The organism is Neobacillus sp. S1227, assembly GCF_055385255.1.
The window spans coordinates 4,866,210-4,981,552 of the sequence record NZ_AP038276.1 but is presented as its reverse complement, the minus strand read 5'-3'; the positions used below and the strand labels follow the sequence as shown (position 1 = coordinate 4,981,552).

Here is a 115,343-nt window from a genome sequence, read left to right as displayed (position 1 = left end):
GACTGACAAACAACTTTGGAATAAACTATAATAAAAGTTATAACTTTTTAGAGGTGACGAAAATGGAATTAGCGGAAATTCGCAATGAGCTTGAAATTACGGCTAAGAAATTAGCGGACTTTAGGGGGTCCCTTTGACCTTGAAAACAAGGAAGCCAGAATTGCGGAGCTAGAGGACGAAATGCTCCAACCCGATTTTTGGAATGACCAAGAAAAGGCTCAGAAAGTAATCAGCGAGGCCAATGGCTTGAAGGACCAGGTTCATGAGTTTTATGAACTCAATGAGTCGTTTGAAAACCTGGAAGTTACCTATGAGCTGGTGAAAGAAGAAAGCGATGCTGAGCTGCAGTCCGAACTGGAAGAAGAGCTACAACAGTTGACAGACCGATTAGGTCAATTTGAATTACAGCTTCTATTAAGTGAAGAGTACGATAAAAATAATGCAATCCTTGAGCTTCACCCGGGTGCAGGTGGAACAGAGTCGCAGGACTGGGGCTCAATGCTTCTAAGAATGTATACAAGGTGGGCGGAGAGAAAGGGTTTTAAAGTAGAAACCCTTGATTATCTTCCAGGTGATGAAGCAGGCATCAAAAGCGTGACCCTCGCTATCAAAGGGCACAATGCCTATGGCTACCTGAAGGCAGAAAAAGGAGTTCACCGCTTGGTAAGGATTTCTCCGTTTGATTCTTCCGGCAGGCGGCATACCTCTTTTGCATCCTGTGAAGTGATGCCGGAACTAAACGATGATATCGAGGTTGAGATTCGGACAGAGGATTTACGGGTCGATACGTACCGTTCCAGTGGCGCTGGCGGACAGCACGTTAACAAAACGGAATCGGCTATCCGGATTACCCATCTTCCGACCGGCATTGTTGTAAGCTGCCAAACCGAACGGTCTCAGATACAAAACCGAGAGCATGCCATGAACATGTTGAGAGCCAAGCTTTACCAACGGGAAATTGAAGAGAAGGAAAAGGCGCTGTTGGAAATTCGCGGTGAACAAAAAGAAATCGGCTGGGGAAGCCAAATTCGATCTTACGTCTTCCATCCGTATTCCATGGTAAAGGACCACCGTACAGGTGCTGAAACAGGTAATGTTCAAGCCGTCATGGACGGGGAATTGGATCAGTTTATTAATGCTTACTTACGTTCGCGTATTTAATAATAGGTAAATACAATTATTAAAGCCTTTGTCGACTTAGTTGGCAAAGGCTTATATTTTGGACTTTTTTTGCCATTCATAGTGGTTTTAATGAAGAATAATAAAGTGGTCTAAGTATCGATTGACAAAAATAGCTGCCAGCATTCGGCAAGTACTTGACTCATTTGGAAAATAGGACTTAAATATTTTCTCTAATGATTCTGACGTAAGAAGTAAATGCTAATAAAAATTTACCTCTTTATCGCGTTACCATAATGCCATTTACACCATATTTTTCCCGTGCTATACTCTCAATCGGAATTTAATTAGAGAGGTATCATTTCATGAATATATTAAGCAATTTAACAGAGACCTATCCAAAAACAAAAATTGCTGCCGACTACCTTTTTGTTCTTATCGGTGCAGCAATTATTGCCATTTCGTTCAACGTTTTTCTCTTGCCGAACCAGGTTGCCTCGGGTGGCGTCAGCGGCATCAGCACCATTATTAAATCCGTACTCGGCCTCGAGCCAGCCTACGTTCAATGGGCTTTCAATATTCCGTTGTTTATCGCGGGAGTAATTCTGCTTGGAAAACAATTCGGTGTCAAAACACTAGCCGGCACTGTTTTTCTTCCTTTCGTTGTTTTCTTAACAAAAAATTGGCAACCGTGGACACATGATGCGCTGCTGGGTGCCTTGTTCGGCGGGATTGGCGTCGGTCTTGGACTAGGGATCGTCTTCCGGGGCAATGCATCAACTGGAGGAACCGACCTTGCTGCACAGATCATCAATAAATATACTGGCTTTTCCCTAGGAAGATGTGTCGTTATGATTGATGGCCTCATCGTCCTCACAGCGGCAATCGTCTTTGATATTGAAAAAGCCTTGTATGCTTTAATTGGCCTATATGTTACCAGCAAAACAATTGATTTAATTCAGATAGGTTTTGGTAGGTCAAAGATGGCAATGATTATAACCAATAATCAAGAAGAGGTTCGTGCAGGAATTTTGCATAAAATAGACCGTGGTGTGACAAAACTATCAGCATACGGTGGTTTCACCGAGCATGAACGCCCAGTTTTGATGTGTGTGGTGGATCAAACGGAGTTCACAAAATTGAAACAATTGGTCAAAACCCTTGACCCGTCTGCTTTTGTCGTGGTAATGGATGCTGCAGAGGTGTTAGGGGAGGGTTTCAAACGCCCATAACATTGGTATAATTAATCAGTGATGGGATTATTTACTTTAGGGGGAGTAACAATGAAGAAAAAGTTGCTAACATTGTTATTAGGAACATCACTAGTAATGGGACTTGCTGCTTGTGGGGGCGGCGGGGACAAGGACAACGGCGGCGGTGGAAAAGACACTGCAACCGGTGATGAAGCTGCTAAAATCTTTGATCAAAAATGCTCCAGCTGCCACGGCGGAGATCTTAAAGGTGGAGTAGGGCCTAACCTAACCAAGGTTGGTTCTAAGTATTCCAAGGATGAAATCCTAGATATCATTCATAATGGCCGCGGCGGAATGCCTGCTGGCGTCATTACTGGTGATGATGCTGAGAAAGTGGCTGAATGGCTATCTGCCAAAAAGTAAAAACGTACCCAAAAAACGCTCTGTTCCAATACAGGGCGTTTTTTATTTCGTCACTTCTTTTGAAAAATCCACATAAAAAAGAAATTGACCTCAAGTATTTTAGAATTGCAAATAAAAAATGAGATTTCGTAAATTAAAGTAAGCGCAAAGCAAATAAATCATTAAAACCCGTAAACAAAAGTTGAAGACAGTTCTCTATCAATTAAATATATTTTATCCCACTTTATGATACTAACTCTTTTTGCCAAATTCACCATACCTTATGGCTGGACATTCAATTTATGTATGTTATTCTAGTATGGTCCATGAAGATGATTCGACAAAAAGAACAGTAATGAATTATAAGTATTGGCATTTAGGCAGAAACAAGTCATGTTTTGTATTCTTTGAAAAGAAACTGTAATATAATTACCACTTTTTTTGACGAATTATGATGTTATAATATTATTATGCAGAAATATGCATATAGTTGTAGGTGTTTTGGCCGTATTGTCGAAATTTGTAAAACAAACTTAAAACAATAGGTGATTTTATATGATAGAAATGCAGGAAGTATACAAAAAATATCCGAATGGCGTTTCTGCTATCAATGGGATTGACGTCCGGATTAATCAAGGCGAATTTGTTTATGTCGTCGGACCAAGCGGTGCCGGAAAATCGACATTCATCAAAATGATGTACCGCGAAGAAATTCCAACCTCTGGAACCATCACCATCAATGGAGCGAATATTGCGAAGTTAAAGATGAGCAAGGTTCCGATATTCCGTCGTAACCTTGGCGTCGTCTTCCAGGACTTTAAACTACTCCCAACTCTAACAGTCTATGAAAATGTGGCATTTGCTTTAGAAGTTATTGAGGCGCAGCCGAAGGTAATCAAGAAACGTGTCATGGAAGTTCTGGATCTTGTAGGCTTGAAGCATAAAATTAAAATGCTTCCTTCCGAGCTTTCCGGTGGTGAGCAGCAGCGTATTTCGATTGCCCGCTCCATTGTTAACTCACCAAGACTCGTTATTGCCGATGAGCCGACAGGAAACCTTGACCCGGAAACATCATGGGAGATTATGAAAATTTTTGAAGAGATCAATAATCGCGGCACAACTGTCGTGATGGCAACTCACAACAAAGAGATTGTTAATACATTAAAGCATCGCGTCATTGCCATCGAAGGCGGAAGAATTGCGCGTGATGAACAAAGAGGTGAATACGGTTATGAAAATTAGAACAATTGGCCGTCACGCCCGGGAAAGTCTAAAGAGTATTAAAAGAAACGGATGGATGACCTTTGCTTCCGTTGGTGCCGTTACCGTTACCCTTATTTTAGTCGGTGTCTTTTATGTCATTATGATGAATTTAAATAAAGTGGCAGATACGATTGAAGAAGACGTACAAATTCGCGTTCATATCGATGTTGCTGCCAACAAGCAGGACCAAGATGCCTTAAAGGCGCAGATTCAGGCCATCCCTGAAGTGAAAAGTGTCAAATTCTCTCCTAAAGAACAAGAATTGAAAGATTTAGTACAAAGCATGGGTGAAGAGGGTAAAGCCTTTAAACTGTTTGAACAGGATAACCCGTTAAATGATGTATTTATTGTTAAAACTAAAAATCCAACAGACACGATGAAGGCTGCGAAAAAAATGGAAAAGCTCCATTATGTCGCCAAGGTTAAATATGGTCAGGACAAGGTTGAAAAACTATTTAAGTTCATTAAAGCAAGCCGAAATGTCGGGGTTGTTTTAATCTTAGGCCTGTTCTTTACAGCAATATTCCTTATTTCCAATACGATCAAAATTACGATTATTGCAAGACGAAGAGAAATAAAGATTATGAGGCTTGTAGGGGCTACAAACTCCTTTATTCGCTGGCCGTTCTTCCTCGAAGGGTTATGGCTTGGAATTATCGGTTCAATCTTGCCGATAATATTAATCGGCATCGCTTATTATCGGGCCTACGATTATATCAGCCCTAAGCTGGTTGGGACATTTATCAAGATCCTGCCGTTTGACCCATTCTTCTACCAAGTTTCCGGTATTCTCCTTTTAATGGGTGCCTTTATTGGGGTTTGGGGCAGTGTCATGTCGGTAAGGAAATTTTTAAAAGTTTAATAATAATCAGGAGGGAACCTAAAGTTATTCCTTCCTGATTTTATGTGTTTTATAGATACATAAAAAACAACGATTAACCTATAAGAGAGAAACGAGGGAGAAATCGGAATGAAGAAAACGATGATTACGCTGACCGCCGCTGCAACAGTCGGGCTTGGGACTGTCTTTGGAGGATTACCTCTGACAACAGAAGCAGCCTCCATTTCCAGTCTGAAGGGCGAGCAGAACAAAATTCAAAGTCAGCGGTCCGAACTTAAATCAGGAATTAACGATGCAAATGCAAAAATTAATGACCTGCAAAATCAAGAAAACAGTGTTCACAATGAAATCAGCCGTATTGAAGCTGCTATCAACGACACAACAAGTAAAATCAATCAAAAAACGGCAAAGATTGACGAAACAAAGGCTGAAATCGCGAAGCTTCAGGAAGATATAAAGGCCTTGCAGGAACGGATTGAAAAGCGTAGTATCCTTTTGAAGGACCGGGTCCGCAGTTATCAGGAAAATGGAACTGTCATAAATTACCTGGATGTTTTGCTAGGATCACAGAATTTCAGTGACTTTATTGACCGGGCAAGCGCAGTAGCCACATTCATGCAGGCGGATCAGGATATTTTGAAGCAGCACGAGGCTGACAAAGCTGAAGTGGAAGAAAAGCAGAAAAAAGTAGAATCGGATCTTGCTAGTCTGGAAAATATGGTAGCCGATTTGAAAAAGATGAACGACCAATTAAGCGCTCAACGAGCTGAAAAAGATAATCTTTTGGCTATTATCTCTGACCAAAAGGCTGAGGCACAGGAATATGTAGTGGACATGCAGGAGCAGGAGCAGATACTTGCTGCTCAAGAGGCTGCAATTCAAAAATCCATCAAATCCCAGGAAGCAGCAGCAGCATCCGCGGCCGCCGCCGCCGCCGCCGCCGCCGCCGCATCCGCTGCAGCAGCTGCTAAGCCGTCCGGCAATGTGAGCAATAATGTAGCTGTAGCACCACCGGTTTCGGGAGGCAGCTTCACAAGACCTACTGCAGGTATCATTACTTCAGGATTCGGCGGGCGAGATGGCAGCTTCCACTACGGCGTCGACATTGCCAAGGCGGGTACTGTACCGATTGTTGCCGCTGCCGATGGAGAAGTGTATGTATCGCATTTCTCAAGCAGTTATGGAAACGTTGTTTATATTTTGCATAATATCAACGGGCAGTACTACACAACCGTTTATGCACATATGAGCACGAGAATGGTTGGCGAAGGCACAACCGTGAAAAAAGGCCAGCAAATCGGGGTTATGGGTAACACAGGAGACTCCCACGGCCAGCACTTGCACTTCGAGCTATACAGAGGCAAATGGCAATATCATGCAGCAATCAATCCGGTGGGAATTGTGCCGTTGTAAAAATAATAACTTACACAGGCGGGGCGTATGCTCCGCCTGTTTCTTTTTGCTAATAGGAAGTATATATTTCTTCAAATTATGACTTCTTAACGCATAAATTCAACAACGCACCATGAACGGTCCTAACGGACTCGCCAATCGGCGTGTTTTCATTTATACTCGGTTCCACTCATAACTCGTCCATTCCTTACATATATCTTAATAATCGGGCAGGAATTCGGAGCCTTTTTAGAAAATAGATTATTAGGCGTACTAGATGAGGAGGACCTTTGAATGAATCAAAAATGGATAGCCTTGATGATGGCAGGGGCGCTGATAACAGGGGCAGGCGGCACCTATGCGGGTATGCAGTTTTTAGAGAAAAATGATGCATCCTCCCAGCAAGAACAGGCGCTCATTCCACAAAACAAGCCTAGAGCGGCCAAAGTCCAGACGGCGGCATCCGAAACGGAAGTCAAGGACTTGAAGAAGGTGGAAAAGGCTTATGAACTGATCCTAGACAATTATGTTGAAAAAGTAGACCAAGATAAGCTGGTTGAGGGAGCCATCCAAGGGATGCTTTCAGTACTAAAGGATCCATATTCTGTTTATATGGATAAGGATACAGCCCAGCAATTTACACAAACATTGGAATCCTCCTTCGAAGGAATTGGTGCCGAAGTGGGAATGGTTGACGGCAAAATTGTCATTGTTTCGCCTTTTAAAAATTCGCCAGCTGAAAAAGCAGGAATCAAGCCAAATGATCAAATTTTAAAAGTGGACGGGGCCTCTGTTGAAGGGCTGGATCTGAATAAAGCGACCCTCAAAATTCGCGGCAAAAAGGGGACAACCGTCACTTTAGAGATTGCCAGAAAAGGACTCAAGGAACCATTGACAGTAAAAGTTAAGCGCGATGAAATTCCGCTTGAGACTGTCCATTCCTCAGTCAAAAAGCAGGACGGAAAAAAAATTGGATACATCGAGATTACATCATTTTCCGATCAAACAGATGAAGATTTTAAAAAGAGCTTAAAAGAGTTAGAGGGTGACAAAATTAAAGGGCTCGTGCTTGATGTGCGCGGCAACCCGGGCGGACTCCTCGAGAGTGTTGACGAGATTTTAAAAGAGTTTATTCCCAATGACAAACCGTACGTTCAAATTCAGGAGAGAAACGGCGATAAGAGGCGCTTTTTTTCAACGATCACTGAGAAAAAGCCGTATCCGGTAGTCGTTCTTACAAACAAAGGCAGTGCTTCAGCTTCGGAAATTTTAGCTGGAGCGTTAAAAGAAGCGGCCGGTTACCCGATTGTCGGCGAGAAGACGTTCGGCAAGGGTACTGTTCAGCAGGCTATGCCGATGGAGGATGGCAGCAACATCAAGCTGACCTTATATAAATGGCTGACCCCGGATGGAAATTGGATTCATAAGAAGGGGATTAAGCCAGATGTTGCCGTTAAGCAGCCGGCTATCTTCACAACCCATCCACTTCAGATAGAAAAGTCCCTTGTTAAGGATATGAATAATGAACAGGTGAAGAACGCTCAGGAGATTCTAGACGGTTTGGGGCTTGCCCCAGGGCGGACGGATGGTTATTTCAGTGAGGAAACTGCGGCAGCCGTGAAAGGTTTTCAGCAAAATCACGGCCTCCCTGTTACCGGGAAAATTGATGCAAAAACAGCCTCCAAACTAGAGGAAGCCGCGATGAAGGAAATGAAAAAAGAGAAAAACGACCTGCAGCTGCAAGCGGCGATAAGACTGGCGGCGAAATAGGGTATCGTTTTGGAGCAGAGCAGCGGCCCTTGGAAAGAGGGCAGCTGCTTTTTTGTGCTCCTGAATCCGGTTTAGTTGGCAGATAGCTTTATCAAGTTGACTTCATAAATTGGGACATCCGGCCCGATTCGACGAATAACAGCAATCCCCCTAAAACACGCCCACTCCAAATTAACTAATTTAATAGTTTCTATAATCTAGCAATATGTTTTATCTTTTTAATTTGGTAAAATAAAACTTAGAGACTCTTATATTCCATTACTAGAAACTTTGATAGAGGCAGGTGACAGGATTTGGTACAAATATGGCTTGTGGAACTTCTCAAAGGGACAGGCAAGTTATTTCTTCATCCTGTTTTATACTATCTCGTTTTCCTTGCAGGAATCTTGGGTGTAATGAGGGTAAAACGTGAACGGGAAAATTTCCATGTTCGGGCCGAGGATGCCTATTTTGAATTGCGGCAGTTGTTTCCTCTTGGGCTTATGATAGGCTTAATTCTTTCGGTCATTGTAGCCGCCGTGGGAATCGCTGTGCCATTTGCGGCAATCCTGCTAATCGCGGGGACAACCCTATTGTGGTCACTGACCACCAATGTCCGCTGGATATCGCCGGCTTACACGGTCGGGGCCGCTTTCTTTGCAGTCATCCTGTTTGCGCAAAACAATTGGTCGATTCCGTTTTTCTCAAAAGCCTTTAACCAGATTAACGACAGGATTTATCCGTCCATCGTGGTCATTTTGGGTTTCCTCATAATCGCTGAAGGGATCCTTATTTTAAAAAATGGCACCAAGGGGACCTCGCCAAAGCTGGTCAAGAGCAAACGAGGCCAAAGCATTGGGGCCCATGAGGTGAAGCGTCTCTGGATGTTGCCAATGCTTATGCTGGTACCTGGAAATGCGCTAAAACTGCCATTCGATTGGTGGCCGGTTTTTCATTTGGGTGTTACTGAATATTCTCTTATTCTAGTCCCTTTCGCCATCAGTTTTCATCAGCAAATTAAAGGCATGCTTCCAAGTAAAGCCGTTAATAAGCTTGGCCGCCAAGTCATTACGCTAGGTGTATTGATTACCTTACTTTCAGTGGCAGGCTATTGGTATCCGCTATCCTCGATTGTGACTGTCGGACTTGCTGTCATCGGCCGGGAGGCTATCTCATTATTCGCATACTTAAAGGATGACAACAAACCAGTTTATTTTTCGAAAAAAAATAACGGCTTAATGATCATTGGCATCATTCCGCAATCACCGGCAGATAAAATGGGCCTCAAGGTTGGGGAAACCATTGCGAAAATGAATGGAATGCAAATTCGTGATGAGTCGACATTTTATGAGGCGCTGCAAAAGAATCGGGCCCATTGCAAGCTCGACGTTCTCGATACAAACGGAGAGATCCGCTTCGTCCAGCGCGCCCTTTTCGAAGGTGACCATCATGAACTCGGTATCCTTTTTGTACAGGAACAACGGAAATATGGTAAAAAGACAGGGTAATGCTATAAAAATGGAGAAAGCCGGGGGACACAGAATCCCTCGGCTTTCCTTTTCTATAATGTCCGGTACTTTTTCAATGCAAAAATATTGAGCACGATAAAGATGGCGGCAAAGATGACAAGTGCTGTGAGATCCCCCGAAATATCACCGAGTCCCTCACCTTTATACATAACACTTTTCAAGGCATCGCCGGCATAATACATTGGCATGACCTTAGCGATGGCCTGCAGCCAATTGGCCATTCCTTCAAGCGGGAAAATCCCGGCGAAAAACACTTGCGGCACAACGGCAATCGGGATAAACTGCATCATTTGGAACTCGGAAGCGGCAAAGGATGATAACAATATCCCTAAAGAAAGGGCCACTAATGCTAAAAGCAAATTAATCAGAATCACATGCAAAATCGATCCAGCAAGAACGATATCCAGAACATTAATAGCGTAAAAAACAACAATAACCGTCTGAATAACAGCAAACATTCCGTAACCGACTAGATAGGCTGTGACGATTTCCCCCCGCCGAATTGGTGTCGACATGAGACGCTCCAGTGTACCCGTTGTCCGCTCACGCAAGAGCCCGATTCCAGAAATAAGAAATACGAAAAAAAAGACAAAGAAACCTACCAGAATCGGACTTAAGACATCAAAAAAGGCCGTGTCCTTATCTCCATAAACATATTTGGTTTCCATCTTTTGCGCTATCATCCCTGCCAATGCTGGGTTCTGCTGGATAAGTTTGGCTTGGGCAAGCGATGCGGCCGCTTGATTGACCTTCATCTGCAAAGCTTTCGCCTTGGAAGGGTCAGCGTTTAGCAGCGTTAATTTAAGTTTGCCGTTTTCTTGAACGAGCAAGCCATCAAGGTTATGGTCGGTAACGGTATTCTTGCCAGCTTTCTCATATTCCTTTATGGTGATATCCGCCTTTTTTAGGACTTTTACAAGACTCTCATCGATGTTAACTACACCTAATTTTGGATCAACTGTGTTGCCGTTAAATAAAAAGTACATCAGGGTCAGTATTAGTAACGGGGCAACGAACATTAACGCAAGCGTTCGTTTATCACGGAGCAGCTGCTGGGCAATTCTTTTAATCAGCGCTGTAATCCTCATGATTGCTTCACCCCTGCTTTTAAAAATACTTCATCAAACCGTTCGACTTGGTATTTCTCCTTTAATTCTGCCGGCGTGCCATTTGTTAAAATTCGTCCATTACGAACCATCGCAACATAATCGCATCTTTCCGCTTCATCCATCACATGGGTCGTTACGATAATGGTCTTTTCTTCCTCATTTTTCAGTCGGAGGAGTTCATTCCAGATTGACAGTTTTAGCTCCGGATCAATACCGACGGTCGGCTCATCCAAGATTAAGATTTTCGGATTCTGGATTAACGCAATCGCCAGTGACAACCGGCGTTTCATCCCGCCGGAATATGCAGACACCCTCTTTTTCAGGTCTTCTGTCAGATTTACTAACCCGGCAGTGTAAGCAATCCGTTTTTTCTGTTCTTCCTTTTTCAATTTGTAGAGCGATGCGAAAAATTTCAGATTCTCTTCCCCGGTCAGCTCGGCATATAATGCATCGGATTGCGCCATGTAGCCAATTTCCTGGAGGATAGCGAGATTCGGCATTTTTGTGTTTAACACCTGGATTTCTCCACTGTCAGCCTTTTCCATCCCGACTATCATTTTGACCAGTGTGGTTTTTCCCGCACCCGATGGCCCAATCAGCCCGTATAACTGGCCTTTTTCAATCGTAAAGTCGACATCCTGAAGAACGATCTTTTTGCTAAAGCTCTTACTGACCTTTTCTACCTTAATGGCTGGATTCATCCACAAATCCCCCTTTTACTCAACACGATGTTGAGTTCCTTTATACCTTCATATTAAAATGCCGCTGCTGGAAATACAATGAACAATATCGGGCAAAGTGTTCATTGTTATCTTTTAACCCCGATAACATGCCCAGGTCCCAATAGGATCATTTTCGCAGCGATTAAGGCCATTTCTTTTGGCGGCTTTTCCATGTCGGTTTTCAGCCAGTGTTGAATCAGCCCCAATTGGGCGGAACTGACAAAGGCGATGAGGTATTCCGGAGGAACTAGCATGTCTTCTACATTAAGTTTTAAAGCAATATTTTGAAAAAATTGCTGTTTGATTAATTCCTTAAATTTGACTTGAAAGGAGGGATCCCCTTTTGGACCTAAAACAACCTTCATAAACCTGGCATTCTCTTGAAAGTGTTCAAACAACCTTAGAATGACAGGAAAGGGCTCATCCTGATTGATAGAGAGAAGTGCATCCTTTGGATTGATTTCACTTGCTATGCCTTCTATTTTTTTTAGAACTTCTTCTTCACTTTGCTCCAGCAAGTCGTATTTATCCCGGTAATGCAGGTAAAACGTGCCGCGGTTCATTTGCGCTTTTTCTGTTAATTCCCTGACCGTTACGCCTTCGAACCCTTTTTCCTCCATTAACTCTGTCAGGGCATCACGAATCAGCATTTTCGTTCGGGCAGCTCGTTTATCGTGTGTTTGGTTAGCCATTTTCAGTGCCTCCAAGAAATATTTATTTTCTAAATTAAATATAATAAATGGTGCGGATATTAATCAACACATTGTTGATTTATTGAAAGATGGTTAAAAGGATTCTTGTGTTGGAAAGTAAAGTATCAAAATTGGAAAGTAATTTGTCAAAACAGGAAAGTAAACATGCAGGTTTGGAAAGTAAGACTCTTTTTTGGAAAGTAAACGACAAAATGACGAAAGTATTACCAAAAAACAGGAAATAAAATTGAATTTCCGAATATTTTTGCGAGGCTCTGCTAACCATAAACGATGGATTTCCTAATTTAAAGAGGTGATTGCGATGCTGATTAGCATATTAAATGGTATCCATGCGCAAAATTTCCTTTTTGAAGAAGCTGCCTCCATCGTTTTTTATTTTACGATCTACTCCTTTTTCGGCTGGATGCTTGAAAACAGCTATAACTTCTTTACAAAAGGGACTTTTATTAAAGCCAATTTTTTGTACGGACCGTTTAAACCGATGTATGGCTTTGTGCCTATACTGCTAGTTATGCTGACTAAATCAGATTTTCATTGGATGATCGTGCTGCTGCTATGTTTCACGATTCCCACCGTGGTGGAATACATAAGCGGTGCCTTGCTGCAGAAATTTTTCAGGAAGCAGTGGTGGGATTATTCCGGCATGCCCATGCAGTTGCACGGCCACATTTGTCTGCCATTTTCCCTATGCTGGGGTGTGCTCTCGCTCATATGTCTAAAATGGGTTCATCCTGCAATTATCACATTATATGAGGCTTCAGAAACGCTATGGAACTGGACATGGCCTGCCCTCATGTTATATTTCATCGCCGATTTGGCGCTGACAGTACGGAAGTACGTCCAAGGGCCTGAAACTATTAGTAATCTAGATACTGTCGAATAGCAGGTGCTGTTCTCTGAAAACGTTAGCAAAATTGAATAATTCCAGTAGGCTGCTTGACATCATAGTCACACAGCAGCTTGCAATTGCTCCTTTTTTCGCAGGAAGAAGGAGTTTTTTTAATGAATGTGTAATTTTGTTTATATAGATTTTTATGCTTTCTGGTGAATATATTTATAGAATAAAAGTAGAATTGGGAATATCCGAATCGGAGAGGGGAAAAATTATGAGACTGGAAGGAAAGGAGATTTATCTTCGCTTTCTGGAGGAGAAGGATGCGAAAGCGATGACACAGATTACAATCAAAAACCGGGAGTTTTTCCAAGAAACTTCACCTAAACGTAGTGAGCACTTTTACTCATTTGAGCACCAATTGAGGTCGATACGGTTTGTTATCCAGTGCCGGGAACTAGAAACCCAATATTCATTTGGCATCTTTCTAAAAAAAACGGATGAGTTAATTGGCGATATTGAATTATTCGATATAGTTAGGGATTCTTTTCAAAGCTGTTATATCGGTTACAGCCTTGATCGTCAATACAACGGAAAAGGGTATATGACGGAAGCAGTGAAGCTAGTAGTTAATTATGCTTTCAAGGAACTCGGACTCCACCGGATTGCCGCTGGTGTCATGCCTTCTAATGTTGGCTCCATCCGTGTTCTTGAAAAAGCAGGTTTTGAAAAAGAAGGGATTGCGCGGAAAAATATTAAGATTAATGGGAACTGGGAAGACCATCTTCAGATGTCGATTTTAAATGAAATAGAGTAGAAGAGAAGAATTAGACGCTTCTCTTCTTCTGTTTTTATATAAAAAACCATTTTGAAGTAAATTAACAATAATTATTGAATGGGAGAGTGATTCCTATTTATAAAAAACAAGAACGGATGCTAGTTTGGCTCGCCTTTACCGTAGCGGCCATCATGGCACTATCCATCATTGGCCGGATTTTTTCAGGATAATGAAAATCCGATGGAATGGAGAACATAAGGACGCTTGCGAAAAAATTCCTACCCACCAATGTGACATACATAACAATTCTTTAGAAAGGTGGTCCAGTGAGGAGAAATGGTTAACCAAGAAGCGGTTTTCTTCAGCCGGGTTTTAACCGAGCTGACTCTATCCTTCCATATCATATATGCAACGATCGGTGTCGGGGTACCGCTAATGATTATGATTGCGCAATGGGTGGGAATCAAGAAACAGGATGAACACTATATTTTATTAGCAAGAAGGTGGACGAGGGGCTTTGTTATCACGGTGGCGGTGGGTGTCGTGACCGGAACGGCGATTGGTCTGCAGCTATCCCTCCTCTGGCCGAATTTCATGGAGTTGGCCGGAAATGTCATTGCCCTGCCGCTGTTTATGGAAACGTTCGCCTTTTTCTTTGAAGCCATTTTTCTGGGTATCTACATTTACACCTGGGACCGCTTCAAAAATCAGAAGAAGCACCTTCTTCTATTAATTCCTGTTGCATTGGGTGCATCCTTTTCAGCCATATTTATTACCATCGTCAACGCCTTTATGAACGCGCCGCAAGGCTTTGACATTGTAAAAGGGCAGCTGGTGAATGTCAGCCCTCTGGTTGCGATGTTCAATCCGGCGATGCCGACAAAAGTTGCCCATGTCTTGTCCACGGCCTATATGGCCTCTGCGTTTGTCCTGGCTTCCATCGGGGCTTACCGCCTTCTCGTAAAGGACTCCAAGCATGTGTATCATAAAAAGGCTCTTTTTTTAACGATGAAGCTTGGCCTGATCTTTTCCGTGGCCACCGCAGTAATCGGCGATTTTTCCGGAAAATACCTGGCTGAATACCAGCATGAAAAACTAGCTGCAGCGGAGTGGCATTTTGAAACAGAGAAAGGTGCACCGCTTTATCTGTACGGCGTTCTTGATAATGGGGAAGTGAAATATGCTTTAAAAATTCCATTTGGTCTTAGTATTTTGGCACACAGTAAGCCAAATGCAGAAGTAATTGGGCTCGACCGTTTCCCCGATAACGAAGAGCCTCCCCTTTATATTCACTACCTGTTCGATTCAATGGTCACCATCGGAATGGGTTTGACGTTTCTTTCTTTTGTCTATGTTCTCGGTGTGCATCGAAAATGGCGGATTATTTTTAAAAAATGGTTTGGCTGGCTGCTGGTACTTTGTGGGCCATTGTCGGTGATTGCCATTGAAGCAGGCTGGTGGATGACCGAGGTAGGACGGCAGCCGTGGATTCTTCGCGGAATCATGGGGACAAGTGAGGCAGCCACGGGCAGCGGTCAGGTCGATACGATGTTAATGTTGTTTTCGTTGCTTTATCTCATCCTTGGGATTGGCAGTATTCTCGTCCTAATTAGGATGTTTCGCAAAAATCCGGTTGAACAGGAACTGGCGGACCGCGACGCGGAAAAGGCAGGTGACCTTAAATGACGCTCGAAATACTTGGAATAACGGTTCTAGGCGTATTTTTGTTTGGCTATATCATTGTTGCCTCCATCGATTTTGGCGCTGGGTTCTTCAATGCATTCAGTGTTGTTACGGAAAAAGAGCATATTTTAACTAGAGTGATTCAGCGCTACCTTTCTCCAGTTTGGGAAGTTACCAATGTATTTTTAGTTTTTTTCTTTGTAGGGATGGTTGGATTTTTTCCAAAAACAGCTTATTACTACGGGTCTACTCTGCTTGTTCCGGCTAGTATTGCGACGATACTCCTGGCGATTCGCGGTGCCTATTATGCTTTTACAACCTATGGAGGACTGAAGCACAGACGGTACACCATTCTGTATGGCTTGACGGGGTTATTCATTCCTGCCTCCTTGTCAATCGTGCTGGTTATTTCCGAAGGCGGCTTTGTCACAATTACGAAAGGCGGACCTGAGCTCAACTACTGGGTGTTATTTACCAGCCCGTTATCGTGGAGTATTGTGTTGTTAAGTTTGACTTCCGTTCTGTATATATCCGCTGTATTTTTGACGTGGTATGCCCAAAAGGCGAAGGATTATAATGCAGCCAATCTGCTTCGAAAATATGCCCTTGCCTGGGCGGGACCTGCTATTATTACGGCTGCCGGGATTATTGTCGAATTGAGAACACATAATACTGAACACTATGAGCGTCTTCTTGATTTATGGTGGTTGTTCGGGTTGTCGGTTATATTTTTTGCAGGAACCGTGTACTTGCTGTGGAGGAGGATTGCCTATGGGTTTGCTTTTGTGCTATTGGCAGGGCAGTTTACGTCCGCCTTCCTTGCATACGGAATATCACATTATCCCTACCTGATGTACCCGTACTTGACGATTTATGACGGCTTTACGAATAAAGCGATGGCCACTGCACTGGTGACGGCCTTTATTGCAGGACTCTGTTTGCTCATTCCATCGCTGTATCTTTTGCTAAAGCTGTTTTTGTTCAACAAGGATTATGTGCAGGGTAACCGCAATGATCATGTATAAAGGAGGGTCTCCTTTTGGAAAAATTCTTAATGTTTTATGCGCCGTTTATGGTAATATTTCTTTCTGTGGCCGCCGCGTTCTGGGCTGCCGGTATAGATGATGCAGTTAAAAAATAAATTTCATTACCTGTGAATTATGATAAAATGAACGAAAACATCCATTTACAGGGAATGAGATTTGATGAAAATAGATGAAATGGATCGAAAAATTCTTGCCATCCTGGCTGAGAACGGACGAGCGTCCTATGCTGATATCGGCAAGGAACTAAATTTGTCACGGGTGGCGGTCCGCGAACGTGTTAATCGCATGGAAGAGTCGGGCATTATTGAAAAATTCAGCGTAGTTATTAATTCTGAAGCGGTCGGGAAAAAGGTATCTGCTTTTTTTGAGGTTGATTGCGAGCCAGCGTATCTTGTTTCGGTGGCGGAAAAACTCGCCAATAACCCAAATGTAGCAAGCTGCTATCAGATGACAGGACCGAGTACCCTGCATATGCACGTTCTCGTTGAGGATTTTGCTTCGCTTGAAAAATTTATTAACCAGGAGCTTTACGCGGTCGAAGGCATCACCCGAGTCGAAAGCCAGATCATGTTGCGCCGCTTCAAAAGCCGTACTGGCTTAAAACTATAATCCTTGGAGTTTATCCTCCAAGGATTATTTTTTTTTGAAAAAAATAATAGACAGTCTTCTGGATGTGCGTTAAAATGATGAAAAATCTAAATTATTCCAATTGTTAATGATATTCATCTTTTTGGTTAACAAACGAAATGATATGGCATATATCTTTTAACAAATAGTTTCGTGTGAAAAGGATTTGATAAGAATGAAACAACATCTTGATTTGTTTGTGGCTTTTTTTAGGTCAGGAATGCTTGGGTTTGGCGGCGGCCCCTCTGCGATTCCGCTTGTCCATAAAGAAGTCGTGGGAACTTTTAAATGGATGAATGATGAAGAGTTTGGCGACACTTTGGCTCTCGCGAACGCCCTTCCTGGTCCCATTAACACAAAAATGGCAGGATACATTGGATATCGAGTGGCAGGAATCCTTGGTCTTTTCACAGCGATCCTTGCGTCGATTCTTCCGACCATCGCCTTAATGATTGTCTTGCTGACGTCGTTGTCTGCCTTTAAAGACCAGCCGTGGGTGCAAGGAATGACGAAAGCGGTCGTTCCGGTTGTGGGTGTTATGCTAGCTGTCTTGACCTGGCAATTTTTCCAAAACGGTCAGAAGGGGATGGGCTGGAAAGGCAATTTGGCAATGGTCGTAGTGAGTTTTGTTATTATGGAAATCCTCGGGATTCACCCAGGGGTCCTTATTGCCGGCCTGCTGGCTTGGGCGCTATTTGGCCGCGGGAAAAAGGGGGAAACGGAAGTCGTTGAAAAGGAGAGGAAAACAATATGATGCTTCAGTGGAAAATCTTCTTGGCGTTCTTTATCCCTGGCATTCTTGGCTATGGCGGCGGTCCTTCATCCATTCCGCTGATTGAAAACGAAGTGGTGGACCATTACGGCTGGCTGACGGTTCAGGAATTCAGCGAAGTGCTGGCACTCGGAAACTCGCTGCCCGGCCCGATTGCGACAAAGATGGCGGGGTATATCGGCTATCAGCAAGGCGGCATCTTTGGAGCAATCGTTGCCGTGTTCGCCACAGTTGCACCGTCACTGATCTTGATGATTTCGCTGCTGGGTTTGTTGTATAAATTTAAAGATTCCCCGAAAGTGAAGAAAATGACTCTGTACGTAAGGCCAGCCATTGCTGTCATGCTTGGAGTCATGGCTTATAACTTCTTTTCGGGCTCCTATTCTAATATCGGCATATGGCAAACCTTGTTTCTTGTCATTGCCAGTTATGTATTGATGGAAAAACTAAAAATTCACCCAGCGTTCGTGATTATGGGTGCACTTGGTTATGGAGCAGTGTTTTTGAGTTGAATATACCTATTTAAGGAGGGCCATCAAGGTTCTTCTTTTTTGTGTGTGCCAGGCATGGCAACTATCTAGGTGGTGAAAGTCCACTGTGGGGGTACACATTGACCAACCACTAAGGAAGCGCAAGGTACTTATCGTGAGATAAGGGTTGGAGGAAGCGTGGAATAAAATCTTGGCTCGACGTACAGAAACCTGATACTAAGGCCTTACAAAGGGATGAGGCTCCACAACAAGTCAAAGTCCAAAAAGATGTGCGTAACTTTGTAGAGTAAATTAGGCGAGTAAAAGAGGAAAGATAGTTGTCTTACCCTGGGAGGTCTTGCGGATGTACATAAGTACAGTCGAAAAAGGTTAGCCGCAAGAAGTCAGCAGAAGCCATAGTAGTGAAATTAATTCATGAAGGGCTGAACAATTTATAGTGTTTCAACACCGCGAATGCGTAAGTGACGTACTCCGAATGTGTTAATGGGAAAGTATGAGCGTACCTCAAAGGATAACCAAAATGAGAGATATCACTTACTACGTGAGAGGAAAGGAGAAACGAGTGTGGAACTTTTAGAACGGATTCTAAGTAACCAAAATATGAACGAAGCTTACTTGCGTGTCTTTAGAAATAAAGGTGCGAGTGGAGTCGATGGAGTGACAGTCGGTGAACTAAAACAATATCTAAAAGAGAACAAGGATGAACTTCGCCAGCGCATTAGAACAAGAAAATACGAACCACAAGCTGCCTTAAGAGTGGAGATCCCAAAAGAAAATGGCAAGATGCGCAAGTTGGGAATACCAACAGTAGTGGATAGAGTAGTTCAACAAGCCATTCATCAAGTTCTCAGTCCGATATTTGAAAAGCAATTCAGCGAATTCAGTTACGGCTTTAGACCAAAAAGAAGCTGTGAGATGGCTATTATAAAAGGCTTGGAATTTCTGAATGATGGACACTATTGGGTGGTAGACATTGACCTTGAAAGATTCTTCGATACAGTCAATCACGATAAACTAATGCGGATTATTGCCAACACGATTGATGATGGTGATGTCATCTCGTTAATCAGAAAATACTTAGTAAGTGGAGTTATGGTAAATGGGAATTATGAAGACACTCCCGTTGGGACTCCGCAAGGAGGGAACCTCAGTCCATTATTGAGTAATATTATGTTAAACGAACTAGATAAGGAACTAGAAAGTAGAGGATTGCGTTTCGTTAGATACGCTGATGACTCCCTAATCTTTGTGAAGAGCGAGAAAGCAGCGAACAGAGTGATGAAGTCAATCGTGAGATTTATTGAAGGAAAATTAGGGTTAATAGTTAATGCAGAAAAGAGTAAAATCTCCCGCCCGAAAGAGTTAAAATTCTTAGGATTTGGATTTTACTATGATTTTAAAACTGAGAAATACAAAGTGAAACCACACCCAAAATCAGTACAAAAATTTCAAAGAAAACTACGACAACTCACAAAACGAAACGGGAGCGTCTCTTTAGATTTCAGAATTCTTAAGCTAAAACAAGTCATCTTCGGTTGGGTGAACTACTTTAGAATCGCAAACATGAAAAAAGTATTGACCCAAATAGATATGAAGCTACGCTCAAGAATAAGAGTAATCATTTGGAAACAATGGAAAGTTCCTAGAAAACAAATCAAGTCGCTAATTCAACTAGGGATACCTGAAGAAGAAGCGAAAGGATTAACCTTCTGCCGAAAAGGTTATCGGTATATCGGATTATCGAAAGTTGTCCAAAGAGCAATCTCAAACAAAAGACTAAAGCAGAGGGGAGTCCCCTCTGCTTTAGAACGCTACTTAAAAGTACACACTGTAATATAAATTGAAACGCCGTATACGCGAACCGTACGTACGGTGTTGTGAGAGGGGCGAAAATAATTTAAGTTATTTTCCCTCTACTCGATTGCAGGGATTGATGTGGCGGTTATCCGCCGAACTCAGGATAGTATCCGCCAAATCCTGGGGATTATCCGCCGAACTCTTGAAAGTATCCGCTGAAATCCGAAATAAATCCGCAAATAATTTTTAAGAGCAATCATTTCATCGGAATATACCATAAAATTTAGAAGAGGCATGCTAGAATAAAGGTATCTTAGAATGACTTACCGAAATTTAAGTTAATAAAAATAGGAGAAATAATGTGCTTAAGACACTAATCGAAATTTTACTTGTTTCAACAAGGCTTGGTTTAACCTCATTTGGCGGCCCCATCGCTCATTTGGGTTATTTTCATGAAGAATATGTCCGGCGCCGTAAATGGCTGGATGAAAAAAGCTATGCCGATCTGGTGGCATTGTGTCAATTCCTTCCCGGCCCCGCCAGCAGCCAGGTGGGAATTGGGGTTGGAGTCATTCGCGGCGGAGTAGTTGGCGGAATCTTGGCATTTATTGGATTCACCGCTCCCTCGGCGGCTGTCCTAATTCTTCTGGCGCTTTTTCTTAAAGGAATGGAAATAAATGATGCCGGCTGGATTCACGGGTTAAAAATTGTGGCTGTTGCAGTGGTTGCCCAAGCCATACTTGGGATGGCGCAAAAATTGACGCCGAATAAACCGACAAAGGCCATCGCACTTGCTGCAATTGTAACAGTATTACTATGGCAAACTGCTTATTCTCAGATAGCTATTATATTGCTATCTGCGGTAGTAGGGGTGTTGATTTTTAAAAATCATGAAACTGACCTGGAAGCAGGGAATACCAGGTTTCCTATTTCAAGGCGTTTTGCGGTGATCTGCATAGTCATTTTTTTCGGCTTGTTGATTATTTTCCCACTGCTAAGAGGAGTAACCTCCGCTAGTGTGCTTGCGTTGTTCGATAGTTTTTATCGCTCAGGAGCACTGGTGTTTGGCGGCGGTCATGTTGTGCTGCCGCTGCTAGAGCGCGAATTTGTTCCGACCGGCTGGCTGTCAAAAGAGGAATTCCTAGCAGGGTACGGGGCAGCTCAAGCGGTACCAGGCCCCTTGTTTACCTTCGCCGCATATATTGGGGCGGTAATCGATGGCTGGCGTGGCGGCCTTATTGCAATAATAGCAATTTTCTTGCCAGCCTTTCTACTTGTTTTTGGAACGCTGCCGTTTTGGAACAGCCTAAGGAAGAGCCCGAGAATCAAAGGAGCCCTAATAGGAGTAAACGCTGCAGTAGTTGGGATTCTGATTGCAGCCTTTTATAATCCTATCTGGATAAGTTCGATTCACGCCCCACAGGATTTTGCCTTTGCTACCGTTTTATTCTCCATGTTGGCTTATTGGAAACTGCCGCCATGGATTGTGGTGGTATTAGGAATAATTGGAGGTTCCCTTTTTTCTATAGTGTAAAAAGTCGTTCTACTCCTGGAGCGGCTTTTTTAATGGAAAAATAAAAGCTTCCTTTTTCGAAGCGTAATGAAAAAGATTGGGCTCCTCATTTAATGGAACAGGAGCAACTGTGTTTTTTAAGATTTTAATTTTTGCGGAACTGACCTTCCACCTTTCATGCTGTACATCTCCCCGTAACAGCAGTTTCCCCCACTTCGAAAACAGCGTATATCTTTCAAGCAGCCAGCTATCGAGACTGCCCGGAACCAGTGGGGCAGCCTTTCCAATAGGCTCATAAACGGCTGAAAATTTACCATTCCTAAACTTCCGCTTGCTGTTAAAAACAATTTCCTCTTTATGAAGCCCCATTTCTATATTTGCCAGTCGATAAGGTAGGGAAGCCGCCTTAGCCCCCATAACAGCAAGCGGATGGTTCGCATCGAGCGAGAAAAAGTAAACCCCTGGAATCCCTCGGTACCTAACGTATGTACGAACGTTCAATTCTAAAAAATGATTCAAAAGAGGCAGCTCAGGAAAAAAACGTAATCGCTGGTGTGTAACCTTGAAGGGAAGAATGGTCACCCATGCCCTTCCTTCAAATAAATCTAACTCCAACTCCCGCGGGATAAGTGATCTTATTGTTTTCGCTTCTGCCTCCCAATGCATAAACATCAAATGCTCCCAGGTTTGTTTTATCATCCAAAAATCCATTTTTATACCTCTCTTTTGTAGAAATAACATTCTAATCATCATTTGAATAAAAAGTTTGACACTCAAACCTGTATTTGAATATGATATATTCAAACGAATATTTGAATAAAGAGGGTGTCACCATGAAGGAACGCGATGTTTGTGAGATTAATTGTGTGGATAGTGAAAAAACGGCGCGGGTCCAGCAGCAGCTTGAGAACAGCTTGCATATCCTAGAAGTCACCAAGCTTTTTAAAGCATTGTCTGACGAAACACGGATGAAAATTGCCTATGCACTAACGCTCGAAGACGAGCTTTGTGTTTGCGATGTGGCCCATATCGTCGGGGCGACAACGGCAACGGCATCGCACCATTTGCGCCATTTAAAAAGCCTTGGCCTCGCCAAATACCGTAAAGAGGGCAAGTTAGTTTATTATTCCCTTGATGATGACCATGTAAAACAATTAATTCATATTGCCTTTGAGCATCAGGTGGAGGTGATGGACCGTGGGTGAAGCGCTTGAAAAACAAGTTTACCGCGTTCAGGGTTTTTCCTGAACGAGCTGTGCTGCCAAGTTCGAAAAGAACGTGAAACACCTGGATGGTGTTGTTGATGCACAGGTCAATTTCGGAGCTTCGAAGCTCACTGTCTATGGAAATGCTAGTTTGGAAGAACTGAATGAAGCTGGAGCGTTTGAAAAGATAATCATCTACCCGGAAAAAGAAAAGCGGGCCCCCGCACCAAAAGAACCGTTTTGGAAGCGGTATTCGCTGCTGGGTCTGTCCCTGCTGTTCCTGGTCGCCGGGTACCTTTTTACAACTAACATCCTGTTTGCTGCAGCAATTTTACTAGGAGGATTTCCTCTTTTTAAAACTGGCTTGAGAAACTTAATTCGCCTGGAGTTTGATATGAAAACGCTGATGACGATTGCGATTATCGGGGCGGCGATGATCGGCGAGTGGAGTGAAGGGGCTGTTGTTGTTATTCTGTTCGCTATCAGCGAGGTGCTCGAGGGATACTCGATGGATAAAGCGCGGGCTTCGATTCGTTCACTGATGGAGATGGCGCCGGCAGAAGCTGTGGTTGTCCGAAACGGCAGTGAACTGACGTTAAAAGCCGAGGATATTGAAATAGGTGACATTATGCTCGCCAAGCCCGGGCAAAGGATTGCCATGGATGGAGTAATTGTTGAGGGGGCTTCCTCCGTAAATCAAGCTGCCATTACAGGAGAGTCGGTTCCAGTTGAAAAGTCCGTCAATGATGAAGTATTTGCAGGAACGCTCAATGAAGAAGGCTTTTTAAAAATAAAGGTCACAAAGCTGATCGAGGACACGGCCATTGCAAAAATTATTCATTTGGTGGAGGAAGCGCAGGCGGAAAAGGCGCCGTCTCAAGCTTTTGTCGACCGGTTTGCCCAGTATTACACGCCTGTCATTATGGCGGTTGCAGCTTTAGTTGCCATCTTCCCGCCACTATTCTTAGGAGCTAACTGGCAAGAATGGATTTACCAAGGGCTCGCTGTGTTAGTAGTCGGCTGTCCATGCGCTTTGGTGATTTCCACCCCTGTTGCGATTGTAACTGCCATCGGAAATGCCGCGCGAAACGGGGTTCTTATCAAAGGCGGCAGCTTTTTAGAGGAGACAGGCGCCTTAAAAGCGATTGCTTTTGACAAAACAGGTACATTGACGAAAGGCGTCCCGGCTGTTACCGATTATATCAATTTCAGCGGTGACGAAAGTCTGCTTGAAAAAGCAGCCGCACTGGAGAGTAAGTCTCAGCATCCGCTTGCAAGTGCGATAATAAAAATGGCGGCTCACAACGAATTCACGGTTGAAAATTTTACATCGATAACTGGAAAGGGTATTAAGGGCTTAGTGGACGGCACGGAATATCTGGTCGGAAACGCAAAGCTTTTTACGGAAATCCCCTTGGTGATTCAAAGCCAAATTACCCTTTTGCAAAACCAGGGGAAGACAGTGATGATTGTCGGTTCGGAAAAAGGTATTCTGGCTTTGATTGCGGTTGCTGACGAGGTCCGCGACAGTAGCCGCAGCGTCATTGAACGTCTTCAACAACTAGGAATTAAACAGACAATTTTGCTGACCGGAGACAACCGAGCGACGGCCGAGTCGATTGGCCAGCATGCAGGGGTTAGCGGTGTTGAAGCTGAACTTTTACCACAGGATAAATTAGCTTTTATAAAAAAATTGAAATTACAATTTGGGAGAGTGGCGATGGTTGGCGATGGTATCAATGACGCTCCAGCCTTGGCTGGTGCGACCGTTGGAATCGCGATGGGCGGCGCCGGAACAGACACGGCGCTGGAAACAGCCGACATCGCATTAATGAATGATGATTTGAATAAGCTGCCGTTTATGATAAAACTAAGCCGGAAAACCCTGCGGATTATTAAACAAAATATTACTCTGTCTATAATGGTAAAGCTATTGGCTCTGCAGCTTGTTGTACCAGGCTGGCTGACCCTTTGGATTGCCATTTTCGCAGACATGGGGATGACCTTGATTGTCACTTTAAATGGATTGCGTCTCTTTCGGGTGAAGGACTGAAAGTGTTGTTTTTTTAGAATTTTCTCTTATATATTTTAGAACGCCATTATCCATTTAAAAATCCGCTTTCCATCATATATGAACCACTATGTATCGAAAAATCAAGATCAGAAAAAACTAACCGTAATCGTAATATTTTCGTTTTAGAAAAAGAGAAATCGCTGGCCCGTAACAAATAGGCTAATGGGGGGATAAACATGGGTCACCATCATCATCACCATCATGGACACGGACATGGCCATTCACACGGTCATTCACATACGAGCAATAAAAAGGCGTTATTAAGTTCTTTTATATTAATAGCAGCCTTCATGGTTGTGGAAGTCATCGGCGGACTTTTAACTAACAGCCTGGCGCTGCTTTCTGATGCAGGGCATATGCTCAGCGATGCCGCTGCACTAGGGTTGAGCTTTTACGCAATCAAGCTTGGGGAAAAGGCAGTTTCTCAGGAAAAAACGTATGGTTATAAACGATTTGAAATTATTGCGGCTGCTTTAAACGGACTAACATTGATTCTAATTTCGATTTATATTTTTTACGAGGCCTTCCATCGTTTTTTCAATCCTCCGGAGATTCAAAGCACAGGGATGCTGATCATTTCCATTATCGGATTATTAGTTAACATCGCAGCTGCCTGGATTTTAATGAACGGCGACAAGGATGAAAATTTGAATGTCCGCAGCGCATTCCTTCACGTTCTTGGCGATATGCTCGGTTCTGTTGGGGCTATTATCGCGGCATTGCTTATTATGTTCCTCGGCTGGGGAATCGCCGACCCGATTGCCAGCGTTATTGTTGCTGTGCTGATTCTAATCAGCGGGTACCGGGTCACGAAGGATTCTTTCCATATTTTAATGGAAGGGGCGCCGACACAAATTGATATAAATCAGGTGAAGGAAGCGTTGGGGAAGATTCCATATGTAAAGGAAGTCCATGACCTCCATATTTGGACCATTACCTCCGGGTACCCGGTGTTAAGCTGCCATGTCACCATCTATGATAACGGGGTTCATGATAAAATTCTCGCCCAATCGCAGAAAATTCTCCATGATGATTTTCATATCGAACACAGCACCATTCAGGTTGAAAAAGAAGCAATAGGCTGTCCGAGTCCGCATGGAACGTGTAATTAAAAAAAGGAGCCCGTCAAGGCTCCTTTTAAAATTCAAACGTTAATTCATCGCATTAAAGCTTACAGCGATTTTTGCCCCGACAACCGCATTGTTTTTAACTAATGCAATGTTGGCGTCCAAGCTTTTTCCTTCTGTAAGTTCTTTCACTTTTCCGAGCATGAATGGTGTCACATCTTTACCGGTGATGTGGCGTTCTGCCGCTTCTTTCAATGCTGTTTCGATGACACCATTAATAAATTCCTCTTCCATGGCATGTTCTTCAGGGATCGGGTTGGCAATTACAGCACCGCCTTTTAGATTTAAATCCCATTTTACTTTTAATGTAGAAGCAATTTCATCGACATCATTAGCACGCAGGTTTAATAGAAATTCGCTGCTGCGTGTATAGAAGGCAGGGAGGACATCAGTTTGATAACCGATAACTGGTACGCCTTTTGTTTCTAGATATTCCATTGTTAATCCTAGATCGAGAATTGATTTGGCACCCGCACAAATGACGGCCACATTTGTTTGTCCAAGTTCCTCTAAATCTGCTGAAATATCCATAGTAGTTTCGGCTCCACGGTGAACGCCGCCGATACCGCCAGTTACGAAGATATTGATTCCGGCCAATTCTGCGCAGATCATCGTCGCAGCTACTGTGGTTGCTCCAAGTTTTTTAGTTGCAAGTAAATAAGCCAGGTCACGTCTTGATGCTTTTGCTACTCCTGAACTTTTCCCGAACATTTCTAACTCTTCATCTGATAATCCGATTTTAATTTTTCCATCAATGATGGCGATTGTAGCAGGAACGGCACCATTGTCACGGATGATTTGCTCAACTTCGCGGGCTGTTTGGACATTTTGCGGATAAGGCATGCCATGAGAGATAATCGTAGATTCTAGGGCAACGATTGGTTTTCCTTGTTCCTTTGCAATACGTACTTCTTCAGATAATGTAATATATTCTATCATGACTATTCCCCCAAGTCTTTTATTAGTTGTTCTGCAGATAAATCCTGTCGAACCGTATATGGTGATTGTAGTGTTTTCGATGCATTGATACTTCCGGCCTTAGCAATTTCCAATAATGTCATACCTTCTAACCAGGAGTAAATAACAGCCGAAGAAAAAGCATCTCCAGCCCCAGTTACATCGACGATTTCCTTCGCTTCAATAGGGGGGACATGGAAAATGCCTTCCTCTCTATTCCCAATCATGGAGCCTTCTTTTCCGTTAGTTATGACCACATTGGAAATCCCCAGAGACAGCCATTTTTCTACTGCGTTTTTCCAATCTGAATCATTTTTGATTTCGTGCTGAAAATAGGTTTCCGATTCATCCCGATTCGTAATGAGCCATGTTACTCCATCGAGTTCATCTGGCAAACGAGTCATCTTTGGTGATGAAACTGGTATTAAGACGATAGGTAGGTTATGGATTTTGGCAAAATGGCACAAATATTGAACTGTTTCTTTTGGGCAATTTAAATCTACGATGATACATTTTGATTGTTTTAAGAATCCCTCATGCTTCCGCAGTAATGCCGGTGTGATGGTTTCATATACATCCATATCCGCAAGCGCAATGACTAATTCGCCGTAGGAGTCAAGAACGGCCGTATAGGAACCCGTTGCTTTTTCTGGGAATTTGGAGACAGTCTCTAAATTCATGTATGACGCTGAGGAATCCTCAATAATGGTCCAGTCTTTATCAGCGCCGGCAGCCGATATAAGTGAAACTTCAAGTCCTAGGCGTCCTAGGTTTTCTGCGATATTCCGGGCAACCCCGCCGGCATTCTGGGTGACATAGCTGGGATTGGAAGTACCCAGCTGTGCCTGCCCATTAATATGAAATTTACGGTCAATATTCGCTCCGCCAATGCAAATGACATGCTGTGATTCACTTAATATATACGCCCTGCCTAAAATATGGCCTTTTTTGATCAGCCCAGAAATCATGTTAGCAATCGAAGGCCTGGACAATTCTAAATTTTGCGCAAGCTCTTGCTGCGAAATATAGGGGTTTTTCCGGATTAAATCGAGAATCAGTTGTTCTTTCTCTGTCAGTTTTTCAGGCATAAACTCACCCCATAAATAACACTAATCTTAAATCGCCTGATCAGTCCTATTATTGTTTTGGATTAAATGTCTTTAATTCATCACGTGTTTCAGGAACCTTTACAGCACCTGATTTGATTTTCTCAACCCAGTCTTTAACGGTTGCTTCAATATCGGCTTTGTTTGCTGCTTTTTGATTGATTGGTGCTAGTCCGACACCATCTTCTGCTAAACCGTACAGCGCTACTTTACCGCCTGGGAAATGGCCATCCTTTGTTTTAGTGGCAAGGTCTTTAACCGCAATATCAACACGTTTTAAAGCAGAGGTAAGTACTACATCCTGGCCCATATCAGATTGGTCACGGTCTACACCAATTGCCCAAATCTGTTTACTAGGATCTTTTGACTTTCGGTCATTAGCTTCTTTGAATAGCCCTACCCCAGTGGCACCCGCTGCGTGGAAGATGACATCCGCTCCTGAAGAATACATTTTCGAAGCGATTGCTTGTCCAACCTCAGCCTTATCAAATGCACCTGCATATTGAACATCTACTTGTACCTCCGGTTTTACAGCTTTAACTCCAGCTAAGAAACCAGATTCGAAACGTTCAATCACGGGAATTTCCATTCCGCCTATAAATCCGATATGGTTAGCTGTTGTTGTTTTTGCCGCTGCTATTCCTGCAAGAAAACCGGCTTCTTGCTCTTTAAAAAGGATGCTCGCTACGTTTGGAAGCTTTACCTCTGCATCTACGATGGCAAATTTAGAATCCTTCTGTTGTTTAGCGATTTCTTCAACTGCCGATGGCATTAAAAAGCCAATCGCATATACTAAGTCAAATTTTTCACGAACAAGTCTATTTAAATTTGTCGTATAATCGGCATCCGATTTGGAAGCAAGGTAATCATACCCGCCTCTCCCTTTCTTCAATCCATTTTCCTTACCGAATGCTTGCAGGCCTTCCCAAGAAGATTGGTTAAAGGATTTATCATCGACACCACCGATGTCAGTCACCATACCAACAGAAAATGTGTCTTTTTTGCCGCCGCCAGTGTTATCGTTATCGTTACTTTTTCCACATGCACCCAAGAGTGTGCCGGCTGCAAGAACAAGTGATAGTGCCATACCAAATTTACGTTTTTTCATTTTGTGTGCCTCCCTAAGTTGTAGTTGAGTGTTATAAACTTTTGTTTGTGGGTTAAACTAACGTTTGTATTATACGTCTTAAAAAATTCTAGGTCAACATTTTTAAACCAGATTACTATGCAATAGTATTTCCCAAATAAACATTTCAAGTGCTATTTAAACGAAATCGATATGGAGAATCTAATAAAAGTAGTTAATTTTTTACTAAAATGACAACTTTTTAAGGAGGCTTGGCAGTGTTACTAGTACCGTGTGAGTTAGCAAGCCTCCAGTCATATAAATAAAAACCACTGAAAAGTCAATAGGCAAAAAGTTTTCAGTAAAGTCGAAATAGAAAAATAATTTTATTGAAATACTATCCTCAATTAATATATAATTTTTTTGTCACCTTGTTATAGAACATCTTTAGGGGAAAATTTGTAGTACATAACAAAGGGGGAATTTTATGTTTGAGAAACTGGTCACAAGCGTTACAGATTTTTTATGGAGTCCGCCACTCATCGTCTTTATTGTAGCCGTAGGAGTCTACTTTAGTGTCCGAACTGGATTTTTGCAAATTCGTCATTTTAAAGAAATGATACGTTTAATCTCTTCTGGTAAAAGTTCCAATGAGGGTGTATCTTCCTTTCAAGCATTGGCCATGTCCTTATCTGGACGTATAGGTGTCGGGAACATTGCTGGAACGGCAACGGGTATTGCGTTCGGAGGACCTGGTTCCGTATTTTGGATGTGGGTGATTACCTTTATCGGTGCAGCATCTGCTTTTGTGGAGTCCACCCTTGCGCAAATCTATAAGGAAAAGCAAGACGGTGAATATCGAGGCGGTCCGGCCTTCTATATTGAAAAGGGACTTGGGTGGAAATGGTTTGCCGTCATTTTTGCAATTGCCACTCTCCTTGCTATGGCTGTATTGATGCCGGGTATTCAGGCAAACTCTATTGCAGAGGGCGTCAGCAATGCTTTTGGCATTGACAGGACGGTTACTGGCTTAGTTGTTGTGTTCCTAATGGGTCTTATTATTTTCGGCGGGGTTAAGCGGATAGCTAGAGTCGCAGAATTTGTCGTGCCTTTTATGGCAGGAGGATATTTATTAATTGCGATTGCCATCATTGCGGTTAATTTTGATAGAATTCCAGAAGTATTTTCTCTTATTTTTAAGAGTGCCTTCGGAGCAGAGGAAATGTTTGGCGGTATCCTCGGTTCCACCATTATGTGGGGTGTAAAACGCGGTCTATATGCGAATGAAGCAGGACAAGGTACAGGTGCCCACCCTGCAGCTGCCGCAGAAGTATCACACCCGGCAAAACAAGGACTTGTACAAGCATTTTCGATTTATCTTGATGTATTCCTAGTCGTTACATCGACTGCACTTATGATTCTATTTACAAATTCGTATAATACCATTAATGAAAAAACGGGCAAAGTCCTAGTTGAACACCTCAAGGGAGTGGAGAGTGGTCCTGCATACACACAAGCTGCAGTTGACACCATCCTGCCTGGATTAGGTTCAGGATTTATTGCCATTGCTCTATTCTTCTTTGCTTTTACAACTATTTTTGCCTACTACTATATTGCAGAAACAAATCTTGCCTATCTAGTAAAAGGGAAAAATAGGAAATTATCTATGACAGTTTTAAAGATTGTCCTTTTAGGTGCCACTTTCTATGGGTCCGTAAAAACAGCAGCAACAGCCTGGGCCATGGGGGATATCGGACTTGGAATCATGGTATGGTTGAACTTGCTGGCAATTCTTTTATTATTCAAACCAGCACATATTGCTTTAAAGGATTATGAAGCGCAGCTGAAGCAAGGGCTGGATCCAGAGTTCAATTCAACTAAATTGGGTATCAAGAATGCAGATTTCTGGGCTGATGGTTATAAAAAGTCTGAAAAAGATGAAAAGAAACGTGTAGCAAATTAAGCAAACAATTTATAAAAGCAGGAAAAGGCAGCAGGGGAAATAAAATCTCCTGTTTGCCTTTATTTCTTTAATTTTATGACAAAACAAGTGCCTTTCCCCACTTTACTTTCAACCGTAATTTCTCCTCCATGTGCTTCAACTAATTGTTTTACAATGGCAAGGCCCAGCCCGAAGCCGCCGGTTGTTCTCGACCGGGATTTATCGACTCTATATAGGCGCTCAAAAATATAAGGGAGGTCCTCTTGAGGTATGCCAACTCCCTGATCCTGAATTTTAAGGTGGATGGTTTCGTTTTCTTCCCCCACTTTGATAAAAGTTGTCGTACCCTCTATCGAGTATTTAAGACTGTTATCTAGCAGATTCAAGATAACTTGTTCAAATCGGGCTGGGTCTATTTCAACTGACAAGGTTTTGGGGCAATCTATCCATAAATGAATTCCCTTATGATTAAAGGCTGGCAGCACTTTTTCATAGACAGATGTTAAAAAAATGCATAATTCCACTTTTTCCTTCATGATGGAAAATGTATTTTGGTCCAATTTCGCAAGATCAAATAATTCCTTCAGCAGTTGGCTGACCCGCTGGGATTCTTCCAGAATAATATTCAGGTATTGGGCCCTGTCCTTTTCCTCCAGCCCTTGACGACCGGCAATGTCCGCATACCCGCTAATATAGGTTAAAGGCGTCCGCAACTCGTGTGAAATCGACGCTAAAAACTCATTTCGTTCCTTTCTTAGGTGATTTAAGTCATTTGCCAAAGTCTGAATGGAACCAGCCAGTTCCCCTAATTCATCTCTGGAAGGCTTGGTGAAAGTAACGGAAAAATCCCCTTTACTTAATTTTTTAGTTGCTTCTGTCATTGATATGAGCGGCTTCGTTAAAACCTTTGATAAAAAGAAAATCGTAATCAGAAGAAATAAGAGAATTAATAAAGACGCCAAAAGAAAATGCTTATTCAGTTGCGTGATCAGTTTTTGAACCTCAGCCGTGTTCTTGAACATATAAACATATCCGGCCGTTTTTCCATTACTATTAAAAGCTGTCACTGTTGTGATATAAGGTTCCTTCTGCCAATCAGCTTGAATGATTTTTCCGTTTCTTGGAAGTTTGTGGATTGGCTTTTTTAATACCGCTTGAATATAGCTGCTCATACTTCTGGAAGAGACGAGAACCTTCCCCTTTAAATCTGTAATCACAACCTCGGTATCGGTATGGGATTCCATTAAACCAATATGGTGGAGAGTGGAAGGGTCTGCACTAATTTCTAAGACTGAACGGTGACTATTTCCTCTGGCCTGCAGCGAATGTAATTCCCGATCCACTTGTGAATGTACTAAATTATTGTGTAGGACTCCCATCGAAAAAACCTCGATGGCTAATATGCAGAAAAAGAACCACAAACCGAATTTAATGGAAATTTTCATACTTTACTCCGTTGGGAATCCGGCCCCTCATTAACCCATTTGTAGCCGACTCCCCATACAGTGAAAAGATGCCGATGAATCGGAAACCCAGCATTTCGTAGTTTATCCCTCAGGTTTCGAATATGCGAATCGATCGTCCGATCATCAATATTGGATTCAAGGCCCCAGATGGTCGAAAGTAAATGTTCACGGGAGAATACCTTCTGTGGATTTTTTAAAAATAAGCCAATTAGAGCAAATTCTTTTGGTGTGACCGAAACAGGCTGGTTTTGATATTTTAATTCAACAGAATCCTCTTTCCATTCCAATCCTTTAAAAACTAAATGATGATCTTGGTCTTGGCCAGTTCTTCTTAAAAGTGCTTCTACTCTAGCTAAAAGTTCCGCTTCATGAAAAGGTTTGGTTATATAATCATCTGCGCCTTTTTTTAGCCCTTTCACTACGTCTGCCGTTTCACTTCGGGCCGTCAGCATAATAATTGGGACATCTGAAAACTCCCGGATTTTTTGGCAGGTCACCCAGCCGTCCATTTCTGGCATCATCACATCCAGAATAACTAGGTCAATTTTTTCTTTTTGTAAGAAATTTAGCCCATGTTTACCAGACTCTGCTTTAATACAACGGTAGCCGTTCGGTGTCAGGTAAAGGCCCAAAAGGTCAAGCATTCGAATTTCATCATCGACAAGAAGAATTGTTTTCATATATCCACCACCTATACAAAGTTTATATCATAATATTAGAAGAATATTTCACAGACTTTTTACAATAATCGTAATTAATATGACTATATTTCTATTAAAATAGTATTAGGTGATATTATGTACAATTTATTTAGCCAAATTAGTGCAGTGTTAAGCCAACCGTTTTTTGATATGGCTAATAGTTTAGAATCATGGCCGATTATATTTGCTTTAATTCTAGGCTTAGTTGGAGCCCTTGCTCCTTGTCAGCTTACAGGGAATATTAGTGCCATCACACTTTATGGGAACCGTTCAATTCAGCAGAAAATCGCTTGGGGGGATGTTTTCTTTTTTACTTTGGGAAAAATTGTAGCGTTTTCGCTGTTAGGAATTTTGGTATGGCTGCTGGGGAAAGAAATTGAACAAAACCTTACATTTGTTTTTCCATGGTTTCGCAAGATTATGGGCCCATTACTAATCTTTGTGGGACTATTTATGGTGGGGTTAATTAAATTTAAAGGGTCACTCAATTTATTTAAGGGGACAACAGATTACAAGCATGAAAATCCATTCGGATCTTTTATGCTGGGGTTAAGTTTTTCCATTGCCTTTTGTCCGACCATGTTCATCCTATTTTTTGTTACCTTAATGCCCGTTGTGCTGGCTAGCCCCTATGGATTTATTCTTCCTCCTGTCTTTGCCTTGGGAACAGCCATTCCGTTATTGATCATTATATTAATCATTTGGTACCTAGGCGGAAGTGGCGCGATAATGAAAAAAGGAAGAAGGTTTGGGTCAGTCATCCAAAAGCTTGCGGGAATCATCATTTTACTGTTAGGAATTTTTGATACGCTGACTTATTGGTCTTTATAAAAAATAAAAGCCGAACCTTTTTTAGGTTTCGGCTTTTACATGTTTTTAAAGTTATTTCAAACTACGGTTTAAGAAAGCTTTAGTCCGTTCATGCTGCGGATTTTCGAAAAGTTCAGCTGGATTGCCGGATTCTACAATTTCCCCGTTATCCATAAAAATTACCCGGTTGGCCACTTCTTTTGCAAAGCCCATTTCATGGGTCACGACAATCATTGTCATGTGTTCTTTGGCTAGATCTTTCATTACCTGCAGAACTTCTCCTGTTAACTCCGGATCCAAGGCGGACGTGGGCTCGTCAAAGAGCAGGATATCAGGATTCATCATCAGCGCACGGGCGATTGCTACCCGCTGTTTTTGGCCGCCTGACAAGTTGGCGGGGTAGGCATTTGCATGACCGGAGAGACCGATTTTTTCAAGAATTTCCTTGCTTTGCTGTTTGATGGCTCCGGCAGCTTCCTTTTTTACTAATTTGGGGGCAAGTTCGAGATTTTCCTTCACTGTTAGGTGGGGAAATAGATTAAAGTGCTGGAAAACCATCCCCATCTTGGCAGTGATTTGTTTGATTTCTGCCAGTTTTGAATAGATGCCATCCTTCACCAAATAATCTCCGGAAACACGGATGCTGCCGCCGTCTATTGTTTCAAGATGCACCAGGCTGCGTAGCATCGTGCTTTTCCCGGAACCTGAGGGACCGATGACCGCAACCACATCGTTTTTATTCACATCAAAGGTAATTTGTTTAAGTACTTCTAAATTGCCGTAGGACTTTTTTAGATTTGACACTTCGATAATGGCCATTTTAATAAAGCCCCCTTTCTTATGCAAATTTGAACCGTTTCTCAATCCACTTAAAGAACATGGTTAAGATTAACGTCATGATTAGATAAATAATACCGGCCACAACGAAAGGCACAATGGTAAAATCACGGTTTACCGCTGTTTCGGCAAAGTGAAGCAATTCTGGAACGGCAACGGCATAAAGCAGGGCAGTGTCCTTAACCAAAGTCACAGACTCGTTTGCCACTGCCGGCAGGGCGATGCGGAACATTTGCGGTAAAATTACACGTGTCATCGTTTGAAACTTATTTAAGCCAAGAACCTGTGCCGCTTCATATTGTCCTTTATCAATAGCCAGAAGCCCGCCGCGGAAGATTTCGGCAAAATAGGCTGCATAGTTCAGGATAAATCCTAAACACGCTGCAACAAAGCGGTCCAACACCAAATATTCACCAATGACCGGAATCATCGGCAGACCGAAACAAATAAATAATAATTGCAGCAAAAGGGGTGTACCGCGCATTACATATATATAGGTTTGGGCAATCCAGGATAGCGCCTTAAAGCGGCTTCTGACTGCCAATGTTAATAAAAAGCCAAGCGGTATTGATACGACAATGGCAATTAAAAACAACAGGATGGTCATTTGTGCCCCTTCGAGCATAGGTCCAAGAATGGAGACGATATAATCAGAAGACATATAAGGATTCCTCCAAAAACAAAACAGGGTTTCCCATGGAAATCCTGTTCCGTATATTGTTCATTATTATTATTATTTTAAAACTTTATCTTCACCAAACCATTTTTCTGAAATTTTAGCGGCAGTGCCATCTTCGTTCATTTCATCAAGGGCTTTTTGAAGTTTTTCAAGCAGTTTATCATTGCCTTTTTTCACGCCTACTCCATATTCTTCAGGAGCAAGGGATTCATCAAGAATCTTAAATGATTCTTTTTCTTTGGACATGTAATATTTAATGACAACCTCATCAATGACGACGGCATCTAAACGGCCGCTCTTTAAGTCATTTAAAGCAAGGACATTGTCTTTAAATTCAGTAACAGTTTTGATTTTGTCTTTAATCGGATTGGAGTCCAGGGCATCTGAAGCGGAAGAAAGAGATTGTAAGCCAACCACTTTTCCTTCTAAATCTGCCAGTTTTTTAATGTTTGAATCGGCACGAGTAACGACTACCTGAGCGTTTTTCAAGTAAGGCTTGGTAAAAAGAACTTTATTTTTGCGTTCGTCTGTAATGGTGTATCCATTCCAGATAAGGTCGATTCGGCCAGAGCTTAATTCGGATTCTTTTGTTTTCCAATCGATTGGCTGGAACTTAACCTTTTGGCCCATTTTTTCAGCCGCCGCTTTTGCGTAGTCAATATCAAAACCAACGATCTCGTTCTTTTCATCACGGAATCCCATTGGAGCAAATTTATCATCGATACCGATTACTAATGTGTCATCAGCTTTAGCAGCCTTTTCAGCGGAATTGGAAGAGCATCCCGTTACGATGGCGAATACGGCAGCTATTGCTAAAATCATAGTTGCTATACGTTTCATCTTATATAAACCACCTTTATATTTAATTTTGCTTTAATCCTTTATCACACTACCATATTATAATACTAAAATATCATTTATTACAATACTAGAAAAATAATTATAAGATTATGAAATTTTAATATAAGCGCCCCCGCAAGGATGCATGGGTGACACAAGAAGAGGAAGGATTCGTATATATTAATAAGAATAAAGATGATAATACATTGTTAATTATGTCACCTATTTGCACTCATTTGGGCTGTACTGTTCCCGAGGCAGATGAGACCTTAAAGAAGGATGGAGGTGTACTTTAAATGTCCGTGCCATGACGGCCAATATGATAAGAGTGGAATCAATGTAGGCGGCCCGCCGCCACGTCCTTTTGATGTTTTTGATGCGGTGGTCCAAGATGGAATTGTATACATCTCCATTTTTGAAAGGATTAAGCGTGAAAAAGGCTAAAGAGAGGTGTTGACTAATGGGGTGCTGTGGACAAGGAGGAAACAATAAGAAGATTTCAAATAAATTATTTTTACTTTTATGGGTTTCAACAATTGGTGTTGCTGCAGCAATCGGTTATTTTCTCCAATAAAATCGAATCTCTTAAATATCCACTAGGCATCCCTTCTTATAGGAATGCCTAGAGTAATTTATCATCTATTTGTTAGTTGTTGACAATTCACTCTCAGTTACCCATTTATGATTGGTTACTTTTTCTCCACCAGTTGTTGGAGTGTAATCAACCAAATAAACTGTTGTTTGTTGGGCTGAGTCTATTACTGCCTTCGCGTCTTTCATCCCCTTCATGTGGTCTGCCTCCACGACCACTTCATCACCTGGGTTATAAGGTTTGTCGCTTGCATCTTTAATCTCTTCATGAATAATCCATTTATGATTTGTCACTTTTTCTCCACCAGTTGTTGGAGTATAAGAAATTGTATAAACAGTAGTATTGTAGGCACCTGCAATAGTTGCTTCAGCACCTTTCATGCCTTCCATGTGACCAGAATTAATAATAGCCTGACTTCCTACTTTAAAGGTGGGATTTTCGACTGCTTTTAAACCTTGTGGAACTTTATCAGACCCAGAATGATTCATGCCTTCCATGCCTTCATGGTCCTTATTGCCTGAATTATTTTTTTGCTCTGTTTTTTTCTCACCATGATTCATATTTGACTTTTCATTGTTATCATTGGAACATGCAGCTAAAAATATGGCTGTAATCACGGTAAGAAGAAATAGTATAGTACTTCTTTTCACTATTGCTGCCTCCTTAAACTTAGTTACACAGCCATAATACAACAAAAGTGTGCAGAAATTGTGGAGAGAGCCAGTAAAAAATCTAGAATTTGCAGTATTAAATGCTAATCCCAAATGGATAAAAGCTATGACAAGACTAGAGGCGGGCTTGGTCATAGCTTTTTTCTTTGTTCATAAAGAGATGTTGGCTGTAAAAACGGTGGAAACATGGTTGGATGCAAGAAATACAAGATATTTGCTGCTAATTCTATTAAAGATTTTATAATCAAAAATTCCCTTCCAAAGTAATTGTCTTTAAAATTATAAAGTTGTTTATGTTGGGAGGATATGACAAAAGTCATTTCAAAGAACACAAAAAAAGGCCCGGCAGTACAGCCAAGCCTTTTGCTGAATTTAATTTATCTTTGAATTTCGAAAGGCCAATTTCACGGCAAAATAAACGACTCCGCCTATAACAGCTAGACCTATCAGCCACATCAGAATACACATAATCATTCCTAAGGCCCCACTCATCATTCCATAAGAGCCCATCATGTTATTCACCTCAATTGTTAAAATCGGTTCATCATATTTTCGCTATTCATGCCCTCAGTTTCACCCATCATCCCTCCGTCTTTATGGCAGGCATTATACATTTTTTCTAAATCCTCTTTTGATGAGCCCGGATGCATTTTTTCCATGAAAGGAAGCATTTTTTCAAAACCGAGACTATCCTCTGAATTACTGCTAGCTGCGAACACTGCCGTACCCGCACCAAGGATTAACGCGGCACTAAAAAGACCGACTGCCCATTTCTTCATTTACCTACAACTCCTTCCTATTTTTATTAACTTAATCTTATCTTAGAAATTTGCAGAAAAAATGGATATCTCGTGTCGATGTTATGAAGATTTATTTTCCAACATACAAATAATGGTTTTACAAATGTATGAACAAATACAAGAAGCAGGTCTGATGACATATTATGTCCATTAAAAATGCATAAAAACTGCAAATTTACCCACTAGATTATAGTTATCAAGCAAGCAAATATTCTCTTCATATTTAATCTAGTGGAGGTGCAAAAAGTGAAAAAGATATTCCTCGTATTATTTGTTTTTGCATTTATATTTTCTTTTGATTTAAAAGCTTTAGCGGACGAGGGTCACGCTCATGATCAAAGTGTGAAAAATACAGCAGAAAAGTTCAAAAACAGCACTACCGAAGAGGATCATGCCAATATGGTGGGTATGGACCATGAAAGCGGAAGCGATGATCATGCCAACATGGGGGGGATGGACCATGAGAGTGGAAGCGGTGATCAAGCCGGCATGGAGGGGATGGACCATGAGAGTGGAAGCGGTGATCATGCCGGCATGGAGGGTATGGACCATGAGAGTGGAAGCAGTGATCAAGCCAACATGGAGGGTATGGACCATGAGAGTGGAAGCAGTGATCAAGCCAACATGGAGGGTATGGACCATGAGAGTGGAAGCAGTAATCAAGCCAACATGGAGGAGATGGATCATGATAGTGGAGGCAATGATCAAGTTGCTCATGAAGAGGGCGGCGGACATAGTCACGGTGCAGTAGTCGAAACACCGCCAAATTATAAAGTATTAGGTACATATGGAGCTGTAAATCTATCATTTGTTATGATTGGCATTTGGAATAAATGGTTTAGAAGGAAGGAGAAATAACTATGGCAATGCCTGAGGGAAAACTAAAACCTGAGAAAGAACCATTTAATTTGCTCTCAATTCCGATAGTTAAAAAGTTTGTAAAAAGCAAATGGTATCCGGGTATTTTTCAATGGATTGTCATCACCGTGTTTTCCATCATTGTTTTTGAGTTAGTCATGGGGACGGTCAATCCAAGTAAAAACTTTGGAACAACGATGACATGGGTACTTTGGTGGCCAATAATTCCGATTATATTCTTAGTGGCCGGCCGCTTCTGGTGCGCGATTTGTCCGTTTGGTAAATTGAGTGACATTGTTAGAAAAACCATCGGCGCGAACCGGCCGATGCCGAAGTTTTTAAGAAAGTATGGAATTTGGCTGATTGACTTATTCTTTATAGCTATTACTTACAGTGATCACGTCTGGGGGATTGTCGAATCGCCGTGGGGTTCGGGTTACTTGCTACTTCTGCTTGTAACGATGGTAGTCGCAACATCCGTGCTTTATGAAAGAAGAACTTTTTGTAAAACACTTTGCTTCCTTGGCGGACTGGCTGGAAACTATTCCAGAGCCGGGGCGGTTAAGTTAACCTCTACACCTGAGATTTGCAAAACCTGTAAAGTGCAATCCTGTTATCGAGGAACTGAGAAGGTGGAAGGTTGCCCGATGTTTCAATTTCCAAGAACGATGGAATCGAGTGCTGAATGTAATCTTTGTGCCAACTGCGTGAAAAACTGTCCAAATGATTCAATTAAAATTGAGACAAGAATTCCAACAAAAGAACTGTGGGGCTTGAAAAATCCAAAGATTGAGCACGCCTCCCTTGCCGCTGTGATTATGGGCATCGTGTTCGTCCAAAACATTACAATGCTTGAACCTTGGCAAAACATTCTAAGCGCTATTGGATCTGTTACAGGAACGGCTAACTATACGGTTAATTTTACAGTTGCCTTTATCATTGCGATGGCCATTCCGATTCTATTATTATTGGGAACGGCAAAAATTGCTTCATTCTTTGGCATGGAAGGTACTGTGAAAAAGAACTTTACCCGTTTTGGCTATGCGATTATTCCTCTGGATCTTGCCGGCCACTTTGGCCACAACCTGTTCCACATCTTTACTGAAGGAAAAGCGATCTGGTTTAACTCAATTGGTTTATTTGGAGTAGAGTCGGATCCTGCAAGCCTAAGCCTTGCATCGACACCGACGGTTCAAATGATTCAGTATGCAATTATCTTGATAGGATGGGCAGGCACCACTTATGTTGTGTACAGAATGGGTAAGAAATCAAGCTTTAAAGCAGTGCTGCCATATTATGTACTTATGGTCGCACTAGCAATCGTTAATATTTATCTATTCTCATTGCCTATGATGCATAGAGTCTAATAGCAGGGAAAAGAGGAGCCAAAATGGTTCCTCTTTTTGGCGTCTATGTAATAAATTTTTAGATTCGCAGATATATTCGAAAATCCGTTTGATTTTACCCCTTACGAACCGCCATAATCATGGTATATGAAGACAAAATTATTGTTATAACTTTGAAATTCATAAAAACTATCGTTTTTCTATAAAAAGTAAGTCGTTAGGAGCGGGTATGGAAGCGCAAATAGTAGAATGGTTTGAAAATAGCGGTTTATATGCGGTTTTACTGAGCATTATATTAAATTCGATCATAAGTATCTTAGGGATTGTTCCAAGCGTCTTTTTAACAGCTGCTAACATCAGTTTCTTTGGATTTAGGCCGGGGCTCTTAATAGCCATACTTGGTGAAGCCATTGGTGCGATTATTAGTTTTTATTTATATAGAAAAGGTATTAATAAGGTAAAAAACAAGTTTACATTCAAAAGTAAATATTTAGATAGATTGCAGAACACCCATGGTTCAGAAGCATTTTTCCTTATTATCGCACTTAGGATTTTTCCGTTCATCCCCTCAGGAGTGGTGACGCTCGTAAGCGCTGGCAGCGAGGTGGGAATCCTGAGTTTTTCGATTGCCAGTACGCTTGGAAAAATTCCTGCCCTATACATAGAGGCTTACTCTGTCCAGCAGGTTCTAAACTGGAGTGTACAAGGAAAAATTATTTTGGCGTTATGTTCAATTATTATGGTTGTTTTTTTAATAAAAAGGTCTCGTAATAAAACAAGGGTCCTTCCAAGAAAGTGAAGGAACCCTTGTTATTTTCCTATTTAAAGATTAATACCTTACCAACTGTGCCGTCAGCACTTTGACCAATTACACGGAATTTCAATCCGTAATTTGGTACATTACGGCCGGCATCAACGAGGCCAGGATTGCTGTAGTTGGCGCTGTCATCGAACAGCGGATTTCGCTGTGTGAAGTTGTCTGTCATCGTCGCGTTCACACCGGCAATTTTAGAATAATCCAGGAACATTTTCTCAGTCTTGTTAAGACCGAATGCAGCATCATGCAATTGGTAACGAGACGATCCAACTGCCTTATCGCTCCAGTAATTCGTGTGCTGATCAGCATCCACCACGCCTAGGAAGCCGTCACCAGGATGGATGCCTGTCCAGTTGTTATCCTGGGATTCGTCGACATACCAGACAACCAAACCAGGGTCAAAGCTCATTAAGCTTGCACCGCGGCGAATGTGGGCCAGTCCGGCATCAACACCATTATGGGAGCGCCACTCCAATAGATAATAGTGTTTAGAAGTAAATTTGCCATCATGTTTCGCGAATCCGTCTAAAGTAAATTGCAGGTCACCCTCAGCACCATCAGCAAATACTTCCTGGCCGTCAGCAGTCACTTTCACGTTGTCGACGAAGAAGCCGTCTAAATTAGTTGCCCAGTCAGTCATTGAACGGAATTGCAGTTTAATTTCCTGTCCAGCATATTCGCTCAAATCAATTGTTTCATGCACCCATCCATTACTAGATCCGGTATAGCCTGGCAGGTTTTCTTTAATTGCCGGATAGCCGTTAGGGTCAAGGGTTGTGCTAGTTCGATCAGATGATAGGGACTCCCATGTATTTCCACCATCGGTTGATACCTGAACCATCGCGTAATCCCAATCTTTTTCAATATTGTACCAGGCATCGAAATCCAGGGTAGCGCTCGTAGTGCCCGATAAATCAACTGAAGTTACCATCTTATGGTCAACTTCATCACCTTTGCCGCCATAATATTCATAATTTCCTTCTTTTGGCGTGTTTAAGGCAGTTACCTTATTAGGTAAATCAATTCTAACAGCATCATTATTGGTACCTTTTGTGACACCTTCGTCAAGAAGAACCGTAGTACCTTCTTTTGTGATGGAATCGGCTGTAAGTGTAGTTCCGGTTAACCAGTTACCACCGTGCAAGTTCTGCAGCATTTCTTTAGCGAACGGACTAAAGCCAGTAGGTTCGGTGCCCGGAATGTCTCCTGCCCAGCTGCCGCTTGACATGATAGACCAGAACTCAATTGCTTCGCCTGCACCACTATATACTGTGTCATACTCATCAGGAAGACCTAAGTCATGGCCGAATTCGTGAGCGAATACTCCGGCAGCGCCGTCTTCAGGCTCGATGGTGTAGTCGTAAGCACCAAGAAGGCCGCCAAAACGATCGCTATTAGATTTTCCGCCAGGAACCGCAACTAGGTTTCCAAGATTGGACCGGTGAGACCAAATGGCATCGCCGCCTAAAGAACCGCCGCCGGCCTCTTCACCGACACCGGCATGAAGGACCATTAAATGGTCGATAATTCCGTCCGGCTCGTTATAGACGCCATCACCATCATAATCATCGCGGTCCCATACATCATACTCGCTTAAGTCAACGTTTGGATCGGCACCAGCTTTTGTCAGTGCTTCATAAATTAGTTCTCGTGGCCGAGCGTCGCTGCCGTCCGGTGTAGGATAGTTGCCTCCGTAATACGCTGCAGGATGATCTGCTGTATACCAGCCGGCAACAGTTCCATCCACTGTATAACTGCCCCCTGATTGCTGCTCATAATACTGTTTCATAGAAACAAGCTTTTCTCCATTAGGCCCTTCATAGCCTTCTTTTCCAAAAATCATATCTTGGAAATGTTCATGGGTATAGTCTTCATACCACATATCCGTTTCATCTTTTGTGATGGAGCTTTTCTTGTAATCTGGAAAATCAATGGCTAGAACTAGCACTTTGTCTTGGCGAAGATCTCCGTTATAGCCTTCTTTTTGGACAGGGTCTACAGTATTTTTCTTAGCCTGTCCAAGTTTATTACCATTTCCATTTTTGAGACCATTTGATTTTGGCTGCTCTTTTTCCTTTAGGGTGCCAAGTCCGGCAGGCAGCTGGTCTTTTGTCTTGAGAGCTTTTCCTTTTGCTTTTAAATATTTTTGTAATGCCTTTTCTGCTTCAGCGGGGCTTGCATTTTTGGCAATTTTCCCTTGCTGTTTCAGCATTTCTATTAATCTCTCATCATTAGCAATTCCCAGGTCAACCGTTGCCCCCTGTGCCGATACTATTGCTGCCGGCCCTGCTGCTTTTCCGGCAGGCGCTGCCGCCATGTTCAGCATTCCCAACCCTAAAGATAGAGCCAGTGCAGTAGAAAATAGTTTTCTTCTTTTCATAAAGACCCTCCTAGATAATAATTGTAAGCGCTTTCAATGATTAAATCTATTAAAATACTAAGCTAAGTACCATTCCCCCTTTTAGGGTTACCATAAAAACTTAGTGTCCCTAAGTAATAGAATCTATTTTAATAATAAAATTGTTACGGATAATTGTAAATATTTAAAATATTATATAGGAAAAACAGTGAAAATTTCCCATAAATCGAATGCATGCACCATTATATGATGGGTTTTTTCCAGAAAAAGGAGGATTTTTATCCTATTTTTTCAAGCGAATAGGTTTGGTAAAATATCAATAATTCGTTAAAATAGGAAATTAGAATTATATTCCTAATCATTAGGAAGATAGCACTGGGGTTTGGCCATCCCTGGGAAAGAAAAAAAGTAAATGAGGAGGTGGGGTTGTGTGAAGGACAAGCGGTTTAAAATTGCTCACCGGGAAGCGCTAATCGGAGTGGTCCTGGTTATCATCAATTTTGTGTGGTGGTACGGGTTTGCTTACGGTTTGGGTTCAAAAAAAGTTGAAGATTACTCATACATATTCGGCTTGCCGGCATGGTTTTTCTATAGCTGTATCGCTGGATTTGTCATAATGATCATTCTTGTCAGCTTGACCGTTAAATTTCTATTTAAAGACGTACCCTTTGAAGAGGAAGAGAGGAATGCCGAGTGAACTGGGCAGTCATTACGCCATTAATTATCTTTTTACTAATTATATTTGCTGTCGGCTTCTGGTCGAATAAGTTTGTCCTCAAATCCAAATCGTTTTTGGAGGAATATTTTTTAGGCGAACGTCAGATGGGCGGCTTCATTCTAGCGATGACAATGGTAGCCACCTATGGGAGTGCTTCAAGCTTTATCGGCGGGCCAGGTGTCGCTTACACCCAGGGCCTAGGCTGGGTGCTGCTGGCGATGGCACAGCTGGCGACCGGTTATTTCACCTTAATGGTGCTGGGAAAGAAATTTGCGATTATTTCCCGCCGGTACAAGGCCATTACCCTTATTGACTTTTTAAAAAATCGATATCATAGCAAAGCAGTTGTTCTTTTATCTGCTGCCAGTATCATCATCTTTCTATTTTCATCGATGACGGCCCAGTGGATTGGCGGGGCTAGGCTGGTGGAATCATTGACTGGACTGCCATATACGGCGGCATTATTGATTTTTGCCTTTTCCGTCCTCGTCTTTGTCATTGTTGGCGGCTTCCGGGCTGTTGCTGTAACGGATACAATTCAGGGCGTCGTGATGTTTATGGGGACTTTGATTCTTTTAATCGCCACCATTAAGGCAGGCGGGGGAATTCCGAGGATTATCGCCGATTTGTCGGCGGAAAACCCGAACTTAATCAGCCCGTTTGGTGCAGAGCGCACTTTGACTCCGGCGTATGTTTCCTCATTTTGGATTTTAGTCGGAATTGGCGTTGTCGGCCTGCCGCAGATTGCCGTTCGGGCCATGTCCTATAAAAACTCAAAGGCAATGCACAATGCCATTATCATCGGAACATTTGTGGTCGGCTTTATCATGCTTGGCATGCACCTCATCGGTGTTTTCGCAAGACCGGTACTTCCAGGTGTTAAAATCGGCGACACTGTTATGCCGTTGCTTTCCATGAAGGTACTCCCTCCATTTGTCGCGGGTATCGTGCTGGCTGCCCCAATGGCTGCCATCATGTCGACGGTGGATGCCTTGCTGATTTTAGTCAGCTCAGCGTTGGTGAAGGACGTTTATTTAAATTACATCAAACCGACCGCTAGTGACCGCAGTATTAAAAAGGTAAGTTTTAGCGTAACAGCGATTATTGGTGTCCTGGTCATTTTGCTCGCGCTGAGCCCGCCGGATTTAATTATTTGGCTCAATCTATTTTCGTTTGGCGGCTTGGAGTCCGTTTTTATTTGGCCGGTTATTTTTGGCTTATATTGGAGTAAGGGGAATAAATATGGAGCGATTACCTCAATGATTTTGGGGATGGGCTCCTACATAATCTTTGACCGATTTTATCCGAATCCCCTCGGCGTGCATACGGTGGTGCTGCCAATTCTGATTTCTCTGGCTGGATTTGTCGTGGCAAGTATGTTTACTGATTCTAAAACTAGCAGCCTTGGACTGGAAAAATAGGAAGCTTTTCAGGATGCCCCCGCTTCAGAACTATTTTTGTTGCAATTTTCTTGATGAATTTTTAAAATGAATTAACAGAATGAAGAGGTGGGGGATCCCATTGGTAGAAGTTATTCGCCATTTATCGGCGCTTTTCATGCCAGGTTTATTAGTGTTATTTTTTACAAGGGTCACATACAATCGGGTTATTGCCCTTGTCTTGACAGTGGCGCTTATCGCTGCATCTGTTTACAAAGGGTATACCAATACGTTTGTCCTGATTGTCATTGACGCCTTTTCGCTGACCGCCGGCTTCTGGCTCGCCGCGAAAATGAAGCCCAAAACCGTTAGAAAAATTGATGGATAATAGTCTGCCGTAATTGGCGGGCTTTTCGTTTTTTATGGGGACCAATTGGTGAATGACTTAGTCAACTTGTCATCATAGAGGGTTTATGGGGACAAAAAATAATTAGCATGTCATTGTAAAAGCTCTTTACCGTTAAACTTGCATAAACATCTTAAAAAACGAATATTAGTTCGCATATTATTGGTTTGATTTTGGGTAAATGTGTTAAAATGTTAATATGCAATTTAGGAGGATACACTTTCTAGCCGCCTCAGGAAAGTGTGAACGGTAGTTTTTCGAAAAAGGGAGGGAAACGGCGTGAAGGACCAATTTGAGTTAGTTTCAAAGTATTCCCCACAGGGTGACCAGCCGGGGGCCATTAAACAACTAGTCGAAGGCATCCAAAACAATAAAAAGTACCAGACGCTGCTTGGTGCAACTGGTACGGGGAAGACTTTTACTATATCAAATGTGATAAAGGAAGTTAACAAACCGACTCTCGTCATCGCCCACAATAAAACATTGGCCGGACAGCTATACAGCGAGTTCAAGGAATTTTTCCCGAACAACGCAGTTGAGTATTTTGTCAGCTATTATGATTATTATCAGCCGGAAGCGTACGTACCGCAGACTGATACGTTTATCGAAAAGGATGCCAGCATCAACGATGAGATTGATAAACTGCGGCACTCAGCGACTTCTTCTTTGTTCGAACGCAAGGACGTCATTATCATCGCCAGCGTATCCTGTATTTACGGTCTCGGTTCGCCGGAGGAATACCGGGAGATGGTGGTTTCCCTCCGTACTGGCATGGAAATTGAGCGCAATCAACTGCTTCATCGTCTCGTTGATATCCAATACGAACGAAACGATATCGATTTTAAGCGCGGGACGTTCCGGGTACGTGGGGATGTGGTGGAGATTTTCCCGGTTTCCCGGGATGAACACTGTATGCGGGTTGAATTTTTCGGGGATGAAATTGACCGGATTCGCGAGGTTGACGCCCTGACCGGAGAAATTATTGGTGAACGCGACCATGTGGCAATTTTTCCGGCATCGCACTTCGTTACAAGGGAAGAGAAGATGCGAATAGCTATCGAGAATATTGAAAAAGAACTCGAAGAGCGGTTAGCTATAATGAGAGAGAACAATAAACTGCTGGAGGCACAACGTCTCGAGCAGCGCACCCGTTATGATTTAGAAATGATGCGTGAAATGGGCTTTTGCTCTGGCATCGAGAACTATTCGCGCCATCTGACCCTCAGACCGGCAGGCTCGACACCTTATACATTATTAGACTATTTTCCAGAAGATTTTCTCATAGTCATTGACGAGTCGCACGTAACTTTGCCGCAAATCAGGGGGATGTTCAATGGAGACAAGGCGCGGAAGGAAGTTCTGGTGGAACATGGTTTCCGCCTCCCATCAGCATTGGATAACCGGCCGCTCACGTTTGACGAATTTGAAAAACATATTCACAACATCGTCTTCGTTTCAGCGACACCGGGACCTTATGAGCAAGAGCATACACCAGAAATGATTGAGCAAATCATTCGCCCAACTGGATTACTAGATCCAACTATTGATGTCCGCCCAATCCAGGGACAAATCGATGACCTGATTGGCGAAATTCAGGACCGCGTGAAACGCAACGAACGTGTTCTTGTCACGACCTTAACGAAAAAAATGTCTGAAGACTTAACGGATTATCTGAAGGAAATTGGCATTAAGGTACAGTATTTACATTCCGAGATCAAAACGCTCGAACGGATTGAAATCATTCGTGAGCTGCGCCTTGGAAAATATGATGTTTTGGTTGGGATTAACCTGCTCCGGGAAGGTCTCGATATTCCGGAAGTTTCTTTGGTTACAATTCTTGATGCCGACAAGGAAGGCTTCCTCCGTTCGGAACGTTCCTTGATTCAGACTATCGGCCGGGCAGCCCGGAATGCAAACGGACATGTCATCATGTATGCGGACCGAATGACCAATTCAATGGAACTGGCCATCAGCGAGACGAAGCGCCGCCGTGCTATTCAAGAGGAGTACAATGAAAAGCATGGCATTACGCCTAAGACTATTCAGAAAGATATCCGTGATGTCATCCGCGCTACCCATGCGGCTGAAGAACAGGAAGATTACAAACCGACTGCAGCATTTGGCAAGATGACGAAGAAGGAACGAGACAAACTGATTGGCGATATGGAAAAAGAAATGAAGGCTGCCGCCAAAGCGCTTGATTTTGAGCGTGCTGCAGAGCTTCGTGATTTAATTTTGGAATTAAAGGCGGAAGGGTAACTAACCACGCTTTTATAAACGGAAGGATGACGTAATGCATGGCAATGGAAAAATTAATTGTGAAAGGTGCCAGAACCCACAATTTAAAAAATGTCGATGTCACCATTCCGAGAGATAAACTTGTTGTATTGACAGGACTTTCCGGGTCAGGAAAGTCCTCGCTCGCTTTTGATACGATTTATGCAGAAGGTCAGCGCCGCTATGTGGAATCACTATCGGCCTACGCAAGGCAGTTTCTCGGACAGATGGATAAACCCGATGTGGATACCATTGAAGGCTTGTCACCGGCAATTTCAATCGACCAAAAAACAACTAGCCGGAATCCTCGTTCGACTGTTGGAACGGTGACAGAAATCTACGATTATTTAAGATTGTTATTTGCCAGAGTCGGACATCCAACCTGTCCGATTCACCATATTGAAATCACCTCTCAAACCATTGAGCAGATGGTCGACCGTGTACTCGAATATCCTGAACGGACGAAAATGCAAATCCTCGCACCAGTGATTTCAGGGCGTAAAGGGCAGCATGTTAAGGTATTTGAAGACATTAAAAAGCAGGGCTTTGTCCGTGTCCGAGTGGACGGGGAAATGCTCGACCTGAGCGATGATATTGAACTTGATAAAAATAAAAAGCATTCGATTGAAGTGGTTGTTGACCGGATTGTCATTAAGGAAGGAATCGCCGCTCGTGTCGCCGACTCCATTGAAACTGCCTTGGGTCTTGGCGAAGGAAAGGTAATCGTCGATGTGATTGGCGAGGAAGAGCTTCTGTTCAGCGAAAACCACTCTTGCCCTCAATGCGGTTTTTCGATTGGGGAACTGGAGCCGCGGATGTTCTCATTTAACAGTCCGTTCGGAGCCTGCCCGCAATGTGACGGTTTGGGCTCAAAGCTTGAAGTTGATCTCGATTTGGTGATTCCAAATAAAGATTTGACCTTGAAGCAGCATGCGATTGCACCATGGGAACCGACAAGCTCACAATATTACCCGCAGCTGCTGGAAGCAGTCTGCAATCATTATGGTATTGATTTGGATATACCTGTAAAGGACCTTCCGGAACACCAACTTGAAAAAATTCTCTATGGCTCCGGGTCGGATAAAATTTACTTCCGCTACGAGAACGACTTCGGGCAGCTCCGCGAGGGCTATATCCAATTTGAAGGTGTCATCCGCAATGTCGAGCGCCGTTACAAGGAGACTAGCTCCGATTTTATCCGCGAGCAAATGGAAAAATACATGGGCCATCAGCCATGCCCAACTTGTAAAGGCTACCGTTTGAAGAAAGAAGCTCTGGCTGTTTTAATCAACGGCCGTCATATCTCACAAATAACCGAACTTGCCATTGATGAAGCGAAAGCCTTTTTCTCGAGCTTGCAGCTTTCCGAAAAAGAAGTGCAGATTTCCAGATTGATTTTACGAGAAATAGACGAGCGCATAGGCTTCCTGATCAATGTCGGCCTTGATTATCTGAATTTAAGCAGGCAGGCAGGAACCCTTTCAGGCGGCGAGGCCCAGCGGATTCGCTTGGCGACGCAAATCGGTTCGCGGCTGACAGGCGTGCTATATATCTTGGATGAACCGTCTATCGGGCTTCACCAGCGCGACAATGACCGGTTAATTGGAACGCTGCAAAATATGCGTGATATTGGCAACACGCTGATTGTCGTCGAGCATGATGAGGATACGATGATGGCGGCGGATTACTTGATTGATATTGGTCCGGGGGCCGGAGTGCACGGAGGTGAAGTCGTTTCCGCTGGGACGCCGGCAGAGGTGATGGCTGACCCCGATTCACTGACAGGTCAGTATTTGTCAGGGAAAAGGTTTATACCGCTGCCGCTTGAACGCCGCAAGCCGGATGGCCGCTATGTTGAAATCAAAGGAGCTGCCGAAAACAACTTAAAAAATGTCAACGTGAAGATTCCATTAGGCCAATTTATCGCCGTAACGGGCGTTTCCGGTTCCGGAAAAAGTACGCTTGTGAACGAAATCCTTCATAAGGCACTGGCTCAGAAGCTTAATCGCGCAAAAACGAAGCCAGGCCAGCACAAGAGTATTAAGGGTATAGAACATTTAGAAAAGGTCATCGATATCGACCAGTCACCAATCGGGCGGACGCCGCGCTCCAATCCAGCGACATACACCGGCGTGTTTGATGATATTCGCGATGTGTATGCATCCACAAACGAATCTAAAGTGCGTGGATACAAAAAGGGCCGCTTCAGCTTTAACGTAAAAGGCGGCCGCTGCGAAGCCTGCCGCGGCGACGGGATTATTAAAATCGAAATGCACTTTTTACCTGATGTTTATGTTCCTTGCGAGGTATGTCACGGTAAACGCTACAACCGTGAAACGCTCGAAGTAAAATATAAAGGGAAAAATATTTCTGAAGTTCTCGATATGACCGTTGAGGACGCAGTGAAATTTTTCGAAAACATTCCAAAAATCAGCCGCAAGCTCCAGACGATTTACGATGTGGGACTAGGTTACATGACACTTGGTCAGCCGGCAACGACGATGTCGGGAGGGGAAGCGCAGCGCGTCAAGCTTGCTTCTGAGCTCCACCGCCGTTCCAACGGCCGTTCATTCTATATCTTGGATGAGCCGACAACCGGCCTCCATGTAGACGACATTTCGCGTTTGCTTGTGGTGCTGCAGCGGTTAGTTGAGAATGGCGACACCGTATTGGTCATTGAGCATAACCTGGATGTTATCAAAACCGCCGATTACCTGATCGACCTCGGACCAGAAGGCGGCGACAAAGGCGGTACGATTGTCGCAACGGGAACGCCGGAAAAGGTTGCTGAAGTTCCGGAATCGTACACCGGAAAATACCTCAAGCCAATCCTTGAACGCGACCGATTAAGAATGAAGCAGGAAATTGAAGAAAAAAGTGCAATCAATGCATAGATAAGTTCTAGGAAGAGCCGGTACCGCTTCGGAAGTGGGACCGGCTCTTTTTTGGCCCGACATAATGCATTTTAATAGATGTTGTTGGCCCGGAATAGGCGTTTGGCGGACATTGGCAGATATGTTGTACAGTTCTAACGGGATATAATCGGGAATTCAGCGGATAACTCCCAAGTTTAACGGATAATCCCAGAAACTATATCCTGCATACTACCCGAAATTGAAACCAGCTCTCCCAAAAATTCGAAACCTTTCCCGGTCCAATCCGTAAATTAAGGATAAGGGGTGGTAGAGAAAATGGAATCTAGAAAAGTTCTCTCAAGTCTGTGCTATTTCAGCATTTTTTTCGCAGGATTTCTTTTTCCGTTGGTTGTTTATTTTGCATCGGGGGATGAAGTTACCAAAGGGCATGCCAAAAAATCATTGCTGTCGCATGTGCTGCCAGTCGTTTTAACGCCTTTGGCTGTTGTGGCTTTAGTCTTTGATTTTGCTAACTTTGAAAATCAATTCCCTTTTGTTTTTATTATTAGTCTAATTTTCCTTGCAATCATATGGGTTGTTGTGATCATATGGAACATTATAAAAGGCGTAAAGGTCTTAGTGACTGAATAATATTATGAAGAAAATATTAAACCTTAGAGGGTGAAAACTATGAAAGAGGAACGTACGCGAATATTAAAATTGGTCGAAGAGGGTAAGTTGTCAGTTGAGGAAGCCTTAACCTTGCTCGAAGAATTAGAGAAGGATCAAGTTACGATGGAGAAAAAGCAGGCGCAAATCCTAAATGAGCTATCAACGGCCGTTCACTTTGAGGAGGCAAAAAAGGATGACCCGGTTTTTGCGAAGTACCAATCTACAAAGGAAAAGATTTTTGAATTTGTTGATACTGCTTTGAAAAAAATAAAAGAGATTGATTTGGACCTGAACTTTGGCCATTCCATTGAAATCTCGCATATTTTTCACCATGGCAATGTGGAACTTAAGGATATGGATATTGATCTTGCGAATGGCTCCGTGAAACTCGTTGCTTGGGATCAGCCGGATGTTCGTGTGGAGTGCCGGGCAAAGGTTTATCGTGTTGACAATCAGGATCAGGCCCGCCAAAATTTTTTACGGGATGTTACATTTACCGTGGAGTCCCATAAGCTGAGCTTTTTAACCCAGCAAAAATGGATGAAGGTGGAAGCGATAATGTTCGTTCCCAAAACCCAGTATGATAAGGTACGGGTGAGGATCTTTAATGGCTCCATTTCGGGCGGTGAAATTAATGTAAATGATTTACGGGTGAAAACCGCAAATGGGAAAATTAAGCTTGAACAGCTTTCAGGGACGAAAGCAGAGATAGAAACAGCGAATGGAAAAATTAAGGTCAAGAACAGCCGCTTTGATGAGCTAGAGGCCGAGACGATAAATGGTGCGATAAAGCTTGATGGTGATTTTAAAAAGGCGGAGGCCCAATCCTTTAATGGGCATGTCAGCTTGAACTTGAGTGGTGACCGCTGCGAATGGATCCATGCTAAAACAACGTCAGGCCCAATTGATTTGTATGTTCCGGAGAGTCTGCCGGTAAATGGGGAGCTTAAGACCAATCTTGGCGGCTTTAACCTGAAACTTGTCGGTGTACAAATTTTAGAGGAAAAGAGTGAAATGATTCAAAAATCGCTTCGCTTCCAAACCGTCAACCATCCTGATAAAATGTTAAAAATATACGCGGACTCCAAATCGGGTTCGATTTCTTTGCAAAAATCGTTCGAATAATTGGGGCCTTTGCAAATATATTTTAATGAACAAGCTTTATTAATTTTTTTGAAATAGGAGTTTGGTTACATGAGATGGCTGATAGGATGTTTGATCAATGCAGTATTATTCATGGCGTTTGCCGGTTATTTTCATAATAGCTTATATCTAACAGGATTTTGGGCTGCGCTGCAGGCAAGTATCCTTTTGTCCATCTTAAATATATTAGTACGTCCATTATTAATCCTGTTAACTCTCCCGGTGACAGTCCTGACAATGGGGTTGTTCCTGTTCGTGATTAATGCAATGACGCTTGAGCTGACAGACTATTTGATGGGAGATGCTTTCGAAATCTTCGGCTTTAGAATGGCTCTCTTTTTCTCCCTGCTCATGTCGCTCATCAATATTATCCTGCAAAAAACGATAATGGATTCAGACAGAACTTCAAGGAAAAAATAAACGAAATGCCCGTCTCAAATCAGAGGACGGGCATTTTTATTGGCAATAAGAAGTTATAAAAATCCACAAATTATATTACTTCTTAACGGATAAATTCAACTGCGCCTCACGAACCGGCCTAACGGACTAGCCATTGGGCGAATTTCATTTAAGAGACATATTACATATTTAGACAACTAAAGTATGGTTTCGATTAAAAAAATGTTAAAATAGGAGGAAATGAATTTTTCGAAAAAATTTGTATTTCATTGATTGGAAATTTGAAGGAGGTAGCTTCCTTGGCGAAGGTCCGTACAAAAGATGTGTTAGAAAAATTTCAACTTGAATTGATTTGCGGGGAAGAAGGGATTAACCGCCCGATAACAATGAGTGATATTTCCCGGCCAGGAATCGAACTGGCCGGTTATTTTGAATATTACCCAGCAGAACGTATTCAGTTGTTGGGAATGACCGAATTATCATTTTTTGAGGAGCTTCCCGTAAGAGATAAGGCTTCCAGGATGGAACGCTTATGTACCGATATTACACCAGCTATTATCGTGACGAGAGGCCTGGGGGTCCCTCCAGAGCTAATCGAAGCGGCAGAGCGGGAATCGGTGCCTGTTCTAAGATCGCCTTTAAAGACGACCCGTTTTTCTAGCCGGCTGACCAACTATTTAGAAAGTAAATTGGCGCCAACCACAGCGGTTCATGGTGTATTGGTCGACATTTATGGTATCGGTGTTTTAATTACCGGAAAAAGCGGAGTCGGTAAAAGTGAAACAGCGTTGGAGCTTGTCAAGCGCGGACACCGTTTGGTTGCCGATGATTGCGTGGAAATTCGTCAGGAGGACCAGGATACATTGGTGGGAACGTCGCCTGAATTAATTGAGCATTTATTGGAGATTCGCGGACTAGGCATTATCAATGTGATGACGCTGTTTGGTGCTGGGGCAGTACGCAGCAATAAGCGCATTACGCTGGTTATCAACTTAGAAATATGGGATTCCAAAAAGCAGTATGACCGGCTCGGTTTGGATGAAGAAAAAATGAAAATCATTGACACGGAGGTAACAAAGCTGACTGTACCGGTTCGTCCCGGCCGGAACCTTGCCGTCATCATTGAAGTGGCAGCGATGAACTACCGGCTTAAACGAATGGGCGTCAATGCCGCTCAGCAATTTACCGATCGTTTATCCGATGTCATTGAAGATACTGAGCATTAGGAGAAGCAGTTTTATTCTGATTTCGAAGGGCTAAAAATTGACTTGCCGACTGGTTGGAGTGTCGATCGGCCCGTCAATGAACACAGGACGAGCCTAAACAGTTTGAATAGGAAGAGGAGATTTACAATGAACGAAAAGATACAGCCGCTTGACCCGATAGCCTTTTCGCTTGGCCCAATTCAGGTGCATTGGTACGGGATTATTATAGGCTCAGGCCTTGCTCTTGCGTTGTACCTGGCAATTCGTGAAGGAAACCGCCGCGGTCTGCCGAAGGATACGTTTGCCGATTTAATGCTTTGGGCGATTCCGATTGCCATCATTTCTGCCCGCATTTATTATGTTATTTTTGAATGGAACTATTACAAGAACCACCCGGCGGACATTCCGCAAATTTGGAACGGTGGCATTGCTATTCACGGTGCCTTGATTGGTTCCGTTCTGACAGCATACTTTTTTTCAAAAAAACGGGGGATTTCTTTTTGGAAAATTGCCGATATTGCAGCGCCGAGCATCATCCTTGGGCAGGCGATCGGGCGCTGGGGCAATTTCATGAACCAGGAGGCCCACGGCGGGGAAGTTACCCGCACATTCCTTGAAAACCTCCATTTACCGGAATTTATTATCAACCAAATGTACATTAATGGCGCGTATTATCATCCGACATTTTTATACGAATCGCTTTGGGACTTTGCCGGATTTATACTGTTAATGCTCCTTCGCCGCGTTAATTTCCGCCGGGGGGAATTGTTCTTAACGTATGTAATCTGGTACTCCATCGGCCGCTTCTTCGTCGAGGGCCTTCGTACTGACAGCTTAATGCTCGGCAGCCTTCGCATGGCACAAACCATTTCGATTGCTCTCATCATAGGCGCAGTTATCATTTTAATTTACAGGAGGAAAAAACAGCTGTCGAAAACAAGGTATTTGGAGCAGACAAACTAGGTTCTTAAAATTATTAGATAAAATGAAACAACATGTAAAACATAAAAGGGAGTTTTGGGGAAATGTTGTTCAATTCGATTAAAAACGGACTGCTGTCTGGCTTAAAGACCACTTGGACATTGGGGAAAATCATTTTTCCGGTTACTCTTATCGTCGCCGTGTTGCAGTATACACCTGTATTGCCATGGGTCATCAAGCTGATTTCTCCGCTGATGAAGCTTTTGGGACTCTCCGGAGATGCGGCGATTCCTCCTTTATGCGGCAATCGGAGCCATTTTGACCCTCGATTTTTCCGTGAAAGAAGTATTTATTTTAGCCGTGATGCTGTCCTTTTCGCACAACTTATTTATCGAATCCGGCGTTGCGATGAAAGCCGGCGTTAAGCTATGGGTTGTCCTCACTACAAGGCTGGGCTTGGCGATTATCTCCGCAGCGGTGATTAATCTTGTCTGGCATGGCGGCGCTGCCCCGGCAAAGTACGGCTTAATCGAAACGCAGGCTGGGCATCCATCAGGCTTGGGCGGAATTTTTTTACAAGCAATTGAAAAAGCGGGACTAGGCATCCTGCAGCTCGCGATGATTGTCATTCCGCTGATGGTGGTCATTCAAATTTTGAAGGATATTAACTGGCTGAAGAAATTCTCGAAAACGATGGCTCCTGTTACGAAAACGCTTGGCATGCAGGAGAATACCTCCACAACCATGGCTGCCGGACTCTTGTTTGGGCTGGCGTATGGTGCAGGTGTCATGATTCAAGCAGTAAAAGAGGACGGAGTCAGCCATAAAGACGTGACTCTTGCATTTATTTTTCTCGTCGCCTGCCACGCTGTTGTCGAGGATACGTTAATTTTTGTACCGTTAGGCATCCCGGTTTGGCCGTTGTTCTTGATCCGGCTGGGGGTTGCGATTATCTTAACCTTGATCGTCGGTACCATATGGCGGCGGTCAGGTTTACTAAGAAAGGAAGCGGCATCTTGAAAATTACTACAATCCTATTTGATTTAGATGGAACATTGATTGATACTAATGAATTAATTATCGCATCGTATTTGCACACGTTGGAAAAATTTTATCCAGGCAAGTATCAACGCGAGCATGTTTTGCCGTTCATGGGCCCGACTTTGAGTGAAGCGTTTAACACCGTAGACCCCGAGAGAGTAGACGATATGATTGCTGAGTACCGGGCTTTTAATGTTGCAAACCATGATGCTTTTGTAAAGGAATTCCCTGGTGTATTTGAAACAATCCAAGCTCTAAAGGAAAAGGGCTATAAGCTTGCGATCGTTACGACTAAACGTCTTGATGTGGCGATGATGGGGCTGCGCTTAACGAAGATGGATTCGTTTTTTGATACGGTCATTGCTTTGGACCATGTCACTAAGGTTAAGCCTGATCCAGAACCAATTTTGAAAGCATTGGAACAGCTTGGTTCGTCACCTTCTGAAGCGATGATGGTCGGCGATAATCTCCACGATATTTTAGGCGGAAAAAATGCCGGAGTGTTGACGGCAGGTGTAGCCTGGTCAGCTAAAGGCCGCGATCACATTGCCGAGCAAAATCCAGATTACATCTTAGAGGAAATGCCGGATTTATTAAAAATCCTTGATAAATAAAAAATCCTCGGAGAGTGAGAAGTATGAGGAAAACAACCCGCTACCCTGTCGAGGGCGCGAACTCCCTTTGGCAGGTATACAAAACGGTGTCTTTCTGGAAGGTTGCCAAAAATTTTATTGTTATTCAATTGGCGCGCTATACTCCTTTTATGAGTGTGAAAAACTGGCTGTATAGGACCTTTCTCGGCATGAAGGTAGGGGAAAAGACATCGTTTGCGCTGATGGTTATGCCGGATATCATGTTCCCGGAAAAAATCAGCGTCGGCCGTAACACGGTCATCGGTTTTAATACAACCCTCCTCGCCCACGAGTATTTGATTAAAGAATACCGCTTAGGTGATGTTATCATCGGGGACGAAGTGATGATTGGCGCCAACTCGCTTATCATGCCCGGGGTGACGATTGGCGATGGGGCCATTGTCTCGGCGGGTACGATGGTACATAAGGATGTTCCTCCCGGCTATTTTGTCGGGGGCAATCCAATGCAGGTCATTTATACAAAGGAGCAGCAGGCTGAGCGTTGGGCCAAGGATCCGATTTATGCAAAAATGAATAACTGATGGAAGTCTGGTCTCCAAAATTGGAGCCAGGCTTTTTTATAAAAAACGGTGATTGCGTGTAAAAAAAAGAATTTGGCGAGTAAAATCTTTATGATAAGGAAGCTTCTCGAATTTGGTGAATTAAACTAAAAATTTTGCGAATAATACATAAGATTCGGTGAATCAGCCAATACCCTCGTCAGAATTCCCACAAAAAGTCTTTATTTTCAATGTTTTTTCATTGACGAAAACCACGACTAGGTTTAAACTACATATAATTAACTTTAATTCTCTAATACATTAGCAGACTAAAGTGTTCGGAAAAGGATGGGTAAGATGAGCCGCTTGTTTATGTTTGAAAAACCTTTAGGGATGCGTGATTCGCTCCCAGAATTATATGAAAAAAAGCATCAAGTACGTTCCTCCATTGCGGAAACGATGAAGCTTTGGGGCTATCAATTTATTGAGACCCCAACTCTTGAATACTATGAAACCGTTGGCGCGGCATCGGCAATTCTCGATGCCCAGCTTTTTAAATTGCTTGACAAAGAGGGGCATACCCTCGTTCTAAGGCCGGAAATGACAACCCCGATTGCCCGCGTGGCAGCTTCCAAGTTATTAAATGAGGACCTGCCGGTTAGATTGGCGTACTCGGCAAACGTTTACCGGGCTCAACAGCGCGAAGGCGGGAGGCCCGCTGAATTCGAGCAGATTGGTGTCGAATACTTGAATGACAATACCGTCTCCTGCGACGGAGAAACGATCGCTTTATTAATATCTTCATTAAAAAAAGCAGGCCTGTCAGAATTTCAAGTCTCAATCGGACATGTCGGGTTTTCCCAGGAACTGTTCATGCAGATTCTTGGCACCAACGGAAGGGCAACAGCACTGAGAAAGTTTTTATATGAAAAGAATTATGTTGGCTATCGTGAAAGCGTACAGTCTTTCAACCTCTCTTCGATTGATAAACAAAGGCTCTTGAAGCTGCTTCAGCTAAGGGGCGGCGACGAGGTGATAGAATACGCCTTGGACGTTATTGAAAATGACAAAGGCAAGCAGGCAATCACAGAATTACAAGAGCTGTGGGATGTCATTAAGGATTATGGTGTCGAAGAGCATGTGAAGTTTGATTTTTCAATCGTCAGTCATATGAGCTACTATTCTGGCATTTTATTTGAGGTTTATGCCGGGAATGTCGGCTTTCCGATTGGCAACGGCGGGCGTTACAGCTTACTTGAGAAGTTTGGAAAAAATGCAACTGCAACAGGGTTTGCGGTTCGGCTTGATATGTTGCTCGAGGCGCTCGGAGGCGGACAAACGGAGAATACCGGGCATTGCATTTTGTTCAGTCAGGAACGGAGGAAGGAAGCCTTCGAGCTTGCCAGGAAAATGCATGAGGAAGGGACGAAAACGGTGCTTCAGGATATTACCGGTGTAAAAGACATAGACGCCTTCACGAAAAAATTTGCCGATACGACCTTTTTAATCGGAGGTGGACAGCGATGAAAGATGTATTGACGATTGCCATGCCAAAGGGCCGAATTTTTGAAGAAGCTGCGGAATTGCTCAGAAAAGCGGGCTATAAGCTGCCGCCTGAATTTGATGATTCCCGCAAACTAATTATCGATGTTGCCGAGGAAAACCTACGCTTCATTCTCGCAAAGCCAATGGATGTGGCTACCTATGTCGAGCACGGCGTTGCAGATATAGGCATTGCCGGAAAAGACGTTTTGCTCGAGGAAGAGCGGGACGTATACGAGCTGCTTGATTTAAAAATCAGTTACTGCTATTTAGCGGTTGCCGGTTTACCTGATACAAAAATGAACGAAGTGGCACCAAGAGTTGCGACAAAATATCCTAACGTGGCCGAAGCTTATTTCCGGGAGCAGGGGGAGCAAGTTGAAATCATTAAATTAAATGGTTCCATTGAACTTGCCCCGTTAATCGGTTTATCGGATAGGATTGTTGATATTGTTTCGACCGGTCGGACGTTAAAGGAAAATGGACTGGTTGAGTATGAAAGAATTGTCGACGTGACTTCACGGCTGGTTGTCAATCCGGTCAGCTACCGAATTAAGGATGCGCAGATTGACGATCTGGTTGCGCGTCTTCATGAAGTGGTGGGGGTTTTATAAATGAAAATTCAAAGAGTGCGAGACCTAGTTTCAATAAAAAGATCGATTGAGGCCGGGACCTCCGAGCAGCAGGAGATTGTAAAAGGGATTATTGCTGATGTCCGCAGCCGCGGCGATGAGGCATTAAGAGAATATACAGAGAAATTTGACCGTGTAAAGCTATCTTCTTTTTCTGTAACAGAAGAGGAAATTGAAGAAGCCTATGCGATGGTTGATGAACAATTTATTTTCATCGTTCGTGAGGCAGCGGAAAATATCCGTACATACCATGAAAAACAGCTGCGTCCTTCATGGATGACGACTGAGGAAAATGGCACTATTCTTGGACAGAAAATTACCCCGCTTGATTCTGTTGGCGTATATGTGCCGGGTGGAACGGCTGCTTACCCTTCATCGGTGCTGATGAACGTGGTACCAGCAAAGGTTGCGGGCGTGAAGAGGATTGTCATGGTTTCCCCACCGGATGTTGATGGGAAACTGCCTGCAGCGGTACTTGTCGCAGCAAAAGAAGCAGGAGCCGCGGAAATCTACAAGGCTGGTGGAGCCCAGGCAGTGGCGGCGCTAGCGTATGGAACGGAATCCATTCAATCGGTCGATAAAATTACCGGCCCTGGGAACATATATGTAGCGCTTGCCAAACGCGAGGTATTCGGCGATGTTGACATTGATATGATTGCTGGCCCAAGTGAGATTGCTATTTTAGCAGACGAAACAGCCAGGGCAGACGAGGTGGCAGCTGACCTGTTATCCCAGGCGGAGCACGACCCGCGGGCCTGCAGTGTATTGATAACACCGTCACAGAAGCTGGCTGAAGCGGTTGCAACAGAGGTTGAAAAACAGCTTGCTGTGCTGCCACGTAGAGAAATTGCCGCCCAATCAATTGCGGATTATGGAGTTATTTATGTTACGGAAAATATCGAAGAGGCGGTTGAAACGGTGAACCAGCTAGCGCCAGAACACCTTGAAGTTATGACAGCAAACGCAATGGAGCTGTTGGGGAAAATTCGTCATGCTGGAGCCATTTTTATCGGACGATATAGTTCTGAACCAGTTGGCGACTACTTTGCCGGACCGAATCATGTGCTGCCAACAAATGGGACAGCCCGCTTTTCGAGCCCGCTCAATGTCGATGATTTTCAAAAGAAATCCAGTGTGATTATTTATAGTGAAAAAGCGTTAAAGGCTAACGGTGCAAAAATTGCGGCATTTGCTAGAATGGAAGGGCTTGAAGCCCACGCTCGCGCAGTTGAGGCGAGACTAAAAAACGATAACTAGTGGGGTGAGCTCATGGAACGAGTTGCAAGAGTGGATAGAAAAACAAATGAAACGAATATTAAGCTGACGTTTGATGTGGATGGCGAAGGAAGTTCCAACCTGGAAACAGGGGTGCCATTCTTAAGCCATATGCTCGATTTGTTTACGAAACACGGACAATTTAATTTAACAGTGGATGCAAATGGTGATATTGAAGTCGATGACCATCACACGACAGAGGACATCGGAATTTGTCTGGGGCAGGCGCTTCGTGAAGCCCTTGGGGACAAACGTGGTATCAAACGTTACGGGAATGCTTTTGTTCCGATGGATGAAGCGTTAGCGCAGGTAGTGGTCGATCTTAGTAATCGCCCTCATTTGGAAATGCGTGCGGAGTTCCCTGGCCAGAAGGTGGGAACCTTCGATACCGAATTGGTTCATGAGTTTCTTTGGAAACTCGCCCTAGAGGCCCGGATGAATCTCCACGTCATTGTTCATTACGGAAAAAATACACACCACATGATTGAGGCTGTCTTCAAAGCACTCGGCCGGGCACTCGATGAAGCCACTACCATCGACCCGCGCATCAAAGGTGTTCCATCTACCAAAGGAATGTTGTAGATTCTAGAAAATTTGGGGAGTGACAGGCACCACTTGCCACTGCACCTGAAAGGATGTTTATATGATTGGTATTGTAGATTATGGCATGGGGAATTTATTTAGTGTCAGCAAGGCGCTGGAACGTCTAGGGGCAGATTATTTCATTTCAGCCAATCATACTGAATTGCTTGAGGCTGATGCCCTGATTTTACCTGGGGTTGGAGCCTTTCGTGATGCGATGGAGCGACTGCCTGCAGATACAATCAAGGAATTTGCTGCCACCGGAAAACCGCTTCTAGGTATTTGCCTTGGCATGCAGCTTTTGTTTGAAAACAGTGAGGAAAATGGTTTTACAGAGGGACTTGGGCTGCTGCCAGGCAGTGTCCGTCGTTTCCCTGGCCTCTCCGAAGACGGTGGACCTTACAAGGTTCCCCACATGGGCTGGAACCGGCTTGAATTTGTGAATGCCTCGCCGCTTACAAGCAATTTGGAAGAGGATTATGTTTACTTCGTTCATTCTTATTTTGTGAATGCGGAAAATTCCGAAGTCCTCATTGCCAAAGCTGAATATCATGAACAGGTTTCCGCTGTTGTCGGCCGCGATAACATTTTCGGAATGCAATTCCATCCCGAGAAAAGCAGTCGGCTTGGAATGGCCTTACTTGAGAATTTTTTAAAAATAGCAGTTGAAAGGAATGCGGTACGATGACATTCACCATTTATCCCGCAATTGACATGCGGGGCGGGAAATGTGTCCGCCTTCTGCAAGGCGATTACGACAAAGAAACAGTTTACGGCGATTCTCCATTTGACATGGCTCAGACCTTCGCGGCAGATGGCGCCGAATGGATCCATATGGTGGATCTAGACGGGGCAAAAGATGGCAAGCGGGTAAATGACCGTTTTGTAATTGAGGCGGCTCAGAAGCTCGCTAATGTAAAAGTCCAAATTGGCGGCGGTATTCGGTCCGAGACGGATATTGCCCATTATTTAGAGAATGGTGTGGACCGGGTTATTATTGGAAGCATTGCGATTTCCAATCCGGAGTTCGCGATTGATATGATTAAAAAGTTCGGCGGGCGGATTGCCGTTGGAATCGATGCGAAAAATGGCTATGTGGCTACACATGGTTGGCTCGACACTTCTGAAGTCAAGGCGGTCGAGCTTGGGAAACGCTTTGCGGATGCTGGGGCTGAGACTTTTATTTTTACCGATATTGCTACAGACGGAATGCTTTCTGGGCCCAATATTGCAGCTGTCAGCGAACTGGCCGAAGTAACTGGAAAATATGTTATTGCTTCAGGCGGAGTAAGCAGCCTAGCGGATTTACAGGCCCTATCAAGGGCAAAAGGCATCAGCGGGGCAATCGTTGGCAAGGCCCTTTATGAAAAAAGATTTACCTTAATAGAAGCTTTAAAAATTGGTCAGCTTTAGAACAAGGGCGGGGGAGAAAACATGACTTTAACTAAAAGAATTATACCCTGCTTGGACGTGAAGGACGGGCGGGTAGTAAAGGGAATTCAATTTGTCCAGCTGCGCGACGCCGGCGATCCGGTAGAACTGGCGCGGATTTACGATGAGCAAGGGGCAGATGAACTTGTGTTTCTTGATATCTCGGCTTCCGTTGAAGGACGGAAGACAATGGTTGAGGTCGTTAAGGCAGTTGCCTCCGAATTGGCCATTCCTTTTACGGTCGGAGGCGGCATCAATTCATTGGAAGATATGAAAAAAATTCTTCGTGCCGGGGCGGACAAGGTTTCCTTGAATACTGCGGCGGTCCAGAATCCGGAACTTATTCGCGAAGGGGCAGACTTCTTCGGTTCCCAGTGTATCGTTGTGGCCATCGATGCAAAATATGATTCCGAGATCGGGACTTGGCGGGTATACACACATGGCGGCCGCAGGCCAACTGAAAAGAAGGTAATCGATTGGGTGAGGGAAGCAGCGGAGCTTGGCGCCGGAGAAGTTTTACTGACCAGCATGGACAGCGATGGCGAGAAAAACGGCTTTGACCTTTCTCTTACGAAGGCGGTCAGTGAAGCCGTTACAATTCCGGTCATTGCCTCAGGCGGTGCCTGGAACGCGGAGCACTTTGCTGAAGCCTTTTTGGAGGGTAAAGCCGATGCAGCACTTGCCGCATCCATTTTTCATTACAAGGAAACTTCTGTACAAGAGGTTAAAAGCAATTTGCGCGAGAAGGGACTAGCCGTACGTTAAGTACGCCGTTCCTGGCCATTTTTTTAAAAAATAAGTTTGATTTCAAAGAAGGAAGTGACGGTCCGATGAATCCGGACACTATCAAATTTGACGAAAAGGGATTAGTCCCTGCTATTATTCAGGATGCAGAAACATTAGAAGTTTTGACGCTTGCTTATATGAATAAAGAGTCAGTTGCGAAAACATTGGAAACAGGTGAAACCTGGTTCTACAGCCGCTCCCGCCAGGAATTGTGGCATAAAGGTGCAACGAGCGGCAACACCCAGTCTGTCGTCAACATCAAATACGATTGCGACCAGGATGCCATTCTTGTACAGGTGAATCCGAAAGGACCTGCCTGTCATACAGGAGCGGTCAGCTGCTTTGCTGGGGAAGAGGTTGCGGATCGTAAATCCAGCCTAGGGGAATATCAAATTTTACAAACCCTTGAAAAGGTTATATTGGACCGCGAACGGGAGCGGCCAGAAGGTGCCTATACTACATACCTTTTTGAAAAAGGTGTCGACAAGATTTTGAAAAAGGTCGGTGAGGAAGCTGCTGAAGTTATTATTGCAGCCAAAAACCGCGATCATGGAGAACTAAAATGGGAAGCAGCCGATCTTCTTTACCACCTGCAGGTATTGTTGGTGGAACAAGGCCTTCCATTTAAAGAAGTATTACGTACATTAGAAGAAAGACACAAAGACCGGTCCTGATTTGGACCGGTTTTTTCTATTCAAAATTACCTGTTTTGGGAATTACTCGCCGAAATCAAACATTTACTCGCCAAAAACATCAATTTACTCGCCGCCTTCCCATTTTTTCATCCCCGGAAATTTTTCCATTCCACCCAATGTCCTAAATCCTTCTCGTACAAGACTCAATTGTGTTATACTACATTAGTTATGAAAGGATGATGGATGACTGCATGAGTAAAGACGCAAAAGCAAGAATGCAAAAGGGGAAAATACTTTCATTTGTTCCTACGGGGGAATATTATTTCAAGAAAGGAATCAAGGCATACCATCGCCGCGATTTTTTTAAAGCGAAAAAATATCTAGGACGGGCGCTGCAGCTTGAGCCGGGCGAACCGATGATTGCGTGCCAACTGGCCATTGTGTCGACTGAACTTGGCGAGTTTGAAGATTCCAACCGACTCCTGCATCTCATCCTTGAAGATCTTGACCATGAAATGGTGGAGTGCCACTACTTCTTAGCAAATAATTATGCCCATTTGGGATTTTTTAAAGATGCATATCACCATGCCAACCTGTATATGGAATTGGATGCAGGTGGAGATTTTTCAGAGGATGCGGAGGAATTACTTGAACTTCTGGCATTGGAATCCGATGATTTGGCTGATGAATTCTTTCATCAGGATGACCTGATCGTTAAACAGGAGCAGGCTCGCGAGCTGCTCGAATCAGGTTATTTCCCAAAAGCAATTGAGCTATTAAAGGAAGTCATCAAGGAATACCCGGAATACTGGTCTGCTTACAATAACCTTGCGCTTGCTTATTTTTATTTAGGCAAAGGGGAGAAGGCGGACGCCATCTTAAATGATGTTTTGAAAAAAAACCCTGGGAATCTGCACGCGCTATGTAATAAAATGATATTTGCCCATTATCAAGGGCGTATCAAATATGTCAATGAGTTATTCGATAGCTTGAAAAAAATTCAGCCGATCTTAAGCGAGCACCAATTTAAGCTTGGAACCTCTTTCGCACTTGTAGGTGAATATGAGCACGCATATTTGTGGCTGAAAAAATTATATAAAAATGGCTTTGATGGGGATGGCCCGTTTTATTATTGGCTAGCTTATTCGGCATATTTCACTGGCAGAGAAACTTTCGCCCTAAACGTTTGGAAAAAGCTGCTTGAAATTAATCCGGACAAAGAAGGCCAGGAACCTTGGAATGCCGATGAGGAGGCCCGCACAAACGGATTTGAGGATCATTCCGGGTCGATTTTTCAAAAGCTTGAAAGCGACTATGTCGAGGAACGGCTATTTGCTCTTTTCCTGACCACTGTTTCGGATAAAAAGGATGAAATTATCACCTCAAAGCGCCTTTTTCAAAACCAGAAATTTACGGCGCTGGAGAAGGAATACATCTCGTTAATCCGTTCGGGCAGGCCCTCTCGAACGGCCGATGCGCAGGAAGTCGCTGAGCTGTTTTATGAAAACCATCAGCCGATTGGGACAATTGAGGCCGGTCTGTATTTAATGTGGTTTTCCGTTTTTGTGGAGATGTTTAAAGCTAATATGCAATTGAAAAATAAAAGCGCCTGGGCGGGTGCAGTCGAGTACGTATGGCACAGGCTGCGCAGTGAAAAAGTGTCCCAGCAGGAAATTGCACAACGTTACGGAACCTCATCGGCAACAATCGGAAAATACGTAAAGCTAGTTAATGAGCTTCTAAATTAAAATCATCTCAAAGCTCCAAAATGAGCAGATTTTTGGACTATAAATCAATTGTTTAATACGATTAAGTTGGGAATGCTAAACTTAATCGTTTTTTTTTATACTATCTAGCTGCAGCGCCTAGCCCCTCGAGGTCATAAGACAATCCGTCAAGAAGGTTAAAAAGCAACCTTCTCGCCGGCTTGTCTTATGCTTGGCTACAGAAAGCTACCGCTTTCTGTACGCATTAAGGGGACTAATCCCTTGCTTCGCAATCGATAAGTCTCCCTATATCGGGGCTGGTCAAGGCGCTTCCGCTTTTAAATAAGGAGTGAAAACGACCATGACTGAAGAAAAAATTTATGATGTCATCATTGCTGGGGCGGGTCCTGCCGGGATGACAGCTGCTGTATATACATCACGTGCAAATCTATCAACCCTCATGATTGAACGGGGCATGCCGGGCGGCCAGATGGCCAATACTGAGGACGTCGAAAACTATCCGGGTTTTGAAAGTATTTTAGGTCCGGATTTATCAACGAAAATGTTTGAGCATGCAAAGAAGTTCGGTGCAGAATATGCTTATGGTGACATTAAGGAAGTTATTGATCATGGTGATTATAAACTGGTCAAAGCCGGATCAAAGGAGTATAAAGCATACTCTGTCATCATTACAACAGGTGCAGAGTATAAAAAAGTTGGAGTACCAGGCGAAAAAGAGCTTGGCGGCCGTGGGGTTTCCTATTGTGCGGTCTGTGACGGAGCATTTTTCAAAAATAGAGAGCTTTTTGTCATCGGCGGCGGGGATTCCGCTGTTGAAGAGGGTGTGTACTTAACTCGATTTGCATCGAAGGTTACCATCGTGCATCGCCGTGACCAGCTTCGTGCACAGAAAATTCTTCAAGACCGCGCCTTTGCCAATGAAAAGGTCGATTTTATATGGAATCATACCATTAAATCGATTAATGATAAGGACGGCAAGGTTGGCAGTGTAACATTGGTGTCAACAGTGGATGGTACGGAACAAACCCTGCCTGCAGATGGCGTGTTCATCTATATCGGAATGGTGCCGCTGTCCAAACCATTTGAAAGCCTGGGTATTACAAACGAGAACGGCTACATTGAAACAAACGAAAAAATGGAAACAAAAGTGCCAGGGATTTTCGCGGCAGGAGATATCCGCGAAAAAACACTCCGTCAGATTGTAACGGCGACAGGCGATGGCAGTATTGCCGCCCAATCAGCCCAGCACTATGTGGAAGAATTGAAAGAGGAAATGAAACTTAAGAAATAATTAAAAAGTTTCCCAACATTTTTTACAAAAGTTAACTCTGTTTTAATTCAACTGTAACAGTAGTGAAATAAAAATATAGTATGATTATGGAAATTGACCCCCTTTAAAAATATATACCTTTTCTGCACAGGTCCAGCAGCCTGTGCTCTTTTTTTGTGTTTAGCAAGAAATACATACTAATAAAAGTCCCTAAAAGGGAACTTGCCCTAATTGTAATATTTTCAAGGGGGCATTTGCGGAAATATCAATTTTCATTTGATTGTGAGCGGGTTATAAAAATAGTATAATGAGAAGAATATATGAGGTTGTTATCTTAAGATATTTTGCAAAACGTGTTTATATAAAGAGGGTGAAATGTTGTGCAGCGGGTCACCAATTGTGTGTTAATTAGAGAAAATAAGGTATTGTTGCTGCAAAAACCGCGGCGCGGCTGGTGGGTGGCACCGGGCGGGAAAATGGAGCCGGGCGAGTCAGTCAGGGACTCCTGTATTCGGGAATACCGCGAAGAAACAGGCGTATATTTAAAGAATCCCCAGCTAAAAGGAATATTTACGATGATTATGATGGAGGGAGACCAGCTTCTGTCGGAGTGGATGATGTTCACCTTTGTAGCCCATGATTCCGACGGTTTAGACCTAAATGAGTCGGAAGAAGGCAAGCTTGAATGGCAGCCTTTTGACCAAATAAAAGGACTGCCGATGGCAGCTGGAGACTACCACATCATCGATTATATGATTCACGGCAAGGGATTGATTTACGGTACTTTTACTTATACAAAAGACTTTAAGCTGATTAGTTACCGATTAGATCCAGGTTAATTCGAAATAGGGGGAATCAAAATGAGTACCGGTTCGACAAGCGATATCCAAATGGTCATTATTACCGGCATGTCCGGTGCAGGGAAAACAGTCGCTATCCAAAGCTTTGAGGATTTAGGATTCTTCTGTGTCGATAATCTGCCTCCTACCTTACTGCCGAAATTCCTAGAACTTATGAAGGAGTCTGGGAATAAAATGAATAAAGTTGCTCTTGTCATGGACCTGAGGGGACGGGAGTTTTTTGACCACCTTTTTAAAGCGTTGGATGATAATCTTGCGGAAACCTCTTGGGTTACACCGCAGATATTATTTCTTGATGCGGAGGATGCCACATTGGTCCGCCGTTATAAGGAAACAAGACGGTCTCATCCGCTCGCGAAATCAGGGTCGCCTCTTGAAGGAATTACCCTTGAACGGGAGCTCCTTGAGGAGTTAAAAGGCAGGGCTCAAATAATTTACAACACTTCCCAGATGAAACCACGGGAATTACGTGAGAAGATATTAACGGAGTTTACGGCAAATAAACAATTAATTTTTACAGTTAACGTTATGTCGTTCGGTTTTAAACACGGCATTCCCATTGATGCCGACCTTGTTTTTGATGTGCGCTTTTTGCCCAATCCGCATTATATTGAGCATATGCGCCCAAAAACAGGACTCGACGAAGATGTCTCCAGCTATGTCTTAAAATGGAACGAAACACAGAAATTTTTGGAAAAAGTAACCGACCTTTTGAGTTTCATGCTTCCTCATTACAAAAGAGAAGGCAAGGCCCAATTGGTGATTGCGATTGGATGTACGGGCGGCCAGCATCGTTCTGTGGCGCTTGCTGAATACATTGGCCGATTTTTCCAAAAGGATTATAAAACGATTGTTTCTCACCGTGACATTGAGAGGAGAAAGGAAAAGACAACATGAAAGAATTTTGGCATCCTAGAATTGTCGTCATCGGCGGCGGCACAGGGTTACCTGTTTTGCTTAGAGGCTTAAAGCAGTATCCTGTTGATATTACCGCTATTGTCACCGTCGCAGACGATGGCGGCAGTTCAGGCAGAATCCGTGAGGACCTGCATGTTCCTCCGCCGGGTGATGTCCGTAATGTTTTGGTGGCACTCTCTGATGTGGAGCCTCTCGTCGAGGAAATGTTCCAGCACCGGTTTAAGACGTCAAACGAATTATCCGGCCATTCGCTTGGCAACCTGATTATTGCTGCGATGACCTCGATAACCGGTAATTTTGTTCATGCGATTCAGGAAATGAGCAAGGTTTTGAACGTAAGGGGAAAAGTGCTTCCTGCTGCCAATCAAAGTGTTGTGCTGCATGCGGAAATGGAGGACGGCACGATTGTTTCAGGAGAATCGAAAATTCCGTACTCCGGTAAAAAGATTAACCGGGTATTTTTGACCCCAAAGCAAATTAGGCCGCTTCCGGAAACGATTCAGGCCATCCGACAAGCTGACCTTATTATTCTTGGACCGGGCAGTTTATATACGAGTCTATTGCCCAATCTGCTTGTTCCGCGGCTAGGCGGTGAGGTGTGCAGATCGCATGCCAAAAAGGTTTACATTTGCAATTTGATGACGCAGGCCGGCGAAACGCATGGCTACACTGCCAGCGATCATGTGAAAGCCATTTATGATCATACGAGCAGCGCCTGTATCGATACGATACTCGTGAATAATGAAGAAATTCCGCAGGATGTTCAGCTTCGCTATAATGAGGAGTTGGCCCATCCGGTCCTCTACGATGTGGACCGGTTAACCGAGCTTGGGCTTGAGACGGTTTATGCCGACATTGCCTATCTTGAAAACGGAGCGCTAAGGCATGACCCGAAGAAGGTCGCCAAAATTTTATATAATTTGTTAATAAATGAAACCAAAAGACGTTATGAAGCGTAAATAAGTTAATATTATTTAAAATGTTTATTTGCATGTTCTTTTTGAGCTGATAAAAAAGTATAAACTTTCTGCCCTTAGGGGCTTGCCAATCGGCGAGTTTTCTTTAAAAAATTACTTTCAAAAAAGAATATTTATGTTAGTGTTGGTCATAAGGAGGTGAGGGAATGTCTTTCGCTTCGGAAACGAAAAAGGAATTAACGAACTTGGAAGTGAAATCCTGCTGCAGCCGCTCTGAGCTTTCGGCGCTGATCCGCATGAACGGTTCCCTTTCCTTTTCAAATCGAAAAATCATTGTCGATATTCAAACCGAAAATGCCGCGATTGCCAGAAGAATTTATACCTTGATTAAAATGAATTACCAGGTTCAGGTCGAACTGCTCGTCCGAAAAAAAATGCGCCTGAAAAAGAATAATGTTTACATCGTGCGCTTGGCAGAGCAGGCCAAAGAAATTCTCGAGGATACGAAAATCCTAGGTGAGGGTTTTACCTTTATCCATAATATCTCGCCTGACCTGATCGCAAAGAAGTGTTGTAAGCGTTCTTATCTGCGTGGTGCGTTTTTGGCCGGAGGTTCCGTTAATAATCCGGAAACATCCTCCTATCACTTGGAAATTGCTTCACTATATAAGGAGCATAATGATTCCTTATGTGAATTGATGAATACATTTGATTTGAATAGCAAAACGCTTGAGCGTAAAAAAGGCTACATTACGTACTTAAAAGAGGCTGAAAAGATAACCGAGTTTTTAAATATTATTGGCGCGCATAACGCCCTGCTCCGCTTTGAGGATGTCCGGATTGTCAGGGACATGCGTAATTCCGTTAACCGCTTGGTAAACTGTGAAACCGCTAATCTTAATAAAACCATTGGTGCCTCCATAAGGCAGGTCGAAAATATCCGGTTCATTGATCAAACGGTAGGCCTGCAGATTTTACCTGATAAATTGCGGGAAATAGCCGAGCTTCGGTTAAATTATACAGATGTTACCTTAAAGGAACTGGGTGAAATGGTTTCCGGAGGGTCTATAAGCAAATCCGGTATCAATCATCGCCTGCGTAAGATTGATGAAATTGCCGAAAGGCTGCGGGCCGGAGAAATGCCGTCAGTAAAGTAGATATAATTTTAAAATAGTTTGTTAGTGAATGAGCATTCATTTAATAATATATTGGGATAATGAGGAGGAATTCGAAATGTTGGTAAAAGAAGTAGAAGTTAAATTAAGAACAGGTTTACAAGCGCGTCCTGCTGCCCTATTTGTACAGGAGGCGAACCGCTTTTCGGCAGATATTTTTTTAGAGAAAGACGGCAAGAAAGTAAATGCCAAAAGTATTATGGGCTTAATGAGCCTAGCTGTCGGTTCCGGCGTTGTCATTAATATTATTGCTGACGGCTCTGATGAAGAAACCGCCATTAATACATTATCAGAATTTATTCAGAAGGATCATTAAGAAAAAAAGCTGGCTCACACTCGAGACCAGCTTTTTTTGCATGTAAAAAAGCAATCGGCATGCCCGCCGATTGCCCGTTACAAGTATTATTTTTCTTTCTTATCAAGAATATTTCGTGTAATGATGTTGTCGATTAAACCATATTCTTTCGCTCTTTCAGCAGTCATGAAGTTGTCGCGGTCGGTATCTTGGCGAAGTACTTCAATTGGCTGGCCGGTGCGCTCAGCTAAAATGCCGTTAAGTTTTTCGCGAAGGAATAAAATGCGCTTAGCAGCAATTTCAATTTCAGTTGCTTGGCCTTGAGCTCCGCCCAGCGGCTGGTGAATCATTACTTCAGCGTTTGGTAATGCAAAGCGCTTGCCCTTTTCCCCTGCAGCAAGTAAGAAGGCGCCCATTGACGCTGCCATACCGATACAAACAGTGGATACATTTGGTTTGATATACTGCATCGTATCATAAATGGCCATTCCAGCGGTAATACTTCCGCCCGGGCTGTTAATGTAAAGAGTAATATCCTTTTCAGGATTTTCCGCTTCAAGGAACAACAATTGCGCCACAATGCTGTTGGCAACATTATCATCAATTGCGCTGCCAAGCATGATAATCCGGTCCTTTAACAGACGGGAATAAATATCGTATGCCCGTTCGCCGCGATTCGTTTGTTCAATGACTGTAGGAATCAAATTCATTTTTCTTCCTCCTCTGATTAAAAAATATAAAAGCTTATGTATTGTTATCATACACTGATGGTCAATAAAGGTCAAACAATTCATCTCGAAAAATGTTCGACAACTTTCCCTTATTCAGCATAACCAATCGCGAGCGGTTTTAAAACAATTTTTTAGCTTTGGAGGAATGATCAAGTCATTAAAAAATTGTAATAGCTCTTGCCAAAATAGAAATAATGGAATATAATATGTAAGTCGCTAATAAATTTGCCCTCGTGGTGCAACGGATAGCACGTAAGATTCCGGTTCTTAAAATGTGGGTTCGATTCCTGCCGAGGGCGTAATAAGGTCAAAATCACTACGTTAGTAAAACGTAGTGATTTTTTTATGCCCATTTTCCTTAGTGCTCCTAATAAAATTACCATGCGTTACAAGGAATCATTTAAGCCCAGATTAATAACTTTGTATATTGTTATTTGTGAATTTTTGTAATCTTTGAAAATTGCTGAAGGAAATCCATTAAAAAGTGACTAATAATATTAAATATAGATTTTATCTTTCAATCATTCTTCTACTGGCTGGCACATTATGAATTTCTTTGTGGAAAGGTATTTTTTATTTACAGCGCAAGGCTGGGGAGGGATTTTTATTATGAAAATAAAAAAAACTTTGTCTTATTTTAAGCTGCCATATGATAACGAAAGAAGACACTTTTTATCTGGACTATTTTTTGGAATACTTTCCTTTTTAACCTATCTTCTATTTAGAAAAGAAGATGGGATCAATGGACATTTGGCGGGCACTGTTAAATCAGTAAATGGTGTAATACCTGATGCGAGCGGAAATGTTATGGTTGAAGGTGCAGCAGGCAGCGTGATGGATTATCTAACTATTGACCGGTCTTTAGAGGGCGGCACAATTGACAAAGATAATTACAATAGACTACTTGCCCTTGTCAATGATGTTAAAGCGCAAAAAAAAGGACTATACATTCCTAATGGAAAATATTATGTTTCTAAAAACCTAGTTATTGATGGAATTCAAAATGTTAGAATAGATGGCGAAATTATCATGGCAAAAGGGAAAGTAATGGAATTGGTTTATGATAGCCGATCCACAGATAGTCTCAATTGGTTGGTTAACAAAGTAACAGGTAAACTTAGATTAAGCGGCATAAAAAATGGGTGGATTAAGGTTCTTGAAGCAACGGAATTGGAACTCTATGCAAATGGTAACGACATCAAACGCGATAGTATTGCATACTCCCAATTTGTATTAGGTACAATTGACAAACTGACCTTAGCTTCTGAGGGGTCTGATATTGGCTGGATTAATGAAAATAACTTCTTTGGAGGAAGAATAGCTAACATTATTATTGATGGTAATTATATGCATAATAACAATACATTTATCCGTCCATTCATAGAGAGTGCAAATATTAGGATTAACCATGGTTCGAGTAACAAATTTATGGATGTTCGTTTTGAAGGTAAAAACAGTGTCTTTTTCAGTAACAAAACTCATTCTAATATTATTATCCAACAATGGGCTAACTTGCCCCGTTCTGGCTATGAAAATATAGAAGCAGAAGTAACAGACAATGGGACAAATAATGTTTATATTCACGATATATTAAATATTAAGGAAAGATTGAATTTGTTCTTGCTTAATAATAAAACAAAAGTATTTAATGGGGTAGCAGAAAATGGAGCGAAGTTTGAAGCTGGATTAGATAGATTAACCGTTAATGCTTGGAAAAAGGTGTTTGAAACAGAGTTAATTCCTGTGGTTAACGGCAGTATGTTTCACCTCAAGTCAGATGCTGAAAATTGGCGGCCAGAAATCACTGTCTATGATGCTAAAAATAAACCTATTACAAAATCCGAAGCGGAATATATCAATATCGCCGGTTTCAATTGGAATAAAGATGGATATTATTATGCCGATTCGAATGTGGCAAAAGCAATGGGTGTAGTTGCACACCCTATGGTTAAATATATTAAGATAAAAATTTCTTCTGGAGATTCAGTAAAACCATTCCGTTTTATCTCGTTATATATGATGATTGATAAAGTAAAGGAAGTTGATTTGCACGCAAAAGCAGGGATGAGTTCTTACCCAATTTCTTTATCATCTGCTCCCACTTCGGGATTTGCTTCAGAGGGTCAGCTTATTAGTAAGAAGACTGGTGGAATATGGACTTGTACAAAAAGCTTAAAAAGAAAGTTGGCAAAGACTGCCTTAAAAGGGGCAACTTCTATTACGGTTAATGATCCAGAATCTATTGCCAATGGAGACATCGTCGGAATTCTATTAGACAATGGAGAAACACATTGGACTACGGTTTCTGGATTGCAGGGTTCAAAGTTTTCCATTACACCTTTACCATCTCAATCAAGTATTGGAAAGCGCATTGTGTTTAACACTTGGGTTTAATGACTGCAAAATATCTGGGTAAGATTCCGGTCATAGAAGCCTCCTGTTCTTTTACGACAGGAGGCTTTTATTTTTTATTACCATCCTCTATCCCCCGCAAATCCTTCTAACCAACTAATTCCCATTCACGAATTCACCACTTTCATGTAAAATAAAACAGAAGGGGGGAAATTTATGAATTTTAAGACAGGTTTATGGCAGCAACAAACATTAAAATTGACCATGACGCAGGAACTATCACAGGCGATTGCCTTACTACAGTATTCTGCGCAGGAATTGACAGCATTTTTAGAAAATAAAGCACTTGAAAATCCCCTAGTACAAATCGAAAATGCGAATGTGCGACCGATGAATCCGCTGCTTGACCGGAACCGGCGCAAACATCAAAAGACGGAAAAGGATTGGATCGAGCAGATTGGCACTAAGCCATACTCGGTTGAGGAACAATTAATCTCACAATTAAATATAAAAAGGCTGCCGGCAGAGGAGTTAAAAGCAATTCGCTATTTAATTCAGAATCTCGATGAAAACGGTTACTTCACCGGTGATTTAAATGAAGTTGCTGCAACATTAAAAATTCCGATGGATATAGCAGAAGATGCCTTGGCTGTTCTACAGACTCTGGAACCAGCAGGAATTGGGGCCCGAAACCTTCAGGAATGCCTGCATATCCAGGTAGACTATCTCTTGCCGCACAACGAGCTTGCTAAAAAGATTATATCTGATCACTTTGTGCCGTTTGCCGAAAAGAAATGGAAGCAAATTGCGAAGGAACTACAGGTAACGTTAAAAGAGATTCAAGATGTTTTTGACGAAATCCAATTCCTGAACCCAAAGCCGGGAGCCCTACTGGGAATAGAAGCAGCTTCTTACATTATTCCTGATGTGATTATCGAACAATCACAAGAAGGGTTAATCGTCCGGATGTTTGACGACCCCATTCCGAAAATTAGTTTTAATGATAAATATTTTCATAAATTTAAGGACCAGGATCAGCAGGTCAGCAAATTTATACATGAGAAAGTTCAAGATTATCAGTGGATTTTAAAAAGCATTGAACAGCGAAGGGAAACGCTGACAAGGGTTGTTACCAAGATTGTCGAAAAGCAGCCTGCTTTTTTCCAAAAGGGTCCGCAATATTTGGCACCGATGACGATGAAGGAAATTGCCTCCGAGTTGGATGTTCATGAATCGACTGTCAGCCGTGCGGTTCGGGAAAAATATGTGCAAACTCCGATCGGGACATTTCCGTTGAAGTCATTTTTCTCGAGTACTATTCAAACCGTATCTGAGGAAGAGTCGACCTCTTCGACACAGGTAAAGAATGCTATTAGCAAACTTATTGAAAAAGAAAACAAAGAAAAGCCGCTATCTGATCAGGATATCGCGGAACAATTAAAGGTCTTAGAGGGCATCGTCGTCTCCAGAAGAACGATCGCCAAATATCGTGACCAACTTGGCATCCCGTCTTCTTCAAAGAGGAAGAGGTTTAATTAATTTTTATGTATTGGCACCCGCTCAGATGGATAATCAGTGGAATCGAGTCGCCAATTAGGTTCATTGGAGCCCGAACAGGCGAAAAATCTGCTGGACCGGTAGCCAATAAGGAATATTGGAGCCCGAACTGACGAAAAATCTGACGGATCGGTCGTCAATAAGGGTTATTGGAGCCCGAACAGGCGAAAAATCTGACGGATCGGTCGTCAATAAGGGATATTGGAGCCCGAACAGGCGAAAAATCTGTTGGACCGGTAGCCAATAAGGGATATTGGAGCCAGAAAAGGCGAAAAATCTGCTGGACCGGTAGCCAATAAGGGATATTGGAACCCGAACAGGTGGAAAATCTGACGGACCGGTAGCCAATAAGGGTTATTGGAGCCTGAACAGGCGAAAAATTGGAGCAACCAGTCGGCAATATGGGCCATTGGCGCCCGAAACATGAAAAATCCAGAACAACCCGGTCGCCAATACCCCAAATAAAAGGGAGGAACCAAAACCGTGCCGCAAACAACCATTACCCTATACACAAGAAACGGCTGCCCTCTATGTGATAAGGCCAAAGTTGCCCTGCTCGAACTGAAGGAGGAATATAAATTTTCTTTGGAAGAGATCGATATTGAGCAGGATGATGAGCTCCATGAGCGTTACGGGCTGATGATCCCGGTTGTCCACATTGATGGGGAAGAAGCTGCCTATGGTTTTATTGACAAATATGAAATAAGTAATCGTTTGCAAGGAAAATCCTAAGTTTAATTAGTTGAATTAAGTTTTCACTCCTGCTACAATAAAAAACGTAGTAAGGGTGATTTTTTTTTGGTGGTTGCGGGACATAATATGTCTATGGTGGACATTTTTTGACCAACTGCATATAATAAAGGAGTATGAAAACATGCAGTCATTCATCGATATGACAAAAAGATTATTGCCCGATTTTCTTCCGGTCCTGCAAAAACGTCATTCCATCCTAAGATACATAGGAATGATGCAGCCTGTAGGCAGGAGGAGTTTAGCAACAAGCCTTGGACTGACCGAAAGAATCCTTCGTAGTGAAGTAGAATTCCTCAAAGAGCAAAATCTTATTTATACAAACAATGTGGGAATGAGTTTAACTCTTGAAGGGAAAAATCTGCTTGAGGATTTAAACGGGTTTATGCGTGAATTGAAGGGTATCGACGTCATGGAGCTGGAACTAAAGCATCAGCTTGGTATTAAAAAAGTTATTATCGTTCCAGGAGACAACGACGAATCCCCAATGGTCAAAAGCGAGCTTGGCAAGGCATCTGCTGCCTGCATGAAAAAGCTTTTTCAAGGGGAAAATATCATCGCTGTTACAGGCGGTTCAACGATGGCGGCAGTAGCGGAATGGCTCTCACCTGTCACCTCTGGCAAGGATTTGTTATTTGTGCCGGCACGGGGCGGGGTTGGTGAGGATGTTCAAAATCAAGCCAACACGATTTGCTCCAATATGGCGCAAAACACCCATTCTAGACACCGCGTCTTTTATGTTCCCGATCAGGTCAGTACGGAAATATATGACTCCTTGATTAAGGAACCTGGCATCCACGAAGTTCTTGAATTAATCCGCTCAGCCAACATGGTTCTCCATGGAATTGGGGATGCTATGACGATGGCCGAACGGCGGAAGACAAATCCTGATATATTGGAAAAGCTGGAAAGTGGTAAAGCTGCCGGCGAGGCTTTCGGCTATTATTTTAGCGAAGCGGGCGAGATTGTTCACAAAGTGGTCACCATTGGGCTCCAGCTAGAGGATTTGGCAAAGATTCAAAACGTGATTGCGGTCGCTGGCGGAGCGTCAAAGGCGAAAGCAATCCGGGCTTATATGAAGCAGGCACCGCCATCCACCATATTAATTACGGATGAAGGAGCCGCACTCAAATTATTAAACCAGTAATAGTTAAACAAAAGGATTATTCCTTTTAAAAAATAAAAACCCTGCCCATTTAAAGGAGGAAATTAACATGACAGTAAAAGTTGGTATTAATGGTTTTGGACGTATCGGTCGTAACGTATTCCGTGCGGCATTAAACAATAGCGAAGTTGAAATCGTAGCAATCAATGACTTAACAGATGCAAATATGCTTGCTCATCTTTTAAAATATGACACTGTTCACGGAACACTTGCAGAAGATGTAACTGTTGATGGTGAATACCTAGTTGTCGGCGGCCGCAAAGTGAAAGTTCTTGCTGAGCGCGACCCTGCACAGCTTGGCTGGGGCGGCCTTGGTGTAGAAGTAGTTGTAGAATCCACTGGCCGTTTCACAAAGCGTGAAGATGCTGCGAAACACCTTGAAGCAGGCGCAAAGAAAGTTATCATTTCTGCTCCAGCAACTAACGAAGATATCACAATCGTTATGGGTGTTAACGAAGACAAATACGATGCAGCTAACCACCATGTACTTTCAAATGCATCTTGTACTACAAACTGCTTAGCTCCATTTGCTAAAGTATTAAATGATACTTTCGGAATCAAACGCGGTATGATGACTACTGTTCACTCATATACTAACGACCAGCAAATCCTAGACTTGCCGCATAAGGACTACCGCCGTGCACGTGCAGCAGCTGAAAACATGATCCCAACTTCAACTGGCGCAGCAAAAGCCGTTGCGTTAGTTTTACCAGAACTAAAAGGCAAATTAAACGGTATGGCTATGCGCGTGCCAACTCCAAATGTTTCAGTTGTTGACCTTGTTGCTGAATTAGAAAAAGACGTTACAGTGGAAGAAGTAAACGCAGCATTAAAAGCAGCTGCTGAGGGTTCATTAAAAGGCATCCTTGCTTACAGTGAACTTCCGTTAGTATCTAGCGACTACAATGGCGTAACTGCTTCTTCTACAATTGATGCCCTTTCTACAATGGTTATGGAAGGCAACATGGTGAAAGTATTATCTTGGTACGATAACGAAGTCGGCTACTCTAACCGCGTTGTTGACCTAGTAGATTACATCGCTAAAAAAGGACTTTAATTCTTTTTCTGAATCCCGTTGGATAGGAATGGAATTTTTACCGCAAACTATTTATAATGATTAATGGTATTCCAAGGGGAGTGGGTGATGGGAGCCCCTCTCCTTTTTTACTGTGTTTTACAGGGGTTTTTTCAAAAGCCATACATAAGGAGGTCCTTTTTCGATGAACAAAAAGTCAGTAAAAGATGTTGATGTGAAGGGTAAACGCGTATTTTGCCGGGTGGATTTCAACGTTCCAATGCAGGATGGAAAAATTACCGACGAAACGCGAATTCGTGCAGCTTTGCCAACGATTCAATATTTAATTGAGCAGGGTGCAAAAGTAATTCTAGCGAGCCATTTAGGCCGTCCAAAGGGCAAAGTGGTTGAGGAAATGCGCTTAACACCGGTAGCAGTTCGTCTGTCAGAACTGCTTGGAAAAGAAGTAAAGAAAGCAGATGAAGGCTACGGGGATTCCGTTAAAGCGTTAATCGACACCATGAATGAAGGCGACGTTTTATTGCTTGAAAATGTCCGCTTCTATCCTGGTGAAGAAAAGAATGACGCTGAACTTGCGAAGTCATTTGCAGAGCTTGCCGATGTTTATGTTAATGATGCATTTGGTGCTGCCCACCGTGCTCATGCTTCAACTGAAGGAATCGCGCATCATCTGCCAGCGGTATCTGGCTTTTTAATGCAAAAAGAGCTTGATGTACTTGGCAAGGCGTTATCCAATCCAGAGCGCCCCTTCACAGCGATTATTGGCGGGGCAAAGGTAAAGGACAAAATTGGTGTTATTGAAAATCTATTAGAATTAGTCGACAACTTAATCATCGGCGGCGGTCTTGCTTATACATTTGTGAAGGCACAGGGACATGAAATCGGTAAGTCGTTGCTTGAAGAGGACAAAATTGACTTAGCTAAATCCTTTATGGAAAAAGCAAAGGCGAAGGGCGTTAACTTCTATATGCCGGTTGATGCGGTAGTTGCTGATGAATTCTCGGCCGATGCCAATACCAAAGTGGTGCCGATCGAAGAGATTCCTGGTGATTGGGAAGCACTTGATATCGGACCAAAAACAGCGGAAATTTACCGCGATGTCATTCAAAAATCTAAGCTTGTCATTTGGAACGGGCCAATGGGTGTTTTTGAAATCGATAAGTTTGCTGGCGGCACGAAAGCCGTTGCTCAAGCTTTGGCAGATGCTGAAGGTACCTATTCCGTTATCGGAGGCGGCGATTCCGCAGCGGCTGTTGAAAAATTTGGCCTTGCTGATAAAATGAGCCACATTTCCACAGGCGGCGGCGCTTCATTGGAGTTTATGGAAGGAAAAGCACTTCCAGGTGTTGTGGCGTTGAACGATAAATAATTTTATCTACAAATTTCAGATGGATTTCTACAAAATTTTAGCTGATATCTAGATTTTTTAGAATATATCTACAAATTTTGGACTGATATCTACATTTCAATTTTTTTTACCACAGAAAGGGATGTTCCAGCATGCGTAAACCAATTATTGCAGGTAACTGGAAAATGCACAAAACACTTTCCGAAGCGAAGAGCTTTGCGGAAGAAGTAAAAGGCCTTGTGCCTGCTGCTGACAAGGTGGATTCTGTTATCTGTGCACCGGCGTTATTTTTACAAAGCCTTGTGGAAACTGCCCAAGGCAGCGAAGTGAAAATCGGTGCTCAAAATATGCATTTCGAAGAAAAGGGTGCATTTACAGGTGAGATCAGCCCTGTTGCACTTGCTGACTTAGGCGTTCAATATGTCATTATCGGTCATTCTGAGCGCCGTGAAATGTTCAATGAAACAGATGAATCAGTAAACAAGAAGGTTCTTGCTGCATTTAAACACGGCCTAACACCAATCGTTTGCTGCGGTGAAACATTAGAGCAACGGGAAAACGGTGAGACGATGAACCTTGTTGGTTCCCAAATAGAAAAAGCTCTTACAGGATTAACTGCGGATCAAGTAAAACAATCGGTGATTGCCTACGAACCTATTTGGGCAATCGGAACTGGGAAATCTTCGACTGCTGCAGATGCGAATGAAGTATGCGCGCATATCCGCCAAGTTGTTGCTAAGCAGTTTTCCGAAGATGTGGCAGCGGCTATCCGTATTCAATACGGCGGCAGCGTGAAGCCAGAAAACATTAAAGAATACATGGGACAACCTGATATTGATGGTGCCCTTGTTGGCGGCGCAAGCCTAGAACCACAGTCATTTTTGCAATTACTAGAGGGTGGTAAATATGAGTAAAGCCCCTGTTGCCCTCATCATTCTTGACGGCTTCGGCTGCCGGGATGAGCATAAAGGTAATGCGGTCTACCATGCGAAAAAGCCAAATTTTGACCGCTATTGGGAAACATACCCCCATAACCATTTAACCGCGAGCGGTGAAGCTGTCGGCTTACCTGAGGGGCAGATGGGTAACTCAGAAGTCGGTCACCTGAATATCGGTGCTGGCCGGATTGTTTACCAAAGCTTAACTCGTGTGAACATCGCTATCCGTGAAGGTGAATTTGAAAAAAATGAAACCTTCCTTGGTGCAATGGAGCACGCGAAGAAAAATGGCACAGCTTTGCATCTGTTTGGCCTTCTGTCAGATGGCGGGGTGCACAGCCATATTAATCATATGTTTGCCCTTTTAAAATTGGCCAAGGAAGAAGGCGTGGAAAAAGTATATATTCACGCATTCCTTGACGGACGCGACGTCGGCCCACAAACAGCGAAAACATATATTAAAGAAACAATGGAAAAAATGAAAGAGATTGGTGTCGGCGAATTCGCCACCATTTCCGGACGTTATTATTCCATGGATCGTGACAAGCGTTGGGAGCGGGTTGAAAAATCTTACAGGGCAATGGTGTATGGAGAAGGTCCTTCTTACAAGAGTCCACAAGAGGTTGTAGAGGACTCTTACTCTCACGGAATCTATGATGAATTCGTCCTGCCATCGGTCATCGTCAAGGAAGACGGTCAGCCTGTTGCAACCATCCAGGACAACGATGCCGTTATTTTTTATAACTTCCGTCCGGACCGGGCCATCCAGATTTCGAATACATTTACAAACGAAGACTTCCGTTCGTTTGACCGCGGACCGAAGCATCCGAAACACTTATACTTCGTTTGTTTAACGCACTTCAGCGAGTCAGTCGACGGCTACGTTGCCTTTAAGCCAACAAACTTGGACAACACGTTAGGTGAAGTATTGTCGCAAAATAATTTGAAACAACTCCGCATTGCAGAAACGGAAAAATATCCGCATGTTACGTTCTTTATGAGCGGTGGACGCGAGGATAAATTCCCTGGCGAGGAGCGGATATTGATCAACTCGCCACAGGTACCGACTTATGACCTGCAGCCGGAAATGAGTGCCTACGAAGTAACTGATGCACTTTTAAAAGAAATCGAAGCAGATAAGTTCGATGCTATTCTCTTAAACTTTGCCAATCCTGATATGGTCGGCCACTCCGGGAAGCTTGAGCCAACCGTCAAGGCGATCGAGGCAGTGGATGAGTGCTTAGGAAGAATTGTTGATGCAATTCTTGCAAAAGGCGGTACAGCGATTATTACAGCCGACCACGGAAACGCTGATGAAGTAGTGACACTTGAAGGCACTCCAATGACGGCGCACACCACTAACCCCGTCCCGGTTATTGTCACAAAGCAGGGTGTTGAGTTGCGTAATGGCGGTATTCTTGGAGACTTGGCGCCAACAATGCTGGATCTCCTGAATGTGAAGCAGCCGGCTGAAATGACTGGAAAATCATTGATTAAGTAAGCGACTCTTTTGATTAGCTAACAGAAAATGTGAAATTCGCTAATAGGACTCCTGAATTCGCTACTAGAATGAAGGTATCCGCTAATAGAACCCGAAAATTCGCCAATAGGGTGTAATTTTTTACCTGAAATTGAAAAGAACTAATTTATAAAATTATTTTTCAAAGGAGAGAATTAAAAATGCCATATATTATTGATGTTTATGCTCGTGAAGTATTAGATTCCCGCGGTAACCCAACAGTAGAAGTTGAAGTTTTCACTGAATCAGGCGCATTTGGCCGTGCTTTGGTACCAAGTGGTGCTTCAACTGGTGAATACGAAGCAGTTGAGCTTCGTGACGGTGACAAGGGCCGCTACCTTGGCAAAGGTGTTCAAAAAGCAGTTGACAACGTAAACGATATTATCGCGCCAATGCTAGTTGAAGAAGGTTACAGTGTGCTTGATCAGGTTTCTGTTGATAAGGCCCTTATCGAGTTAGACGGAACTGACAACAAAGGCAAATTAGGTGCTAACGCAATTCTAGGTGTATCCATGGCAGTGGCTCATGCTGCAGCAAACTACTTAGATATTCCTTTATACCAATACCTTGGCGGCTTCAACTCCAAGCAGCTTCCTGTGCCAATGATGAACATCGTTAACGGCGGTGCTCATGCAGACAATAACGTTGACATTCAGGAGTTTATGGTAATGCCAGTTGGCGCTCCAAGCTTTAAAGAAGCACTTCGCATGGGTGCAGAGATCTTCCATAACCTAAAATCTGTTCTTAAAGGTAAAGGCCTTAACACTGCTGTAGGTGACGAAGGCGGCTTTGCGCCAAACCTTGGTTCTAACGAAGAAGCACTCCAAACGATTATCGAAGCAATCGAAAAAGCTGGCTACAAGCCTGGCGAAGAAGTTATGCTTGCAATGGACGTTGCATCTTCTGAGCTTTACAACAAGGAAGACGGCAAATACCATCTTGATGGCGAAGGCAAAGTTAAGACTTCTGAAGAAATGGTTGCTTGGTATGAAGAGCTTGTTTCTAAATACCCAATCATCTCTATCGAAGACGGTCTTGACGAAAACGACTGGGAAGGCCACAAGCTATTAACTGAGCGCATCGGCGGCAAAGTTCAATTAGTCGGTGACGATTTATTCGTTACAAACACTAAGAAACTTGCAGAAGGAATTGAAAGAGGCATTGCCAACTCTATCCTTATCAAAGTTAACCAAATCGGTACATTAACTGAAACTTTTGATGCTATCGAAATGGCTAAGCGCGCTGGCTACACTGCCGTTATCTCTCACCGTTCTGGTGAAACAGAAGACGCAACAATCGCTGACATTGCTGTTGCAACAAACGCTGGTCAAATCAAGACAGGCGCACCTTCTCGTACAGACCGTGTGGCCAAATACAACCAATTGCTTCGCATTGAAGACCAATTAGGCGAAACTGCACAATATAACGGAATCAAGTCTTTCTACAACTTGAAGAAGTAATTTTTTATAAAATTAGGACCTCCTGCCTTACTTGGCTGGAGGTCCTTTTATTTTGTTTCGTGGGTTACTGTCGGATAAGATATGGTAACTGTGGGATAAATCGCTCTAACTATCGGATAGCATATCGTAACTGTCGGATAAAACCAGTTTACTGTCGAAAAGAAGTTTTTTCACTGTCGCAGCATCCATTTATGAAAAAATTGGAACGAAAAGCAGGGAATCAACTTGTCTATGTATAATAATACTTAGATAACAACAACTTTGTTTAATACAGATAGACTGGGGAAGATGGGATGAAAAAAATTCTAAAAAGGTTATCGAAGATACAGTGGGTGCTTATCATTATTGCTGTTCTTGCTGCCGGATACTATCTTTTCGACGGAGCTTTGCCTTTTCAAAAAGCGGATGTCTCTATGAAGGAGCAAAAAGCAAAGAGTGGGGAGACCATCATCCAAATTGAAGATGCAGACCTCAGCCAAATTGCAGTGGAGTTCCCAATGGATATGTCAGAAACGGCAATCATGGATGTCATTCACAAAATGTCTCACCAAAAGGTGATCGCCAATAAAAAGTGGGGAGCAATCCCTTTAACAAAGGAACGGGTGGAACGATTGCTGGAAATAGTCAATACACACCCCGCTAAATATGAAAATGCTGCCCTTTACATTGCTATATTGAACCGCTGGGAAAAAGGAGAATTTTCTAAGGTTGATACTGACCACAATGCTATTTGGAATCTTCAAGGTGGAACCATTGGGAAAGCGACAGGAGTATTATCACCTGATGAGGAGAAAAAGTATATTGAGGCCAATTTCAATATTAGGACAAAACAATGATCTCTTTCATACTGTCCATCAATCCAAAACCTGTCACAGAAAGTTATATTGTTAAAAAGGCTTAATTATGGTAAATTTAATATACTGTGTATTGTACGTCTACAGGAGGTGGCCTCATGCATGCATTATTAGTTACATTATTGGTGATCGTAAGTATCGCACTTATCGTTGTTGTCTTACTTCAATCAGGTAAAAGCGCTGGTTTATCCGGTGCCATTTCCGGTGGTGCTGAACAGTTATTCGGTAAGCAAAAAGCACGTGGAATCGACTTGATCCTTCATCGTATCACAGTTGTCCTATCAGTTCTATTCTTCTTGCTCACCTTAGCCGTTACCTACTTCAAAATCTAATATTACTAAACAAAAACCCGGCCTCGTGCCGGGTTTTCTGCTTTTTTAGTGAGGACCATCATGGAGTGTCCACGGGACGTGCCTCACACTACTACGACAATCTATTCAAGCATTTTGGTAGAATGTTCACATCTTGTTTGATTAAACTAAGGAATAGCGATATTTTGTGTTAGTGAAGGAGTAGAAAGTATGAAAATTTCATTGCCGAAACCATTTTTGTTTGAGGGAGGGATGCGGGCTGTTTTGCTGTTGCACGGATTTACCGGTAATTCCTCAGATGTCCGGATGCTGGGCCGTTTTCTGGAGAAAAAGGGCTACACCTGTCATGCGCCGCATTATAAGGGACACGGAGTACCCCCAGAAGAACTGGTTCATACTGGTCCCGATGATTGGTGGCAGGACGTATTGAACGGATACGAATATTTGAAAAAGAGAGGCCATGAGGAAATTGCCGTAGCTGGACTTTCCCTTGGCGGCGTATTTTCCTTGAAATTGGGTTACACTGTACCTGTAAAGGGAATTATCACCATGTGCGCCCCGATGCATATAAAGAGCGAACAGGTTATATACGAAGGTGTTCTGGAATATGCCCGTGAATTTAAAAAGCGGGAAGGAAAAGCAGACGAGCAAATCGAATTGGAAATGGATGACTTTAAAAAGACACCGATGGGGACGTTAAAGGCCCTTCAGGCATTGATTGCCGATGTGCGCGACAATGTCGATATGATTTATGCCCCAACCTTTGTGGTTCAGGCCCGCCATGACAACATGATCAACACCGAAAGCGCCAATATTATTTACGAAAATATTGAATCTGATAAGAAGGAAATAAAATGGTACGAAGAATCAGGCCATGTCATTACGCTTGACAAAGAAAAAGAACAACTGCACGAGGACGTATATGCCTTTTTAGAAAAACTTGAATGGAGCGTTTAACGATTTATGAAAAAATTTTTAAAGGAGGGATTAACATGGAAGAAAATATTAAAAAGCATGTCGACAGGCTTTTGCAATATATGAAGGACGAGGCATACAAGCCGTTAACTGTACAGGAGCTGGAATCTGCGTTGGGTATTTCGGATTCCGCTGATTTTAAGGAATTTGTCAAAGCACTTGTGCAAATGGAGGAAAAGGGTCTTGTTGTAAGAACCAGGGCGAACCGCTATGGTCTTCCGCAAAAAATGAATCTAATCCGCGGCAAGTTGACAGGGCATGCGAAGGGATTTGCGTTTGTAATTACAGAAGAGCCAGGGATGGATGATATTTTTATCCCGCCAACAGAAACGAATAATGCCATGCATGGGGATACCGTGCTAGTTCGAATTTCCTCGGAAAGCTCTGGCCAGCGCCGCGAGGGAAGCATTATCCGGATCATCGAACGGGGTACGCAGCAAATTGTCGGTACTTATGTTGAAAGCAAAAGCTTTGGTTTCGTCATTCCAGATGACAAGAAGTTTGCTAGTGATATTTTTATCCCCAAAGAGGCATCAAAGGGTGCGGTTGAAGGACATAAGGTAGTTGTAAAGCTTACCTCCTATCCTGAGGGGAGAAAAAGTGCTGAGGGTGAAGTCATCACAATCCTTGGCCATAAAAATGACCCAGGTGTGGATATTCTGTCTGTCATACATAAGCATGGGCTGCCGATGGCGTTTCCGGAAGAAGTTCTGCAGCAGGCAAATGAGACACCAGACACAATCGATGAAAGCGAGTTAGCAAACCGCCGCGACCTTCGTGGCGAAACGATTGTCACCATTGATGGTGCAGATGCAAAGGACCTCGATGACGCCGTTACTGTCACAAGACTTGAGAACGGTAATTACAAGCTTGGTGTCCATATTGCCGATGTCAGTTATTATGTAAAAGAAGGAACACCGATTGATGTCGAAGCAGCAGACCGGGCTACAAGTGTCTATTTAGTGGACCGTGTAATTCCGATGATTCCACATCGTTTATCGAATGGTATCTGTTCCCTAAACCCGAAGGTAGATCGTCTTGTTTTATCCTGTGAAATGGAAATCAACGAGGAAGGCCAAGTCGTCTCTAATGAAATTTTCCAAAGTGTGATAAAAACAACTGAGCGGATGACGTATTACGATGTCAACCGAATACTTGTGGATAAGGACGAGGAAACCCGGGCGCGCTACGAGGCGTTAGTACCAATGTTCGAACTGATGGGTGAATTAGCTGGGATTCTCCGCGCTAAAAGGATGAAACGGGGCGCGATTGATTTTGACTTCAAAGAATCGAAAGTATTGGTCGATGAAGAAGGAAAGCCATCCGATGTGGTTTTGCGCGAACGTTCAGTGGCGGAGCGCCTAATTGAGGAATTCATGCTCGCGGCAAACGAAACAGTCGCCGAGCATTTTCACTGGATGGAAGTTCCATTCATTTACCGTATTCACGAGGATCCAAAGGAAGACAAACTGCGTAAGTTTTTTGAGTTTATCACTAATTTCGGCTACATTGTAAAGGGAACGGCTAACAACGTCCACCCGAGGGCGTTGCAAGAAATTATTGAAGAGGTCCAGGGAAAGCCAGAGGAAATGGTCGTATCCACTGTGATGCTGCGCTCCATGCAACAAGCGAAATATGATCCGGAGAGCCTCGGCCACTTCGGCTTATCGACACAGTTTTATACCCATTTCACCTCACCAATCCGCCGTTATCCAGATACGATTGTGCACCGGTTGATCAGGACCTACATTATTGAAGGAAAACTGGATGAGGCGACAAGGGCAAAATGGAGTGCCGAGCTTCCGGAAATTGCAATGCATTCTTCAAAAATGGAGCGCCGCGCCGTTGAGGCTGAGCGTGAAACCGATGAGTTGAAAAAAGCGGAGTATATGGAAGACAAGATTGGCGAAGAGTACGATGGAATCATCAGCTCTGTCACGAACTTCGGTATGTTTGTCGAGCTTCCTAACACGATTGAAGGCCTTGTCCATGTCAGCTACATGACTGATGATTATTACCGTTTTGACGAGCGCCATTATGCGATGATTGGCGAGCGGACCGGGAATGTGTTCCGTATCGGCGACGAAATTACCGTTCGGGTGGTTAAAGTCAATAAAGACGAGCGTTCAATTGATTTTGAAATTGTCGGCATGAAGGGCACGCCAAGGCGTGAGCGATCTACAGTGCCGAAGGTCTTTAAGACCGGAAGCACTGAGTCCAAGCCACGCCGGAATAAGCAGGGGGAGGGCGGACAGCAAGGAGGCCGAGGCGGCAAACAAGGCGACCGCAAGTCCGAGGCCGGCGGCGGCCAGGGCGGCGGAAAGTCGAAAAAGAAACGCAAGTTTTATGAGAACGTCCCAAAAAATAAAAGCACAAAACGTAAGAAAAAGAAATACTAAGGGAGAGCCTGTTGGGCTCTCTTTTTAACTATTAATATAAGTAGATGATGAAGGACAAAAGGCATGCGTGGAAAGCAGGAAATGTCCTTCATAAGGCAGATGAAAACCAAAATATAACTGTGTAAGCAAAAAATGTCCGTAATCAGTCTCAGCATCACAAATACCCTCTTTTCTAATTGTATCCCCACACCTGTTCTGATAAAATTAACTCGTAAACGAGGTGAAAATTATGCCAAAAGGTGAAGGAAAAGTCGTTGCTCAGAATAAAAAGGCTTATCACGACTATTTTATCGAGGAAACATACGAGGCTGGGATTGTTCTGCAGGGAACAGAGATTAAGTCCATCCGTGCCGGCAAAGTGAACCTAAAAGACTCCTACGCACGGATTCAAAATGGCGAAATTACCCTTATTGGAGTGCATATCAGCCCATATGAGCAGGGAAACCGATACAATCATGACCCGGAGCGAGAACGAAAGCTACTGCTTCATAAGCGTGAGATCTTAAAGCTTTTTGGAGACACTAGAGAAGCAGGGTATTCTTTAATCCCGTTAAAGCTTTATTTAAAAAATGGTTTTTGCAAAGTGCTGCTTGGACTTGCAAAAGGTAAAAAGAACTACGATAAGCGTGAGTCATTGAAGCAAAAAGAAGCAAAACGTGAAATCGAGCGTGCCTTCCGCGATCGCCAGAAGATGTAAGATAATCAATTTGTTGTTTCTTACAAATACTTACAATTGAAAAACGCTCAAAGTATGTTATAATAAATTTGTCGCTGAGATGAGCGGCAAAACAAACTTAGCTCAACTTGCCAGTTTCCTAACGTCTTGCTTCATTAAAGATACTTTTTATAATGGGGACGCTACGGATTCGACAGGGGTAGTTCGAGCTTGGGTTGCGAGTCGAGGGGATCGGCCTCGTTAAAACGTCAAAGCCTATAACTGGCAAAACTAACAACAACTTAGCTTTCGCAGCTTAATAACTGCATAGCTGTTCGCCCCTCCATCGCCTATGTGGTAGGGTAGCGGACTCACTCTTAGTAGGCTACGCCGGAGTCCACCGTCTGAGGGCGAAGGAAGAGAACAACCAGACTAGCTGACCGGACGCCTGTCGATAGGCAAAAGGATCAGCGAATCGCGAATATGTCGACTACACTCGTAGAAGCTTAAGTGCCGATATCTTTGGACGTGGGTTCGACTCCCACCGTCTCCACCATACATACGGTGGAAACAGGACTAGCATTAATTGCTGGTCTTTTTTTATTATGTAGGTCTAATTATTAAATCCATCAGTAGTTTCCTTGGTTAACGCATATAAAGAAATAAAATTCTTGCATATTAATCCAGTGACATGACGAAAACGTGGAATCGCACGTCCCGCCGTCTCCAGCTCTATCAAATCATAACAAGAAGTATCAATTTGTCTTAGATTCTCAAGTAAAGACACTTGTCCAACCCTCCGCTGGTTTAGGGTTTAGCCTTCTTGCGAACACCTATGTCTTTCGGTCTCTTTAAAGAGCGCACCATAGGGCAGGAGTTACCTGGGCTGCCTTTATCCTCTTACGGCAATCCTTCCATTGGAATTTTCACATTCAAAAGAATGTCCATACTAAAATAAAGGCTTAAAGAAAGTTCTACGTCCTCTTACATAGCTGCATAATTAATAAAGTCGTCAATAAACCAATTCTTGAATCGTTCATGATTTTGATAGGCATTTTCCTTTAGGGCAGAAAACCAGTCATGGACCTTTTTCCAATGTTTAAATAAATCACTTAGCTGATGCCCCTTTTTTGCTTCCTTAGCAAAAAGGACTGACATCATCTTTTTTGGAATCTTATCTTCATATCCCATGGCACGGCGAGCTAAAACGAGCGCTGCACTTTGATGAACGGATAGCCCGAATGGTTTTTGATATTTTACCCGTCCGATTAAAGAGGAATAGTAGGCTGAAACCTGGGCAAGTGAGATTTCTTCTTTAATGCATTTTGAAATTAACGTAGTAACAATCATTCTGTACACAAAGTTGCTGCTCATTCGATTGAATTTTGTATTTTTACTTAAATCATTTTTGAAAAATAAATCTTCAATGGCTATCACTTCAATCCCCTTAGATATAACCCACTCGACTACAGATGCAATGGTATTTCCAATTATCCAATCCCGTTTGTTGGAGCGGACGTTATTGACATCATTCATCCAAAATACTTTACTAATTCGGAAATTTCCGTTTGGATGAATGATGGTTACAGCTAAATTATCTGGATTGATATCAATGCCAGCACACCCCTTTGAGTAATCAAAAGAAGATTGCAATTTTTGGTCGAAGGTTAGATGGACATAATATTTTCCGTCTTCACGCAAGATTCGAACACTGTAGGTCTTTCCTGTTGAAAGATGAGTAAGAATTGTCAAGATGTGTTTTTCGGAGAAGTAAACTTCAAAACGTAGCCGGTCATTTCTTTTGGAGGATAATGGGTTTAGCACATTCATTTCGAAAGAACGGTCTTGCTGGTAATGCAATTTGATATTTTCATTCCCGCCCTTTGAGGCCTCGCCTCGTGAAAAAAGGGCGTTGGTACGTGAATCAATCCACTCTTGTCTGGTGATTTTATGTCTGTTTAAAAGGATTAACCTTTTCCTCGTACCATCTACAACTTTTGGAACATTGCCGTTTTCGATATGGTATTGGTAATAGTTCATTTTTTTGGTTAATTTTCCAATTCTAGACTGCTTATTCCTTATCAGGTCTTCTTTATTGGATTTTCGGGAATATTGGATTTTTTCTATTTGCTTTTCTATTTTTTGTATGGAAGTTTTATATTGATCCACATACATAGGCATCAATTCTTTTTGCGATGATATCGAGGCTTCCGCCTCAAGAAAGGCATCTCTCATATAGCGGGAATTATTCAGAAACAATGGTTTTGCTTTTGCCACTGCTTCTTTTCGGTCTAATCCTTCAAAGATGCGCTCACGCAGAAAACGTTTAGCTGATTGAAATTTACGCATTAGTTCGTCCAGTATAAATGACTCGTTTACAGAAGGATTAATAATCAAGCCAGTATATGTGGTCGTATGTTCAGTCTTTTTCTTAGACATGATGACCCCCTCTTTTCAGCTTCGAAAGTGTCATTTTTATTTCCTATCGCTTCTTTTCACTATAACCTGGTGAAAATAAATCACAATTCAGAAAAGGTTCTCATTTTTATTCCATTGTTGGACGCCGCAGGTTTTTTAAGATTTAATTTTACCCTGTTTTTCCAAACCAAATTCCAAGTAATAGTTATGAAATCACTCACTTGTTCCTGGGTAAAAACTAGACTTAGAGAGTGTCCTCTTTATCTATTTTACAACTATTCAGATTTCTATCTAATACATAATTTTGTAAGTTTCATGACAATTTTATATTTATTTATTACTGTTTTAGCCACTATATAAAGGTGGAATTGCAAAAAAAATCAGCAGATTTACTGGTCTTTTTTTATTTCACTAAAAAGTTTCATTAGACTAAGTTTGTCGAAAGAAACACTGATACGGATTAGTACTCAAATAATTTAATGAGATTAATTAAGTTACTGCATTATTATGAAATTACTAAAAACCCCATATTTCGAATTGACCTATGAGTAATTTTATACTTGTGGGAAATATTGTATTGGGGGATGGATATTGTGAAATACAAGAGGAATTCAAGTCACTAATTGCCGGCAAGGATTTTAAAAAAAGCAATTAAAGCAACTAAAATGTGCCGATAATTGGTACGAGTGGGCCAAGTGCGATGAACAGCGGGGTATTTGCGGATAGCGCGATTAAAATAAACACGGATACCAACATGATTAGGTTAACCTTTAGCGGCAAACTTTCCGTTAATCTAAATGCTCCTATTAAGTTTGGGCTAGAAAACAATTTGGACAGCTTGCCGGCATCTTCCGACAAGATTTATACCTTCGATAAAGGTTGACCGGACCATTATTAGAAAAGCAGTCAAAGAGGAATTTGTCCTGTCCAACTGCCACCCATTCCACTTTGTCAGCAATGCGCCGAAACGATATTTCATTTATGCCAATCCGGTTGAGTAAAACCGGATTTTTTGTACTCAAAAAGAGGAAATTTCAATTATTTGGAGAATATTTGATTACAAAAGGAATCAAACGGAAAAGTTGATTCGAATTTTCATCAACAATCGTTGGGAGTGAGCGTCAGTGGAAAATGAGAACTTCTTTATATCCGAAGCTATGCGGATGAACGGAGTAGAAAAATCGGATATCGAAACTATTTTGGTGTCGATTTTTCATGGAAGCTACGATGGAGTCTATGTTGCGGATAAAAACGGTGTCGGCGTAATGGTAAACCGGGCTTACTCCAAAATAACCGGTGTAAAAAGCCAGGAATTGCTTGGAAAAAGCATGGAGACTGTGGTGAAAGAAGGGATTGTTTCTGAGTCAGTCACAATAAAAGTATTAAAAGAAAAAAGACCGGTAACAATCATTCAAACAGTAAGAGGCAAGGAACTGTTGGTAACCGGGAGTCCGATTTGTGATCCGGATGGTGAAATTGCGTTTGTTGTCACAAACGTAAGGGATATATCAGATTTAAATCAAATGAAAAACGAACTCTATCAATCTAGAAAATTAACGGAAAAATATTTAAGTGAAATTGAAGATTTAAAAAAGCGGGAATTAATCCAGATGCATTTAGATGGGATTGTGGCGCAAAGCCAGGAAATAATAAAAGTTTACCACCTTGCAAGAAAAGTGGCCAAAGTTGATTCAGGTGTGCTTATTTTAGGGGAGTCCGGGGTGGGGAAAGAAGTTATTGTCAATTATCTCCACAACGAAAGTGACCGGGCCAATAAGCCGCTAATTAAAGTCAATTGCGCAGCCATTCCAAAACACCTGCTTGAATCCGAACTATTCGGTTATGAAAAAGGAGCGTTTACTGGGGCGGACAACAATGGAAAACCGGGATTGTTTGAACTAGCAAACGGGGGGACCATCTTTTTGGATGAGATTGGCGATATGCCGATCGATCTCCAGGTAAAATTATTAAGGGTGCTGCAAGAGTTTGAAATCATGCGTGTCGGCGGCAGAAAAAGCATCAAAATTGATGTCCGCGTCATCTCGGCCACCCACATGAATCTAGAGGAAATGGTGGCTAAAAATGATTTCCGAAGGGATCTTTATTACCGGCTTAATATCGTTCCTATCCGCATTCCGCCATTACGCGAAAGGAAAGCAGACATTGTGCCGCTGGCGTTCTATTTTTTAAATAAAACGAATAAAAAAAACAAGCTGAACAAACGATTTCACCCGGAAATTCTTCAGTTTTTTGAAAAATACCATTGGCCAGGGAATATCAGAGAATTGGAAAACTTGGTGGAAAGACTGGGGATTACCTCCGATCAAGACGAAATCCAGATAAAAGATTTGCCGCCAAATTTGCTCAGAGGTTTAGAAAAAACAACAATAGAAAAAGGAAAGTTGAAAGAAATTTTGGCCAATGTAGAGCGAAAGGTCATAAAGGAGCAGATGGAGGAATCCGGGACTACTCGCCGAGCTGCCAAGGAATTAGGGATCAGTCAGTCTGCGTTAGTAAAAAAGATGCAAAAGTTAGGTATATAAAAATTTTTGATGAAAAAAGGAATCAAAATCCTTCAACAATTTCTAGAAGTCGACTGTCATTCGTCGGCTTTTTTCTTTTCATTTCAACATTGTTTGACAAATTCCTTTAGCGAGTTATGTCGAATAATATCTAAATATTAAATATTTTCTTTCTATTCGAATTTTGGCACGATAATTGCATAGTTAAATAATGGATTAATTAAACGGAAGGTGATGAAAATTGATGAATTTTCCAACTTTTGAGCTTAGTGGAAAAGTGGCCCTTGTAACAGGAGGAAGTAAAGGAATTGGCTTAGGTATGGCACAAGCTTTGGGCCGATATGGGGCAACGGTTGTCATTACCAGCCGGGGGGCTGATGAAGGAGAAACGGCCGTACAACAATTAAAGGAAGAGGGTACGAATGCCGCTTATTTTCAAGCCGATGTGACGAAAAAGGAGCAGGTAGAAAAGCTTGTTAAGGAAATCGTCGAGCGCTTTGGCTCGCTTGATATCTTGGTCAACAATGCCGGCATGAATATCCGCAAGCCGTTGGTTGAAGTGGAGGAAAGCGATTGGGACCGAGTATTGGGGGTCAATTTAAAAGGGATTTTTCTGGTCGGGCAGGCCTGTGCCAAGCAGATGATCAAACAAAACTACGGGAAAATCATTAACATCTCCTCCATTTTTGGAACCGTGGGAATGTCTTTTCAAACATCCTATGCAGCCAGTAAAGGCGGCATTAATCAATTAACAAAAATCTGGGCTGAGGAATTAGCACCAAATAATATTACTGTCAATGCGATTGGACCTGGCTATATTATGACGCCAATGACGCAGGATTGGCTTTCCGATCCCGAGCGGGTCGAAAAAATCGTCAACTCTACGATGATTAAAAGATTTGGGGAAATATCAGATCTCGTTGGTCCAGTCGTGTTCTTGGCATCTGATACTTCAAAATATGTGACAGGCCAAGTGCTCCACGTCGACGGTGGCTGGACGGCACGGTAAAGGAGGTAAACGACATGAATATCGTAAAACAAACCCATTTTAATCGTGAACTAAAAGTATTTGAGAAACGGCCGCAGAATCTTTTTGCGATGTTGGAGGAAGCCGCCGGAAAGTACCCTGAACAAGAAGCGCTGGTCATGAACGGAGTACGCTTAACCTACAAAGAAACGCACGATAAAGTGTTAGAAATTGCGGGCAATTTACAAAGCTCCTTATGTGTAAAAAAAGGTGACCGAATTGCCCTGTTACTGGGGAACAGTATTGAATTCAGTTTACTGGTATTTGCCTGCGCTAAATTGGGGGCCATTTTTGTCCCATTGAATACCCGATTAAAAGAAAACGAGCTTTCGTATATGCTGGAGCAATCGGGCAGCAAGCTTTTGTTTGTCGATGATGAATTTTTGGAAACAGTCGAAAGCATGAGAGACAGCAGTTCAATTGATTCAATCCAAAATTTCTTTTTAATCGGAAATAAAACGCCTAAACGGAAAGACTATTTACCTTTTGAAATTCTCGAGCAGCCTGCGTCTGTCTCCGAGGTTCCTGTTTCAGAGGATGACCCGCTATTTATTATGTATACATCTGGAACTACCGGGCTGCCAAAGGGAGCGGTGGGCAGCCATTTGGGAGCCATTCATAGTTCCATCAATTATGAAACTGTCTTTAGGACGACGCACAAGGCAAAAACGCTGATTGCAGTTCCGCTATTTCATGTGACCGGATTAATCGGACAGCTATTTCATATGGTACGAGTGGGCGGTACGTCTGTGATCATAAGGAGATTTAAGACGGAGGAATTCATCCGTCTTACTGCAGAAGAGCAGGTAACATTCTTATTTAATGTGCCGACCATCTATGTCATGATGATGGCCCATCCGGATTTCGCATTATACAGCTACACAAATGTAAGCTGTATTGCATACGGCGGCGCACCAATGTCGACAGAAACCATCTATAAATTGAAAAAGTATTTTCCAAACGCCAATTTGCAAAATGCATATGGAGCAACGGAAACATCTTCTCCTGCAACGCTTATGCCGCAGTCATACAACGAAGCGAAATTTCAGTCAGTCGGCTTGCCGGTGCCAGTTGGCGAGTTAAAGGTTGTAAATGATAACGATGAGCTATGCCCACCGGGGGAAGTTGGGGAACTATTAATTAAGGGGCCAATGGTGGTAGAGGGCTATTGGGACAATGAAACTGCCAATCAAACCTCATTTGTCGATGGATTTTGGCGCTCCGGCGACCTGGCTAAAATGGATGAGGACGGCTTTGTTTATATAGTCGACCGGAAAAAGGATTTGATTAACCGCGGCGGGGAAAAAATCTTTTCCATTGAGGTTGAGAATGTTCTTTATAATCATCCAAAGGTGTTGGAAGCGGCCGTCTTAGGCGTTCCCGATGACATTTTTGGAGAAGTGGTCAAAGCTGTGATTGTGACGAAAGATCAGGAAGTCATCGACCCACAGGAAATAAAAGATTTTGTGGCAGAACGATTGGCCAATTACAAGGTTCCGAAACTAATAGAATTTGTTTCCGAGCTACCCCGCAATCCCGGGGGGAAAGTTTTGAAGAACGCATTAAAGAACCTGCAAAGCTAATTCTACATTTGAAAGGATTTGATTCCAATGTCCACCATGGCAAAAAAAGCTTGGAAATATCGTTATGTCGTTCTTGTCATTCTTTGGCTAGTCTACATTATTAACTATTTTGATAGGATGGCCGTTCTCACCTTCCTTCCGTTTATCCAGAAGGATTTAAATCTGACGCCGGTCGAGGTTGGCCAGCTTGCTTCCGTGTTTTTCTTCGCCTACGCTGCGGCTCAGATCAGTGCCGGTTTTCTTGCAGATAAAATTGGTGCCAAAAAGGTTATGTACATCGCCATTACCGTATTCACTGCTGTTACAGCTGTAACCGGTGTGGTGAAAAACTTCGCTCAGTTTTTAGCCCTCCGCATTGGTTTGGGGCTAGGGGAAGGCCATCATTTTGCACCGGCCATCCGCGCCATCAACAACTGGTTCCCATTCAAGGAAAGAGGAAGAGCCGTATCGTTTTTTGCCACCTCTTGGGCAGTTGCGCCTGCGATTGTTCCGGTTATCGTTACCAGCATTTCAGTTTACTTTTTCGCAGGTGACTGGCGTCCGGTCTTCTATGTTCTGGCCATCCCTGGTGCACTTGGAATCTTTTTATTATGGCGTTTTGTAGCGGATTCTCCGAAAGAGTTGATCGCGAAGGGAAGATTGAGCAAGGACGAAGATATTGAAGAGGGAGCAGCTTCTGGCACTCTTACAAAAGAAGAGAAAAGAAAGCAATACGGAGTATTTTTAAAGGATATCAATTTTTATGTATACACCCTGTGCTTATTTTGCCAGTTAGCAGTCTATTGGGGTTCATCGACTTGGTTAACATCTTTCCTAGTTACCCAGCATGGATTAAATATTAAAGAAATGGGATTTTTCGCATCCGCTCCATATATTGTGGCGTTCTTCGCGATGATGCTTGGGGGCTGGCTGATGGATAAAGTTCTTCATCGTATGAAGCCTGTTGCTTTGATTGCCTATATTGGCTGTATTCCAGTTCTATGGATGCTTGGTGCTGTTGAAAAAGGGAATACAGGTATGTTATTGACGCTCCTTTTACTTACTGGTTTCTTTGTTAACTTAAACTTTGGTTCCATCTATGCTTACTTGCCAAAGCGCTATCCAAAAGAAATTGTCGGAAGTGCAACCGGCTTAGCAAATGGTATCGGCCAATTGGGATCGTTTGTTTCGCCACTGGTGGCTGGCTATTTAGTAAAAGTAGGCGCAAATGGATCCCAGGATTTCAGCGGCGTTTTCATATTCTTTGCCCTGACTGCAGCATTGGCGGCTGTGTGTGCGATTATTTTGAAAGAGAAGCAGATTCATCAGCTTTCGGTAGTAAAAAATGAGAAATCAGTAATGTAATTTTTAGAAAACTGGGAATGAAGTCTATTTAGCATCTTCATTCCCGCTATTTGGACTAAGGAGGACAATTCGTGCCAACAAATACAGCAAACAAAGAGGCTTCTCTTATTGAAAAAGAGCAGAAGCGCTGGGAAAGATTTTTCAAAACCCTCAACAGTGGTGATTTTCGATTCGGTCATACGTCCAGACAATTAGTTTGGAAAAAAAATAAAGCCACTTTATGGCACTATCCAGCTGCAACAAAAAAATATGAAGTTCCCATTTTTATTGTCTATTCTCTGTTCAATCAGCCAACCATTCTTGATTTTGCCCCAGGCTCAAGTGTTCTCGAAGGGCTGGTAAACAGAGGGTATGATGTCTATTTATTAGACTGGGGCATCGCCGGCTATGAGGATAAAAATATCTCAATTGAAGATTATGTAGCTAGCTATATCCAAAAAGCGGTTCAGCGGGCGATAAGGCATTCAGATGCAGAGGAAATATCGGTGGTCGGATATTGTCTAGGCGGAACGCTGGCAGCGATGTATGCATCCATAGCCGAGGGGCCGATCAAAAATTTAGTGACTGCTGCTGTTCCGATTGATTTTGGTGTGACGGCCTCCGTTCCGGAGAACTGGGCGGAAGCGATGCTTGAAGGGAACATGAATCTCGATCGCTTTATCGAAGTGTATGGACTAGTACCACCTATTTATGTTGAGGCCATGTTCAGGTCAATCACTTCACCAGTCTACAATACTCCTTATACGCTCCTTTTATCAAGGGCGCATGATCAAAGGTTTACGGAAAAATGGCACCGGATGAACACTTGGACAAAGGGGCACGTCCCGTTAACCGGGGGAGCGTTTAAGCAGTTAAATGAAGACTTGTTTAAAGGAAATAAGCTGGTTAAAGGTGAGTTTACCATTCACGGCAAAAAAGCAGATTTAAAAAATATTAAGGCGAATCTATTGGCCGTCAGCATGAAAAGCGACAACCTGATACCAGAGGAGCAAAGTAAGCCGATTATGGATTTGGTTTCAAGTAAAGATAAAACATTTTTACGTATCGAGGGCGGCCATGTGAACTTGGCGATGTCCGGTAAATTTGCCGGAATATTGGATGATTGGCTTAGTGAACGTTCAGCGAAATAAAATAGCAAGGTGGGGAAGCAAATGCATAAGCTGCATTCAATTTATGAGATGGTAGATGTAGAAGAATCGGTCCAATTTTTGCAATCTCTTATCCAGGTGAACAGTGTAAATCCTGCCGGGAATGAAATGAGGGTCGCTGAGGCAATTCAAGCGTTTTTAACGTCATCCAAGCTTCAAGTGGAACTGGATGACCTAGGCAATAACCGGGCTAACTTGCTTGTAACTTATCCAGACAGAAAAACTGACGAGAAGTATTTAGTTTACAGCGGTCATTTTGATACCGTCCCAACCGGTAAAGTGGAGTGGGAGCATGACCCATTTTCCGGGGAAATCGTTGGCAACAAAATGTACGGACGAGGCACAACAGACATGAAAGCTGGAGTTGCCGCGATGATCCTCGCCATGGAGTATTTATCTCGTGCGGGTGTGAAACTAAAGGGTAAGCTGCAGTTTGTCGGAACTGCCGGAGAAGAGGTGGACGGCTATGGTGCCAAGAAGGTTGTCCAAAAGGGGCAGATTGACAAGGCAACAGCCATGGTGATCTCAGAGCCAAGCGAAAACGAAATCTATACCGCTCATAAAGGCTGCCTGTGGCTGGAGATAACTACGAATGGAAAAACTGCCCACGGTTCCATGCCGGATCAGGGTGTTAACGCCATTTTAGCGATGAACGATTTCATCAATTCACTTTTAAAGTATGAGTTTTCTTATGTCCCCCATCCAATTTTAGGACATCCTACATTAAATATCGGCACCATTGAAGGCGGCGTAAAGACAAATGTGGTGCCAGACCAATGTAGCGTGACGCTTGATATTCGGACTGTTCCTGGACAGGATAATGATTTGATTTTAAAAGATATTGAGCAGATGCTAAAGGAAATTGCTGAAAAAACACAGGCATCGTACCAAATCAAAGTGATAAATCGAATGGATTCAGTCAATACACCAGTATCGGATGAGTTTGTCAAAATGGCGGTCCGAACTGGCAAAAAAGAATTAAACCTTGACTTGCAGCCGGCAGGAGTCAATTATTATACAGATGCTTCTGTATATCAGCCGCATTTGCAGATTCCGACATTCATATTTGGGCCGGGACACCCTAAACTTGCCCATCAGCCGAATGAATATGTGGAAATTGACAAGTTTATCGAATCAATTCGTTATTTTATGGCTTTGGCTATTGAGTATTTAGGAGAGAAATAAACAAGCTGTAGGCTGTCTAATTGGGGTCTAACCCATTAAGGCAGCCTACAGTTTTTTAGTTTAGTGCTTCAAATTCATGTTGTTGTTCATGCCCATATTCATATTAGCATTCATGTTCATGTTCATATTAATATTTTGCGTTTGCGGCACTCCTTGTGCAGGAGCAAACGAATTAGCAATTTGTATCATATCCTGTTGGGCAAGCTGTGGTACTTGGTAGTAATGTTTTTTATTTTGATAAATGGACAGCTCATAGGCCATTTCAATGCAGTTTGGCACAGAGTCCGCCAGCACGCGGCGAACCACCGGATTCGTCGTTTCACACGCTGCCATTGTCTTGTGTGCAGCACCGGATTTGCATGCTGTTAGCATGCTGCCTGAGATAAACTCATCGGAAATCTCAGTCATGTTCTGCATCGGCTTTTTCGGCGGGGTCGGAGTTAACCCATATATAAAGTCATTCTCCTGCTTCATTTTATAGCTCTGCGTCGGCTTGGACGGATCTTGTCCAGATTGGAAGCACTCCAGCGTAATATTATATTCATCCTGTATGAATTGATATTGTCGGTCTAAAATATCAAGCAGCTCCGGATCCTTTACATGCGGGCGCAGCATCAAATACTGATTTAAAGTCCCAATCGACCCATTCAACACTTCATGAACATCAAACATTTCATGGCCGCCATGGTTAAGTTGTTGCGGCACGGCCCCTGTATGCATGTTTTGGTGCATTTGCCCCTGCTGATTCTGTAACATTAATCAAATCTCCTCCTCAAAAAAATTGGACACAGCCACTCATTATTTTGGTTAATGGGAGGATTGTTATGAGCTTTTTTGATTTTTAAAATCTTTCCAAGTCAATAAATTTATATCAGGCAGTGAATTGTGGGAAATCTTTAAATAGAAACGAGGACCCATTGAAATAGATCTTGTTATTTATTATTCATGCCTTCACTTTATATCATTTTTAAAAGGTTTAAGGAAGCATCATTTGATTAATATAAATAGTATTCAGCTAGTAGATCAATTTTGAGGAATATGGCTTGGATGAAAGCAATTTGATTCACTTGAATAAAAATTTATAGCTATTTGGTCAATTAATACATTTTTACTCAACTAATTTTGAAGAATCACCTTGTGGGAAAACGCCAGCAGATATATCGTAAACTTTCATAAATTTTAACGTAACAATTTTCCCCTCAACTTCAATGATTTGACATTCTAAAAGGACAGTATCTTCAAGGGGAATTAAATCGCCTTCTTTCAATTCTTTAGGACCTTTTTTATTGTAAGCTCCAGAATCAATTACTTCGTTGGATAAACTAAACAAGTAAACAGTTCTCCCCACTTTTAAAATGTTATCCAATGCGGCATTTATACTGTTATCTTTACCTTTTTTAAACATGAGAGAACCATCGGCATACTTAACTTTAATACTAGTGTTATCATCTGAAATCAGCAAATCATTATTATGAATTCTTTCCTTATCACCAGGATCAACTTTATTCCAGGCTTCAAGTATTGTCCCTTCAGCGCCGTATTTGTTATCCAAATTTATAAAAGGTAGTGCCTCCCCACTCCATTGACTATTTTGAGCTACAGCACGCGCCGTAATATCTGTGTCCGTAAATCCCAAAACTCGGGCAAAAGTAAACGAAACATTCCTTGTTAATTTAACCTCAATCTTAGTTGGGTCACCTTTATAAGGAGATATTGGAGTAATAATCTCTGAATTTTTGACTCCATTTGCAGTTGCATAGCTCTCTGCTGTGTTTATAGCGGTACTTGCAATCGGCAGATCCTGTGCTCCGGCTAATGCAGCAGCATCTGCAGCTTTTTGTAGTTGAGATTTTGCGTAGTATATTTTCCCTCCATCTATGGCTAGTCCAGCAAATGCAACAAGTATGATAAAAAATAACGCGACGAAAACCAGTGCTTGGCCCTTTTCTTCATTAAGCATTCTATTTTGCAATTAAACCATTCCTCCTCTTTATTTACTAAAAATTAACTATCTTCCTTAACTAATTAAATCTATTAATATAGGTTGAAGAAACTAACTAATCGTTAATAAATTATTCTAGTGAGGAACAATGAATTACATCACCTATACTAATTTTTAACTCTTCAATAGCCCCCTCTGGAAGTTCTAAAGTAGAGTGTGCAGCACCTGCAGGCATCGTAATTCTCCAGGGCCTAAGACTAGGGTAAAGCTTAACTACCTCATTTTCTTTATTTAAAAGAACGATATCTAAAGGAAATCTCATAAAAAACATGTGAACGGCATTGCAAGGCATAATCCATAAGCCTTCGTTCGTGATGGGATCTTTCCTAAACATTAGTCCCTTTAATCTTTTGAAAAAAGAATCTGCAACGTTAATAGAATAGGGTATTTCCTTTAATTTTCGCTGCATTTAACTTGTCCTCCCAATATCGTTTGTTCTATATAGTGAATACTACTACAATTTCAAAATGTTCTCAATAATGAATTTTGTTGAAAAGTGTCGTTGTTTATTTAGAACAAAAAATTAAAATGGTATTTACTTTTTTTAGATTTTGGATTAATATTAACTCATGGGTTGTTCATTATAAAGAACATAATTGCGTATTATTGCGGAAGTGTAATTTTAGCCGTTCAATAAAATGAACAAAGTCCCGAACCCCAAAAAAACATTTTAGGAGGAAAAAAGATGTTAAAGAAAATGAAGAAACTAGTTTTGGAAGAAGAAGGACAAGGATTATCGGAATACGGTATTTTGCTAGCTGGAATTGTGTTAGTAGTAGGAGCTGCAGTGGTTTTATTGAAAAATGAGATTACAACCCTATTTACAGATCTTCTTAAAAAACCTACTTTATAATAATGTTGTTTATAATTTGCAATCAAGCGCCCTACTAGAATTAGTAGGGCGTATATTCTAATAAGGTTGAGGTTGATTTATACAATGATAGTATATTTTATTCTCAGTACTACATTAATAATTTCACTAATTACTGATATAAAGAGTAGAAGGATTTTAAACGTTGTTACATTTCCAACCATTTTTTTTGGCCTTATATATTCATCTATTACACATGGGTGGGACGGCTTTCTATTTAGTATTTATGGATTTCTAGTTGGAATTAGCGTTCTAATTGTCCCGTTTTTTTTAGGTGGTATGGGGGCTGGAGATGTGAAATTGATGGGGGCAATAGGTGCGTTAATGGGCACAAGTTTCGTTTTTTATTCATTTATCTACACTGCCTTATTTGGCGGTGTTATAGCAATTCTCTTAATTATTAAAGAAAAGGGTATTAAAAACACGATAAAATCATTCTTCTTCGGTGTAATTTTTTTCCGTAGTGGCCTCGTATCTTCGATTATTAAAAAAGACAGTGAAAGCAGTATTACATTTCCTTATGGAGTTCCAATTGTATTGGGTACACTATGCTCAGTTTTATGGGGTGGGTTTTAATGAAATCGAATAAAGGTCAATCACTTGTTGAGTTTGCACTAACTCTTCCTGTGCTTGTTTTCATATTGCTTGGGATCATTGATTTTGGAAGGTATTACTATGTTTATTTGACATTGGATAATGCCGGCAGAGAAACCGCAAGAGCAGCTAGTATTGGGGTTATAAGGACCGAGGGTGAAATAAGGCAGTACGCTGTAAATTCCTTTAATAAAAATATTGGTGATTTATTTAATCATTTAAAGGCCAGTGATGTAACTCCCCCAGATGATTTTAGTGGCTCTTTTTTCTCTGTTACAACTTCCGGTCATGACGTAGGTCTTAAAATTAGCTATGATGTAGCACTTTTAACACCTTTCTTAAGTGAGTTATTTGAAGGAAAGCCTCTAATCAATACCACTAAAATGAGAGTAGAGTAAAAAATAGGTATTAAATCTAAGGAGTTTTGTATTTAGGAGGATAATAATGAATACTCGAAAAATTTGGCTAATATCATTCATCTTCGGAATAGCAGTCGCAGGTGTTGTTTATATAACAGTATTCGCAAAAGGAAACGGTTCAACCCTGGCAAGTGCTCCCATCACCGAGAAACTGAAGGATGCCGCAGGTGAAAAGACTAAGGAAGAAATTGAAAAAGAGAAGCAGGCAGCAAAAGAAAAGGCACTGGCAAGGGACTTCGTTAACCCAATGGTCGATGTCAGCGAAGGGAAAAGAGCAATCTCAATAAGAGCTGAAAAGGAAGAAGGCGTTTCAGGTTATATTGCACCAAATTCAATGGTTGATGTTATTGCCTATGAATCTAGTAAAGACGATGCTACCGGAAAAGAGTACAGGTCAGCAGTGCTTGTACTTGAAAATGTAAAAGTTCTTACGTCCGGCAAGTCTGCTGATAGTAAGGAAGGTGCCCTAAACTATGAAACGGTCACTCTGGAAGTGAAACCAGAGGAAGGGGTCATTCTTAGTTTAGCTTCGAAGGATAAGGATAGTTTCTATTTAATGCTTCGCAATACAAAGGATTCAGAAACAGGAAAAGCGGGTATTAAGCAGACACGTGAAGTCATTAAAGAGGGGGATTCTGATAAGAAATGAACATAAATTGGGTTTATTTTTCAGACTCTTACACTTTTCCAGAAGGCGTCAGTACATTTTTAGAAAAACAGGAATACGATCTGATCTTTGTTAATCAGATAGAAAAACTTCGGCAAGCATTAGAAAGTCAAATAACGGTCTTATTTATTAATGTCCAATCTCAATTTGACGTCTATGAGCTATCACAAGAGATTTCAGTACTATACCCCCAGGTTTACATTATTTTAATGGTACCTGAGGAAATGGAAAACTTGAAAAAGGCAATGCAAGTGGGAGCATCAGATACCCTTCGAACAAACTACAGAATCGAGGATCTTGCTGAAACAGTAGCCCATGCCAAGAAATTTATGCAGCATCGGGCAAAAATGGAGCCTAGTGTTCCCAGTCTCAGAAAAGACATCGGTAGAGTCATTGCGGTAACAGGTCCTAAGGGAGGCATCGGCAGAACGGTTATTACCGTAAATTTAGCGGTTGCTTATGCCAGAATGGGAAAAAAGGTAGCCGTGATTGATGGCAACCTCCAATTTGGTGAAATCTCTATCTTCTATAATGTGAAGCCTAAGCGAACCATTTACGAATGGGTCAAGGAAGGATATGGGCAGGATCATTATTCCTTACGTCAATACATGACCGATGTGGATGGGGACATCTCTGTACTTGCCGCACCAACGCGCCCTGAATTTTTTGAAGGGATTACAGAATTACATATGAAAGCGGCAATTGAAGAGGCACGGGAACTATTTGATATTATCCTAATTGATTTGCCTGCCCATTTATCTGATATTCATTTGCGAAGCCTTAATATGGCAGACGAAATCCTGCTGCTGACAGGAAACGATTTATCGGTTTTAAGGTTAACGAAGCTTTATCTAGAAACCTTGGAAACGATTCAGCTCAAGGAAAAAGTAAAACTGGTTTTGAATCGTCATGTGAAGGGGCAGGGGCTTGATCTTAATCGGATCGAGGAAATTTTAGAAACCAAGGTTTATCATACACTTCCAGAGCAGGTTAATGTCGCTGCTTCATCCATTAAAGCGGGGCAGCCATTCATGTTATCGAATTCTCGCAGCCATCTCGGTAAGTCAGTTTGGCAAATGGCTGAAAACTCTAATTTTCAAAAATCAGTGGAAGTTAGCGGGAAAAAGAAAGAGAAAAAATGGTTCCAACTTGGAAAGTGAGGCGGTGATTTAAATGTCATTATTTAAAAGATATTTAGATGAGGTCCAAGGGAGTGCCCCGAAAAAGGATGTTCCCGTTTTAATGGAAGCAAAAAGGACGCAGGAATTTTGGGAAATTGAAACCAGCCTTCATAATTATCTACTGGAAGAATTGAAGAAATACCCAGGGCAAAATAAGGAAAAGGAAAAACGTAAAATCGTCGAGCTGGCAGATTCCTTTTTTGATCAGGAAGGCACTAGACTGACTTTTGAAGAAAAGCAGGAAATCATTGATTATGTAACAAATGAGCTGCTCGCTTATGGTCCCATTACTTCACTTTTGCAAAATCCGTTAATTTCGGAGGTAATGGTAAATCATTTTGATGAGGTTTATTACGAGCAGGAAGGGAAAATTTTTAAGAGCCATGTGCATTTTGTGGATAATCAGCATGTGATGCGGGTCATTGAAAGAATCGTCTCACCGATAGGACGCCGTATCGATGAAAGCTCCCCGATGGTGGATGCCCGCCTGCCGGATGGATCACGTGTCAACGCAATCATTCCTCCGCTAGCATTAAAAGGTCCAAGTTTAACGATTCGTAAATTCTCTGAAACTCCCTTTACGATTGAGGATTTAATCGGTTTTGGAACTCTTGATCAAACGATGGCAGAGTTTCTTGAAATCTGCGTAAAATCCCGACTTAATGTCTTTATCAGCGGAGGTACCGGTTCAGGGAAAACTTCGACATTAAATGTTTTATCCTCCTTCATTCCGAATAAAGAGCGGATTGTCACCATCGAAGATGCCGCTGAGTTGAAACTAAATCAGGAGCATATTGTGGGATTGGAATCAAGGCCGCCGAATATTGAAGGAAAAGGGGAAATCACCATCAGGGATCTGGTAAGAAACGCCCTAAGGATGCGGCCGGACCGAATAGTAGTCGGGGAGGTTCGCGGTGCTGAAGCGCTAGATATGCTTCAGGCGATGAACACGGGCCATGACGGGGGACTCAGTACGGGACACGGCAACTCACCGCGCGATATCCTATCCCGGATTGAGACGATGGTGTTAATGGCGGGTTATGAACTGCCGGTCAAGGCCATCCGGGAACAAATTGCGAATGCGATTGATTTAATTGTTCATCAAGCCAGAATGAAGGATGGAACAAGAAAAATCACTCATATTACTGAAGTTTTAAACTTGGAAGGCGACACCATTGTTCTTCAGGATCTTTTTGTGTTTAAGGAACAAGGCTATACCGAAGATGGCAAGATTATCGGCAACTTTGTCAGCACCGGCATCCGCCCGAGGTTTACCGAACAGCTTGAGATGAATGGCTACTCTTTACCAGCAACATGGTTTTATGGAGGTTGGTAGAAATGGATACAGTGCTCCAACTGATTCTCATCTGTATTGGCGTTACCATTGGATTTTATTTATTTTTGAGAAGTTTTTCTGCGAAAAAAAGGCTCGATAACCGGTTGAAAACCTTTTTGCATTCTTCACAAACAACGGAAGAGAGCGAAGAAGAGAAACAGCCTTCCATTCTGAAGAAATTTTTTACCTCCTTTGCTGCTATTTTTAAAAATATAAAGTTTAGTAGTGATACAGAAAAATTATTGAACGAGGCCGGAAGCAGCTTTAAACCGGAAGAGTTTTTGGCGCTTAGGTTTCTTACAGCGGCAGGACTCATCATCTTGACACTCCTGCTAGGGCTTCCTTGGTACCTGTGGATAGCTGCTATTGTTATTGGATTTATCGTTCCCAAATCCATCATGAAGCAAAAGAGAAAGAAGCGGTTAGCACAAATTAATTATCAGTTGATTGAGGTATTGGGGATGATGGCGAACTCCATGCGGGCAGGTTTTAGCTTCATGCAAGCTATGCAGCTAGTCGGCAAGGAAGTCCCAGATCCGCTTGGGCCGGAATTTGACCGGGCGTTTCGCCAGGCTGGTTTAGGCATGCCGATGGAGGATATATTTGAAGAAATGGTGGAGCGACTGCCTAATAATGAATTGGACGTCGTTGTCAGGGCCATCCTGGCTCAGCGGAAGAGCGGCGGAAATTTGGCCGAACTTCTGGAAACAATGGAAGAAACCATAAGGGGCAGAATTCGGGTATTAGAAGAGCTGCAAACGTTAACAGCACAGGGCAGGATGTCATCGTGGATTATTACTCTTCTCCCATTAGCACTTGCTGCCTATTTATCATTGGTAAACTGGGAATATTTTTCACCGATGCTGCAGCACCCACTAGGCTGGATGATGATATTTGTTGGGGCAGCTGGAAATATCATTGGCTGGGTTTTTATCAAGAAAATCATCCAAATTGAGGTGTAATGAAGATGGGGGATTTGTTGTTAATTTTTTTGATAACCGGATTTGTTACGACTTTGCTTGCAGCTATATTATTTACGATCTATAAACGCAAAATCGCCTTTGATGAGCGTGTATATACGTACTTTGGCAGCGCTGCAATAAAAAGTGATGAGCGAATCTCGGAAAAACAAGAGAAAGATGTTAAACATTTCTTTAATCAATATTGGGAAAAGGGAACCGATGTTTTGAACAAAAAGGTTTCGAAAGAGGAAAGAAGAAGGATTGATTCCTTACTGCGAGATGCGGGATATCCATTTAAGTCAGCTATCGATTTCAGGCTATTCCAGATTCTGCTTAGTGCTGTAATGGGAATTGCAGTTTTCATGCTTTTTATGCCGATTGCTGAGAATAAAACTTTAGTCTGGGTCATGGTGGTTGTCGTGGCATTATTGGGGTTCCGGCTGCCCATTTTTTATCTTGGAAAGAAGAAAACAGCAAGAATCAAAGCGATTAACAAAGCAATGCCGGATTTCTTTGATACTGTTAACTTACTGCTTGAAGCAGGGATGGGGCTTGATCTCGCTTTAAAAGAAGTTTCAAACAATATTAAAGGACCGCTGGCTGATGAATTCTTACTTACATTGGAAGATATGAAGTTAGGAAAATCAAGAAGGGAAGCATTTTACGAGCTAAGGAGACGAGTTCCATCACACTCCTTTCAAAGTTTAATTACTTCGCTTATTCAAGCCGACCAGCTTGGAATCGGTATGGCTAAGGTGTTAGGGAACTTAACCATAAGGGTTCGTGAGCAGCGAAGGGAGGCAGCTCGTGAGCAGGCAATGAAGGCCCCGGTGAAAATGCTGTTCCCGATGGTATTTTTCATTTTTCCTTCACTTTTTATAGTGATTTTAGGTCCTTTGGTTATTACATTGATTACTAAGGGATTTGGAGGTTAAGAGTACAATAGTATAGGATATTTTTGTATTGGATGGTGTTCACAAAAGGGAGAGGTACGATGGATGGAAAAAAACTTCAGAGGCTCCGGAAAGTAAAAGGGTACTCAATTACAAAGCTTGGTCAACTAACAGGTATTTCGAAGTCCTATTTAAGCTTAATCGAGCGTGATATTCACACGAATCCTAGTATAGAAATACTAGAAAAAATTTCAAAAGCTTTAGAGGTTGATGTTGAACACTTAGTGAAAAATAAAGAAGATAGTATCCTATCTAATAATAGAAAAAAATCAGCTAAGAGTGTGTTAAGGGTTGAAATCGAATTGTCTGAGGATCAATTAAGTCCTAAGAAATTAAAACAGATAAAAACGTTGATTGCCGCCATAAATGCTGAAGAGTAGTTAAATGAGCAATTGATGCAAAAGAGAAAGAATAGAGAGAAATGCAAAACTGCTAAGAATAGCTGCTGCCCATTTTAGCGGTTTTATACGCAGCCATGAAAATAGGAATGAGACACATAAGCTGAACCATATGACAATCATCAAAATGATGAAGCCATCAAGCAGATAGTAAGAAAGTCTTCCCCAATAGACCAACCCTCCAAGGCCAGCACTTAGAAACAGGGGAATAAGGACATCCTTACGTTGATTGATGACAGGCAGACTTGCTGAATCAAGCACATTTGTAGAAAGTAATGGATAAAGAAAATACGGAAGTACCAGCCCAAAACAGATTCCAGTTACCAGCCGCCGTGCATTCGAACTTTCAAACAAGTGCGCATATGAGCCTGCACCGTCAATTATTAAAGGAAGCATAAGTAATAGAAGAAAAAAGCTTATTCTTATTGTCGGAATGGTGATGCTGGTTTTTCGTTTAACTACATGTAAGTAGATGAGCGATGAAAAGATTCCAATGTAAATCCCCGTGTCCCGGGCACATACTGACAGGGCCTTCCCGGATGCATGAAGTGAGCGTTCCTCGATTTGGTGGCAAATTGCCCCGCCGAAAAAGTGTAGAATCTCTTGCAGCACATACATCACTCCTTCGTCAAAAGAACCCAACCTTCTGGAGTTGGGTTCTTTTTTTAAATAAAACATCCTATCCTAATTCCTATTCTAATACCCAGTCATAAACGTTGGAGTCAGCGATAGCGCCGACACGGCAAACCAACAGATGCAGCTTAACACAATGGAAACGATTCCAACAGTTAAACAAGTTTTCCCAATAGCCTTTTTCTCCATGTCTTGGTCATTCAACCAGATGATTCCTAATATAATTCCAATAATGGGTATGAAAAACGATAAAATGTAAAGCAATGCCTTTAATCCACCCGACACGAGATCACCTCCATATGTCGAAAACTTGCGGATTCCTCCTAGGATGGGAAAATCTCCACACATTGATATGTATGAAATGGGGAGATGGAATTTGCCTGTACTATTTGGAAATTTCTGAGTAAATTTCCACCCGTTTGAAGTGTTTTTGGGTTACAATGAGAATGGAAGATTTTTGTAGATACTTGTCTAAAAAGCTATTAATCTGCCAATCGTTTAAAAGGATTGTAATATTTTTAATAGATTTGTAACAATTAATAGAAGAAATCGTCTATAATGGTGGATGAAAAATAAATACCTTCAAAGAGGGATGAACGATGGGGAAACTGAAGAGGAGAAGACAGGTGAGGGGGGCAGTATTTCTTCTTACCATGATTGGGTTGCTGGCTGTTGGAATATTTGCCGTAAACTATTTTCAGACAAACGCGTCAGGGAAATCTGCTAATCAGGAAAACAATGAGTCTATAAAAAAGGCAAACGCTGCGATGAAGGGAAAAGGGGCCCTTGATCACCAGCAGGAAAATGAATTGACAAAAAAACGCACGGAACAAGCCATGGCGTCGAGAAATGAACAAGAAAGAAAGAAGGACCAGGAAAATCCACCATCTGATCCGGCTTCCGCCCAATCGCCGGCCAACACACCCGCTTCTGAAACTACAAAAGGATCCAACACGAATCAGCCACAACAAACAGGGGGACAACCGCCTGCACAGCCAACTGGTAAAAAAACTATATATTTAACATTTGACGATGGGCCGTCCGCCATTTCAGGCGACATTATTGCACTCTTAGAACAGCACCGCTACAAAGCAACCTTTTTTATGATTGATGGGAACATCCGCAAATATCAGGATGCGGCTAAATTAATGGTACAGACCGGGGAAGCGGTGGGGCTGCATAGCGTCTCGCACCGGAAAGATGTATTCTATGCTTCATCCAATTCCGTATTGGGGGAACTAACTCAGAATCGAAATACATTAAGGGAAATTACAGGAGTAGATTCTTTTCTGGCAAGAACACCATATGGGAGCTCGCCTTATATGACTCCTGAATATAAACAAGCGGTGAAAGATAACGGCTATTTCATGTGGGATTGGAATATTGACAGCAAAGACTGGTATTATAAAGATGCACGCTACGTCGACAACGTCATCGCGCAAATAAATGCGAAGGCTGGCCACAATGGACCGCTAGTAATTCTTCTTCATGAGAAAAAGGAAACGCTCGCCCATTTACCACAGTTGCTCGATTATTTAACCCAGCAGGGGTTTGAAAGTAAGGCGATTGACAGTACCATACCACCGGTTCAATTTTAAATTTGATAAATATTGTAGGTTCACATTTAATCCATCTTTATATTCGGAAAAATAGGAACAAATTTGATATAATATATTTGTAAATTTCACAATTATAGTGAACGTTATAGTAAACAAAATGGGGTTTGATAATTACAGATGATGAATAAACTTTACCAAACCAGAAGCTTCAAAAGAATCTTAATCTTTATTGTGATTGCATTGGCTTTATACGCGATGAAATCCATTATTAATTTTATATTGCTGACTTTCATTTTTACGTTTTTAATGGATCGGCTGGTTCAATTCATTGAGGACAAAATTCCGCTAAATAGAAAGCTGCTGGTAGTTATCTCATATGCCACCATTGTCGGTTTGCTTACCTATTGTTTGGTCATGTACCTGCCGATGATTGCGGGGGAAATCACCGCCCTAATTAGGCAGTTGACGGCCTTTTATACCTCACAGCATGATAATGTTGTTTTGAATTATATTGTCAGCCAAATGAATGAGGTGAAGATTTCCAGTTACCTGGAACAGGGGGTTACGTACCTTTTCAAGTATTTTACGGATATCAGTAAAATAAGTCTGCAAGTTTTGCTTGCGCTTCTATTAAGCTTATTTTTCCTTTTAGAAAAACCAAGGCTGATTGAATTCACCGGGAAATTTAAGACGAGTAAGGTTGCATCCATTTATGTCGAAATAGAATTCTTTGCGCAGAAGTTTGTCAGAACGTTTGGTAAAGTAATCGAAGCGCAATTAATTATTGCAGTTGTAAACTGTATTTTAACAACCATCTCTCTTTGGCTGCTGGACTTCCCGCAGCTAGGCGGCCTGTCAATTATGATTTTCCTGCTTGGCTTGATTCCTGTGGCAGGGGTAATTATTTCTTTGATTCCGCTGACTATCATCGCCTACAGTATCGGCGGCCTGATGAAGGTCCTTTATGTCGGGATTGCGATCGCCATCATCCATGGCATCGAGGCCTATATTTTGAACCCGAATTTAATGAGCTCAAAAACGAATTTGCCTGTTTTTTATACCTTCATTGTATTAATTTTTTCCGAGCACTTCTTCGGGGTATGGGGGTTAATTATCGGGATTCCGGTATTTGTCTTCCTTCTTGATGTTTTGGAAGTTACCGAAACTAAGAAACCTTAACTTGCAATAAGCCCTTTAAACCCAGGGGCTTTTTTGTTTGGTCCAAAAGATGGTATTCTAATATTAATTAGTTATGGGAGGGAAGCTTATGAGTGAATGCAAATTGGATCATTCGCATGATGATGTGAAAAAGAAATATGAATCACAAGCGGCATTCTTACCGGAAGAAATGAAGCCATTGTTCGAGCAGTTTTTTGAAAAAGAGCACACCCAGGACATTTTGAATGAAGTGTTTCATTTATTGAAAAAATATGATCTAGTATCGGAAGAAGAAAAAAGTGAACGAACAAACCGTTTAAACATGGTGCTGAGAAACTTATAAATAAATTTCGGCCTCCCTTGAATTTGTCTTGGGAGGCGTTTTCTCTGTTTAAGGTGGACTGTTCAAGGACACTTTATAAACAAGTGAACAGTTTATTACGGAGGTTCATTAATGAGGTACTCCTTTGTTCGTTTTTTACTAGTTGGGGTTATAAATACGATAGTAGGTTTGACCACCATGTATGTGCTGCTTAACGGGTTACATATGTCTTACTGGTGGTCCACACTGTTGGGGAATATCGTTGGGGCTGGGGTTAGTTTTATATTGAACCGAAATTTTACTTTTAAAAATGAGGTTGCGATTGGCGGCAGCCTTGTCCGGTTTTCCCTCGTGATTGGTGTTTGTTATTTTGTTTCATACTCCTTAGGGTTGAAACTGGCTAATGGGTTTTTTGAAAAATTGCCCGGGTTTCCGATGGGGGTTGCTAAGGAGTTCTCGGTTTTATTAGGGACTGGCATTTATACTATTATGAATTATTTAGGTCAGAAGCATTTTGTTTTTAAAGGTACAGAAAAAAGCAAGACGGACCCCGATGTTATTACATAAGGGGTCCTTTTAAATTAGCAAATACACGTTTTCCTCTTAACGCCAATTTTATCTCGTTCTTCAATTTTCTTAATATAATCAGTAGCCAGCGGCACCTTACAAGCTGTCTTGCCGACATCAACATAAACCTTACCAATTTTCTCGGCCACACGTTTAGCCTCTTCATTCAGTTCAGTCACATAGGCTCCGACACTAATAACAAACCCATTCATCACATAGCGAACGCGGTTTTTCTCCTTATGGATTGTCGACTCAACCTGTTGCAGCAGGCTCCTTATCTCCCCGAGATCCAGCAATTCGTCAGGAGTTATGGAGAGATAGTTCGAATAGGTACTCCACCCAGCAACAGCAATCATTTCCTCATCTGACTTCATCCAATCTCGGGCAAGTTCAAGTGCAAACGGACTTTCTGCTGCGACACCGGCGA

Annotated in this window: 114 protein-coding genes, 1 tRNA gene, 1 other RNA gene and 1 pseudogene (1 of these 117 only partly in view); 93 read left to right on the top strand and 24 right to left on the bottom strand. The window is 42.5% G+C overall.

Annotation, left to right across the window (positions count from 1 at the left end; translation table 11 throughout):
- Positions 1–62 precede the first annotated feature (62 nt).
- The 8 genes from prfB to ACZ5AE_RS25055 all read left to right on the top strand — a co-directional run bounded on the left by prfB (position 63) and on the right by ACZ5AE_RS25055 (position 9,467).
- A protein-coding gene (prfB, locus tag ACZ5AE_RS25090; RefSeq protein WP_464567213.1) for a peptide chain release factor 2 occupies positions 63–1,161 on the top strand; the annotation gives its coding sequence in 2 pieces (ribosomal slippage) (positions 63–131 and positions 133–1,161; 1,098 coding nt in all).
- A 323-nt stretch (positions 1,162–1,484) separates the two neighbouring features.
- Entirely contained in the window at positions 1,485–2,351 is an 867-nt protein-coding gene (locus tag ACZ5AE_RS25085) for a YitT family protein (RefSeq protein ID WP_464567212.1), read from the top strand.
- 51 nt (positions 2,352–2,402) lie between these two features.
- Positions 2,403–2,735, top strand: coding sequence for a cytochrome c551 (gene cccB / locus ACZ5AE_RS25080; protein WP_464567211.1), 333 nt, complete (start codon positions 2,403–2,405; stop codon positions 2,733–2,735).
- A 534-nt stretch (positions 2,736–3,269) separates the two neighbouring features.
- Complete coding sequence (gene ftsE / locus ACZ5AE_RS25075) at positions 3,270–3,956, top strand: cell division ATP-binding protein FtsE (protein ID WP_464567210.1); 687 nt, start codon at positions 3,270–3,272, stop codon at positions 3,954–3,956.
- Positions 3,946–4,839, top strand: coding sequence for a permease-like cell division protein FtsX (gene ftsX, locus ACZ5AE_RS25070; RefSeq protein ID WP_464567209.1), 894 nt, complete (start codon positions 3,946–3,948; stop codon positions 4,837–4,839). Before ftsE ends, ftsX begins: the two co-directional genes overlap by 11 nt.
- A 108-nt stretch (positions 4,840–4,947) precedes the next feature.
- A complete protein-coding gene (locus ACZ5AE_RS25065) occupies positions 4,948–6,231 on the top strand; it encodes a murein hydrolase activator EnvC family protein (RefSeq protein ID WP_464567208.1) in 1,284 nt (427 codons plus the stop codon).
- 273 nt (positions 6,232–6,504) lie between these two features.
- Positions 6,505–7,980: a S41 family peptidase gene (locus tag ACZ5AE_RS25060; protein WP_464567207.1), complete on the top strand. Its 1,476-nt coding sequence runs from the start codon at positions 6,505–6,507 to the stop codon at positions 7,978–7,980.
- 293 nt (positions 7,981–8,273) lie between these two features.
- Positions 8,274–9,467 (top strand): PDZ domain-containing protein, encoded by a 1,194-nt coding sequence (locus ACZ5AE_RS25055; protein WP_464567206.1) that lies wholly within the window; start codon positions 8,274–8,276, stop codon positions 9,465–9,467.
- Positions 9,468–9,520: 53 nt separating this feature from the next.
- Here the strand turns inward: ACZ5AE_RS25055 and ACZ5AE_RS25050 are convergent, their stop codons facing one another.
- The 3 genes from ACZ5AE_RS25050 to ACZ5AE_RS25040 form a co-directional block, all read right to left on the bottom strand.
- Complete coding sequence (locus tag ACZ5AE_RS25050) at positions 9,521–10,576, bottom strand: ABC transporter permease (protein WP_464567205.1); 1,056 nt, start codon at positions 10,574–10,576, stop codon at positions 9,521–9,523.
- Positions 10,573–11,298: an ABC transporter ATP-binding protein gene (locus tag ACZ5AE_RS25045; protein ID WP_464567204.1), complete on the bottom strand. Its 726-nt coding sequence runs from the start codon at positions 11,296–11,298 to the stop codon at positions 10,573–10,575. The genes ACZ5AE_RS25050 and ACZ5AE_RS25045 overlap by 4 nt, the downstream gene beginning before the upstream one ends.
- A 107-nt stretch (positions 11,299–11,405) precedes the next feature.
- The gene (locus ACZ5AE_RS25040) at positions 11,406–12,011 is read right to left on the bottom strand and encodes a TetR/AcrR family transcriptional regulator (RefSeq protein ID WP_464567203.1); all 606 of its coding nucleotides are present in this window, start codon (positions 12,009–12,011) and stop codon (positions 11,406–11,408) included.
- A gap of 322 nt (positions 12,012–12,333) precedes the next feature.
- On the opposite strand from ACZ5AE_RS25040, the gene ACZ5AE_RS25035 reads away from it, so the two are divergent.
- The 10 genes from ACZ5AE_RS25035 to chrA all read left to right on the top strand — a co-directional run bounded on the left by ACZ5AE_RS25035 (position 12,334) and on the right by chrA (position 21,592).
- Entirely contained in the window at positions 12,334–12,915 is a 582-nt protein-coding gene (locus ACZ5AE_RS25035) for a putative ABC transporter permease (protein WP_464567202.1), read from the top strand.
- A 223-nt stretch (positions 12,916–13,138) separates the two neighbouring features.
- A complete protein-coding gene (locus ACZ5AE_RS25030; protein WP_464567201.1) occupies positions 13,139–13,681 on the top strand; it encodes a GNAT family N-acetyltransferase in 543 nt (180 codons plus the stop codon).
- A gap of 297 nt (positions 13,682–13,978) precedes the next feature.
- Positions 13,979–15,328, top strand: coding sequence for a cytochrome ubiquinol oxidase subunit I (locus ACZ5AE_RS25025; protein WP_464567200.1), 1,350 nt, complete (start codon positions 13,979–13,981; stop codon positions 15,326–15,328).
- The gene (locus ACZ5AE_RS25020) at positions 15,325–16,350 is read left to right on the top strand and encodes a cytochrome d ubiquinol oxidase subunit II (RefSeq protein ID WP_464567199.1); all 1,026 of its coding nucleotides are present in this window, start codon (positions 15,325–15,327) and stop codon (positions 16,348–16,350) included. The genes ACZ5AE_RS25025 and ACZ5AE_RS25020 overlap by 4 nt, the downstream gene beginning before the upstream one ends.
- Before the next feature lie 14 nt (positions 16,351–16,364).
- Positions 16,365–16,466: a cytochrome bd oxidase small subunit CydS family protein gene (gene cydS / locus ACZ5AE_RS25015; RefSeq protein WP_464567198.1), complete on the top strand. Its 102-nt coding sequence runs from the start codon at positions 16,365–16,367 to the stop codon at positions 16,464–16,466.
- A 64-nt stretch (positions 16,467–16,530) separates the two neighbouring features.
- Complete coding sequence (locus ACZ5AE_RS25010; RefSeq protein ID WP_464567197.1) at positions 16,531–16,980, top strand: Lrp/AsnC family transcriptional regulator; 450 nt, start codon at positions 16,531–16,533, stop codon at positions 16,978–16,980.
- 193 nt (positions 16,981–17,173) lie between these two features.
- Positions 17,174–17,752 carry a chromate transporter gene (locus tag ACZ5AE_RS25005; protein ID WP_464567196.1) on the top strand — a complete coding sequence of 193 codons (579 nt, stop codon included), beginning with the start codon at positions 17,174–17,176 and terminating at the stop codon, positions 17,750–17,752.
- Complete coding sequence (locus ACZ5AE_RS25000) at positions 17,752–18,282, top strand: chromate transporter (RefSeq protein WP_464573732.1); 531 nt, start codon at positions 17,752–17,754, stop codon at positions 18,280–18,282. The genes ACZ5AE_RS25005 and ACZ5AE_RS25000 overlap by 1 nt, the downstream gene beginning before the upstream one ends.
- 543 nt (positions 18,283–18,825) lie before the next feature.
- Complete coding sequence (gene ltrA / locus ACZ5AE_RS24995) at positions 18,826–20,100, top strand: group II intron reverse transcriptase/maturase (RefSeq protein WP_464567195.1); 1,275 nt, start codon at positions 18,826–18,828, stop codon at positions 20,098–20,100.
- Positions 20,101–20,419: 319 nt separating this feature from the next.
- Positions 20,420–21,592: a chromate efflux transporter gene (chrA, locus tag ACZ5AE_RS24990; RefSeq protein ID WP_464567194.1), complete on the top strand. Its 1,173-nt coding sequence runs from the start codon at positions 20,420–20,422 to the stop codon at positions 21,590–21,592.
- 9 nt (positions 21,593–21,601) lie between these two features.
- Here the strand turns inward: chrA and ACZ5AE_RS24985 are convergent, their stop codons facing one another.
- The gene (locus ACZ5AE_RS24985) at positions 21,602–22,282 is read right to left on the bottom strand and encodes a YqjF family protein (RefSeq protein WP_464567193.1); all 681 of its coding nucleotides are present in this window, start codon (positions 22,280–22,282) and stop codon (positions 21,602–21,604) included.
- Positions 22,283–22,404: 122 nt separating this feature from the next.
- Here ACZ5AE_RS24985 and ACZ5AE_RS24980 point away from each other — a divergent pair, with 122 nt between their 5' ends.
- The 3 genes from ACZ5AE_RS24980 to ACZ5AE_RS24970 all read left to right on the top strand — a co-directional run bounded on the left by ACZ5AE_RS24980 (position 22,405) and on the right by ACZ5AE_RS24970 (position 25,962).
- Positions 22,405–22,776, top strand: coding sequence for an ArsR/SmtB family transcription factor (locus ACZ5AE_RS24980; protein ID WP_464567192.1), 372 nt, complete (start codon positions 22,405–22,407; stop codon positions 22,774–22,776).
- Positions 22,769–24,829, top strand: coding sequence for a heavy metal translocating P-type ATPase (locus ACZ5AE_RS24975; protein ID WP_464567191.1), 2,061 nt, complete (start codon positions 22,769–22,771; stop codon positions 24,827–24,829). The genes ACZ5AE_RS24980 and ACZ5AE_RS24975 overlap by 8 nt, the downstream gene beginning before the upstream one ends.
- A 197-nt stretch (positions 24,830–25,026) precedes the next feature.
- Positions 25,027–25,962, top strand: a complete 936-nt coding sequence (locus ACZ5AE_RS24970) for a cation diffusion facilitator family transporter (protein WP_464567190.1) — start codon at positions 25,027–25,029, stop codon at positions 25,960–25,962.
- Positions 25,963–26,001: 39 nt separating this feature from the next.
- Here the strand turns inward: ACZ5AE_RS24970 and ACZ5AE_RS24965 are convergent, their stop codons facing one another.
- Genes ACZ5AE_RS24965 through ACZ5AE_RS24955 form a run of 3 tightly spaced genes read right to left on the bottom strand, consistent with a single transcriptional unit; the run spans position 26,002 to position 29,148 of the window.
- Positions 26,002–26,916, bottom strand: coding sequence for a pseudouridine-5'-phosphate glycosidase (locus tag ACZ5AE_RS24965; protein ID WP_464567189.1), 915 nt, complete (start codon positions 26,914–26,916; stop codon positions 26,002–26,004).
- 2 nt (positions 26,917–26,918) lie between these two features.
- A complete protein-coding gene (locus ACZ5AE_RS24960) occupies positions 26,919–28,022 on the bottom strand; it encodes a PfkB family carbohydrate kinase (protein ID WP_464567188.1) in 1,104 nt (367 codons plus the stop codon).
- Positions 28,023–28,071: 49 nt separating this feature from the next.
- Entirely contained in the window at positions 28,072–29,148 is a 1,077-nt protein-coding gene (locus tag ACZ5AE_RS24955; RefSeq protein ID WP_464567187.1) for a BMP family lipoprotein, read from the bottom strand.
- A gap of 445 nt (positions 29,149–29,593) precedes the next feature.
- On the opposite strand from ACZ5AE_RS24955, the gene ACZ5AE_RS24950 reads away from it, so the two are divergent.
- Positions 29,594–31,069, top strand: a complete 1,476-nt coding sequence (locus ACZ5AE_RS24950) for an alanine/glycine:cation symporter family protein (protein WP_464567186.1) — start codon at positions 29,594–29,596, stop codon at positions 31,067–31,069.
- A gap of 59 nt (positions 31,070–31,128) precedes the next feature.
- Here the strand turns inward: ACZ5AE_RS24950 and ACZ5AE_RS24945 are convergent, their stop codons facing one another.
- Both ACZ5AE_RS24945 and ACZ5AE_RS24940 read right to left on the bottom strand, forming a co-directional pair.
- On the bottom strand, positions 31,129–32,493 hold the full coding sequence (locus ACZ5AE_RS24945; RefSeq protein WP_464567185.1) for a HAMP domain-containing sensor histidine kinase: 1,365 nt from the start codon (positions 32,491–32,493) through the stop codon (positions 31,129–31,131).
- A complete protein-coding gene (locus ACZ5AE_RS24940; RefSeq protein WP_464567184.1) occupies positions 32,490–33,194 on the bottom strand; it encodes a response regulator transcription factor in 705 nt (234 codons plus the stop codon). Before ACZ5AE_RS24940 ends, ACZ5AE_RS24945 begins: the two co-directional genes overlap by 4 nt.
- Positions 33,195–33,311: 117 nt before the next feature.
- Between ACZ5AE_RS24940 and ACZ5AE_RS24935 the strand changes: the two genes are divergently transcribed.
- Positions 33,312–34,046 carry an urease accessory protein UreH domain-containing protein gene (locus ACZ5AE_RS24935; protein ID WP_464567183.1) on the top strand — a complete coding sequence of 245 codons (735 nt, stop codon included), beginning with the start codon at positions 33,312–33,314 and terminating at the stop codon, positions 34,044–34,046.
- Between the two features lie 51 nt (positions 34,047–34,097).
- On the opposite strand, the gene ACZ5AE_RS24930 is transcribed toward ACZ5AE_RS24935, so the two are convergent.
- The 3 genes from ACZ5AE_RS24930 to ACZ5AE_RS24920 all read right to left on the bottom strand — a co-directional run bounded on the left by ACZ5AE_RS24930 (position 34,098) and on the right by ACZ5AE_RS24920 (position 36,381).
- Positions 34,098–34,844 (bottom strand): amino acid ABC transporter ATP-binding protein, encoded by a 747-nt coding sequence (locus tag ACZ5AE_RS24930; RefSeq protein WP_464567182.1) that lies wholly within the window; start codon positions 34,842–34,844, stop codon positions 34,098–34,100.
- Between the two features lie 19 nt (positions 34,845–34,863).
- Positions 34,864–35,523, bottom strand: a complete 660-nt coding sequence (locus ACZ5AE_RS24925; RefSeq protein WP_464567181.1) for an amino acid ABC transporter permease — start codon at positions 35,521–35,523, stop codon at positions 34,864–34,866.
- 72 nt (positions 35,524–35,595) lie between these two features.
- Positions 35,596–36,381, bottom strand: coding sequence for an amino acid ABC transporter substrate-binding protein (locus ACZ5AE_RS24920; protein ID WP_464567180.1), 786 nt, complete (start codon positions 36,379–36,381; stop codon positions 35,596–35,598).
- 149 nt (positions 36,382–36,530) lie between these two features.
- Here ACZ5AE_RS24920 and ACZ5AE_RS24915 point away from each other — a divergent pair, with 149 nt between their 5' ends.
- Together ACZ5AE_RS24915 and ACZ5AE_RS24910 are read left to right on the top strand one after the other, a co-directional pair.
- Entirely contained in the window at positions 36,531–36,677 is a 147-nt protein-coding gene (locus ACZ5AE_RS24915) for a hypothetical protein (protein WP_464567179.1), read from the top strand.
- A complete protein-coding gene (locus ACZ5AE_RS24910) occupies positions 36,667–36,825 on the top strand; it encodes a QcrA and Rieske domain-containing protein (RefSeq protein ID WP_464567178.1) in 159 nt (52 codons plus the stop codon). Before ACZ5AE_RS24915 ends, ACZ5AE_RS24910 begins: the two co-directional genes overlap by 11 nt.
- A gap of 195 nt (positions 36,826–37,020) precedes the next feature.
- Here the strand turns inward: ACZ5AE_RS24910 and ACZ5AE_RS24905 are convergent, their stop codons facing one another.
- Positions 37,021–37,623, bottom strand: coding sequence for a YdhK family protein (locus ACZ5AE_RS24905; RefSeq protein WP_464567177.1), 603 nt, complete (start codon positions 37,621–37,623; stop codon positions 37,021–37,023).
- A gap of 127 nt (positions 37,624–37,750) precedes the next feature.
- Here ACZ5AE_RS24905 and ACZ5AE_RS24900 point away from each other — a divergent pair, with 127 nt between their 5' ends.
- A complete protein-coding gene (locus tag ACZ5AE_RS24900; RefSeq protein ID WP_464567176.1) occupies positions 37,751–37,888 on the top strand; it encodes a hypothetical protein in 138 nt (45 codons plus the stop codon).
- 286 nt (positions 37,889–38,174) lie between these two features.
- Here the strand turns inward: ACZ5AE_RS24900 and ACZ5AE_RS24895 are convergent, their stop codons facing one another.
- Positions 38,175–38,423 (bottom strand): hypothetical protein, encoded by a 249-nt coding sequence (locus ACZ5AE_RS24895; protein WP_464567175.1) that lies wholly within the window; start codon positions 38,421–38,423, stop codon positions 38,175–38,177.
- Positions 38,424–38,690: 267 nt separating this feature from the next.
- On the opposite strand from ACZ5AE_RS24895, the gene ACZ5AE_RS24890 reads away from it, so the two are divergent.
- From ACZ5AE_RS24890 to ACZ5AE_RS24880, 3 genes are all read left to right on the top strand, one after another.
- Positions 38,691–39,302, top strand: a complete 612-nt coding sequence (locus tag ACZ5AE_RS24890) for a hypothetical protein (RefSeq protein WP_464567174.1) — start codon at positions 38,691–38,693, stop codon at positions 39,300–39,302.
- Positions 39,303–39,304: 2 nt separating this feature from the next.
- Positions 39,305–40,669 (top strand): 4Fe-4S binding protein, encoded by a 1,365-nt coding sequence (locus ACZ5AE_RS24885; protein ID WP_464567173.1) that lies wholly within the window; start codon positions 39,305–39,307, stop codon positions 40,667–40,669.
- Positions 40,670–40,877: 208 nt separating this feature from the next.
- Entirely contained in the window at positions 40,878–41,447 is a 570-nt protein-coding gene (locus ACZ5AE_RS24880; protein ID WP_464567172.1) for a TVP38/TMEM64 family protein, read from the top strand.
- Positions 41,448–41,466: 19 nt separating this feature from the next.
- On the opposite strand, the gene ACZ5AE_RS24875 is transcribed toward ACZ5AE_RS24880, so the two are convergent.
- The gene (locus tag ACZ5AE_RS24875; RefSeq protein WP_464567171.1) at positions 41,467–43,845 is read right to left on the bottom strand and encodes an immune inhibitor A domain-containing protein; all 2,379 of its coding nucleotides are present in this window, start codon (positions 43,843–43,845) and stop codon (positions 41,467–41,469) included.
- A 409-nt stretch (positions 43,846–44,254) separates the two neighbouring features.
- Here ACZ5AE_RS24875 and ACZ5AE_RS24870 point away from each other — a divergent pair, with 409 nt between their 5' ends.
- The 28 genes and pseudogenes from ACZ5AE_RS24870 (at position 44,255) to ACZ5AE_RS24735 (ending at position 72,038) form a co-directional block, all read left to right on the top strand.
- Positions 44,255–44,521 (top strand): YhdT family protein, encoded by a 267-nt coding sequence (locus ACZ5AE_RS24870; protein ID WP_464567170.1) that lies wholly within the window; start codon positions 44,255–44,257, stop codon positions 44,519–44,521.
- Positions 44,518–45,963: a sodium/pantothenate symporter gene (gene panF / locus ACZ5AE_RS24865; protein ID WP_464567169.1), complete on the top strand. Its 1,446-nt coding sequence runs from the start codon at positions 44,518–44,520 to the stop codon at positions 45,961–45,963. Before ACZ5AE_RS24870 ends, panF begins: the two co-directional genes overlap by 4 nt.
- A gap of 100 nt (positions 45,964–46,063) precedes the next feature.
- Entirely contained in the window at positions 46,064–46,309 is a 246-nt protein-coding gene (locus ACZ5AE_RS24860; RefSeq protein WP_464567168.1) for a CsbA family protein, read from the top strand.
- A gap of 297 nt (positions 46,310–46,606) precedes the next feature.
- Positions 46,607–48,586 carry an excinuclease ABC subunit UvrB gene (gene uvrB, locus ACZ5AE_RS24855; RefSeq protein ID WP_464567167.1) on the top strand — a complete coding sequence of 660 codons (1,980 nt, stop codon included), beginning with the start codon at positions 46,607–46,609 and terminating at the stop codon, positions 48,584–48,586.
- 38 nt (positions 48,587–48,624) lie between these two features.
- On the top strand, positions 48,625–51,498 hold the full coding sequence (uvrA, locus tag ACZ5AE_RS24850) for an excinuclease ABC subunit UvrA (RefSeq protein ID WP_464567166.1): 2,874 nt from the start codon (positions 48,625–48,627) through the stop codon (positions 51,496–51,498).
- 297 nt (positions 51,499–51,795) lie between these two features.
- Positions 51,796–52,110, top strand: a complete 315-nt coding sequence (locus tag ACZ5AE_RS24845) for a magnetosome magnetite crystal formation protein family (RefSeq protein ID WP_464567165.1) — start codon at positions 51,796–51,798, stop codon at positions 52,108–52,110.
- A 39-nt stretch (positions 52,111–52,149) separates the two neighbouring features.
- Positions 52,150–53,256, top strand: coding sequence for a DUF4097 family beta strand repeat-containing protein (locus ACZ5AE_RS24840; RefSeq protein ID WP_464567164.1), 1,107 nt, complete (start codon positions 52,150–52,152; stop codon positions 53,254–53,256).
- A gap of 69 nt (positions 53,257–53,325) precedes the next feature.
- Positions 53,326–53,694 (top strand): phage holin family protein, encoded by a 369-nt coding sequence (locus ACZ5AE_RS24835; protein WP_464567163.1) that lies wholly within the window; start codon positions 53,326–53,328, stop codon positions 53,692–53,694.
- Between the two features lie 278 nt (positions 53,695–53,972).
- Positions 53,973–54,899 (top strand): HPr(Ser) kinase/phosphatase, encoded by a 927-nt coding sequence (gene hprK / locus ACZ5AE_RS24830; RefSeq protein WP_464567162.1) that lies wholly within the window; start codon positions 53,973–53,975, stop codon positions 54,897–54,899.
- Between the two features lie 126 nt (positions 54,900–55,025).
- On the top strand, positions 55,026–55,841 hold the full coding sequence (gene lgt / locus ACZ5AE_RS24825) for a prolipoprotein diacylglyceryl transferase (RefSeq protein WP_464567161.1): 816 nt from the start codon (positions 55,026–55,028) through the stop codon (positions 55,839–55,841).
- 62 nt (positions 55,842–55,903) lie between these two features.
- A pseudogene (locus ACZ5AE_RS24820) lies at positions 55,904–56,819 on the top strand (nucleoside recognition domain-containing protein).
- Positions 56,816–57,454 carry a pyrophosphatase PpaX gene (gene ppaX / locus ACZ5AE_RS24815; RefSeq protein ID WP_464567160.1) on the top strand — a complete coding sequence of 213 codons (639 nt, stop codon included), beginning with the start codon at positions 56,816–56,818 and terminating at the stop codon, positions 57,452–57,454. Before ACZ5AE_RS24820 ends, ppaX begins: the two are co-directional and overlap by 4 nt.
- Positions 57,455–57,477: 23 nt before the next feature.
- Entirely contained in the window at positions 57,478–58,014 is a 537-nt protein-coding gene (locus ACZ5AE_RS24810; RefSeq protein WP_464567159.1) for an acyltransferase, read from the top strand.
- A gap of 315 nt (positions 58,015–58,329) precedes the next feature.
- Positions 58,330–59,499: an ATP phosphoribosyltransferase regulatory subunit gene (locus ACZ5AE_RS24805; protein ID WP_464567158.1), complete on the top strand. Its 1,170-nt coding sequence runs from the start codon at positions 58,330–58,332 to the stop codon at positions 59,497–59,499.
- Positions 59,496–60,128: an ATP phosphoribosyltransferase gene (gene hisG / locus ACZ5AE_RS24800; RefSeq protein WP_464567157.1), complete on the top strand. Its 633-nt coding sequence runs from the start codon at positions 59,496–59,498 to the stop codon at positions 60,126–60,128. The genes ACZ5AE_RS24805 and hisG overlap by 4 nt, the downstream gene beginning before the upstream one ends.
- Positions 60,129–61,403 carry a histidinol dehydrogenase gene (gene hisD, locus ACZ5AE_RS24795; RefSeq protein ID WP_464567156.1) on the top strand — a complete coding sequence of 425 codons (1,275 nt, stop codon included), beginning with the start codon at positions 60,129–60,131 and terminating at the stop codon, positions 61,401–61,403. It begins immediately after the preceding gene.
- 12 nt (positions 61,404–61,415) lie between these two features.
- Entirely contained in the window at positions 61,416–62,003 is a 588-nt protein-coding gene (gene hisB / locus ACZ5AE_RS24790; protein WP_213117719.1) for an imidazoleglycerol-phosphate dehydratase HisB, read from the top strand.
- Between the two features lie 61 nt (positions 62,004–62,064).
- Positions 62,065–62,691, top strand: coding sequence for an imidazole glycerol phosphate synthase subunit HisH (hisH, locus tag ACZ5AE_RS24785; RefSeq protein WP_464567155.1), 627 nt, complete (start codon positions 62,065–62,067; stop codon positions 62,689–62,691).
- Positions 62,688–63,416: a 1-(5-phosphoribosyl)-5-[(5-phosphoribosylamino)methylideneamino]imidazole-4-carboxamide isomerase gene (gene hisA / locus ACZ5AE_RS24780; RefSeq protein WP_464567154.1), complete on the top strand. Its 729-nt coding sequence runs from the start codon at positions 62,688–62,690 to the stop codon at positions 63,414–63,416. Before hisH ends, hisA begins: the two co-directional genes overlap by 4 nt.
- A 21-nt stretch (positions 63,417–63,437) precedes the next feature.
- Positions 63,438–64,199 carry an imidazole glycerol phosphate synthase subunit HisF gene (gene hisF, locus ACZ5AE_RS24775; protein ID WP_464567153.1) on the top strand — a complete coding sequence of 254 codons (762 nt, stop codon included), beginning with the start codon at positions 63,438–63,440 and terminating at the stop codon, positions 64,197–64,199.
- Between the two features lie 65 nt (positions 64,200–64,264).
- Positions 64,265–64,894 carry a bifunctional phosphoribosyl-AMP cyclohydrolase/phosphoribosyl-ATP diphosphatase HisIE gene (hisIE, locus tag ACZ5AE_RS24770; protein WP_464567152.1) on the top strand — a complete coding sequence of 210 codons (630 nt, stop codon included), beginning with the start codon at positions 64,265–64,267 and terminating at the stop codon, positions 64,892–64,894.
- A gap of 212 nt (positions 64,895–65,106) precedes the next feature.
- Positions 65,107–66,603 carry a tetratricopeptide repeat protein gene (locus ACZ5AE_RS24765; RefSeq protein ID WP_464567151.1) on the top strand — a complete coding sequence of 499 codons (1,497 nt, stop codon included), beginning with the start codon at positions 65,107–65,109 and terminating at the stop codon, positions 66,601–66,603.
- Between the two features lie 319 nt (positions 66,604–66,922).
- On the top strand, positions 66,923–67,873 hold the full coding sequence (trxB, locus tag ACZ5AE_RS24760; protein WP_464567150.1) for a thioredoxin-disulfide reductase: 951 nt from the start codon (positions 66,923–66,925) through the stop codon (positions 67,871–67,873).
- A 359-nt stretch (positions 67,874–68,232) separates the two neighbouring features.
- A complete protein-coding gene (locus ACZ5AE_RS24755) occupies positions 68,233–68,691 on the top strand; it encodes an NUDIX domain-containing protein (protein ID WP_464567149.1) in 459 nt (152 codons plus the stop codon).
- Between the two features lie 21 nt (positions 68,692–68,712).
- A complete protein-coding gene (gene rapZ, locus ACZ5AE_RS24750) occupies positions 68,713–69,609 on the top strand; it encodes an RNase adapter RapZ (RefSeq protein ID WP_464567148.1) in 897 nt (298 codons plus the stop codon).
- Positions 69,606–70,589, top strand: a complete 984-nt coding sequence (locus tag ACZ5AE_RS24745; RefSeq protein ID WP_464567147.1) for a gluconeogenesis factor YvcK family protein — start codon at positions 69,606–69,608, stop codon at positions 70,587–70,589. The genes rapZ and ACZ5AE_RS24745 overlap by 4 nt, the downstream gene beginning before the upstream one ends.
- Before the next feature lie 164 nt (positions 70,590–70,753).
- Positions 70,754–71,704: a DNA-binding protein WhiA gene (gene whiA, locus ACZ5AE_RS24740; RefSeq protein ID WP_464567146.1), complete on the top strand. Its 951-nt coding sequence runs from the start codon at positions 70,754–70,756 to the stop codon at positions 71,702–71,704.
- A 76-nt stretch (positions 71,705–71,780) separates the two neighbouring features.
- Positions 71,781–72,038, top strand: coding sequence for an HPr family phosphocarrier protein (locus ACZ5AE_RS24735; RefSeq protein WP_464567145.1), 258 nt, complete (start codon positions 71,781–71,783; stop codon positions 72,036–72,038).
- Positions 72,039–72,124: 86 nt separating this feature from the next.
- Here the strand turns inward: ACZ5AE_RS24735 and clpP are convergent, their stop codons facing one another.
- Positions 72,125–72,727 (bottom strand): ATP-dependent Clp endopeptidase proteolytic subunit ClpP, encoded by a 603-nt coding sequence (gene clpP, locus ACZ5AE_RS24730; protein WP_464567144.1) that lies wholly within the window; start codon positions 72,725–72,727, stop codon positions 72,125–72,127.
- Positions 72,728–72,975: 248 nt separating this feature from the next.
- Between clpP and ACZ5AE_RS24725 the strand changes: the two genes are divergently transcribed.
- The 16 genes from ACZ5AE_RS24725 to ssrA all read left to right on the top strand — a co-directional run bounded on the left by ACZ5AE_RS24725 (position 72,976) and on the right by ssrA (position 90,623).
- Positions 72,976–73,047 (top strand) — tRNA-Arg (locus tag ACZ5AE_RS24725).
- Between the two features lie 310 nt (positions 73,048–73,357).
- Positions 73,358–75,142, top strand: a complete 1,785-nt coding sequence (locus ACZ5AE_RS24720) for a hypothetical protein (protein WP_464567143.1) — start codon at positions 73,358–73,360, stop codon at positions 75,140–75,142.
- Positions 75,143–75,316: 174 nt separating this feature from the next.
- The gene (gene rpoN / locus ACZ5AE_RS24715) at positions 75,317–76,639 is read left to right on the top strand and encodes an RNA polymerase factor sigma-54 (RefSeq protein WP_464567142.1); all 1,323 of its coding nucleotides are present in this window, start codon (positions 75,317–75,319) and stop codon (positions 76,637–76,639) included.
- 501 nt (positions 76,640–77,140) lie between these two features.
- Complete coding sequence (locus tag ACZ5AE_RS24710) at positions 77,141–77,389, top strand: glutaredoxin family protein (RefSeq protein WP_464567141.1); 249 nt, start codon at positions 77,141–77,143, stop codon at positions 77,387–77,389.
- A 142-nt stretch (positions 77,390–77,531) separates the two neighbouring features.
- A complete protein-coding gene (locus ACZ5AE_RS24705; protein ID WP_464567140.1) occupies positions 77,532–78,554 on the top strand; it encodes a sugar-binding transcriptional regulator in 1,023 nt (340 codons plus the stop codon).
- A gap of 67 nt (positions 78,555–78,621) precedes the next feature.
- Positions 78,622–79,629 carry a type I glyceraldehyde-3-phosphate dehydrogenase gene (gene gap / locus ACZ5AE_RS24700; protein WP_464567139.1) on the top strand — a complete coding sequence of 336 codons (1,008 nt, stop codon included), beginning with the start codon at positions 78,622–78,624 and terminating at the stop codon, positions 79,627–79,629.
- Positions 79,630–79,792: 163 nt separating this feature from the next.
- The gene (locus tag ACZ5AE_RS24695) at positions 79,793–80,977 is read left to right on the top strand and encodes a phosphoglycerate kinase (RefSeq protein WP_464567138.1); all 1,185 of its coding nucleotides are present in this window, start codon (positions 79,793–79,795) and stop codon (positions 80,975–80,977) included.
- Between the two features lie 131 nt (positions 80,978–81,108).
- Positions 81,109–81,870 (top strand): triose-phosphate isomerase, encoded by a 762-nt coding sequence (tpiA, locus tag ACZ5AE_RS24690; protein ID WP_464567137.1) that lies wholly within the window; start codon positions 81,109–81,111, stop codon positions 81,868–81,870.
- Positions 81,863–83,395, top strand: coding sequence for a 2,3-bisphosphoglycerate-independent phosphoglycerate mutase (gpmI, locus tag ACZ5AE_RS24685; protein ID WP_464567136.1), 1,533 nt, complete (start codon positions 81,863–81,865; stop codon positions 83,393–83,395). Before tpiA ends, gpmI begins: the two co-directional genes overlap by 8 nt.
- A gap of 179 nt (positions 83,396–83,574) precedes the next feature.
- The gene (gene eno / locus ACZ5AE_RS24680; RefSeq protein WP_464567135.1) at positions 83,575–84,873 is read left to right on the top strand and encodes a phosphopyruvate hydratase; all 1,299 of its coding nucleotides are present in this window, start codon (positions 83,575–83,577) and stop codon (positions 84,871–84,873) included.
- Positions 84,874–85,166: 293 nt separating this feature from the next.
- Positions 85,167–85,709, top strand: a complete 543-nt coding sequence (locus ACZ5AE_RS24675; RefSeq protein WP_464567134.1) for a DUF6241 domain-containing protein — start codon at positions 85,167–85,169, stop codon at positions 85,707–85,709.
- Positions 85,710–85,825: 116 nt separating this feature from the next.
- On the top strand, positions 85,826–86,059 hold the full coding sequence (secG, locus tag ACZ5AE_RS24670) for a preprotein translocase subunit SecG (protein WP_464567133.1): 234 nt from the start codon (positions 85,826–85,828) through the stop codon (positions 86,057–86,059).
- Positions 86,060–86,248: 189 nt separating this feature from the next.
- On the top strand, positions 86,249–86,995 hold the full coding sequence (locus tag ACZ5AE_RS24665; RefSeq protein ID WP_464567132.1) for an alpha/beta hydrolase: 747 nt from the start codon (positions 86,249–86,251) through the stop codon (positions 86,993–86,995).
- A 35-nt stretch (positions 86,996–87,030) separates the two neighbouring features.
- Entirely contained in the window at positions 87,031–89,412 is a 2,382-nt protein-coding gene (gene rnr / locus ACZ5AE_RS24660; protein WP_464567131.1) for a ribonuclease R, read from the top strand.
- 229 nt (positions 89,413–89,641) lie between these two features.
- The gene (smpB, locus tag ACZ5AE_RS24655) at positions 89,642–90,109 is read left to right on the top strand and encodes an SsrA-binding protein SmpB (RefSeq protein WP_213117765.1); all 468 of its coding nucleotides are present in this window, start codon (positions 89,642–89,644) and stop codon (positions 90,107–90,109) included.
- 154 nt (positions 90,110–90,263) lie between these two features.
- Positions 90,264–90,623, top strand: a transfer-messenger RNA (tmRNA) gene (gene ssrA, locus ACZ5AE_RS24650).
- Between the two features lie 57 nt (positions 90,624–90,680).
- Here the strand turns inward: ssrA and ACZ5AE_RS24645 are convergent.
- Positions 90,681–90,854 (bottom strand): hypothetical protein, encoded by a 174-nt coding sequence (locus ACZ5AE_RS24645; RefSeq protein ID WP_464567130.1) that lies wholly within the window; start codon positions 90,852–90,854, stop codon positions 90,681–90,683.
- A gap of 197 nt (positions 90,855–91,051) precedes the next feature.
- A complete protein-coding gene (locus tag ACZ5AE_RS24640) occupies positions 91,052–92,506 on the bottom strand; it encodes a hypothetical protein (protein WP_464567129.1) in 1,455 nt (484 codons plus the stop codon).
- Between the two features lie 646 nt (positions 92,507–93,152).
- Between ACZ5AE_RS24640 and ACZ5AE_RS24635 the strand changes: the two genes are divergently transcribed.
- The 7 genes from ACZ5AE_RS24635 (at position 93,153) to ACZ5AE_RS24605 (ending at position 101,294) form a co-directional block, all read left to right on the top strand.
- Positions 93,153–93,368 carry a hypothetical protein gene (locus ACZ5AE_RS24635; protein WP_464567128.1) on the top strand — a complete coding sequence of 72 codons (216 nt, stop codon included), beginning with the start codon at positions 93,153–93,155 and terminating at the stop codon, positions 93,366–93,368.
- A gap of 241 nt (positions 93,369–93,609) precedes the next feature.
- Positions 93,610–95,028, top strand: coding sequence for a sigma-54 interaction domain-containing protein (locus tag ACZ5AE_RS24630; RefSeq protein WP_464567127.1), 1,419 nt, complete (start codon positions 93,610–93,612; stop codon positions 95,026–95,028).
- Positions 95,029–95,251: 223 nt separating this feature from the next.
- Entirely contained in the window at positions 95,252–96,016 is a 765-nt protein-coding gene (locus tag ACZ5AE_RS24625; protein ID WP_464567126.1) for an SDR family NAD(P)-dependent oxidoreductase, read from the top strand.
- A gap of 14 nt (positions 96,017–96,030) precedes the next feature.
- A complete protein-coding gene (locus ACZ5AE_RS24620) occupies positions 96,031–97,617 on the top strand; it encodes a class I adenylate-forming enzyme family protein (protein WP_464567125.1) in 1,587 nt (528 codons plus the stop codon).
- Positions 97,618–97,653: 36 nt separating this feature from the next.
- Complete coding sequence (locus ACZ5AE_RS24615; protein WP_464567124.1) at positions 97,654–98,961, top strand: MFS transporter; 1,308 nt, start codon at positions 97,654–97,656, stop codon at positions 98,959–98,961.
- Positions 98,962–99,032: 71 nt separating this feature from the next.
- Entirely contained in the window at positions 99,033–100,091 is a 1,059-nt protein-coding gene (locus ACZ5AE_RS24610; RefSeq protein ID WP_464567123.1) for an alpha/beta fold hydrolase, read from the top strand.
- A gap of 21 nt (positions 100,092–100,112) precedes the next feature.
- Entirely contained in the window at positions 100,113–101,294 is a 1,182-nt protein-coding gene (locus tag ACZ5AE_RS24605) for a M20 family metallopeptidase (protein WP_464567122.1), read from the top strand.
- A 60-nt stretch (positions 101,295–101,354) separates the two neighbouring features.
- Here ACZ5AE_RS24605 and ACZ5AE_RS24600 read toward each other — a convergent pair whose 3' ends face one another.
- The 3 genes from ACZ5AE_RS24600 to ACZ5AE_RS24590 form a co-directional block, all read right to left on the bottom strand.
- A complete protein-coding gene (locus ACZ5AE_RS24600) occupies positions 101,355–102,050 on the bottom strand; it encodes a spore coat protein (protein WP_464567121.1) in 696 nt (231 codons plus the stop codon).
- 352 nt (positions 102,051–102,402) lie between these two features.
- Positions 102,403–103,254, bottom strand: coding sequence for a pilus assembly protein TadG-related protein (locus ACZ5AE_RS24595; protein WP_464567120.1), 852 nt, complete (start codon positions 103,252–103,254; stop codon positions 102,403–102,405).
- Between the two features lie 112 nt (positions 103,255–103,366).
- Positions 103,367–103,705 (bottom strand): DUF192 domain-containing protein, encoded by a 339-nt coding sequence (locus ACZ5AE_RS24590; RefSeq protein WP_464567119.1) that lies wholly within the window; start codon positions 103,703–103,705, stop codon positions 103,367–103,369.
- A gap of 276 nt (positions 103,706–103,981) precedes the next feature.
- On the opposite strand from ACZ5AE_RS24590, the gene ACZ5AE_RS24585 reads away from it, so the two are divergent.
- The 9 genes from ACZ5AE_RS24585 (at position 103,982) to ACZ5AE_RS24545 (ending at position 110,659) form a co-directional block, all read left to right on the top strand.
- Positions 103,982–104,149 carry a Flp family type IVb pilin gene (locus ACZ5AE_RS24585; RefSeq protein ID WP_464567118.1) on the top strand — a complete coding sequence of 56 codons (168 nt, stop codon included), beginning with the start codon at positions 103,982–103,984 and terminating at the stop codon, positions 104,147–104,149.
- A gap of 84 nt (positions 104,150–104,233) precedes the next feature.
- A complete protein-coding gene (locus ACZ5AE_RS24580; RefSeq protein ID WP_464567117.1) occupies positions 104,234–104,743 on the top strand; it encodes an A24 family peptidase in 510 nt (169 codons plus the stop codon).
- Positions 104,743–105,159 carry a TadE family protein gene (locus tag ACZ5AE_RS24575; protein WP_464567116.1) on the top strand — a complete coding sequence of 139 codons (417 nt, stop codon included), beginning with the start codon at positions 104,743–104,745 and terminating at the stop codon, positions 105,157–105,159. Before ACZ5AE_RS24580 ends, ACZ5AE_RS24575 begins: the two co-directional genes overlap by 1 nt.
- A gap of 46 nt (positions 105,160–105,205) precedes the next feature.
- Entirely contained in the window at positions 105,206–105,829 is a 624-nt protein-coding gene (gene cpaB, locus ACZ5AE_RS24570) for a Flp pilus assembly protein CpaB (RefSeq protein ID WP_464567115.1), read from the top strand.
- Positions 105,826–107,007, top strand: a complete 1,182-nt coding sequence (locus tag ACZ5AE_RS24565; protein ID WP_464567114.1) for an AAA family ATPase — start codon at positions 105,826–105,828, stop codon at positions 107,005–107,007. Before cpaB ends, ACZ5AE_RS24565 begins: the two co-directional genes overlap by 4 nt.
- A 13-nt stretch (positions 107,008–107,020) precedes the next feature.
- Positions 107,021–108,364: a CpaF family protein gene (locus ACZ5AE_RS24560; protein ID WP_464567113.1), complete on the top strand. Its 1,344-nt coding sequence runs from the start codon at positions 107,021–107,023 to the stop codon at positions 108,362–108,364.
- Positions 108,365–108,366: 2 nt separating this feature from the next.
- The gene (locus ACZ5AE_RS24555) at positions 108,367–109,326 is read left to right on the top strand and encodes a type II secretion system F family protein (protein ID WP_464567112.1); all 960 of its coding nucleotides are present in this window, start codon (positions 108,367–108,369) and stop codon (positions 109,324–109,326) included.
- Positions 109,327–109,331: 5 nt separating this feature from the next.
- Positions 109,332–110,261, top strand: a complete 930-nt coding sequence (locus ACZ5AE_RS24550) for a type II secretion system F family protein (RefSeq protein ID WP_464567111.1) — start codon at positions 109,332–109,334, stop codon at positions 110,259–110,261.
- A gap of 59 nt (positions 110,262–110,320) precedes the next feature.
- Positions 110,321–110,659 (top strand): helix-turn-helix domain-containing protein, encoded by a 339-nt coding sequence (locus ACZ5AE_RS24545; RefSeq protein WP_464567110.1) that lies wholly within the window; start codon positions 110,321–110,323, stop codon positions 110,657–110,659.
- On the opposite strand, the gene ACZ5AE_RS24540 is transcribed toward ACZ5AE_RS24545, so the two are convergent.
- Positions 110,660–111,289: a DUF2085 domain-containing protein gene (locus tag ACZ5AE_RS24540; RefSeq protein ID WP_464567109.1), complete on the bottom strand. Its 630-nt coding sequence runs from the start codon at positions 111,287–111,289 to the stop codon at positions 110,660–110,662.
- Positions 111,290–111,373: 84 nt separating this feature from the next.
- The gene (locus tag ACZ5AE_RS24535) at positions 111,374–111,595 is read right to left on the bottom strand and encodes a hypothetical protein (RefSeq protein WP_464567108.1); all 222 of its coding nucleotides are present in this window, start codon (positions 111,593–111,595) and stop codon (positions 111,374–111,376) included.
- A gap of 314 nt (positions 111,596–111,909) precedes the next feature.
- Between ACZ5AE_RS24535 and ACZ5AE_RS24530 the strand changes: the two genes are divergently transcribed.
- The 4 genes from ACZ5AE_RS24530 (at position 111,910) to ACZ5AE_RS24515 (ending at position 114,916) form a co-directional block, all read left to right on the top strand.
- Entirely contained in the window at positions 111,910–112,908 is a 999-nt protein-coding gene (locus ACZ5AE_RS24530) for a polysaccharide deacetylase family protein (RefSeq protein ID WP_464567107.1), read from the top strand.
- 138 nt (positions 112,909–113,046) lie between these two features.
- A complete protein-coding gene (locus ACZ5AE_RS24525; RefSeq protein WP_464567106.1) occupies positions 113,047–114,048 on the top strand; it encodes an AI-2E family transporter in 1,002 nt (333 codons plus the stop codon).
- 88 nt (positions 114,049–114,136) lie between these two features.
- Positions 114,137–114,370: a hypothetical protein gene (locus ACZ5AE_RS24520; RefSeq protein WP_464567105.1), complete on the top strand. Its 234-nt coding sequence runs from the start codon at positions 114,137–114,139 to the stop codon at positions 114,368–114,370.
- Positions 114,371–114,481: 111 nt separating this feature from the next.
- On the top strand, positions 114,482–114,916 hold the full coding sequence (locus tag ACZ5AE_RS24515; RefSeq protein ID WP_464567104.1) for a GtrA family protein: 435 nt from the start codon (positions 114,482–114,484) through the stop codon (positions 114,914–114,916).
- A 14-nt stretch (positions 114,917–114,930) separates the two neighbouring features.
- On the opposite strand, the gene ACZ5AE_RS24510 is transcribed toward ACZ5AE_RS24515, so the two are convergent.
- Positions 114,931–115,343 carry the 3' portion of a DNA alkylation repair protein gene (locus tag ACZ5AE_RS24510; RefSeq protein ID WP_464567103.1) on the bottom strand. It continues 295 nt past the right edge of the window, so the window shows 413 of its 708 coding nt (coding positions 296–708); its start codon lies off the right edge, out of view; its stop codon occupies positions 114,931–114,933.

Bases quoted from the DNA above. Each gene is read 5' to 3' on its own strand.
- ACZ5AE_RS24920 (WP_464567180.1), bottom strand. From the start codon at position 36,381: ATGAAACGTATAGCAACTATGATTTTAGCAATAGCTGCCGTATTCGCC.
- ACZ5AE_RS24845 (WP_464567165.1), top strand. From the start codon at position 51,796: ATGGAATCTAGAAAAGTTCTCTCAAGTCTGTGCTATTTCAGCATTTTT.
- ACZ5AE_RS25045 (WP_464567204.1), bottom strand. From the start codon at position 11,298: ATGAATCCAGCCATTAAGGTAGAAAAGGTCAGTAAGAGCTTTAGCAAA.
- clpP (WP_464567144.1), bottom strand. From the start codon at position 72,727: ATGAATTTGATTCCTACAGTCATTGAACAAACGAATCGCGGCGAACGG.
- ftsE (WP_464567210.1), top strand. From the start codon at position 3,270: ATGATAGAAATGCAGGAAGTATACAAAAAATATCCGAATGGCGTTTCT.
- trxB (WP_464567150.1), top strand. From the start codon at position 66,923: ATGACTGAAGAAAAAATTTATGATGTCATCATTGCTGGGGCGGGTCCT.
- ACZ5AE_RS24985 (WP_464567193.1), bottom strand. From the start codon at position 22,282: ATGGATTTTTGGATGATAAAACAAACCTGGGAGCATTTGATGTTTATG.
- ACZ5AE_RS24940 (WP_464567184.1), bottom strand. From the start codon at position 33,194: ATGAAAACAATTCTTCTTGTCGATGATGAAATTCGAATGCTTGACCTT.
- rapZ (WP_464567148.1), top strand. From the start codon at position 68,713: ATGAGTACCGGTTCGACAAGCGATATCCAAATGGTCATTATTACCGGC.
- smpB (WP_213117765.1), top strand. From the start codon at position 89,642: ATGCCAAAAGGTGAAGGAAAAGTCGTTGCTCAGAATAAAAAGGCTTAT.
- ACZ5AE_RS24960 (WP_464567188.1), bottom strand. From the start codon at position 28,022: ATGCCTGAAAAACTGACAGAGAAAGAACAACTGATTCTCGATTTAATC.
- ACZ5AE_RS24640 (WP_464567129.1), bottom strand. From the start codon at position 92,506: ATGTCTAAGAAAAAGACTGAACATACGACCACATATACTGGCTTGATT.
- ACZ5AE_RS24600 (WP_464567121.1), bottom strand. From the start codon at position 102,050: ATGTTACAGAATCAGCAGGGGCAAATGCACCAAAACATGCATACAGGG.
- ACZ5AE_RS24840 (WP_464567164.1), top strand. From the start codon at position 52,150: ATGAAAGAGGAACGTACGCGAATATTAAAATTGGTCGAAGAGGGTAAG.
- ACZ5AE_RS24810 (WP_464567159.1), top strand. From the start codon at position 57,478: ATGAGGAAAACAACCCGCTACCCTGTCGAGGGCGCGAACTCCCTTTGG.
- ACZ5AE_RS25065 (WP_464567208.1), top strand. From the start codon at position 4,948: ATGAAGAAAACGATGATTACGCTGACCGCCGCTGCAACAGTCGGGCTT.
- hisA (WP_464567154.1), top strand. From the start codon at position 62,688: ATGACATTCACCATTTATCCCGCAATTGACATGCGGGGCGGGAAATGT.
- ACZ5AE_RS24580 (WP_464567117.1), top strand. From the start codon at position 104,234: ATGATAGTATATTTTATTCTCAGTACTACATTAATAATTTCACTAATT.
- ACZ5AE_RS24520 (WP_464567105.1), top strand. From the start codon at position 114,137: ATGAGTGAATGCAAATTGGATCATTCGCATGATGATGTGAAAAAGAAA.
- ACZ5AE_RS24900 (WP_464567176.1), top strand. From the start codon at position 37,751: ATGACAAGACTAGAGGCGGGCTTGGTCATAGCTTTTTTCTTTGTTCAT.
- ACZ5AE_RS24675 (WP_464567134.1), top strand. From the start codon at position 85,167: ATGAAAAAAATTCTAAAAAGGTTATCGAAGATACAGTGGGTGCTTATC.
- ACZ5AE_RS25005 (WP_464567196.1), top strand. From the start codon at position 17,174: ATGAAACAACATCTTGATTTGTTTGTGGCTTTTTTTAGGTCAGGAATG.
- ACZ5AE_RS24590 (WP_464567119.1), bottom strand. From the start codon at position 103,705: ATGCAGCGAAAATTAAAGGAAATACCCTATTCTATTAACGTTGCAGAT.
- ACZ5AE_RS25030 (WP_464567201.1), top strand. From the start codon at position 13,139: ATGAGACTGGAAGGAAAGGAGATTTATCTTCGCTTTCTGGAGGAGAAG.
- hisH (WP_464567155.1), top strand. From the start codon at position 62,065: ATGATTGGTATTGTAGATTATGGCATGGGGAATTTATTTAGTGTCAGC.
- ACZ5AE_RS25085 (WP_464567212.1), top strand. From the start codon at position 1,485: ATGAATATATTAAGCAATTTAACAGAGACCTATCCAAAAACAAAAATT.
- hisD (WP_464567156.1), top strand. From the start codon at position 60,129: ATGAAAATTCAAAGAGTGCGAGACCTAGTTTCAATAAAAAGATCGATT.
- ACZ5AE_RS24620 (WP_464567125.1), top strand. From the start codon at position 96,031: ATGAATATCGTAAAACAAACCCATTTTAATCGTGAACTAAAAGTATTT.
- ACZ5AE_RS25020 (WP_464567199.1), top strand. From the start codon at position 15,325: ATGACGCTCGAAATACTTGGAATAACGGTTCTAGGCGTATTTTTGTTT.
- ACZ5AE_RS24935 (WP_464567183.1), top strand. From the start codon at position 33,312: ATGTACAATTTATTTAGCCAAATTAGTGCAGTGTTAAGCCAACCGTTT.
- gpmI (WP_464567136.1), top strand. From the start codon at position 81,863: ATGAGTAAAGCCCCTGTTGCCCTCATCATTCTTGACGGCTTCGGCTGC.
- ACZ5AE_RS24585 (WP_464567118.1), top strand. From the start codon at position 103,982: ATGTTAAAGAAAATGAAGAAACTAGTTTTGGAAGAAGAAGGACAAGGA.
- ACZ5AE_RS24605 (WP_464567122.1), top strand. From the start codon at position 100,113: ATGCATAAGCTGCATTCAATTTATGAGATGGTAGATGTAGAAGAATCG.
- whiA (WP_464567146.1), top strand. From the start codon at position 70,754: ATGTCTTTCGCTTCGGAAACGAAAAAGGAATTAACGAACTTGGAAGTG.
- ACZ5AE_RS24515 (WP_464567104.1), top strand. From the start codon at position 114,482: ATGAGGTACTCCTTTGTTCGTTTTTTACTAGTTGGGGTTATAAATACG.
- ACZ5AE_RS24880 (WP_464567172.1), top strand. From the start codon at position 40,878: ATGGAAGCGCAAATAGTAGAATGGTTTGAAAATAGCGGTTTATATGCG.
- ACZ5AE_RS24875 (WP_464567171.1), bottom strand. From the start codon at position 43,845: ATGAAAAGAAGAAAACTATTTTCTACTGCACTGGCTCTATCTTTAGGG.
- tpiA (WP_464567137.1), top strand. From the start codon at position 81,109: ATGCGTAAACCAATTATTGCAGGTAACTGGAAAATGCACAAAACACTT.
- hisB (WP_213117719.1), top strand. From the start codon at position 61,416: ATGGAACGAGTTGCAAGAGTGGATAGAAAAACAAATGAAACGAATATT.
- ACZ5AE_RS25050 (WP_464567205.1), bottom strand. From the start codon at position 10,576: ATGAGGATTACAGCGCTGATTAAAAGAATTGCCCAGCAGCTGCTCCGT.
- ACZ5AE_RS24525 (WP_464567106.1), top strand. From the start codon at position 113,047: ATGATGAATAAACTTTACCAAACCAGAAGCTTCAAAAGAATCTTAATC.
- ACZ5AE_RS24595 (WP_464567120.1), bottom strand. From the start codon at position 103,254: ATGCTTAATGAAGAAAAGGGCCAAGCACTGGTTTTCGTCGCGTTATTT.
- secG (WP_464567133.1), top strand. From the start codon at position 85,826: ATGCATGCATTATTAGTTACATTATTGGTGATCGTAAGTATCGCACTT.
- ACZ5AE_RS24565 (WP_464567114.1), top strand. From the start codon at position 105,826: ATGAACATAAATTGGGTTTATTTTTCAGACTCTTACACTTTTCCAGAA.
- ACZ5AE_RS24625 (WP_464567126.1), top strand. From the start codon at position 95,252: ATGAATTTTCCAACTTTTGAGCTTAGTGGAAAAGTGGCCCTTGTAACA.
- rpoN (WP_464567142.1), top strand. From the start codon at position 75,317: ATGAATTTTAAGACAGGTTTATGGCAGCAACAAACATTAAAATTGACC.
- ACZ5AE_RS24615 (WP_464567124.1), top strand. From the start codon at position 97,654: ATGGCAAAAAAAGCTTGGAAATATCGTTATGTCGTTCTTGTCATTCTT.
- cccB (WP_464567211.1), top strand. From the start codon at position 2,403: ATGAAGAAAAAGTTGCTAACATTGTTATTAGGAACATCACTAGTAATG.
- ACZ5AE_RS24885 (WP_464567173.1), top strand. From the start codon at position 39,305: ATGGCAATGCCTGAGGGAAAACTAAAACCTGAGAAAGAACCATTTAAT.
- ACZ5AE_RS24550 (WP_464567111.1), top strand. From the start codon at position 109,332: ATGGGGGATTTGTTGTTAATTTTTTTGATAACCGGATTTGTTACGACT.
- ACZ5AE_RS24805 (WP_464567158.1), top strand. From the start codon at position 58,330: ATGAGCCGCTTGTTTATGTTTGAAAAACCTTTAGGGATGCGTGATTCG.
- ACZ5AE_RS24695 (WP_464567138.1), top strand. From the start codon at position 79,793: ATGAACAAAAAGTCAGTAAAAGATGTTGATGTGAAGGGTAAACGCGTA.
- ftsX (WP_464567209.1), top strand. From the start codon at position 3,946: ATGAAAATTAGAACAATTGGCCGTCACGCCCGGGAAAGTCTAAAGAGT.
- ACZ5AE_RS25000 (WP_464573732.1), top strand. From the start codon at position 17,752: ATGCTTCAGTGGAAAATCTTCTTGGCGTTCTTTATCCCTGGCATTCTT.
- ACZ5AE_RS24545 (WP_464567110.1), top strand. From the start codon at position 110,321: ATGGATGGAAAAAAACTTCAGAGGCTCCGGAAAGTAAAAGGGTACTCA.
- ACZ5AE_RS24970 (WP_464567190.1), top strand. From the start codon at position 25,027: ATGGGTCACCATCATCATCACCATCATGGACACGGACATGGCCATTCA.
- hisIE (WP_464567152.1), top strand. From the start codon at position 64,265: ATGAATCCGGACACTATCAAATTTGACGAAAAGGGATTAGTCCCTGCT.
- ACZ5AE_RS24555 (WP_464567112.1), top strand. From the start codon at position 108,367: ATGGATACAGTGCTCCAACTGATTCTCATCTGTATTGGCGTTACCATT.
- hisF (WP_464567153.1), top strand. From the start codon at position 63,438: ATGACTTTAACTAAAAGAATTATACCCTGCTTGGACGTGAAGGACGGG.
- ACZ5AE_RS24945 (WP_464567185.1), bottom strand. From the start codon at position 32,493: ATGAAAATTTCCATTAAATTCGGTTTGTGGTTCTTTTTCTGCATATTA.
- gap (WP_464567139.1), top strand. From the start codon at position 78,622: ATGACAGTAAAAGTTGGTATTAATGGTTTTGGACGTATCGGTCGTAAC.
- ACZ5AE_RS25060 (WP_464567207.1), top strand. From the start codon at position 6,505: ATGAATCAAAAATGGATAGCCTTGATGATGGCAGGGGCGCTGATAACA.
- ACZ5AE_RS24955 (WP_464567187.1), bottom strand. From the start codon at position 29,148: ATGAAAAAACGTAAATTTGGTATGGCACTATCACTTGTTCTTGCAGCC.
- ACZ5AE_RS24530 (WP_464567107.1), top strand. From the start codon at position 111,910: ATGGGGAAACTGAAGAGGAGAAGACAGGTGAGGGGGGCAGTATTTCTT.
- ACZ5AE_RS24665 (WP_464567132.1), top strand. From the start codon at position 86,249: ATGAAAATTTCATTGCCGAAACCATTTTTGTTTGAGGGAGGGATGCGG.
- ACZ5AE_RS25035 (WP_464567202.1), top strand. From the start codon at position 12,334: ATGCTGATTAGCATATTAAATGGTATCCATGCGCAAAATTTCCTTTTT.
- ACZ5AE_RS24925 (WP_464567181.1), bottom strand. From the start codon at position 35,523: ATGTCTTCTGATTATATCGTCTCCATTCTTGGACCTATGCTCGAAGGG.
- ACZ5AE_RS24575 (WP_464567116.1), top strand. From the start codon at position 104,743: ATGAAATCGAATAAAGGTCAATCACTTGTTGAGTTTGCACTAACTCTT.
- ACZ5AE_RS25010 (WP_464567197.1), top strand. From the start codon at position 16,531: ATGAAAATAGATGAAATGGATCGAAAAATTCTTGCCATCCTGGCTGAG.
- ACZ5AE_RS24965 (WP_464567189.1), bottom strand. From the start codon at position 26,916: ATGATAGAATATATTACATTATCTGAAGAAGTACGTATTGCAAAGGAA.
- hisG (WP_464567157.1), top strand. From the start codon at position 59,496: ATGAAAGATGTATTGACGATTGCCATGCCAAAGGGCCGAATTTTTGAA.
- cpaB (WP_464567115.1), top strand. From the start codon at position 105,206: ATGAATACTCGAAAAATTTGGCTAATATCATTCATCTTCGGAATAGCA.
- ACZ5AE_RS24560 (WP_464567113.1), top strand. From the start codon at position 107,021: ATGTCATTATTTAAAAGATATTTAGATGAGGTCCAAGGGAGTGCCCCG.
- ACZ5AE_RS24735 (WP_464567145.1), top strand. From the start codon at position 71,781: ATGTTGGTAAAAGAAGTAGAAGTTAAATTAAGAACAGGTTTACAAGCG.
- eno (WP_464567135.1), top strand. From the start codon at position 83,575: ATGCCATATATTATTGATGTTTATGCTCGTGAAGTATTAGATTCCCGC.
- ACZ5AE_RS24930 (WP_464567182.1), bottom strand. From the start codon at position 34,844: ATGGCCATTATCGAAGTGTCAAATCTAAAAAAGTCCTACGGCAATTTA.
- uvrA (WP_464567166.1), top strand. From the start codon at position 48,625: ATGGCAATGGAAAAATTAATTGTGAAAGGTGCCAGAACCCACAATTTA.
- ACZ5AE_RS25025 (WP_464567200.1), top strand. From the start codon at position 13,979: ATGGTTAACCAAGAAGCGGTTTTCTTCAGCCGGGTTTTAACCGAGCTG.
- ACZ5AE_RS24765 (WP_464567151.1), top strand. From the start codon at position 65,107: ATGAGTAAAGACGCAAAAGCAAGAATGCAAAAGGGGAAAATACTTTCA.
- ACZ5AE_RS25040 (WP_464567203.1), bottom strand. From the start codon at position 12,011: ATGGCTAACCAAACACACGATAAACGAGCTGCCCGAACGAAAATGCTG.
- lgt (WP_464567161.1), top strand. From the start codon at position 55,026: ATGAACGAAAAGATACAGCCGCTTGACCCGATAGCCTTTTCGCTTGGC.
- ACZ5AE_RS24745 (WP_464567147.1), top strand. From the start codon at position 69,606: ATGAAAGAATTTTGGCATCCTAGAATTGTCGTCATCGGCGGCGGCACA.
- ACZ5AE_RS24950 (WP_464567186.1), top strand. From the start codon at position 29,594: ATGTTTGAGAAACTGGTCACAAGCGTTACAGATTTTTTATGGAGTCCG.
- ACZ5AE_RS24895 (WP_464567175.1), bottom strand. From the start codon at position 38,423: ATGAAGAAATGGGCAGTCGGTCTTTTTAGTGCCGCGTTAATCCTTGGT.
- rnr (WP_464567131.1), top strand. From the start codon at position 87,031: ATGGAAGAAAATATTAAAAAGCATGTCGACAGGCTTTTGCAATATATG.
- ACZ5AE_RS24705 (WP_464567140.1), top strand. From the start codon at position 77,532: ATGCAGTCATTCATCGATATGACAAAAAGATTATTGCCCGATTTTCTT.
- ACZ5AE_RS24720 (WP_464567143.1), top strand. From the start codon at position 73,358: ATGAAAATAAAAAAAACTTTGTCTTATTTTAAGCTGCCATATGATAAC.
- ACZ5AE_RS24835 (WP_464567163.1), top strand. From the start codon at position 53,326: ATGAGATGGCTGATAGGATGTTTGATCAATGCAGTATTATTCATGGCG.
- ACZ5AE_RS24980 (WP_464567192.1), top strand. From the start codon at position 22,405: ATGAAGGAACGCGATGTTTGTGAGATTAATTGTGTGGATAGTGAAAAA.